The sequence below is a fragment of the Shewanella sp. SW24 genome, assembly GCF_025653395.1.
In the GTDB taxonomy this organism is placed as follows: domain Bacteria; phylum Pseudomonadota; class Gammaproteobacteria; order Enterobacterales; family Shewanellaceae; genus Shewanella; species Shewanella oncorhynchi.
In genome coordinates, this window is sequence record NZ_JAKKSH010000012.1 from 57,672 (window position 1) to 159,028 (window position 101,357).

Consider the following 101,357-nt stretch of genomic DNA (forward strand, 5'->3'; position numbering starts at 1 on the left):
AGCCACCCGCTTGAGCACAGTATCGCCTTCAAGATGACCATAAGTGTCGTTGTAGGATTTGAAATAATCGATATCTAACATTAACAATCCCGCTGGAGTGTTAGCTTGTAGCACAGTAGCTAATCTTTCAGTAAAGGGTCGTCTATTAGCTAAGCCAGTTAATTCATCGGTTTCAGCCATCACCTTTAATTGGCTATTCGCGGCAACCAGCGCTTGTTGTAGCACTATCATCTGACGCTCTTTCTGTTCGCGTAGCAGTAACTCGTTCAATGCGGAGGCGAATTGGGTCAGCATATTCTTTTTCTGGGCGTTCCAATTTAATGGCCGCGACACAGTCGACAGCGAGAGCAATCCCAATAACTCCCCAGCATTTTTAATCGCAAAGGCGGCAATCGAACATATCCCCACGGATTTCATTACCTCATATTCCTGTGGTGAAAAAGCCTTTAACGCCTCAAGATCCTCAATGACTAAGGTCGATTCCGTCTCGAATTTTTTAGCCAGTTGAGCAATATTATCTACCGAAATCACTTGGACCTTATTTGCGTGTAAGTCACTGGTCCAAAAGCTGCGGTAATAGGCATGCTGCTGATTAAATTCAAGAAGACTCACCCTTTCAACATCAAATAACTGACCTATTTTGTGGCATACCTCAGTTAAGGTTTTATCCACATTGCAGGTATCTATGCTCAAAAATTGCAACGAAATCTCAGCCAACAATTGATTCGACTGCGACTGCCAATCTAATTCTTTAGTTCGTTCTTTGACTAAGTCAGACAATAAATGCTGCTGTTGTTGCAGTGCACGTTGCTGACGTTTATTGATGGCTAAATCATTACGTATCCTTTGATACATACCTTTAAGTGACAATGCCACATAGGCTATTTCATCGGGTCTTGCGGTTACCGTCTCGGGCACAGATAACTTTTTTAACGAGTTAAGATTGATTTTATTAGTGAAATCTTCCAATGCCGACAATCTATCTGTCACCATGAGTCGCACTAAGGTCAAAATCAAATAAATCATCAATAGGGTCTTTAACCCATTACCGAGCACGATAAAAATCAACTGCCGCCACAGCTCGTAGTAAAGCCGATTGGTATCTAACCCTACGGTCAAAGTCGCTATCGACTGCTCTTGATAGGTCACAGGATAGTGAAATAGAGTTTGCGACTCATCATCGGTTAACAAAGGTTTACCCAGATGCATAGTGACGCCATCGATACTGTCTAAATGTACACTCGACACTAATGGCATCATCCCCAGTCCAGAGAGCAAATCCGATAACAAGCTACGGTCGACGTCCCACAGTGACTTAGCCACGCTTGGCAAAATAGATTCTGAATACTCGCGGATATCCGAAGTCGCATTATCGATACTATCCTGATAGTTCCAAATCAACTGTACCAGCATAGTTAACACAGCAAAAAACGAGCTCACCCCAATAATAATCAGCGTCATCTTGTGGCTAATAGAATGATTACGATGCTTCATGTACACCTGTTATTACGCCTTGAGGGGCAACTTATTCAAAATCTGAGACTGGAAAATCTGTGGCCAATCTCGAGCAACTAACATTTGATAAAATGCCGAATCTGGTTGCAAAACACCGAACAAGGCAACATTGTCATAGGGGAGATATTTTTTATGCTGCTGATAATATTGCAATTCGACCAAACCTAAAGCGCCAACCAAAAAATGCCCGCCACCAATAACACTCACAGAGTGCTGGCGACAAAGCTGTAAAATCTCAGGTGAAGTATTGATCGTACCGACAAATACATCTTTACCAGACACCAAACCTTTTTCCTTCAATGCCTTAAGCACCCCAATCGCCATACGATCACTGGCGGTCCAAATCACATTCAGATCAGGATAACGATTCAGCAGGGTTAACGCTTGCCCATAAGCCACAGCCTCACTCCATTGGCCATAAACCGTTTGAGTCAGAGTGGCATTGGACTGCATAAAGAAATAGTCACTGGCGCCTTGGGTTCGTAGCACTGAAGCAGGCGTCGATTTATCGCCCGAAATCAACAGAACTTTAGCCGCCTTTCCCTCTAAGTCGTCCATTAAGGCCTTAGCGGTCGCCGAACCAATAGCGTAATTATCGGGAATAATGGCGGGTAACAGATATTCTTGCCAATGGGGATCTTGCAGCAAGGCATCACGCTCGCCAGGGGAAATATCATTTAAAATCAATTGTACATAGACAGGGTGAGGATAAAGCGCCTGCAGCATTTTTATCGCGGATTGTTTTTCATTAACCAGAATAACGTAATTAGGTAACGCCTTTGCAGAAGCTAACAACTCATCGAGTTGAGTGATCATCTTGAAGTGATTGCGATCGGAATGAATGATATCGAGTTTAATATCGAGTGTCGTCGATGCCGCCAACATCAATTGGTCGACATCTCCCCAAAAACTGTCATCGACAGCCCCAGGATTAAAAAAAACCACATCGAGTTTTGCCCATGCTGCCCCACCAAAACCCGCAGTACAGATAAACACACACGCTAACATCCACGAACGCATAGGCGAGTTCTCCTCGACCATGTTCCCTCAAATGTCATCCTTCACAAGAGGTCACTTTATTATTATCGATTCACAACCTTGTTACCGCATCGCCGCCAAAAATGTTGCTAAAATCGGCAGCAGATGTTTCGATTAAACCACAAAATGATACAAAGTATACTTTATATGCTGACTATTTATTCCGACACCCTGTCGGTATAGGGGGTTCGAGTGGCTCAGTAGCAGAATGTTTATGGGGATGTAAGTGGCGGCCTTATGGTCAGTCTTGCGACCTAACCACGGAGAAAATGACGGGGACTTAAAAGGAATACAAGTTAGAACTCAGACGTTAATGCAGCCTAGCGGTCGAGTTGAATCAAGGTCGTGGATAGGGGAACCATGATTTTCAGTGGAGGGTAAACCAAATGAGGCTGCTCAACGATGCCTTCATATAATGGCATAGGTTAACCAATTTCTATTAACTAATTGAAATAATTAAATATAATCATCAAACGCTCAATCTATTCAGTCGTAATCATTTCTCCCAGAATCAATCATTTATAACTCACATTCATTCAAAGGCACTAAATTGTGCTTGTGACTCTTCTTTTAATCGGTCGCAACATACACCTTCAATCGTCTCGATGTACTCCGATTGCTGTGTAACCCGCATCGCCAAACAAAAAGGTTGGCAGTAGCCAACCTTATCAATGAACTAATAATCATAAATGCAGTAAATGCGTTCAAATTGACCCGACGCGAGATCGTCCCGGTGGATAATAAAATTCAATTGCATAGAATGCTCACTGTAGACGACTTTGAACAGTACTAGATAATCTTCGGCATTGCCGCCTAATTCAGCCGCGGCGCGGAGTTCGGGTGCTTTATAGCGGCTATCACCATGGCCATTAATGCTGGCTATCCCATCGAAATAGGGCAGCGGCTGCTCGGGAACGAGCAATTCCTGCAGGTTGGATGACTGCCATTCAGGTAGTGCCGCCCACTGCGCTTGAGTGAAAATCTGCCCGGGAATTAACCCCTGCTTATTCATTTTCATCAGGTCAAAGAAGTAGAGCTGATCTTGCCACTCAGATGCCAATTCGTCATCCACAACCGCTAGGGCCTCCAGCACCATAGCTTGTTGCGGTTCTGGTAGCGCTTGTAAACGTGCCTTGGCTAACTTTACTAAATGCGGGTTGTCACTATTAATCATGTCAGGGGCTATCATCTTAATGCTGGCAATTCCCTGAAGTTGATAAGCCTCTTCATACTCATAGTTTGCACATACCGCATCGTCGAACTTAGGTTCGGCAATCGCTTTTCCAGAGTTCAGTTGTTGATCCTCAGCGACATAATAGACATGGCCGCGAAGCATTTCCGAGAATCGCCAGCGCTCCAAAAAGAACAACAATCGCCCTTCTCGAGGCAAATAAGATTGAAACGCCTTCAGGTCGCTGCAGTTGAGCTGTGCGATAAATTGCATGGGCACACGGAAGGCTTGCGCCGCCTCGTCCCAATCCGAATCTTGCGACCAACAATAATGTTCCTCGATATACTCGCGAGTGTGGTCGAATTCCTCAGCGTAAGCATCCAGCATCTCCTCCCGTCCAACCAAAGTCACCGGATAATCCATGCCGACAGGCAAATCCGGCAATCCACCCAGCCGGCTGTTACCTAACTGGGCATAGTCTTCGATTGCACAGGGATAGAGATCGACACTACTGCGAATAAACGCCGAAAGCGTATGGGCAAGATGTGGGTCTTTAAACTGCGCCAGCTTTTGCTCTAACAACTGCCGACGAATGGGGGAATTTTCTGCTAAAAATATATCCATATTTACCTCACGACTCCAATGTTTGTTTTTTATCATTTCTATCAACTATTTGCCATCTTCAAATAAGGTAAATTGCCAAGCCTATCACACGATTAGCAAAGCCGGAGTCAACGGCTTGCTAATGAGAAGGGCAACGACCTAGGCGATAGGAAACCCCTCCCATTAATTACTGCTACACTCAAATTCAGCGAAAAAGATCAACAAAAGGATTTGTTTATGGCGATTGCCTGTGTCAATACCCGAGCCAGTTGTGGGGTCGAAGCTCCACAAGTCACAGTTGAAGTGCATCTCAGCAACGGCTTACCTGCATTTAATCTTGTAGGCTTACCCGAAGCTTCGGTAAAAGAAGCCCGTGAGCGAGTACGCAGTGCCTTGATCAATGCGGGATTCGAGTTTCCAATGCGGCGGATAACCGTCAATCTCGCGCCAGCTGATTTACCTAAACAAGGTGGCCGCTACGACTTACCCATCGCCGTGGGCATATTGGCCGCTTCGGAACAGATTCCCATTAACAGTTTAAAAAATATCGAGTTTGTCGGTGAGTTGGCACTGTCTGGACACATACGTTATTGCCAAGGGTTATTGCCCGCGATTATCGCTGCAAAGCGCCAAGACCATACCTTGGTCTTACCGCTAGATAACCGCCACGATGCCGAGCTAGTCGGCTATCCCAATGTGTTATTTGGTTCGCATCTGCAAAGTCTAGCCGCGTATTTACAAGGGCAAAACCAACTGCCAACACTGGCGCCACAGTTAGAATGGGTAAGCCAAGAGACACCCGAGTCCCATACTTGCCTGAGCGATGTGATTGGCCAATATCAGGCCAAGCAAGCACTCGAAATTGCCGCTGCGGGTAACCACAACCTCTTGATGCTAGGCCCGCCGGGTACTGGCAAGACCATGCTTGCCAGCCGCATGATGGCGCTATTGCCCGCGCTCAATTATGAGGAAGCGTTAGAAGTGGCGGCAATTCATTCCGTTGCAGGACTCGACATTAAACCGCAGCATTTTTTACAGCGACCATTTAGGGCACCGCACCACACGAGTTCTTCAATTTCCCTCGTGGGCGGTGGCAGTATCCCAAAACCTGGGGAGATCTCCCTCGCCCATCGCGGTGTATTATTCTTGGATGAAGTGGCTGAATTTCCGCGTAAAGTCTTAGATTGCCTGCGCGAACCGATGGAAACCGGCGAAGTAGTGATTTCCCGCGCCGCCGCTAAGCTGACATTTTTAAGTCGATTCCAATTAATCGCAGCGATGAATCCTAGCCCTAGTGGCGACTTGGATAGCCATCATAGATCCAGCCCAGAACAAATCCAACGTTACCTTTCGCGGCTTTCAGGTCCGTTTCTCGATCGTTTCGACTTGACCATAGAAGTGCCCAAACTTCCCGCGGGCACCTTGACTCAAGCCGCGCCGCAGACAGAAACCAGCCAAGATATCGCCAAACGAGTGAAGCTGGCGCGTGAGCTACAACTCGCCCGTGCTGGTGTGCTCAATAGCGAACTTACAGGGAAACAATTGAAACGCTTCAGCGGGCTCAGTGATGCTGATTTAGTATTTTTGGAGCAAAGCGTGGTCAAGCTTGGCCTTTCGGTTCGCAGTTTTCATCGTATACAAAGAGTCGCCCGCACTATCGCCGATCTTGAACAAGCACCTAACACCGAACGCCGTCATCTTGCCCAAGCACTGGGTTATCGTGCTATGGATAGGTTGCTGGCACGACTATCCCAGCAATATTGAGTCAGCCGCTTTACAGTGAAGATGAACAAATGCACCGACCAGCTGTGCCTAAGATTGAGCCAAACGCCTACACCGAGTAACATAGGCCTCCAATTTTTGTCAGGGGGCTCGGATGGGAATGCTGTTTTCACAGATAAAAGGCTGTATTGCATTTTTAGGTTACGCTATAAATACCGTCTTTTGGACTATCCCAATCGTGTTAATCAGTTTTATAAAACTGATACCTATCAGTCCATTAAGGACTGCGACTAGCCATGTACTCGATTTTTGTGCCAGCGCTTGGATCAGTGTTAATGGCGTAATTGAACGCTGCTTACATCCCGTTAAGATTGAACTGAGTGGTGACACCGACTTTTCCACTAAAGAGTGGTACATGGTGATTGCCAACCACCAGTCTTGGGTCGATATCCTGATCCTGCAGCGGATTTTTAACCGAAAAATCCCTTTCTTAAAGTTTTTCCTCAAGCAAGAGCTGATTTTTGTACCTGTATTAGGCCTAGCTTGGTGGGCACTCGATTTTCCTTTTATGCGTCGTTATAGCACAGCGCAGTTGCGTAAGAATCCTAAGTTAAAGGGCAAAGACATTGAAATTACACGTAAAGCCTGTGCTAAGTTTAAGGCTAAGCCTGTGAGTGTGATGAACTTTGTCGAAGGCACGCGCTTCAGCAAGGCTAAGCATCAAAAACAAAACTCACAGTTCCAACATTTGCTAAAACCTAAAGCGGGCGGTATGGCCTTCGCGCTATCAGCCATGGGTGAACAGATCCACAAACTAGTCGATGTCTCCATTTACTACCCAGACGCAGTACCGAGCTATTGGGACTACCTGACAGGCAAGTTGCCAAGCGTTAAAGTACACATCAAGGTCTCCGATATTGATCCTGCAATGCGCGGCGATTATATGAATGACCGCGATTTTAAAATTGGCTTCCAAGAACAACTGAATCAACTCTGGCTCACTAAGGATCAAGTGTTAAGCCAACTCGCTAGCCAAGCGAATAAAGAATAAAGGTAACGCCACTATGTTGAATTTCCTGCCTGGTTCAGTGTTGTTTATGCTGAGCTTAAGCTTGCTGATCATTAATACCGCCGTTTGGGGCTCGCTTATCAGCATTGGCGGATTAGTGAAAATTGTGATGCCAGCACAAAATGCGCGCAATGCGGTGACTACGGTCATGAACCGTTTTATGTGGGCTTGGGCCTGCTGCAACGGTGGCATCTTGTATTTGATCGCTAAAATTGAGTGGGATGTCAAAGGGCTCGAAGGACTCGATAAAAACAGCTGGTATTTGCTGATCAGCAACCACCTCAGTGGATTCGATATCGCCGCGCAAACTTACGTGTTACGTAACCACATCCCTATGCTGAAGTTCTTCCTCAAAAAAGAACTCGCCTATGTGCCGATTATGGGACTGGGTTGTTGGGCGCTGGATATGCCTTTCATGAACAGGACTAGCCCGGCAAAACTTAAAAAGAATCCAAAGCTTAAGGGCAAAGATTTAGCGACCACACGCCGCGCCTGTGCCAAGTTTAGCAATATGCCCACGTCAATCATTAACTATGTTGAAGGCAGCCGTTTTACCCAAGATAAACATCAGCGCCAAAACTCGCCTTATCAACATTTGTTACGTCCTAAAGCGGGTGGTATCGCCTTTACCTTATCAGCCATGGGCGAACAATTTACTAACCTGCTGGATATGACAATCGTCTACCCAGATGCGCCTGAAGATATTCTGTTTGGGGTGATGAATGGTAAGGTCAGTAAGATTATTGTGCGAATTAACGCCCTGCCCGTGCCTCAGGTCGATGCGGCGCGTTATTTCTCTGAGTCTGAGTACCGCGTCGAATTCCAGCGCTGGTTAAACCAAGTGTGGGCGGAAAAAGACCAACAAATTGATGCTTTACTCCAAACACATCAAAGTGTGAACAATAAGGCCACCAGCCCAAATCACACTCAAGCAAGCTAGCTCGTCTCTAGCTTTGCTCTAGTTCAGCAACACATGCCGCTGCAGCGGATAACTCCAATTCATTGAATACAGTTATTCCTGCGGCGCTGAGTTTTTCAGCCGTTAATCCTTGTCCCGCAATTAACTGTTTTACAAATTGACCATCGTAAATCTGCCTATTACCACAGGATGGACTACGGGCTTTTAAAATCGCCACTTTAATCCCGTGTTGCTGCGCCAGCTTAAGCGCGAGATCGGCTCCCAGACTAAAAGCGTGGGTCACATCCTCACCCTGAGCGGTTAAGATACGCTGTCCAATCCGCTCCGCTGGCGGTCTAGGTGTTGGCAAACCGCCTGCACATTCGGGACAAATCGCCACAATCCGCCCTTGTTCGAGCCACGTTTGCACCAGCTCGCTCTCCATCAAGTTATGGCCACCGTCGTAGCGCACCGCTTGTCCGAGTAAACAACTGCTCACTAACACTTTTTCCACTGTCATCCCCAAATGTCTCATTCCGCCCATAGCATAACGCGAAGGATAAACATGCCAAATGCATTTGGACGATTTCCCCCAAAACCATCAACATCCGCAACGAGGTTGGAAGGTTAAAACCACGCCATTGTTGACAATTTAATATTTAAATATTCATAACATAAAATATTAACAACGAGATAATTAAAATAAAATGATAAAAATCAATAATAAAAATAGAAATTCATTGAAATATAGACTTACGTCTAAGTAAACACATTGTTGACAATCCACCAAGGGAGGGCTATTTTTTACCCATTGTCGACAATCCTATTAATAGTGATGCGTTCTATGTTGAAGCAAGACACGACGTTCGTTTCTGATGACACTCAAGTTCCCCACCTGCACAAGGTCAAATCGACCTCGGCAGATAAGACGTCGACCACATTAGCCGATCAAATTTTGGTGCAGATCCAAACCAGCATCATCAAGGGCGAACTGCCTGCAGGCAGCAAGATTAACGAGCAAGCACTGGCCGAAAAATACGGCATCAGCCGCGGCCCGACCCGCGAAGCCCTGCAAACCTTAGAAAGACAACGTTTAGTAGTGCGTGCGCCCCATGTTGGGGCCCGCGTCGCCCAACTGACGGTGAGTGAACTTAACGATTTATATCAACTACGTAGCGTACTTGAAGGCATGGCCTGCGAACTCGCCGCCAGCCGTATTACCCCAGAACAATTAGCCAAGCTAGAAGATCTGCTCGCAACGCAAGAAGCGGCGCTCGCCAAGGGCGATACTTACTTCCAAGAGGAAGGCGATGTCGATTTTCACTACCAAATTATTCAAGCCAGCGGTAACAAGCATCTGCAGGAAACCTTAGTCGGCGGGCTGTATCACTTGCTGCGTATGTACCGCTACCAGTGCACCAATAAAAATCGCCCCGTAAAAGCCATTGCCGAACACAGACGCATAGTCGAAGCCATTGCCCAGCGCGATGGTGAGTTGGCAAGTTTGCTGATGCGCCGCCATATCGAACAGGGGCGTAAAAATACCGAATTACGCTTAATTGAATTGCAAGCCAATGCAGCCGCAAAAGAAACCTTAGCCAACATTAGCTAAGTTCTTACGGCTCAATATGCCCACTTCCCATAAAATGGAAAAGGATAAAACCATGACCCAAAGCGCAGGATTACGTTTTCGCCAAGCTCTTGCTAAGGCCAAACCGTTACAAATCGTTGGCACCACCAATGCCTATTTTGCCTTAATGGCAGAACAAACAGGCTTCCAAGCCTTGTATCTTTCGGGCGCTGGCGTTGCCAATGCTTCATACGGTTTGCCTGACTTGGGCATGACCTCAATGAACGACGTGCTGATTGATGCCGGTCGTATCACCTCAGCCACACAAGTGCCTTTACTGGTCGATATCGATACTGGCTGGGGCGGCGCATTCAACATTGCTCGTACCATCAAAGAGTTCGAAAAAGTTGGCGTAGCCGCTGTACACATGGAAGACCAAGTGTCGCAAAAACGTTGCGGTCACAGACCCAACAAAGCGGTCGTGAGCATAGAAGAAATGGTCGATCGCATTAAAGCGGCCGTCGATGCCCGTACCGATCCTAACTTTGTGATCATGGCGCGTACCGATGCAGTCGCCGTGGAAGGTTTAGAAGCAGGTATCGAACGTGCGCAAGCGTATATTGCCGCCGGCGCCGACATGATCTTCGCCGAAGCCTTAACTGAGCTAGACCAATATCGCCATTTTAAAGCACAGGTAAAAGCACCGATTTTGGCGAACATGACTGAATTTGGTCAAACCCAATTGTTCAATAAAGAAGAACTCGCCGAGGCGGGTGCCGACATGGTGCTTTACCCACTCAGTACTTTCCGTGCAGCCAACCAAGCCGCACTGAACGTCATGCAATCGCTGATGAATGATGGTCATCAACGCAACGTGCTAGACACTATGCAGACCCGTAAAGACTTGTATAAATACTTGGGCTACCACGCCTTTGAAGACAAGTTAGATCAATTGTTCAGCCAAGATAAATAACCGAAAAGCTGCAACCCTACAAGGTTTGGCGTTAAAACAGATTTAGCGTTAAACAAATTAAATAAAAAGTGCAGCCTTAACCAATAAATGTCGGCGAATAAGTGCTCTGAAACGAGCACTGAAATCCGCCAGCAATAACCACATAGAGTTAACGGAAGGGAAGGATTATGTCAGAAGCTAAAAAACTAAGCGGTGCAGGATTACGTGGCCAGAGCGCAGGCGAAACGGCATTGAGCACAGTGGGCGTGTCAGGCTCGGGCCTAACGTACCGCGGTTATGATGTGAAAGATCTCGGTGAAAATGCCACCTTCGAAGAAGTCGCCTACCTTATTCTTTACGGCGAGCTGCCCACTCAAGCCCAACTTGATGCCTACAAAACCAAACTCAAAGGCCTTCGCGGTCTGCCACAAGCATTAAAAGAAGTATTAGAGCGCATTCCTGCTGAAACTCATCCTATGGATGTGATGCGTACTGGCTGCTCTATGCTAGGTAACTTAGAAGCCGAGCACAGCTTTGCCGAACAGAGTGAAATCACCGACCGTTTACTCGCCGCATTCCCATCGATCATCTGTTACTGGTATCGCTTTAGCCACGATGGCGTGCGTATCGATACTGAAACCGATGACGATCAAATTGGCGCACACTTCCTCCACTTATTACATGGCAAAGCGCCGTCGGCACTGCATGCTAAAGTGATGGACGTATCGTTAATTCTTTATGCAGAACATGAATTTAACGCATCAACCTTTACCGCTCGCGTCTGTGCTTCCACCCTGTCAGATATGCATTCATGCGTCACTGGGGCGATTGGTTCACTGCGCGGTCCGCTGCATGGCGGCGCGAACGAAGCGGCGATGGAACTCATTCAAGACATGAAAGATGAAGCCGATGCGCGCGACATCTTAATGGGCAAACTCGAGCGTAAAGATAAGATCATGGGCTTCGGCCACGCAATTTACCGCGACAGCGATCCACGTAATGCCATCATCAAAGAATGGTCAGAAAAACTGGCTGCCGCCAACGGTGACGACCGTCTATACCGGGTATCGGTTGCCTGTGAAGCACTGATGTGGGAACAGAAAAAACTCTTCTGTAATGCTGACTTCTTCCACGCCAGCGCGTACCACTACATGGATATTCCGACTAAGTTGTTTACGCCAATCTTCGTGTGTTCACGCGTCACAGGCTGGGCGGCGCACGTGATGGAGCAACGATCTAACAACCGCATCATCCGCCCGAGTGCCGATTATGTGGGCGTGGCACCGCGCAAAGTGGTACCGATTGCCAACCGTTAAGCAAAATTGACCACACTTGGCGCGAGATTTCACTCAATGTAAGTCTCGCGCCAACTTCATTTTCCGAAATGGATGATGTTATGAGCACTGCTATGAATACCCAATATCGCAAGCCCTTACCCGGCACTCAACTCGATTACTTCGATACCCGCGAAGCCGTAGAAGCCATTCAAGCTGGCTCGTATGCCAAGCTGCCTTACACCTCGCGCGTTTTAGCTGAAAACTTAGTCCGTCGCTGCGATCCGGCCGTTTTGACCGACTCGCTAAAACAGATTATCGAATCTAAGCAAGAACTGGATTTCCCTTGGTTTCCTGCCCGCGTGGTGTGCCATGATATTTTGGGGCAAACCGCTTTAGTTGACCTTGCAGGTCTGCGTGACGCTATTGCCGCTAAGGGTGGAGATCCCGCCAAAGTGAACCCTGTTGTACCAACACAATTAATTGTGGATCACTCACTCGCTGTCGAATTTGGTGGTTTTGATAAAGACGCCTTTGCCAAAAACCGCGCCATCGAAGACAGACGCAACGAAGACAGATTCCACTTTATTGATTGGACGCAAAAAGCCTTTAAAAACATTGATGTTATCCCTCAGGGTAACGGCATCATGCACCAAATTAACTTAGAACGTATGTCGCCTGTGGTGCATTCACGCAATGGCGTGGCCTTCCCCGATACCTTAGTCGGCACCGATAGCCACACGCCGCACGTTGATGCGCTCGGCGTTATCGCCATAGGTGTCGGCGGCTTAGAAGCCGAAAGCGTCATGCTAGGGCGCGCATCCTATATGCGTCTACCGGACATTATCGGTGTCGAGCTCACGGGCAGACCGCAGCCTGGCATTACGGCTACCGATATCGTATTGGCCTTAACCGAGTTTCTACGCGCACAAAAAGTCGTCTCCTCTTACTTAGAGTTCTTCGGTGAAGGCGCAGCGGCGCTGACATTAGGCGATCGCGCCACGATTTCGAATATGACACCTGAATTTGGCGCCACTGCGGCCATGTTCTACATCGACCAGCAAACCTTAGATTATTTGACCTTAACGGGCCGCGAAGCCGAGCAAGTTAAACTGGTTGAAACCTATGCCAAAACCGCAGGTTTGTGGGCCGACAGCTTGACCGAAGTGCACTATCCACGCGTACTGCATTTTGATTTATCTTCGGTGGTGCGCACCATTGCAGGGCCATCAAACCCACATGCACGGGTGCCAACATCAGAATTGGCTGAGCGCGGAATTAGCGGCGTAGTCGAAAACGAGCCTGGCTTAATGCCCGATGGCGCTGTGATTATCGCGGCGATTACCAGCTGTACTAATACTAGTAACCCACGCAACGTGATTGCTGCAGGTCTCATTGCCCGCAACGCCAACGCTAAAGGCTTAAGCCGCAAACCTTGGGTCAAAACCTCACTCGCCCCCGGCTCAAAAGCGGTGCAGTTGTATTTGGAAGAAGCCAAGCTATTACCTGAACTTGAACAACTCGGCTTTGGCATTGTTGGTTTTGCCTGCACGACGTGTAACGGTATGAGTGGCGCGCTGGATCCTGTGATTCAAAAAGAAGTCATCGACCGCGACTTGTACGCCACCGCGGTATTATCGGGTAACCGCAACTTCGATGGCCGTATTCACCCCTATGCTAAACAAGCTTTCTTAGCATCGCCGCCATTGGTCGTCGCCTACGCGATTGCAGGCACCATACGTTTCGATATCGAAAAGGATGTGCTGGGATTAGATAAAGACGGCAACCCCGTCAAACTTATCGACATTTGGCCATCGGATGAAGAAATCGATGCCGTGATCGCCAAAAGTGTTAAACCCGAGCAGTTCCGCAAAGTGTACGAGCCTATGTTCGATTTAGCCGTCGATTATGGCGAAAAAATCAGCCCGCTGTACGATTGGCGCCCGCAATCTACTTATATTCGTCGCCCACCTTACTGGGAAGGCGCATTGGCGGGTGAACGCGCACTCAAGGGTATGCGACCACTGGCGGTGCTGGGTGACAACATCACCACAGACCATTTATCGCCTTCTAACGCCATTATGATGGACAGCGCCGCGGGCGAATATCTGCACAAAATGGGCTTGCCGGAGGAAGACTTTAACTCCTACGCCACCCATAGGGGTGATCACTTAACCGCCCAGCGCGCAACCTTTGCCAATCCTAAGCTTAAAAACGAAATGGCAATCGTTGACGGCAAAGTGCAACAAGGCTCACTGACGCGTATCGAACCAGAAGGCCAAGTGACCCGTATGTGGGAAGCGATTGAAACCTATATGGAACGTAAGCAACCTCTGATCATCATAGCGGGCGCAGATTACGGCCAAGGTTCGTCCCGTGACTGGGCTGCCAAAGGCGTGCGTTTAGCGGGGGTTGAGGCCATTGTTGCCGAAGGTTTCGAGCGTATTCATCGCACTAACTTAGTCGGTATGGGCGTGTTGCCACTGGAATTTAAAGCGGGCGACAATCGTGCAACTTATGGAATAGATGGCACAGAAGTGTTCGATGTCCTCGGCACGCCAGCGCCAAGAGCGGATTTGACTGTCGTCATCACCCGTAAAAACGGGGAGCGCATCGAAGTGCCGGTGACGTGTCGTCTCGATACCGCCGAAGAAGTGTCTATCTACGAGGCGGGCGGCGTATTGCAGCGTTTTGCTCAGGACTTTTTAGAGTCGAATCTGAAGTAAAACTCGCTTTCAACAGGTGGCGACTCCACACGTGAATCGCCACCTTTGATAGCAACGCTAACCTGTATCGCTATTCCCCTTGGAGTTAATAGCATGAGTAAGAATTTTTTCCCGCCACAAATCAAAGTCGCCGCGACTTATATGCGTGGCGGCACCAGCAAGGGCGTGTTTTTCCGTCTGCAGGATTTACCTAAGGCCGCACAAGTTGCAGGTGCCGCCCGTGATGCCTTGTTACTGCGAGTGATAGGCAGCCCAGATCCCTACGGTAAACAAATTGATGGCATGGGCGCTGCCACCTCAAGCACCAGTAAAACCGTGATTTTATCCAAAAGCACTCAGGGCGATCACGATGTGGATTACCTCTTTGGTCAAGTGGCCATCGATAAGCCCTTTGTCGATTGGAGCGGTAACTGTGGCAATCTAACCGCCGCCGTCGGTGCCTTTGCCATCAGCAATGGCTTGATTGATGCCGACCGCATTCCTCAAAATGGCGTCTGTACTGTGCGAATTTGGCAGGCCAATATTGGCAAAACCATTATCGCCCATGTGCCCATCACTAACGGTGAAGTGCAGGAAACCGGTGATTTTGAACTCGATGGTGTGACCTTTCCTGCCGCGGAAGTGCAAATCGAGTTTATGAGCCCCGCCGCCGATGAAGACGGTGAAGGGGGCTGCATGTTCCCTACGGGTAATGTTGTCGATGTGCTAGAAGTGCCGGGCATTGGCAGCTTTAACGCCACTATGATCAACGCAGGCATTCCCACCATTTTTATCAATGCTGAAGACTTAGGCTACACAGGCACTGAGTTGCAGGATGATATTAATAGCGACAACGCCGCCCTTGCCAAATTTGAGACTATTCGTGCCTATGGGGCTGTGCGTATGGGCTTAATTTCACATATAGACGAAGCCGCATCACGCCAGCACACCCCTAAAATTGCCATTGTCGCCAAACCACAGACCTATGTGTCCTCGAGCGGTAAAACTGTCAATGCAGATGAAATTGATCTACTGGTACGCGCCCTGTCTATGGGCAAACTGCACCACGCCATGATGGGCACGGCGGCAGTGGCAATTGGCACGGCAGCAGCCATTCCCGGCACCTTAGTCAACTTAGCCGCAGGCGGCGACACTCAGGGCAAAATGGATGCGGTACGCTTTGGTCATCCCTCTGGCACCTTGCGCGTCGGCGCAGAGGCGTCAATGGTCAACGGCGAATGGACAGTTGTTAAAGCCATTATGAGCCGCAGCGCTCGCGTACTGATGGAAGGTTTTGTGCGGGTGCCCGCTGCGTAATTTTATCTAAGTAAACAGTTCAACCAAAGACCTTGCTTCTCCCCCTTCCGGCAAGGTCTTTTTTCTATTCTCGCCCATCATTTTAATCTGCTTCGCCCGTATTTGTCTTAGCATGATATGTTGACATACCTGAAACAATGCTAAGATCCTTTAGCAAAAACGCCAGAATACAAACTCGTCATAAAAAGAATATTGGCAGTAAAACGGTACAGTTAATATATTGCATGATCTATTACAGAATCGCGCCCATCGATTTTGGTTATTTTTAAACCAAGTCAGCAATTTAAGTCGCATTTTTACAGCAAAATGGCATGTAAGGTCTAGGCTAAGAACTAAACTAAATAGAAACCTAATCAGGATGGGTCCGTTTTTGGTAGGGGAAAATTTGAGTCAACTAATCCAGAAGCTAATGTTTAGTACGCTTTTTATCCTAAGTTTGTGGGGGATCTCGTGCAATGGATTAGCTCAACCATTGAGCGCGGCTTCTACACAGCTCAAATTTGAACATATTCGCAGTGAAGATGGCCTTACCCAAAATACGATTACTAGCCTGTTTATGGACAATGCAGGTATGTTATGGATTGGCACTCAAGATGGTTTGCATGCTTATAACGGTCACAGCTTCAATATTTTCCCCCATTCACCCAATGATCCGAGGAGTATTTCTGAGAGCTATGTATCTGACATTATTCAAGACTCAGAAGGTAATATCTGGGTTTCGACTTTCAGCCAAGGGGTAAATCGACTCGATTTGAGCACAGGGACCTTTGAACACTTTGGCCAAGAACAAGGGCTTACCGATCCGCGCACAACCAAACTCAGCGTTGTAGGCAATACACTCTGGATTGGTACTAAAGCAGGACTATTTTCCCTATCGACCAAAACCAAACGCATTACCCAAGTGAACTTAGGTAATAGTGTTCAACCCCACATCACCAGCTTAGCCAATGTTGAAGACACTTATCTGCTGGCAGGAACACAAGATAGCGGCACCTTTGCTGTCAGTGCCAATACTATCACTCGCTTAAATGTCCCGCAGAATCTCACTGCACATCAAATTAGGGCACATTCCGCTAATGCGATCACTTTAGCTCTGGGAGAGCAATTATGGCATTACAACTTGGCCTCACAACAGGGCGAAATCCTCTGGCAGACAGACGATAATGTGCCTTACATTAAAGATTTTATCCAAACTGAGCAGGGTGACTTTTGGGTTGTTGGGCCAGAAGCTGGTCTTATTCAACTCGAGAGAAACGATAAGGCATTTACTGCGACCTACCACAGGTATGATCCTAAGCGTACCAACAGTATTAGTGAAAATAACATACTGAGCTTACTGCAAGATCCCTTTGGCAATTTATGGTTAGGTGCCAGTTATTCTGGTCTAGATAAAATTAATACCCGTCGTCAGTATTTTCAGCATATTTACGAATCCACCCCTAACCTGTCGCAACAAAGTAACAACATTCGCACCTTGTTCCGCAGCCAAGATAATGCGCTATGGATAGGCACCGAAGGTGCTGGGCTGAAACGCATGTTGGCCAATGGAAAATATGAACACTACACGGAGCTCTTTGCTAACGCCTTAGGGATGCATCAACGCAACTTGAATCTTATCCTGCGAGATATAGACCAAGACAAAAATGGCGTGCTTTGGTTTGCCACTAACTATGGGTTAGGTCGACTGGCGCTAGATGGCCACTTCCAGTTACTCAAGGTGACAGAACGCACTGATCAAGGTTCAGAAACCAATTATATCCGTAGTTTAGATATTGATGAGCAAGGTCGCCTCTGGGTGGCAACAACCAATGCCCTCTACCGTAAGGCGATAGATACCGATGAATTTACTTTTATCTCATTGGCACATATTGATAATTTCTATCCGGCACAAAACCAGTTTTTAATCCTCAGAACACACAAAGATACGCTATGGATAGGTACTCTCGATGGCCTGCTTAAACTGGATATGAAAACAGGCACAGGTAAATCCTACTTCCATCAATCCTCAGACAAAAACAGCCTGATCAACAACCGCGTCCGCGATATTTTAGTCACAAAATCGGGCGAGGTATGGTTTGCCACCCATGGTGGGATCAGCAAGTTACCGTCCCAAGAGACTGATACCGGTTTTAGCCACTATACCCGCAATCAGGGATTACCAAGTGATACCATCTATGCCTTACTCGAGGATCAAGAACACAACATTTGGTTTAGTAGTAATGCGGGGATAGGAAAGCTCAATCCTAAAACCAATCGTGTCATCATATTTAACGAACAAGAAGGGCTACAAGCACTGGAGTTTAACGGTGGCGTCAAACTTGAAGACAGCGATGGCGATCTCTGGTTTGGTGGCATTAATGGCATAAATCGTTTCAATCCAAAGTCAATTCCAGATCAACGACCCGATGTTAAAGTCGCACTCACTGGCTATAGTATTGCGGGTAAAGGGCACACTATTCTCGATTTGAGCCATCCACCTAGCATAGTAATGGACTATAGCGATCAGCTGATCAGTTTTGAGGTGACCTCATTGGATTTCAGCTATACGGGTAAAAACCGCTTCAGCTACTTTCTTGAGGGATTTGATAACGAGTGGCATGAGCTCCCCACAGGTAATGAAATCACCTTCACCAATATTAACCCTGGTCACTACCAACTGCATGTTCGCCATGGGCTGCAATACAACACTCAAGGTGACTACGCCCTGTCTGTCGATCTTCATGTACAAGCGCCCTTCTATCGAACTCAGTTCGCCTACGCCCTCTACAGCTTGCTCTCTCTATGGCTGTTGGCTTGGATCATTATCTGGCGTAAAAGAAAACGCCAGCAACAGCGCGAATTTGAAACCAGTATCCGCGCCTCAGAGGAGCGACTCAAACTTGCACTTTGGGCCTCTGGCGATGGCATGTGGGACTGGAACATACCAGAAAATCGCGTCTATCGTACCAATATGGATTCTTCAGTCCCCCATTGGAATAGCAGCAATATAGCCCATGAGAGCATGCACTCAGAGGATAGGGAAAGATTCAAATTTGAGCTTAACGAACACCTTCAAGGTCGTTCGCCTTTCTTCGAAGCAGAGTACCGAGTCGAGCGATCCCCCGGTAATTGGGTATGGATTTTAGACCGCGGTAAAGTGGTGGAAAAAGATAGCCTAGATAATCCGATCCGCATGACAGGGACCAACCGTAACATTACCTCGCGCAAACTGATTGAAAACGAGTTGGTACTGTCATCACAAGTGCTCAACAGTATGAACGAAGCCGTTGTAGTGGGAGGATTAAACTATCGAATTCGTTCGGTCAACCCAGCATTTTGTGCCATTACAGGGTACACAGAACGCCAAATAACCGACAGGCATTTCATTCACTTAGCCTTTAGTCGCCAACAGCGGGAGTTGTTCAATACGATTGAACAACAGCTACTGCGTCACAAACATTGGGTCGGAGAACTGTGGATCCGCAATAAACAACGTCAGGCCATTTTAGTCTGGCTTGAAATCAACCAAGTGATCGATATCAAAGGCGAAACCAGTCACTTCGTTGCAGTATTTACTGACATCACAGAGCGGAAAAAAGCCGAAGAAGATCTGCGTTTCCTCGCCAGCTTCGACACATTAACTGGCTTACCGAACCGAACCTTATTTCAAGACAGGCTCAATCACGCGATTACTCAAGCGCACAGAGCGAATAATATCGTTGCCTTGCTGTTCTTAGACCTCGACCGCTTTAAACATATCAACGACTCTATGGGTCATCATGTCGGGGATTTGTTACTGAAAGCCGTGGCAAGACGACTGCAAAATGCAGTGCGTGATGGCGATACTGTCGCACGCTTAGGTGGCGATGAATTTACTATTATTTTAGAAGGTGTTGCGAAAACAAAAGCCGCAACCCTGATCTCAGAAAAAGTGCTCAGAGCATTCCAAACGCCCTTCCTATTGGACGATAAAACGCTGACCATTTCGACCTCAATTGGTATCAGCTTATACCCTAACGATGCGGACAATGCCGACTCACTGATTAAATTTGCCGATACCGCCATGTACCACGCAAAATCATCAGGTCGAAATAACTTTCAGTTTTATACCTCTAAGTTGAATGAAATCGCCACCCGTCATGTACAACTCGAAAGTGGTTTAAAGGAAGCTATCCAACGCAAAGAACTAAGCTTGGTTTATCAACCTAAATTCTGTTTACGAGATGGTTCACTCACAGGACTGGAAGCACTTTTACGTTGGTATCACACTGAACTTGGTCCTATTTCACCTGTGGAATTTATTCCACTCGCGGAAGAAACGGGTATCATCACTCAAATTGGCCACTGGGTGATCAACCACGCCTGCCAGCAATTAGCCGAATGGAATAGCCTAGGATTTAACGGGATCACTATTGCCGTCAACCTATCGGCTCGCCAACTGAAGGCGGACATTATCTCCACCATCGAAGTCGCTTTAGCCGTATCAGGTCTCCCGGCTCAATCCCTTGAGCTTGAGCTTACTGAATCAATGATCATGGGCAATCCGCAGGAGTCGGTCAGCATCCTATCTAAACTCAAGGCCCTAGGATTGACCATAGCCGTGGATGATTTTGGTACGGGTTATTCGAGCCTAAGCTATCTCAAACGCTTCCCGATAGACACACTCAAAATCGATCGAGAATTTGTCAGAGACATCACCAACGATCCCGACGATGCCGCCATCACCAGCGCCATTATTGCCCTCGCTCACAGCTTAGAACTGAATGTCGTCGCCGAAGGCGTAGAGACCCAAGAACAGCTCAACTTCTTGGCGATGCAAGGCTGCGATCAAGTACAAGGTTTTTTACTGAGTAAACCCTTAAATGCCGAAGATTGTTTAACCTTACTCAAAAATCAATCTAAGCCACAGCCACTTTGATTTAAGGCATTATCGACAAAAACAGCCAATAAAAAAGGCTCCTAGGAGCCTTTAAACATCACCACAAATTCCTTACTTTGCTAAACGTTCAACACGCTTAACCCAGCCTTCAGGACCTTTAATATGGCCCTTTTGGATTTCGGTATACAGTTTATAGATGCGCTGAACATGCTCGCCCACTTCACCATTACCGACAGTGACAACATGGCCATCTTCAAAAATGTAGGAGCCCACAGCAGAAACCACGGCCGCCGTCCCAAAACCACCCGCCTCGATAATTTCACCTGATTCAATATCAGCGATAAATTTATCAAGCATGACAGTCTCTTGGCGCACTTCACAACCGAGCATCTCACCCAATTCCATAATGGATTGCGAGGTGATCGACTTCAAAATAGTATCTGTGAAGGTTGGAATAATCACAGTGCCATCTTTCAGAATGTGGAAATGGTTCATCGCGCCCGCTTCTTCAATCTGTTGATTGGTCGAATCGAGATATAACACTTGCGATGCACCAAAGGCTGCCGCCGCTTTACCCGCACGCAATGAAGCCGCATAGTTACCCGCGGCTTTTGAGGCGCCAGTGCCACCCGATACAGCACGATGGAAAGTTTTGCTGATCAGTAAGCGTATGCCTTTGTTCACGCCAGCCGCGTAATAAGCGCCACTTGGGCTTAACACGACACAGAAGGTATAACGCGAACTTGGGCTCACAGAGAGGCGGTCTTCGGTCGCAAAAATAAAAGGACGAATATACAGACACGCGCCTTCTTGCATCGGGAACCACAGGCGATCGACATCGATCAACGCATTGATCGCATCCATCTGCATTTGTTCATCGATATTGGGAATACAGACGATATCGGCGGAGCGATTCATCCGCTCGGCATTCTTATTAATACGGAAAGTATAAATCTCGCCGTCTTCATGCATAAAAGCTTTAGCGCCTTCGAAGATCGACTGGCCATAATGCAACGCCATTGCACCCGGTGCCATTTCAAATGGTCCATAAGGAACGATGCGCGGATCGCACCATTGTCCATCATGATAATCCATCAAAAACATATGATCGGTTCTGAGGCTACCAAAGCCCACATTCCCCTCGGGCTTGAATTGCTCAGTACGGCGCTCGGACGCAGGTTTTAAATTGTAGGTTATTTCCATCGCATACCACCTTGATTACTGAACAAGCAGACTAGGGAGCGACAGGAATAAAGTCAAGAGGGGCGCGCATATCTAAAGGTCTAAGCAAATAAAAAACTCGCTAACACGCTTGGTTCAACTTTTCACACGGCCTCAGAGACAGGATAAAACAATCCGCATTGGGTCACACATAATGCCAATGGCAAGTATTTTTGCCACAATAGGGTCGAACTTCCAATGAGATGATCCTATGTCAGATTATAAAATGATCCCCTGCGCCCACTACGACTATCTCGAACTCGCCTGTCTGCGTGGTTATCAACTCAACATTGAGCTTATTGATGGCACCCAGTGCCAAGGTCAAGCCATCACCACGCAGACAAGAGCCGACAAAACAGAGTGGCTTATCATCCAACTGCAACAAACTAAACAATCCCTTAGACTCGACCATATCGCCGCCATCACCCCCCTCGAGCCTAATGCTGAATTTGGTCGAGTACTCATTGCGGCCAAGCAAAGGATATAACATGGCAACTATGATTTTATCGGTTGAAATCGGTCATTGGATCGGTGGGCATAACGGCCAATACCCCCATCTCATTGAATTTGATATGGCACATTTAGATAGACCCTTTCAGGTCAGCGAAGGTTGGGGGCATGGTTTAGGAGGCTCCGCTTACTCACTCGCACAATTTGTCGAAACGCCTTATTTCCTCAAACTCAAAACCGAGGCTCCTTGGGCGTTTGCCATTATCGAACAAGGCTTAGCCCAACAAGATATTGAGACTATCGCCACCGCACTCTCAGAACAATATGGGGATCATCCGCCGCTTGTCCCTGCACATTTAATGGAATACTTATTAGGTTAAAGCAAAAGGGTTTTGTTAGAAGAGAGTGGACCTGCTGAACAATACAGGTTTAGTTAGCGAGGTGTATTGCGGAAAAGCTTCACCGAGTCATGACACTCGGTGACAGGATTCGAAATAGGGATCGAAACAGGCTTCTAAACGGGACGAAAAATAGCTTAGCGCTTAAACCGCAACCGCCGCAATCACTGAGACTTCAACCAAATATTCTGGCTCGGCAATAGCGGCTTGCACACAAGCACGGGCTGGCGCATGACCTTTAGGCACCCAAGCATCCCATACCGCATTCATCGCATCATAATCACCCATATCTTTCAGATAAATAGTCGCTGACAGTAAATGCTCACGCGAACTTCCCGCCTGCGCTAACAAGGTATCGACCTCCTCAAGCATAGTGACAGTTTGCTCGGTGATACCTTGATACTTGTCCTTCGCCACTTGACCACACAGATACACAGTACCTTGATGGATCACTATACTGCTCATGCGGGTACCTACATCTAAACGGGTAATACTCATATTGATAATCTCTTAAATCAGATGCACTTAAATAAATGGCTCAGCAAGAACCGAATCGGCCATTTTAGCGATAAACTGACTTTATGTCTGCGCCACGAATCTGGGCAAAGGTGAATAAAAACGTGCCATCAAGACAAATAATCCTAGACTACAGCTCACCACGGCCAGCCACACTAACGGCGTCGCCACGGCTAAATTGACTAATTGAAATCCGACTAAGGCTGCGCATGCCGCGATCAAAGCAAAGGGCAACTGAGTCACCACATGGTCATGGGGAGCGCAACCTGAGCTGGTCGCACTGAGCACGCTGGTATCTGAAATGGGCGAGCAGTGGTCGCCAAAAACCGACCCCGCCATCACAGCGCTCAGTACAGGTAACAATAAATGAGGATCTAAGTTATGGGCAATCTCTGCGCCAATAGGGATCATAATTGCAAATGTTCCCCAGCTTGAACCCGTCGCAAAAGCCATTATCGCGCAGAGTAAAAACATTCCCGCTACCAGCAGATGCGGGGAAAGATAAGCCTTAGCCCAAGCAGCCAATAATTTAGCGACGCCAAGATCTTGGATCACAGCGCCAATCATCCAAGTGCAGAGTAAAATCGCAATGGCGAAGGCGATCATGCGAACTCCGTGGCTCAAATCCCCCACTAACGCCGTTAAACGTCGCCCAGACAAGCCTAACATGGCAAGAGTGACTAAGGTTGCCAACAAACAAGCATCGCGCATAGAAGCGCCAATATCAGCCTTAGCAAGCCAAAGTGACACATCCCAAGAAGAGACCTGCTGAGCCCCAGACCACAAAGTTAATCCCACTGAAGCAGACAGCAGAGTCAGCATAGGGATTGCGAGCAGCCAAGGATTACCCTTGGCCTCAACTGTACTAGAAGAATCCACCACAGTCGCGACGACAAAAGAGCGAAAGCCCACGCCATACCAAGCGACGAGCACGGACAAGCCTAAGGTCACTATGGCGTAAAAGTTAAATAGGGCCACATCGATAAAGGCTTCCAGCGGCGACACAGGTAAAAAGCTGATCCCCGCGATAAGCGCCATCACATAGGGGCCCCAACTGGAGAAAGGCAATAGCGCGCATAAAGGCGAAGCATTGGAATCAACTAAATAGGCGAGCTGCTCATGGCGAATACCATAACGCTGGCTGAGCGGCTGACAAACATGACCGACAGCAAGACAACTGAAAATCCCATCGATAAACACTAACCAACCAAGAAATACGACCCCAAGACGCGCCTGACGTTCAGTACGAATACGGCTATACAGCCAATCACCAAACTGACCCACGGCACCACCACGTGCTAACAATTGCGTCATGCTACCGAGCAGTAACATGGCGAACAGCACATTGAGATGCCACGCTTGCCAAGCACCTTGGGCATAAAATTGTTTTGCACCAATATCAAGCAAATACAACCCAGTTTGCAGAGGATCAAATTGGGCGATTAATAGGGCACCAGAGACAATACCTACGCCTAACGCCACCAGCGTGCGGCGTAAAAATAGGGCTAAGGTTAAGGTCAACAGTAGCGGGAGTATGGCGAGCAAACTAGGCGACATGGACCATTCCGATAAAAAATAAAACCAAGAATACTAACGAGTTAATAACAAATGCAAAAAAACTTAATTTAGAACCCAGTAATAGAGTGTTTTTTAACCAAACGGCAAGAATCGCTATTCCTTAAGTTCTAGGCACTGCTAGAATCACAGTCCCATCCAGAAACCATAGGACTCTCCAGATGAGCCTTGAATTACTGTCCAAACTGGAAACCAAAATCCAGGCTGCACTCGAAACTATCGAGCTTCTAAAAATGGAGCTTGAAGAAGAGAAGCAAAAAGCGTCTACGCTGAGTGAGCACAATCAACAATTGAATGCGCAAAACCAGCAACTACAAGAAGAACTCACTTCTTGGAACGAAAAAGTGACTGGCCTTGTTGGCTTGTTAAACAGCGAAATCTAAACTGCATTAGTTTGATGATGCTGCGCTTCGATCAGTTCGTTCAATTCTAAAATAGCCTGCTTCACTTTTGGCAGGCTTTTTCTTGGCAGTAAAAACCGTCCTTTCTCAAATTCCAATCGTCCTAAATCTTTAACCCAAATAACACCAGTGAGAAAAATACGCGCGTGCTTAACGATAAGCTTAGGTGCGTAGACAGGAAAAACTCTCATATGACCACCTACAAGCATTCTTGTTGTTATTGATTACAGTGGTTTGACAGAAGCTTTGCCACTTGAGTTTCATCGTTAGAGTGGTATTTTTCATCTTTTATCGCCAAAAATACTTAATCGTTTGATTTAGTTAAACTATGAATATGTCACCCTGTGAGTAAAAAAGAAGAACGCCACAATAATGTCACTTGCCAATTTTTTGACACTCTGCTAAATTATTAGCGTTACTCAGGGTAAAAATGAGTCCTCTGGCTCAAGTCCGTACTTTCTTTTACAAGAAGTACGGTTTTTTTTGCCCATTTTTTGCCTCGTCTTTATTCAATAAGTTCAAACGCCTAGCCTACAGAAGCCCACTCAGTACGTTAAGACCCCTATCAAAGCTTTATTTGCCTTGTTGTTGCCAACCGCCACAATAAAAAAGAGCCCTTAGGCTCTCTTTAACATGCAATCGATACAGCATTATCATCCGCTCATATGACAGCAGTGCAGGTAACGCCTATCGAACTATTTTTTTGCTAGGTAGAAAGCAATTTCTAACAGCTCGTCGTAGGATTTGATTGCCCCTGTTTCAACACGGTACTTACCGTTAACAACCAGAGCAGGTACACCCGTCAGCTTAGCGTTTTCAGTATCACGCTTCATCTTTGCCATTTGCGCCTTTACCATGAAAGACTCTGCAGCCGCATCGAAGGTTTTACCATCGACACCGTTAGCAATAAACACAGCACGAACATCATCGCGATTAGTAAAATGCTGTTTCTTCTCATGAATAGCAGAGAATAACGCCGCATCCATTTTCTCATCGACGTTTAACTGATGTGCGACTGCAAATGCGCGTGACATTTCAGCCCCCATCTCTTTGCCGATAAAATCAACGTGTGCTTGGTTAAACGCAACGCCTTCTGGCTTATCGGTGAGAATTTTTGGCACTACGGTTTTAGAGAAAGTAAAACAATGCGGACAATAGAAAGAGAAAAACTCAGTAATCTCAGGCTTCGCTGTTGCTGGGCCATCGTTAATCACTGTGTAATGCACACCTTCTTGGTATTCCACAGCCGATACTGCCAGTGGCGCCAGTAACAGAGCCGCGGCCATGAGTAATACTTTTTTCATGAAAATTCCTTAAATCATTTTGATAAATTGGCTGGAGACTAACATATTCCATTTTTTGAGTGTAACTCAAGCTTAAGAGTTCAATCTAATGTCACAAGATACGTCTGTGAAATCATATTTTGCTCAATGCTAATACGGCACTAGGCTCAGTGGTGGTTCGCTAAGGGCAAATAATTGCTCTTTGAACGCCAAAATCTGCTGTTCCCAATACTTTTCATCCCCAAACCAAGGGAAGTTCATCGGGAAAGCAGGATCGTCCCAGCGACGGCCAATCCACGCGTTGTAATGCACCATACGCAGAGCTCGCAACGGTTCAATCAAGGCTAACTGTCTTGTATCAAACTCACAAAATTCTTCATAGGCTTCGAGTAAGATCTCAAGCTGCATCAGTTGCTGCGCTCTATCCCCGGTTAGCATCATCCATAAATCTTGAATCGCCGGTCCCATGCGAGCATCGTCTAAATCGACGAATCCGGGACCGTCTGGCGTCCACAAAATATTGCCTGGGTGTAAATCGCCGTGCAAACGAATGGCCGCAAAATCTTGGCGATCCCAAATCGCATTCGCCTTTGCCAACACCTGCTCTACTACGGTAAAGAACGGCAAGCGTAGGCTATTAGGCACCAGATTAGATTGCTTTAACCACGCGAGCGGCTCGGCGCCTAAAATCTGCGGATTCAGCGGTTCACGTTCAGCAAATACCGTTTGCGCCGCGTACTGGTGTATCCGACCGATGAACCGACCCACTAATTCCAGCTGCTCTAAATTATCGACTTCGAAGGCGCGACCACCCAAGGAAGGAAACAGGGTAAATCGATAACCTTGGTACTTGTGTAACGTATGGCCTTCGATAATTACAGGTACGGCAATCGGGATATCTTCTGCCGCGAGTGCGAGCGCATAATCATGTTCCTCTTGGATCTGCGCATCGCTCCAACGATCTGGGCGATAGAACTTCACCACATAACGCAGCCCTTCATCGCTACGGAACTGATACACGCGGTTCTCGTAACTGTTCAGCGCGAGTAAGCCCGTTTCCGGATACACGCCCAGACTTTCAATCGCATCTAAGATCAAATCCGGTGTTAGGGCTTGAAAATGGAACTCTGCACCACTGGAACTCGTAGTCGGTGGCGTCATATTCTGACTCATATTCAGTTCACTCTTAGGTGAGGTTGCAGCAAAGTGGCTAAGTATTCCAGCACCTCAAAATCGGCTTCTCGTTCGGTCGAGAGCCAGCAAATGTTGCCGTAAAACTCATAATTGAGCCATAACTGGCTGCCTTCAAATTCTAATAACCATTGATGCCTGTCGGCGCCCCACTGACGCTCGCGCACAGTGCAATCGAGCGCCGCAGCTAAAGGTTCGGCAAAGTCGGCGAAACGATCAAAATCGATATCCGCACTGACCGCTAAACTTAAGGCACTTTTATCTAAGCTAATGGTATCTAAGCTAATGGTATCTAAGCTAATGGCTTTTAGGTGCGTGCTTGGTAATTTCATGCTTGTTATCCAATCAACTACTACATGACATGATCAAACCTTGGCCCCAGTCCGGTGGACGCTTGGCTAAGTCTTCATGCTCTGCGTGTTCGGCAAAGGGCTGAGTTAAGATTTTTTGCAGCAAATGCAGCGGCGCAAGATTACCCTCTTCTACTGCGATTATCGCCTCTTGGGCTAAATAGTTACGCAAAATATATTTGGGATTCACACTATTGCGCTCAGTTTGCCACGCAGGGATATCAGCCACCGCGCCCAATCGCTGTTGATAGGCTTGATACCAAGCATCAAACTGACTGACATCGATAAAGTCATCCCGCAGCGCACTGTGTTTGCTGGTTGGATCTAACTTGCCTAATTGACGCCAAGTCTGAGTGTAATCGAGTTGATTTTTCTCCATCAGCACAGTGAATCGACCTATAAGTTCGAGATCCTGTTTGTCCTGCTCCACCGACGAAACATCAACTGCAGATAGACCTAGTTTTGCCCGCATCAAGCGCAAATAAGGCTGCACTAGCGCCTCTTGGTATTGATTAAGAATGGCAATTAAGTCATCGGATGGGATCACAGGTGTGAGCGCCTGCGCTAAACGTTGCAAGTTCCACAAACCGACGCCCGGCTGCTGACCAAAGGCATAGCGACCTTCGGGATCAGAATGATTACAGATAAAGTCTTCTTGGAATGTATCGAGGAACGCAAAGGGACCGAAGTCAAAACTGTCACCCAGAATCGACATATTGTCTGTGTTCATCACGCCATGGGCAAAACCGACCGCCTGCCAATGGGCAATCATCTTAGCGGTATCTTGCACTACCTGTAAAAACCACGCTTTATAGCCTGCGGCATCACAACTCAAATGGGGATAATGCTGAGTAATAGTGAAGTTGAGTAATTGAGTCAGCTTATCGGCACGACCGCGCTCACTGTGGCAGAAAAACTCGAAATGACCGAAACGAATGTGGCTGCGAGCTAAACGTACGGTAATGGCTGCGGTTTCTTGACTCTCACGCCATACGGGCAAGTCAGAGCCAATCACAGCTAAGGCGCGGGTCGTCGGCACATGCAGATGATGCAGCGCCTCAGAGACTAAAAACTCACGCACCGCGGAGCGCATCACAGCACGGCCATCACCACGGCGCGAATAAGGCGTCGGACCGCCGCCTTTAAGGGCGACATCCCATGCGCCATTTGGACCAATCGCTTCGCCTAAAATGATCGAGCGTCCATCCCCTAAGCGCGGCGTGTAACCGCCAAATTGGTGGCCACTATAGACTTGGGCATAGTAAGTCGCACCATCAACGGCGGCATTGCCGGATAAGCCCAATAACAGCTCATCGGTGGGTTGGCTTAAGCCAATCAATTGGGCGGCGTCATCACTCCATGCCAGCCATTCAGGCTTAGTTATCCCTTGCGGGTATACTTGCGAGTAAAACTCAGGTAACTGCGTAAAAAAATCCTGTTTAAACTTCATCTTGTCCACCTATTGGCTCATGGTCTTGCAAACCAGCACCGATTTATCATCGAACTCGCATAGGTGCCCACATTGATAAGATCCAAGGCCAAAACCACTCACGCCAGAACGACTTAGACGTTGCATACCATGAGCCTTGCTCTGGCATTGCTCTAGAGTATCGTAGTAACCATTAATATCTTCGGCCTGCAAAGGTGTCACCGGAATGGCACTCACATCGGGATAATAAAATAGGGTCCATTCTGGGGTTTTAGTACAGCCACTGAGTAGCAATAATCCAAGCCCGAATAAGACATTCAGTAAGGCATAGCTTAGTTTCATTTTTCCCCTATTAAGCCCATAAAAAAAGCGAACCTTAGTTCGCCTTTTACGCATTCAGTTAGCAGGGATTCTACACTGCTTAGACGAGGGAAATAACCGCTTTTCGACTAAGGGTTTACCCTCTAAGCGCTCCCTACAACATATCAAGCCGTGGTTGCTTTAGTCTGTGCTTTCTCAATCCGGTTGATTCGGCCCTCAAAGCCAGTGACAGTGCCATCGCTCAGCCCAAGCTCGAGTGCTTTACGACAGATGACAATGGCGGCATCGAAGGCTTGAGTATCATTTAGCAAGGTGGCTAAATGCAGGAAACCGGAAGATTTAAGCTCAGTATCTTTGCCTTGCTCGGCGCTAGCCGCTTGGAACAGTGCAATATACTCTTCCGCTAATTGAGCACCATAGTTGAGGTAATCCGCCGATTTACGCTGTTTGTAGCATTCAGCTATCATATTTTGCAGCGCGGTATAGCGAGCACTGGCTGACGTCGCTCCTTGATACTCCTCAAAGGCCCGAACTAAAGTCACATTCGCCCAAGCCCCTGGCGCAGCTACCTCAGAACGTGTGTTCGATACTGGCTCTGCTTCAGTCTTAACATCATCTTGTTCATCTGCAGGCGTGGCGCCTAAAATGATCACCGCCTCTTCATTATGGGCCGCAGGTATATCAACTTCGATGATATCTGTGTCTAGCGCCACCGAAATGCTCGGAGGGCTTTCGGTCTCACGGGGCATTAATTCGGCTTCAACTTCGATAACGGGCTCTACTTCAGCCACGCCAGTATCCTCAACCCTTTTAACTGGCTCAGGTTCTACACGCTCGGGCTCAGCAGCGGAGAAAATAGGTGCCTCTTCGGTGGGAACTACAGGTTTTACCGAGGTCGACTTGGGTTTCATCGCCTCTTGTTCTTCTTTCGCCAATCGCTGCGCGCGAAGGAATAAAAACACCCCGACAGCAATCAGTATAAATACGACTAAGATCTTCATTCTTGTTCACCTTTGATGGCCGCTTCTCATCAGAAGCCGTGTCAATGGGTTTGCCAACGTCCATCAGGACAGTGTCCATGGCAACCGAGTCTAGCTAAAAATTGAGCAGAGATTAACCGCTATTAAAGTCCATTGTGTCGGTGCAAATCAAGTATTTATGCCTTTTTATACGATCTTGCGCTCAAATAGTTATAGCCAATTGCGCTAGACTGGCACAATCGAGTTCCCTAATCCCCCCATCCACCTGCTTATAACAAACATAAGGAAAACCTGATGCAAAGTATTCTTATCGTGGCCCATGCCAGCCCCTACGGAACAGAAAAGCTATTTAGTAGCTTACGCATCGCATTAGCCCTGAAGGATCAGGACGAGCAAGCGGTCGATCTTAAACTTTTTCTCATGTCAGATGCCGTGTTTGGCGCACTCAAAAATCAAACCACACCTGACTTAAGCTACAACCTGCAGCAGATGTTTGAAATTCTCTCGGCACAGCAAGTTCCGATTCTACTTTGCAAGACCTGCGCTCAAGCGCGAGGTGTCACTGCGGAAATGATTATCGTAGGTGCGCACATAGGCACACTGCAAGATTTAACTCGCTGGACACTGGCCGCCGACAAAGTGATGCATATCTAAGATTTATTTTTAGGTGTGACATTGGGGATAGTTGGATTATTTAAAGCCCCATTTTGTGCGCACCTTCATAAATTGGCGCTTTCGTTTTGTCAGCACCAATTTCACTGCCTATGATGGGATATCCGAGTGACAAGCTAAGGTATTCCAATGGGCACAGCCACACTGCTTACGGGCAAACTCCTGTACGAACACCAAACCATTGCCGCAATGGTGACAATTTATTGCAAGGCGAAACACCAAGGCCAAGACGCGACGAGCCTATGTGCAGATTGCATTGAGTTATTGGATTATGCCGCAACACGGCTAGATCGCTGCCCCTACGGACAAAACAAACCCACCTGTAATAAATGCCCAGTGCATTGCTACAAACCCGCGCAGAAACAAATCGTCAAAGAGATCATGATCTTTTCTGGTCCACGGATGTTATTACCGCATCCCGTTCGTGCAATCAAACACTTACTCGCGGAACGCATCCCTGTTCCCAGCGTTGTGCCCGAAGCGGCTTCAAATCGTCATCAGCGCATAGCAAGCCAACAGAAAAACTAACGGCGATACTTTTACCGAGCCGATTTCCCTGATATAACAGGGCTCGAGGTATCGCATATGAACGAGTTTCATAGTTTTTTCACTCAAGCTTACTGGTGGTTGTCATTATTTGGAGGCGTACATTGCCTCGCGTTAGCTATTTATATTCGCTATTTTTATCACCCAGACGCTAACCAAAAACTCCTCGCCGCTTTCTTAAGTCTTATTGCTCTATACTTCCTCACGGGTATGTTGAACCGCGATAACAGTCCAATTCCCATTCATATCCTATTCAATCTGATTAACCCTATCTATTTTTTGCTCATGCCTTTGCTCTATCTCTATTGCAAACGCAGTTTAGCACCAACCAATAAACCGCTAGGGTTTTCAAAGCATTACTGGCCATCTGCATTAACATTAGTTTTCGCCATTTTAGATATTGCCCTAAGATTAACTGCGCATCCCATTAACGAGTGGCAACCCATAGCTCTTATGCTTAAAGAAATGAGTATCAGCCAATGGGGCGCTCTACTCCCAGCGCTGTTATCTGTACAAACCTGTTTTTACTTTATCGCGCTGTGTATGTTGTTTCGTCGACATAAACGCAATCAAAGAGATGTCACTCAAACCCAAGAGGCGCTCGGCACCATTCGGTTTCGTTGGCTGATAAGCTTGACCTTGGCCATGTCGTTGAATTGGTTAATCCGCGTATTTGTGGTGATTTTGCCTTTCTATCTTGGTGATAATCTATCGCTACTTTCCCACGCATTGCCAAGGCTGACCTTACTACTGAGCATGTATATGCTGGCGGTATATGGGCTAAAGCAAATCACCCGCTCTGCCTACTTAAAAGGCCGCATGGCCGAACCAGAGTTAGAGCAACGCCCACTCGTCATTGAAAATATTCTCACCCCAGAGGAGTATGAATTTTTGCATCAAGTTCAGCAGGACGATGCAGAAAAAAACCAAGGTTCTTCGCCACCTAAGAACTAATTGGCGAAACCGCACTCCAATCATCACCACCAATATCACTCCAACCATTAAGTCGAACACTGAACCTAAGCTGACACATATGTCACTTTTGGCTGTCATTTGTGTCGATAAAGGCTAGTCTGGAACAACTAAAGACTTGAAGAGGCGTTACCATGAAATCATTTTTAACAGCCATTGCGGCATCAACATGCCTTATTGTGAGCCTATTTGCTGCCCCAACTGCACATGCAGATGAAAGCTACGATCAGGCAGTAGTCAATTTCCAAAAAGCGAAAGAAACCAGTAAATTTTTCGACACAGCCTATGGCTATGCTTTATTCCCAACTGTGGGTAAAGGCGGAATTGGGATCGGTGCAGCCTATGGCAAAGGCCGAGTCTACCAAGGCGGTGCCTATATGGGTGATTCGAGTCTGACTCAATTATCCATCGGTTTTCAATTAGGTGGACAAGCCTACAGCGAGATCATCTTCTTTAAAGATGCCAAAGCCTATGAAGCATTCACGAGCGGCAGTTTCGAGTTTGACGCCCAAGCGTCGGCAGTTGCAATCAACATGGGAGCAAGCGCTCAAGCAGGAACCACAGGCAACTCAGCAGGTGCTGGTCAATCGGGTGGTAATCGCTCGGCGAGCGGCTCTTATATCAACGGTATGGCAGTATTTACCGCAGCAAAAGGCGGCTTAATGTTTGAAGCCGCTCTTGCGGGTCAAGCCTTTAGCTTTGAGCCTAAAGCTAACTAAGACGAGCCATTCGGCTGTGATATCAAACGGCGAGCCTAAATGCTCGCCGTTTTTTCTTAAATGATTACCTCAAGCTTCTGACTCAGATGTTCTAACTAAAACCAAGTCATTAGAATTGAGCGAAATAAGTTGAAATGCATATTTAACTTAGCGAAGTAATAACAAGGGGATATGGCTTTTACTGATCATCCTTGTGGTATTACTACCCACAAAAAACTCCCGAATACGCGAATGACCATAGGCGCCCATCACCATAAGATCGATTTGATGCTCAAGTTGATAGATCTCAAGGGCCGTTTGCACTTCTCCCTGACAAAAGGCGGTAACCACATTGAAATCCGCCGCAATCAAAGATTCGGCCACCAACGCCAGTTCAGCTGTCGCCAGCGATTGATCATCAGACACCATCACTAAATGACATTCGAGCCCTTTAAGTAGCGGACTGCTTACAACTCGATCGAGAGCTTTTCTTGCGGTCACACTGCCATCATAGGCGATCATAAATCGCTTCGGTGCAGTAAACTCGTCCATCACCACTAAAATAGGCTGCTTAAGCGTGCGAATGACATTTTCTAAATGGCTGCCAATGGCCTGCGCTTGGTCTTGATGCTGCTCCCCTTGACGGCCCATCACCACCAGTCTGGCATGTGATTCTTGCTCTAACAGAGTTTCGACTAAATCGCCGTGACGCTGCAAGGTTGCAACCATTCTGCTAGGCTGCTTCTCAACAACGCGGATTTTTGCGTCTTGCAGCATATACTTACCCTGCTCAAGTGCGAGTTTGCCTCGACGCGCTTCAAGCTCAACCATTTCATTGAGTAAGTACTCCCGTGTACCTAGACCAATATTTCCTGACAGATCTGACTCTATCGGATAGGCTGACTTATCCAATACATGTAATAGGGTTACTGGGGCATCCAGTTGCTGAGCGGCCCAGCTACTGGCATCACATACGGCGAGTGTCACTTTTGAACCGTCGATACAGGCAATCACATTTGTCATCGTTATTTTCCTTTTACTGTGTTGCTAAGGGCTTAGTGACCAGACATCATGTTTTCAACGTATTCAGGCTTATCGTGTACCCCAAATTTATCCACTATGGTCGCGCTGGCTTCGTTAAGGCCAATCAACTCAACCTCAGCGCCCTCGCGGCGGAATTTAATCACTACCTTATCGAGGGCCGATACCGCAGTAATATCCCAAAAATGCGCTTGAGATAAGTCGATAGTTACCTTATCAACCACTTCCCTAAAATCAAATGAATTACTGAACTTATCTGCCGAGGCAAAAAAGACTTGCCCAATAACTTGATAATGGCGACCTGCGTCGGCAGCAGCCGTTACACTCTTAACCACCATAAAACGGCCCACTTTATTAGCAAAGAACAGGGACGCGAGTAATACCCCCACAAATACTCCCATAGCTAAGTTATGGGTAGCGACCACCACAGCAACGGTCGCCACCATCACAAGGTTGGTTGATATTGGATGATGCTTAAGATTACGAATTGAATCCCAAGAGAAAGTACCGATAGACACCATGATCATCACGGCAACCAGTGCCGCCATAGGGATGAGCTTTAACCATTCGCCGAGGAATACAATCAATATGAGTAGAAATACCCCCGCTGAAAAGGTCGATAACCGTCCGCGACCACCCGATTTAACATTGATTATTGACTGACCAATCATAGCGCAACCGGCCATACCGCCCATTAAGCCCGCGCCAATATTGGCAATACCTTGGCCCTTACACTCGCGGTTTTTATCGCTTTGGGTATCGGTTAAATCATCGACTATGGTGGCGGTCATCATAGATTCTAGCAAACCCACCACGGCAAGGCCGGCCGAGTATGGGAAGATGATCATCAGAGTTTCAAGGGTCAATGGCACTTCAGGCCAGAGGAAAATAGGTAAAGTATCAGGCAGTTGTCCCATGTCGCCGACAGTACGAATATCTAACCCCATATAAACCGCAAAAAGCGTTAATCCGACAATACACACGAGAGGCGAAGGTACAGATTTACCGATCACAGGGATAAGTGGGAATAAATAGATAATACCAAGGCCTGCAATCGTCATCGCATACACATGCCAAGTAACATTAGTCAGCTCGGGCAACTGGGCCATAAAGATCAGAATCGCCAGTGCATTCACAAAGCCCGTCACCACAGAACGGGAGACGAAACGCATCAAGCTTCCTAGCTTTAAGTAACCCGCGGCAATTTGCAGCACACCAGTTAATAGGGTCGCCGCGAGTAAATACTCGAGGCCGTGTTCTTTCACTAAGGTCACCATCAACAACGCCATAGCACCCGTTGCGGCAGAGATCATACCAGGACGGCCACCTGTAAACGCGATGACCACTGCGATACAGAATGAAGCATACAGGCCGACTTTAGGATCGACGCCTGCAATAATAGAAAATGCAATCGCCTCAGGGACTAACGCCAGTGCAACCGCAATACCGGCTAACAGATCTCCGCGTATGTTGGAGAACCACTCTTTTTTCATGGTTTGTATCATGTCACTCACTCTGATTGAAATTTAATCATATCTTCCAATAGCTAATATCAACACTTGACTCAAATGTCAGCGCATAGCCAATGAGGTACTTATGCGTCAAGGTGACGAAATGCAATTGGGATTATGGGGTACAGCAAAACAACTACCGAGTCGGTAGCGACTAAGGACGGATCTTAACGATCCAAAAAGGAAGGATTAAACTAATGCGGCTTAATGCTCATCACCGAAAAATAACCTCACTTATATGAGCCAACTCAAATTTGACTGCATTAAAAATAGTAGTGCTATTGGGAATAGCGACATAATGACGTGTATAAAACAGGCCGGAGTATAGAGAGTTGTTTGCTCAAAATCAAAAAACTTCAGTTAACATCAGAGTGATTAAAATACCCACCATACTTTGGCGGGCATTGAATAAAAAAACTGCAACAACTCAGGGATAGCTTAGGTAAGTATTAAGCACCATCTGATATCGCTTTATGCCGAGGCAGTTTGATTGAGATAAGCGCCGCTAACGCAATAAATGCCGCCGATATCCACAGACAAGCCGCCATGCCATACACTTGATACACCCAGCCAGACAACACAGTCCCGATCAAACGCCCCATAGCATTAGCCATGTAGTAAAAACCCACATCTAACGATACGCCATCTTCATCCGCATAACTGACGATAAGATAACTGTGTAATGAAGAGTTGATCGCGAATAAGGCGCCAAACAGCATCAATCCCCAAATCAGTATATTCGCGGCATGGAAGTCATAACTTATCGCCAGCGCAATGCATGCCGGCACTATGCTCAATATCGCCGCCCAACCTAAGGCGCTACGTCCATCGGGAACCTTGTTTTTGCCCGCCGACTTTGTCCCCGTCAAGCGAGGTGCGAAGCCTTGCACTATGCCGTAGCCTATCACCCAGAGTGCGAGAAAACCGCCGACATACCAATGATCCCAACCAAAGGTTGAGGCCAAATAAACGGGTAAAGCCACCACAAACCACACATCCCGCGCACCAAACAAAAACATGCGTGCGGCAGAAAGCGTGTTTACCGCCGGACTCTTAGAGAAAATTTCCGTGAACTTAGGTTTGTTTTTGGCTTTACCTAAATCGCGCTGCAAACTTAACAGACTAAAAATCCACACCAGCAATAGGCCAATCGCCATGCCTAACACGGCCTGCTGGAATCCAAACAGGGTCAGTAAGGCGCCGCCCAAGAAGAACCCCGCGCCCTTTAGGGCATTTTTGGAGCCAGTGAGCATAGCAACCCACTTATACAGCTCACCCTGAGCATCATTGGGCACCAACAATTTGATACTGCTTTTAGCGCTCATCTTATTGAGATCTTTAGCGATACCCGACAAGGCCTGCGCCGCCATCACCCAAGCAACCGTCAGCATACCGCTAGGCACAAGCAGCATGCTAAGGGCAACAATCTGCATAAATAGGCCCACATTCATGGTCTTATTTAAGCCTAAACGCGCCCCGAGCCAGCCGCCGACTAAGTTCGTTACCACCCCAAAGATTTCATAGAAGAGGAATAGCATGGCAATTTGCAGCGGGCTATAACCTAAGCCATGAAAATGGAGCACCACTAACATACGTAATGCACCATCGGTAAGCGTGAATGCCCAATAGTTGCCTGTGACCACCAAATACTGGCGGATCTCGGGTGATATGTTAGACAAGAACCCTGTCAGCTTACCCATACCCATAAAGCTTATGCCTTATCCATCAGACCGACCATGCGGGCCAGTTCGACGGTGCGATTGGCATAGCCCCACTCGTTGTCATACCAAGCGTAGAGTTTGACCTGAGTGCCATTGATAATCATGGTCGATAGCGCATCGATAATGCTCGAACGCGGATCGGTTTTATAATCGACCGAGACTAATGGACGTTCCTCATAACCTAAAATGCCTTTTAGCGGTCCGTCTGCCGCTTCTTTTAACAGGCGATTGACCTCAGCTTCGGTCGTTTTGCGACTCACCTCGAACACGCAATCGGTTAATGAGGCATTCGCAAGCGGCACCCGCACGGCATGGCCGTTGAGCTTACCTTTGAGTTCAGGGAAAATATGGGTAATGGCTGTCGCCGAGCCCGTCGTTGTGGGGATTAAGCTTAAACCACAGGCCCGCGCACGGCGGAGATCTTTATGCGGTGCATCTAAAATAGTTTGAGTGTTGGTAATATCGTGAATAGTCGTCATGGAACCATGCACTATGCCGAGGTTTTCGTGGATCACTTTAACGATTGGCGCCAAACAGTTAGTAGTACAGGAGGCCGCAGTCACAATCGGATGAATAGCTTTGTCATAGAGTTGATGATTCACTCCCATGACAACGTTTAACACGCCCTCTTCTTTAACTGGCGCAGTGACCACAACGCGTTTAACGCCTTGATCTAAATAAGCTTGCAGCACTGCTTTGGTTTTCATTTTACCCGAGGCTTCAATCACCACATCGCAGGCGGACCAATCGGTTTCCCCGATGGTTTTATTGCGAGTACAGCGAATACGCTTGCCATCGATAATGATGTCATCAGCATCGGCATTGGCTTCGTACTGCCAGCGACCATGCACAGAATCGAATGTCAGCAAATGGGCTAAGGTCGCCGCATCCCCTGCAGGATCATTAATCTGCACAAACTCAACCTCATCCCAGCTCCAAGCGGCGCGCAGTGCTAAACGTCCCATACGGCCAAAGCCATTTATCCCGATTTTGATTGTCATACCTGCATCCTTCACACTCAGTTTTATATTAGGTGTTTTATATTATTTGTTTAAGATTAAAGCGTTATCTGTTCGATATGGCCGCGTTGATGCCCTTCTCGTTGGCAATGGCGGTAATAATCTCAGCGGTTTTAGTGCATTTAGCGCATCCACTACCTAATACTTTGATGTTTAACATTTTTATAATTCTCACAGAATGGGACCTATAGCGTTAAAGATCCAACCGATTAAGGTGAATGAAATCAATAAAATAGAAAAAACGATGGCCAGCAAACGCCATTGCATCACCTGCTTGAGCAAAATGAACTCGGGAAAACTGGCGGCAACCGTAGACATACAAAATGCCAATGTCGTCCCTACGGGCAAGCCATTAGTGATAAGGCTCTCCATGATAGGGATAACCCCTGTGGCATTGGAATACAGAGGAATACCAATCAATACCGCCACAGGAACCGACCACCATTGACCATCGCCTAAGTGGGCTTCGATCCAACCGTCAGGCACAAATCCATGGAGTGCGGCGCCAAGCCCAACCCCAATAATGACCCATTTCCACACTCGGCCAAAAATCTCTAGGGTCTCGCCTTTCGCAAATTCATGTCGCTCGGTTAACGTCATGGATATTGATGTCATACCCTCGTTATTATCGTGACTTGCTTGCGCCTTACCTTGTTCGAGTGCTTTGGCGGCAAAGGACTGCAGCCAACGCTCAGCGCGAATCGTGTCCAAAAATGCCCCCGCCAACATACCCACTGACATGCCGACTAGCACGTATATCACAGTAAACTTCCAGCCCAGCAGACTCACAAGCAACAGAACGGCGACTTCATTAATTAACGGCGAAGTGATCAGAAATGCCATAGTGATCCCAACGGGGATCCCCGCGGAAGTGAAACCTAAAAAAACAGGAATGCTCGAACATGAGCAGAATGGGGTAACAGCGCCAAAACCCGATCCCATAAAGTAACCGACAAAACGATTTTTACCCGCCAAGTAATCCCGAACACGCTCAACATTGAGCGAAGCCCGCATCAAAGCGATGCCATAAATCATCAGCAACAGGAGCGCAAAAATCTTAGTGGTATCTTCAATAAAAAAATGGATGGCGTCGGCGAGCTTAGTATTGGGCTCTAAACCCATCAAATCAAAAGTTAACCAGCCCGCTAAATCTGAAAATATTTGCAGCATTGTTACGCCACCTTAATATTAAGCAAAACTTTAGACACGTAAACATATGAAAAAACGTATATTTGAGGTTAAATTTTTGCTGCTAGTCTTCTAGCAGCAAGCTTTAGCACGGTCAGGACGCCCGCCCATCTTGCACAAATTACGCATATTTTCTTCAAGGAATACAGTGTTTTGGTTGGTAACTTCACTCAGCACTAACTGACTCCATTTGGGTAAGTCATTATTGATACGATAGAAAATCCATTGCCCCTGACGGCGATCAACTAATAAACCGCATTTACGTAATTGGGCCAAATGTCGCGAAATCTTAGGCTGGGTCTCTTGCAATGCCTCGGTCAATTCACAGACACAGAGCTCCCCCTCTTGCTGTATCAACATCATGCAACGCAAGCGGGTTTCATCGGCTAAACATTTAAAAAACTGGGTTGGATTAATCATTGATGCCCTTAGACTGAACTAGTACAAACATTTTGATCCTTTTGTTAACTTTCCTAAAGGCTCATTCAAACAGCAAGCTGTGAGCGGTAAGGAACAACACTCGTTTTTCATGGCTATGGATCTTTTGGAAAGACCTTGTACAATATATACGAATTTTCATATATGTAAATATCCGTATATAAGATCACCTTAAGTTTTACGCATTAGTCAAAATGGTGTTTGAGTATAGTGTTCAACACTAAGATATATAAGAAAATTCACATGTAAAAAATCATTCAAACCCACCGACAATATCGTTAGGTGAGGGCATTATTTTATGGTTACGGGTAGACAATCTCTACTCTTTGAGGAGCTTGTATGTGGTTAGCAGGGGCAATTTTTGTTCTCACCATAGTGTTAGTAATTTGGCAACCTAAGGGGTTAGGCATAGGTTGGAGTGCTACCTTGGGCGCCGTATTGGCCCTACTACTGGGTGTGGTGCACTTAGGGGATATTCCTGTGGTATGGAATATTGTCTGGAATGCGACCGCCACCTTTATTGCCGTGATCATCATCAGTTTATTATTGGATGAGTCGGGATTTTTCGAATGGGCCGCGCTGCATGTGGCCCGTTGGGGCAAAGGTCGTGGGCGTTTACTCTTTACTTACATAGTGTTACTCGGCGCGACTGTTGCCGCCTTATTCGCCAATGATGGCGCGGCGCTGATCCTCACCCCCATAGTGATTGCTATGTTACTGGCTCTTGGCTTTAGCGCCGGAGCGACCTTAGCCTTTGTGATGGCGGCGGGTTTTATTGCCGATACCGCGAGTTTGCCGTTAATTGTCTCTAACTTAGTGAATATCGTTTCCGCGGACTTCTTCAACATAGGCTTTAACGAATATGCCGCTGTGATGGTGCCTGTCGATATTGCCGCTATTATCGCCACCTTAGTCATGCTGCATCTGTTTTTCCGCAAAGATATTCCCACGACCTACGACTTGCAAAAACTGCGCGAGCCTAAGGCCGCCATTCGCGACCCTCAAACCTTTAAAACCGGTTGGGGCGTATTAGTCTTACTCTTGGTGGGCTTTTTTGGCTTAGAACCCCTCGGTGTGCCCGTGAGTTTAGTCGCTGCCGTGGGTGCCCTGATCCTGTTTATTGTCGCGAAAAAAGGCCATGCCATAGATACCACTAAGGTACTGCGCGGCGCGCCATGGCAGATAGTGATCTTTTCACTCGGCATGTATTTGGTTGTTTATGGTCTTCGCAACGCAGGCTTAACCGATTACCTATCAAGCGTATTAAATAGTTTGGCTGAACAAGGGCTTTGGGCTGCCACTATGGGCACAGGCTTCTTGGTCGCCTTTTTATCGTCCATCATGAACAACATGCCAACGGTGTTAATTGGCGCCCTGTCGATAGACGGTAGCAATGCAACTGGCGTGATTAAAGAGGCCATGATTTACGCTAACGTGATTGGTAGCGATTTAGGTCCTAAAATCACCCCCATCGGCAGTTTAGCAACCCTGCTATGGCTGCATGTACTGGCGCAGAAAAATATTAATATTACCTGGGGTTATTATTTCCGCGTCGGCATTGTGATGACGCTACCGGTGCTATTTGTCACCCTAGCGGCACTGACGCTGCGCCTCTCCTTCTAATCTTCGTCCATGGGCACTAGAGCATCTGTTTAGTGCCTATGGATAAATTTATAAGCGATTATTTATCAGAGACATGTTATGACTAATATGATTGATGACAGCATTAAGATTTACCACAATCCAGCCTGTGGCACATCGCGCAACACTTTAGCATTGATCCGTAATAGTGGAGTCGAACCCCAAATCATCCACTACTTAGAAACGCCGCCCTCCCGCGATGAATTACTTAAGTTAATTAATGAGATGAAAATCTCTGTGCGTTCATTGTTACGCAACAATGTTGAACCATTTGAACGACTAGGACTTTCTGAAGACACATTTACTGATGAAGAACTGGTTAACTTTATGCTGACTTATCCCATTTTAATTAACCGTCCTATCGTCGTTACGCCGCGAGGCACAAAACTCTGTCGCCCGTCTGAGACAGTGCTTGATATTTTGACCAAAGCACAACAAGGCCCTTTCACCAAAGAAGATGGCGAAATCATCATTAATGAACAGGGACAAAGAGTTCGCACATGAAACCACTAAACCACGATATGCCAGCACTCAAACAAGAATTAATGGTTAATAACATGGATATGGACTGTTTTAATCTAACTCCTCTAACCCATCCGCCTAGAATACTGATGCTTTATGGCTCAGTACGAGAACGCTCCTATAGCCGACTGACGACGGAAGAAGCCGCTCGACTATTAACACACATGGGCGCAGAGGTGCGTATTTTTAACCCTTCTGGACTTCCACTTCCTGATGATGCGCCTGACAGTCATCCCAAAGTCATGGAACTAAGAGAAATGGTACGTTGGTGCGAAGGTATGGTGTGGTGTTCACCAGAACGCCACGGTGCGATGACCAGTATTATGAAAGCCCAAATCGATTGGATCCCTTTGGCTGAAGGTGCTGTCCGGCCTTCACAAGGTAAGACATTAGCAATAATGCAGGTGAGTGGTGGTTCACAGTCCTTCAACACACTAAACCAAATGCGTATATTGGGACGATGGATGCGCATGTTCACCATACCCAACCAGTCTTCAATCGCAAAAGCTTGGTTAGAGTTTGACGAGGCAGGCCGAATGAAACCTTCGCCTTACTACGATCGCGTAGTTGATGTTATGGAGGAATTGATGAAATTCACTTTACTCCTGAGGGGCAATGTTGATTTCCTCACGAACCGATATAGCGAACGCAAAGAAAGCGCTTCAGAGCTATCAACCCGAGTAAATCAAAAAGAAATATAGATTAAACACTAAAAGTATTCACCCACCTTCTGGATTGATGAAGACGCCATGTACAGGATAAAGTATCTGCGAGGTGGTACGCTGAGGATGCGAAATGATAACGCTCAGGTGGGAGAGACTTACACCATGATAAAGGCTCTGAACAAGCTTATAGTGCTATTTATGCCTGAAACCCAGCATATCGTCCAATATTTAAACAGCCATAAAAGTTCTGCTCACTGAATCTGCTTAGGAAACAATGAGTTGACTGAGTTTAATGCAAGGCTGAGCCCGTGTAGTGTCGTTATCCACATAAACGGGCAACATAAGCAGGTGATGAACACAATTTTGAGCTAGCTTGATAACAACACTAGTCGTGTCCCCAAGGTTTGGGCGGTAATGCTACTGGCTGGGTAAGATCAAAATCGACTTTGAAATCGCGGTTTTCGCGCGTGAGTTGATAACTAAACGTTGTTGGCGTAATTTCCATGTGCCACACATTGGTAATCGACTGAGTGAGTCCATTCTTGACGAAGTTATCGATAGATTCCCTATCAATGGGAAATGACTGTTTCTGTACTGTCCCATCATTCATAGTGTCGCCGCCATACATGGTCACAGCATCTTCACTTCCATCCTGATGGCGATGGTCGTGCTTCAACTTAAGCCCTTGCTGGGTTTTAGTCAGCACCCAAGTACGCGAGTGGTTATCACCCACATGGAACGGGATCTTGAGCTCAGTGTCGCTACATTCACGCATGTGCATAATTAACGACTTGCCGCTAAAGGCCGAATCAGCCGTGTCACCCGATACCACTTTTCCCGCAAAGGCTTGGCCACAATGGGCCGCAATTTGTGCGAAAAAAGTATTCTGCGTCTTGGTGGATAGCGACTCAACTTGAGCGGCGATGGATGGCAAAGCGATAAAAGACAAACTGATAAGCCCAAGGCTCGGTAGGGTAATGTTGGGATTCATTATGTTCTCCACTTTTTTAGATGGAAAACACCCTAACACTAGGAAATAAATTCAAACTGAATTTCACCTAGTGTTAGTGATGATAAACCAAAGTGATTACCAGCCGATATAAGTACGCGAACGATTACCCAGACGCTTTTTGATAAAGCGAGCCGTCATAATACTGCCTACCATCATGAAAATGAAAATCCCAGCGGAAAAGAGCACGCTAGTCACAGCAGAACCTGGTGGGAAGCGGAAACGCATTACGGTTGCAGCCGTGTTAAATAGCATATCGAAGAGTGGATGAATAAAGAAAATGGCAAAACTCATCTCAGCGACTTCGACTAACCAAGGCAAACGACTTCGTCCCGACAACCATTCACAGAAATTCAGTACTAATACACATAAACAAAGTTTCTGAATAAACTGCCAATCGATACCGTTGTACTCAAATGGTGCCTTATGATAGTTACCAATATGCTGCACTATGTAAGTTTGTTCGACTAAGCTCACCACTAAAAAAATCATCGCTAGTGCTGTGAAAATAGAGCCAAAGCGCGTCACAATATGTTCATCTTGCGAATATAAAATACCAATTAAGTAGAAAGGTACAAAATACACGACTGAGTGAATGAAATTGACGTTACCTATAGGTCTATGCAATAGGATTGCTACCACACAACTCAGTACAAATAGCGTCCAACGCATCTGCTGTGAGCAACGGATAAACCACAAAAATATCGGCGAAAATAAAAACACCGCCATGATGAATGGAATATACCAATGCGGATACAGGATATAACCGTTACGTATTGTGTAAAAAATACTCAGCAAGAGTTTATCGAGCGACTGGTGCTCCATAAAAATCCAGCGTAAACACAAACAGAACAAACCGATCAGAGAGACGACTAAAAAAGGATAAAGTACGTTCTGTACTTTGTTCTTCATGAACTTGCTGTAGTCGAAATCCTTATAAAAAATACGATGGAAAAAGTATCCCGAGATAAACACGAACAAGGCCGTGCCACCGCGTAATAGGTTTTCCAATAACAGCGGGAAACCTTCTCCAGAGTTGTAAATACTGTGGCCAAGCACGATAAAGATAATCGCAATGCCACGCATGTAGGTAAATTCGAGCTGATTTTTTCTCATTATTAATTCATCGCACAGTAGAGGGTTCTTCCATCAACAACACTCGCAGAAACCCTAATAGTTCCATGGACTTCCGCTTCGTTGAATACCAGATACTGACCCTCACGCTGAAAGGGGAATGCTAAAGGTAACAGAGTTGCCGCCTCAATGCCCTCACAAAAATTTTGTACTGGAACATCGAGTAATGGACTGCCACTCACTGACAAGTTACTAAATTGCGCGCTCATCCCTAAATAAGCTTGAGTCATTTCCTCTTGATAGGGCACCACATAAAAGCCAGAACGTACGTCACCCACATCAATAAAACTGCTACTATCGCTCACGCTCGGCATAACCAATAACGGCACTTTTGGATCCTGCACATTCAACAACAACTGAGACAGTTTTGCTTGAGTGGCAGGGTAATACGCTAGCATCTCCTGCAGCTGTTTCTTTTGTTTAGTGTCTTTCTTGTCTAGCGGGGATACTGGCTTTACGCGGTTCAGTAGTAAATCCACAGGCAACATACCCGACATGACCGACTCTTTCCACACATAAGGGTCTTGAGTGCTATCCAACAATATGCCCGCCAGAGCGCCAATATTTGCCGCCTCAGCCGTCCAACCAACCCACATCTTCTGCTGTTGATAATAGTCATACACATATTTTGTCAGTATTTGCTGATAACCAAGTAAAGTTTGATTTTGACTCAATACACGCGCACCAGCGGCCAATTCCACGTACTTAGCGCTGCCTTCAACAAGATCATTGATGTAACCGACTCGATCTTCATTCGGCGCAATTTGGCGCCATTGCTGCAACCAATAGGCTGCATAGCTAAGATGTAATGACTGTTGCTCGGGTTGTGCCAGCGCCGCCATTAAGGCATCAAATAACTGTAAACGATAATAGCGAGCATCGAAGTTGAGCGGAAAGACCTCGCCCTCATAACGCTTACCGTCTTCCAATACTCGCCATTCGGATTGGGCATAAAAATGGAAGGCTTCATGCAAGCCATTGCTCGCCCAGATTAAAAAAGCTAAATCCGTTGGCTTAGTGTCGCGAGTAAATTGGATGTTCGGCACTTCGAGCTGGATCAATACACCTGGCTGGCCATTATATTGCGGAAAGCCGAAACTCACCGATAGACCAGAGTGCAGATTGACCGACTCTAACACACTGTTATCTTGGATTATTTCGCCACCAGGCTGTCGAAGCCAGACATTACCACCATAACTAAAGAGGTGTACTTTATCTTCAAGGCGAAAACCAGGCCACAAAGCTTCGCTCTGGCGACTATTCTGTGCCATAAAATCGAGGTAAAGACGGGCGAGTTGTTCCGGAGAGACCTCATCGGCAAACGCGGGGGTAGCGGCAGAGACACCTAAAAGCCATAGGATCACTACCATAATATTTTTCATTTATCTGCCTAAACAAACACAAGGGGTTTACAAAACAGCGCTAGCATATAGCGCAATCAAGCAATAGTGAAACATTTGCAAAAAAATATTTTTACCCCAGAAAATCTCAGTCAAAACCAAATCAACGACTCCTAATGAAATCATATTTTTAGCACAATTTTGCATCACTTAGGCGATTGCGCTCGCAATAGGTTTAAGTCTTAGGTTCGCTCGGCTTATCTCCAAACCACAGTGTGAGTTTATCCGCTGCAAGGGATTTCACTTCATCATCGATATATAAGGTCACCATAGTCAGGGCCGCGGCAAGGGCACCTAAATCATCGGTAAAGCCAACTAAAGGAGTCAGATCGGGAATCGCATCTAAAGGCAAAATAAAATACGCTAACGCGCCGTAGATGACTGACTTAGCCCACTTAGGCGTATTGGGTTGTTGCGCTGCATAATAAAGCCATAGTGCCCGCTCGATGACCTCTCTACCTGCTTGACGGCTAAAGAGTTTGATCTTGTTCCAAAATCCGCTGTCAGTAAATTGCTCATCCGCCATCATATTTCTCCAGTACCCTAAAGTTGTTTGGGTATACACCCATGCCACTTCACAGTGTACGACGATAAGCCGCGGGGGTCAGGCCAAATTGTTGCTTAAAACGTAAGGAAAACTTTTCCGCAGATTGATAACCACAGGCCAAAGCCACTTGTAATACAGGCTCACTCGAATTCTGCAACATGGCTAAACCATGACAAAGCCGCACTTCTACCAGTAACTGCCTAAAACTGGTGTCTTCTAAGGCCAATTTACGCCTAAGGCTTGCCGTGCTCATGTGTAACTTGTCGGCAATATCCTCCTGCTGCCATGACGCCGAAGGACTCACACTCATCAAGGCCAAGGCCGCTTGAGTCACGCTGCGTTGGGTGTGTCCATACAACCAGTTCACACTGCGTTTATCCGGCAAACTTAACAGTAACGCGGCCAAATAATGCAGTTGAACAGGATCGGCCAGAGACAAGGTCAAACTCTGTAATAACGCATTCCAAGCTAAGTCCACAGCGCGGGATACGTTTTGGACTGGCATAGGGTCACGCCAATCGGTTGCACTTGATAAAATACCTTGGGGTAAATCGTAGGGGAGTAATAACTGCACCGCCCGATAACGCCCAAGAAAAGGTCGATTAACAAAGCTAATATGCGAACCAGCAGGAATTAACAGTAACTGCCCTTGGCCTACTGAAACAGATTCATCTTGCCAGAGCAGAGACTTTTCACCATAGATAACCCGAATAATCGACGGCTGATGTACAGGGACTTGAGATAAAGATTGCGCCTGCTTCGAATCATATTCAAACATACGGATCATGACACCAGCCTAATTATCAATGGATTATCGATTATATACCGCAGTCAACTTGGCGCTGCCGAGCGCTTGTGCCCTGAGCATAAAGCCCAATAAGGCAGGGCTAGCATCCTTTGGCAATTCTAAAACACTGGGTAATGCCCACACAGTAAATTCATACCTGTGAACGCCATGACCTTGGGGCGGGCATGCGCCACCAAAATTTGTAGTGCCAAAATCGTTCTTCAAGGCAATAGCACCTTTGGGCAGTGCATCAACATGCGAGCCCGCACCTTGTGCGAGCGAAGTTTGCGCTAAGGGTAAGTTATATACGGCCCAGTGCCACCAACCGCTGCCCGTTGGTGCATCAGGATCATAAGCTGTCACTGCAAATGCTTTAGTTCCTGTGGGCACCTCAGTCCAAGTCAGTTGCGGCGAAATATTTTCCCCTTGGCAACCAAAGCCATTAAACACTAATTGCGATGTCAGTTTATTGCCCTCGCTCATATCTTTGCTCGTTAATGTCATAGCACTTGCCTGTCCAACGAATAACCCAAGCACTAAACTCGCCCCTAACCACCCTTTATTCATGTCTATCTCCTATTCATGTTCGACCTGACTCACTTTACGTCAATCAAAAAAATAACATCTGCCCTAAAACGACAACTTTCTGCCCCAAATGCTCAAATGTGAGAAAAAAGTTATCATTTTTGCATTTTTCAAGCAGGAAGATGATTTTGTAACGAAAATATCTGCATAATAATTCAAATATGGAATGCGGTATAAATCGGAATGATGATTACAGCAGCCTTTAAATTAAGATTAGATATTTGAAATAAGATATTTTATGCAAATAATATTATTTAAATAATGCTGACAATATTTACTTTCATAATTTAGATAAAGATACTTAAGCATGATTGACTCCATTTAATATTGATAAATTAAGTTAAATTGACGTGCCAATTATTTAAAAATAAGACATAGGTCATGATTTTATTTATAACTCGCATATAAACTTCATTACGTAATAAAAACCTAACCATTTTCTCTAAGTCATAATGGAGTCGTATATGAAGAGGAAATCTAAAATTATGGCGCATATCAGGCGCACACGGCATATCATGATGCCTAGTCAACGTGACTATTTCGATCACTCCTTTATCTTCCTCCGCTAACCTTAGCGTAGGTAGTAGGCCAATTAACAGGTCTAAAGTGCTATTGCTCTAATAGGCGCAAACACTTATCGTACTGTTTTCATTTGGTTTATTATCTAACACCTTAATCAAAGCATTCTTTTATCAGTGCAGTTTTACTGCGGCTAAGCTATTCATACGCTCAATAAATATATTTCTACTTATATTTATTTCGTAACTTTGGCATAACCACATTTAATCTGCGCACGGAATAGCTATATCTAATTTTCATACCATTAATGTTTTTAATTAGGTATAGGCACACTTGTATCTATTTTTTATAAAGTAAAAGGGAAATTAACTATGAAATCATTAAAAGTAGCCGCTAGCTTATCTGTTAGATCTTGTTTCGATATCGACAGAGAAGTTGTCAATGTATTAACCACAGATTTTTGCGATGTGGGCGCGGCTGTAGTCTCTGTTGATGATGTTAGAAATGGTATTGTTGAAAAGATTAAAAACACCGGATTGAAACTGCCCATTTTCGTTTCAGTTTGCTGTGAAGAAACCTTCCCTGATGATGTTTGCTCATCGATTACAGGGGTATTTGAACTCTGCGGTGATAACACTGACTTCTACGGAAAACAGGTTGAGACTGCAATAAGTAAATATGAACAAGCGCTATTGCCACCTTTCTTCGGTACGTTAAAAAAATACGTCGAAATGGGTAACTCTACCTTTGCCTGTCCTGGTCACCAAGGCGGACAATTCTTCCGTAAACACCCTGTGGGCCGCCAATTCTTCGACTTTTTTGGCGAAACAATTTTCCGCGCGGATATGTGTAATGCCGACGTGAAACTGGGTGATTTACTGATCCATGAAGGCGCTCCACTGGAAGCACAGAAATACGCTGCCAAAGTTTTTAATGCCGATAAAACCTATTTCGTACTTAACGGCACTTCGTCATCAAATAAAGTCGCGACTAATGCGCTGTTAGCGAAAGGCGACCTCGTGTTATTCGACCGCAATAACCACAAATCAAACCACCATGGCGCATTAATTCAAGCAGGTGCTACACCTGTTTATTTAGAAACGGCACGTAATCCCTTCGGATTTATTGGTGGCATTGATGCCCACTGTTTCCAAGAGTCCTATTTAAGAGAGCAAATTCGTGAAGTCGCGCCAGAAAGAGCAGATGAAAAACGCCCATTCCGCTTGGCGATAATCCAACTCGGCACCTATGACGGCACAATCTACAATGCTCGACAAGTGATTGATAAAATTGGCCATCTTTGTGACTACGTCTTATTCGACTCGGCTTGGGTGGGTTATGAACAGTTCATCCCTATGATGAATGACTGCTCACCACTCTTGCTCGAACTGACTGCTGAAGATCCAGGTATTATCGTGACTCAGTCGGTGCATAAACAGCAGGCAGGTTTCTCACAAACCTCGCAAATCCATAAAAAAGATAAACATATCAAAGGCCAAGATAGATATTGCAACCATAAACGCTTCAACAACGCCTTTATGATGCATGCCTCTACCAGTCCCTTCTATCCTTTATTTGCGGCGCTAGATGTAAACGCGAAAATGCATGAAGGCGCGAGTGGTCGTTATCTGTGGCGCGAAGCGGTAAAAGCGGGTATCGAAGCACGTAAGCTATTGCTCAAAAAGTGTAAATATATCAAACCATTCGTGCCAACAATGATCGACGGCCGCCTATGGCAAGACTATGAAACCGAACAAATGGCCGATGACTTACGCTTCTTCGAATTCGAACCTGGTCAGAAATGGCACTCCTTCGAAGGTTATGAAAAAGGCCAATACTTTGTTGACCCTTGTAAGTTCTTATTAACAACACCGGGCATAGATGCTGAAACAGGCAAATATACCGAATTTGGTATTCCAGCGACTATTCTGGCTAACTTCTTACGGGAAAATAATATTATTCCAGAGAAGTGCGACTTGAATTCGATTTTATTCCTGATGACACCTGCGGAAGATATGGCCAAGATGCAACATCTGGTATCACAAATATCTCGTTTCGAGAAATTAGTCGATGAAGATGCGCCATTATCTGAAGTATTACCTAACGTTTATAATGCCAATAAAGCCCGTTATAAAGACTATTCTATCCGTCAACTCTGCCAAGAAATGCACAATCTTTATGTCAGCCATGACGTAAAACAACTGCAGAAAGAAATGTTCCGTAAAGCACATTTCCCTACAAAAGTGATGGACCCGCAGGAAGCAAACCTAGAGTTTATTCGTGGCAAAGTAGAATTAGTCCCACTCTCGCAAATTGAAGGAAGAATTGCAGCAGAAGGCGCACTCCCTTACCCACCAGGCGTGTTATGTATGGTGCCAGGTGAAATATGGGGCGGTTCTGTTCAGCGTTATTTCCTTGCCCTTGAAGAAGGCATCAACCTATTACCTGGATTCTCACCAGAACTGCAAGGTGTTTATCTCGAAAATACCGCAGACGGCAAAATTCAAGCAATGGGCTATGTACTAAATAAATAATGAAGACTGACTGCAGAGTTTATTAACCCCACTCTGCAGTCAAATTCATGCCTCCTATAATAAGTCACCTAAATTAGGTTATTAGTATGAGTAAATCAGAAAATAAAATTGGCGTCGTCCAATTAACTATTATCACCATAGTCAACATGATGGGTTCGGGCATTATTATGCTGCCAACCCAATTAGCTCAAGTCGGTACTATCTCCATTTTATCTTGGTTAGTAACAGCAGCAGGGTCAACGGCCCTCGCCTTCGCCTTTGCTAAGTGCGGTATGTTCAGTAAAAAATCCGGTGGTATGGGCGGTTATGCCGAGTATGCCTTCGGCCGTTCAGGCAACTTTATGGCCAACTACACCTATGCCGTCTCGCTGTTAATCGCCAACGTCGCGATTGCCATCTCTGCCGTGGGTTACGCTGCCGTGTTGCTGGAAGTTAACTTAAGCCCGATGGCAATTTGTCTTGCGACCATTGGCGTACTTTGGTTGGCAACCATTGCTAACTTCGGTGGTGCCCGCATCACGGGTCGCGTCAGTAGCGTGACTGTGTGGGGGATTATTCTGCCTGTGATTGGCGTATCTTTAATTGGTTGGTTCTGGTTTGACATCGACCTCTATAAAGGCGCATGGAACCCGCATGATATGCCATTCTTCAAAGCGTTAGGCGGTTCTATCGCTATGACTTTGTGGGCGTTCCTCGGTTTAGAATCGGCCTGTGCAAACTCAGAAGCCGTCGATAACCCAGAAAAAAACGTACCTATCGCCGTGATGGGCGGTACCTTAGGTGCTGCAGTGATTTATATTGTCTCCACTAACGTCATTGCTGGTATTGTGCCAAATGCCGAGCTTGCCATGTCAAATGCGCCATTCGGCTTAGCCTTCGCACAAATGTTTAATCCAGTAGTTGGTAAAATCGTGATGGCCTGCGCCATTATCTCCTGTACTGGATCACTCTTAGGTTGGCAGTTCACTATTGCCCAAGTGTTTAAAGCCTCTGCCGATGAAGGATTTTTTCCGAAAATTTTCTCTAAAGTCAGCAAAGCCGATGCGCCAATTTGGGGCATGACTATTATCGTCTCGATCCAAACAGCATTATCGCTGATGACCATTAGCCCATCACTGAGCAAACAGTTCGAAGCACTCGTTAACCTCGCCGTCGTCACCAACATTGTGCCTTATATCTTATCTATGGCCGCGCTTGGCATAATGCAAAGACAGCAAAAAGTGCCTATCAATAAAGCCCGCGTTGCCAACGTGATCGCCGTAATCGGTGCGTTATATAGCTTCTATGCTCTGTACAGCTCAGGCGAAACCGCAGTGATGCTTGGCGCCATAGCCACCTTCTTCGGTTGGACTATTTTCGGCGTGATCTCAAACCAAGCGCCTGTTGCCGACACACGTCCAGCCTAAATACGGCTAACGCATGATCGGAAACAATTAATACCAACATCCACATCAAGACTAACGATAACTCAGGGATCATAGGCCAAGCCTATGATCCCCTGGAGAATACTTGCTCATTATCGGGGGATTTATGAATAAGACTTGTCTCGCTTTAGTGTTACCTATGCTATTAACGGCCACCAGCAGTCAGGCGGTTGAACTCTATAAAGATCAAAAAAACACCTTAGATTTAACCGGTTGGTTAGGGTTTGCAGCATTAAATGACAGCCACGATACTTCAGTTATCGACGACTCGTCACGCCTAAGATTCAGCTTCGAACGCAGCGAGAAAAATGGTTGGACCGCTTTTGCTACCACAGAATGGGGGATCAACATGGTCTCCAGCGACGATGGGCTAGTGATGCAAGGGGGCAAACTCGCCGCCGAAAAAACCGATGATTTTCTCTATAACCGCTTAGGTTATGTTGGCATGTCCCATGATACATGGGGCAACCTGAGTTTCGGTAAACAATGGGGCGCCTACTACGATGTCGCAGGCACTACAGATTTACCGAACGTATTTGCAGGTTACAGCGTTGGCGCTTACACCTTCGGTGATGGCAGCCTCACAGGTACAGGCCGTGCCGATTCCGCCTTCATTTACCGTAATAATTTAGGCCCAGTACAAATCGCCCTGCAATATGCCGCCAAAACCAATGGTGATGTCAGCCTAAAAAACGATGACGGTAGCGAGATGACCAACTCAGAACTGAGTTTTGACAGCAGCTACGGCGCCAGTATCACTTATGCGGTAACCGATAAATTTAAGCTACTCGCAGGTTTTAACCGCGGCGATTTTGAAGGCCACTTAGGCAATACCCAAGTCGATGAAACCAATGAAATTGTCGGCATTGGTGCCATGTATGGTGACTACTATCACTATGCCGAAGGACGTGAGGCCAACGGTCTCTATGTGGGCTTTAACGCTCACAAAAGTAAAAATAATGAACTGGTCAACGGCGATCTCTACGACGCCACAGGTGCCGAGTTGATGACGGCCTATCAATTCGACAACGGTTTTGTGCCCATGGTTGTACTCAGTTATTTAGATTTAGACACAGATGCAGCTACGCCTATTCAAGGTCAATGGACTCGCCAATTTGCCATGCTGGGGCTGCATTATCGCTACAGTAACGACACTGTGATGTTTGCCGAGATGAAGCTAGATTTCAGTGATATGGATGATCCTGCACTCGAAGCACAGGAAGACAACAGCTTCGCAGTGGGGATCAACTACTTTTTTTAGGACTAAAGGAGATGTTAGCTAAGGTTTCTAAAGCGCTCATTCTACTTTTGCATTGCTTAGTCGCATGAAGCAGACGATTTTGAGTAACAGTCTTCAGTGACCGTTCTAATCATATGTTGAGTTAAATCATGTTTAGCAGGATAGGCAGCTCGCGTCATCGCTCATATGCGTGAGCTTATTTGAGACTGAGGTGCGGCGCACGTTCCGTCTACAAACGCTCGCCGTAACACTCATTGGATGGTACCGCAGGCTTACCATTATCTCTACGCCACTCCAAGTTAGTTTCTGGAGTGGCTTTTTTTCTAAAAAATTGAGCGGTTTAAGCCGATGTGCATTACGACTTTACGCTTGACTTCAATGGCCAACGTTGACCTTACCCTTCGCCATTTATCGCATTAATACAGCGTTGTACGACTTCTTCGAAAGTGCCGTCTATGCTCACTTGGATAACGTCAGCTTCATCATTCGCGGGCATTTCCAGCGTGTCGAACTGACTCTTGAGTAGCTCAATCGGCATGAAGTGGGCTGTTCTGGCAAACATGCGTGTTTTGACTAATTCAAAATCTCCGTATAGATGAATGAACACCAGCTTGCTATTGTTCTGACGGATTAAGTCACGATACTGGCGACGCAGTGCAGAGCAGACAATAACCCCCTCTTCACCCTTTTGCTCAATGCTATACACAGCATCGTTGATGCGCTCAAGCCAAGGAGCACGATCGCTATCGTTGAGCGGTGAGCCAGATTTCATCTTGATAATATTGGCTCTAGGATGCAGATCATCACCATCAATAAATTTCGTCTCTAACGCCTTTGCGACCGCGGCACCAATCGAAGATTTGCCACAACTAGAGACGCCCATGAACACATAGCTATTGCCTTTTTTTCTCTCAGTCACTTTGTTAACCTCATGCCAATTCTCGAATTTAGTCACTTCCCACTCTACCATATTACGGGTAACATGTTACCGGTAACCTACAAAAATGTGGACAACTTAACTAACAAGGAAAAGTCCTCTTATGTCTGATATGTCATTGATTCTGACAGCACTGGGTTCAATCGCCCTGCTACTGTTCTTAGTGATGAAAGTGAGATTACATGCAGTAGTATCACTGATACTGGTGTCGATAATTGCCGGCCTTTTCTCTGGTATGAACCCAGCTGATATTACCAATACGATTCAACAAGGTATGGGGGGAACACTGGGCTTTGTTGCGGTTGTGGTCGCTTTGGGAGCCATGTTTGGCCGGGTAATGGAAGAGACTGGCGCGCTAGATCAGATAGCCCATACACTGCTGAATAAATTTGGTAACGACAAAGCTCACTGGGCCATGACCTTTACAGGCTTTATCTGTGCGCTCCCCCTCTTCTTCGACGTTGCTGTGGTACTGCTGATTGGCATCGCCTTTGCCGTGGTTCGTAAAGGGGGCGGCAGCGTCGTTAAAATTGGTATTTCACTGCTCGCGGGTATTGCCACCTGTCAGGCATTTCTCATCCCTGCACCAGGGCCTATTTTGGTCGCTTCCCAGCTCAATGCCGACTTTGGCTACATGATAGTCTTCGGTTTATTGGCATCGATTCCGGCGATGATTCTTGGCGGCCCACTCTTTGCCAGTCTTATCTCCCAAAGAGTCCATGTTGAGCTGCCTGCCCACGAGCAGCAGGAAAAAGGTGAACGAGAAGGCGGACCTATCCCCTCATTCGCGCTATCAATCAGTATTGTGGTGTTCCCACTGCTGCTTATCGGCTTAAAGACAGTGGTGTCACGCTTTATTGATGAAAAATCCGATCTGCATAATTGGCTCGCCTTGATAGGTCATCCATTCACCGCCATTTTACTAGCCTGTTTAATCGCATTCTATGTACTGGGCGTGAGACGCAATATTCCCAATGAGCGCATCATGGAAATCTGTAGCAGTGCGCTCCAACCTGCGGGGGTTATTATTCTCGTCACCGGTGCTGGCGGTGTGTTCAAGCAAGTGCTGATTGATTCGGGTGTCGGCGATGCATTAGGCAATATGTTGGCAGGTTCGGGATTACCGATTGTAATACTGGCATTTATTTTGTCGGCGTCAGTGCGCGTGATCCAAGGGTCGGCAACCGTGGCCATGTTAACGGCTTGCGGCCTTATCATCCCAATACTTGAACCACTAAACTTAGATGGTGCTCAATTGGCGGCAATTACGATTGCCATTGGCGGTGGTTCAATTGTGCTCTCGCACGTCAATGACTCAGGCTTCTGGCTCGCTAACCGTTTTCTTGGATTGTCAGAAAAACAAACACTGCAAACTTGGACTGTAATGGAGACTATTATCGGAACGACGGGCGGCATAGTCGCAGTCATCATTTCTGCGTTTCTCTAACGATAACCTGTGATGACAAACATAAGTCGTTAAGCGAAAGATCAAGGGGAAGTCTACAGTGTTTCTCCTAAATCAATACGATAGCCCAGATCGATAACCGAATCTGCTATCTCTTTGCCATTTAACCTGTCTAATAGCTCAGTAGCAGCAATTCGACCAATCTCTTTTCTCGGCGTAATAATGCTCGCCAATTTTGGCGTCATAGATTGGCCAATATCATGGCCATGAAACCCTGCAACGCCAATTTGTTCAGGGATCTTGATGCCTTGTCTTTGACACTCAAATATCACCCCCGCCGCTAAATCATCGTTGGTGCAGAAAAAACTATCCACATAGGGATATTTCGCTAATGTTTGTTGCAATAACGACGCTCCCAAGGAAAACGACGAGGCCTCATTTGTGGTCATCGCCAAAGGTGTAAGCTGAGCTTGCTGCATCGCTAACTCGTAGCCTCGCATCTTAAGCTGAGTGCGAATATCCATGCGCGCACCTAGGTAAGCAATGTGGCGATAGCCTTTTGCAATCATGGTCTTAACCATTTCGCATGCGGCCGCGGTGTTATCGAAACCCACACACTGTTGAATCGAAGGCGACACACTATCCATCATTTCGATGACCGGAATGCCCGCCGTTTCAATCATTCGCACGGTACGCGGCGTGTGGTAACTTTCGGACAAGAGTAAGCCATCGATATTGTAAGAGAGCAGTGATGCCACCCGCTCTTCTTCTAATTCGGCCTGATACCCGTAGTGAGCCAGCATGGTTTGATAACCGCGTTTGCCGGTCACATTCTCGATACCGCGCAGCACTTCAGCAAATACTTGGTTGGTTAACGAAGGCACTAACACGCCAATAGCGCGACTGGTTGCTTGCGCTAAAATTTCCGGCGCGCGATTAGGAATATAACCTAAGGTTTCTAGTGCGACAGCAATCTTCTCTTGAGTGCTTTGCGCCACCCTTGTTGGATTTTTTAAATAGCGACTCACCGTCATTTTGGTGACCCCAACTTGATCGGCAACGTCTTGAAGACTGGGTCTACGCTTTTTATTCATAATATCTAATGTTAGTTAACGAACCGCGGATATGGGTGAGATGTATAGCTAAAATATCGAATATAAACAAATAGTAGACATAAACATCAGACAGGGATCTTATAATAGTTCGCCCAGCGATACCAGTTGAGGACTATTTTAGCGGAATGACCATGCTAGCTAGGCCACTCCAAACCATATCTGGAGCAGCCTTTAAACATTATTTGTGATGGCGAAAAGTGTTACTTAGCCTGTTGGCGACCCTGAGCGGGCTTTCCTGCAGATTTGCCACCCGTTTTTGATGGGTTTCCGCCTTTAGCCTGAGAGCCTCCTGCCTTAAAACCAGACTGGCCGAAGGGCGCTTTCGCTCCCGGACGGCTCGAATGGGCTCCACTAGGTTTAGAGCCAGTTGGCTTAGCACCAGTTGGTTTAGCGCCATTCGCTGCGGGTTTTCCGCCTTTAGCAGCGGGTTTTGACTCAGCACCAGCCTGAGCTTGCGCGCCGCCTTTCGCTGCACTTTTAGATTTACCGTCGCCCTTGCGGTCATCAAACTGATTGCCCGAGAAGCGAGTAAAGGCTTTTTGGCCTTGGTTAGCATCTTTCATCCACTTAGGTCCGCGCTCATTTCGACCCTCTGGCGGCACTAACTGATGCGGACTATTACCGATCAAGTCTTCACGCCCCATAGCGGTTAAGCCTTCACGGATCAATGGCCAACCCGCAGGATCGTGATAACGCAGCAATGCTTTGTGCAAGCGACGTTGGCGCCCTTTCTTCGGTACAGATACCACTTCGCTGGTGTGCTTGACGTTTTTCAGCGAGTTTAACTCGGTATGATAAATCGTGGTCGCATTCGCCATCGGTGACGGATAAAAATTCTGTACTTGGTCGAGCTTGAACTTACGCTCCTTCAACCACAGCGCTAAGTTCACCATGTCTTCGTCGGTCGTGCCTGGATGCGCCGAAATAAAGTAAGGGATCAGGAACTGCTCTTTACCCGCTTCCTTAGAAAACTTGTCGAACAATTCTTTAAACTTATCGTAGGCGCCCATGCCGGGCTTCATCATCTTGCTGAGCGGACCTTCTTCGGTATGCTCAGGGGCGATTTTTAAGTAGCCGCCCACATGGTGCTGCACTAACTCTTTAACGTAAGCAGGATCTTCGATTGCCAAGTCGTAACGCACGCCAGAGGCGATCAATACTTTCTTGATACCAGGTACAGCACGCGCCGCGCGGTACAAGTCGATTGTATGTTTATGATCTGTGCCTAAGTGGCCGCAAATCGATGGAAACACACAAGAAAGACGACGACAGGTTTTTTCGGCCTTTTCGCTGGTACAACCTAAACGATACATGTTGGCGGTGGGGCCGCCCAAATCGGAAATCACCCCAGTAAAGCCAGGCACTTTTTCCTGAATATCTTTGATTTCTTTAACAATCGACTCTTGTGAACGACTCTGAATGATTCGGCCTTCATGCTCGGTAATCGAGCAGAAAGAACAGCCACCAAAGCAGCCACGCATGATGTTGATAGACGTCTTGATCATGTCGTAGGCAGGGATTTTTTCCTTGCCATAGATAGGATGAGGAATGCGCTGATAGGGTAAATCGAATACGGCATCCATCTCATCAGTATTGAGCGGCCATGCGGGCGGATTCACCCAAACGGCGCGGTCGCCATGGGGTTGAAATAGCGCACGGGCACAACCTGGGTTTTGCTCTTGGTGCAAAATCCGTGAAGCATGGGCATATAAATATTTGTCTTCAGAGACTTTTTCAAACGCTGGCAGCAGCACATAGGTTTTATCCCATGGCTTAGGTTTAGGCGGCTGAACGCTAATTGGCTTAGGGGCTTCGTTATCGAAAATTTTCACATCCGACGGGCCAGACAAGTTAGCACAACCCACATCATCGGCGCCGTAAGGATTCGGCAGCGGCTCTATCTTGTGCAGTTGGTCAATCTTGCGCGAGTCCATACCACGCCATTCGGGCAGTGGCTCTTTACGGATAACGGCTGTGCCACGCACATCGTGCAACGAGCTAATGGGTTCACCGGCAGCTAAGCGGCGTGCCACTTCAACTAAAGGACGCTCGGCATTGCCGTACATCAGAATGTCGGCCTTGGCATCGAAAATCACACTGCGACGCACTTTGTCCGACCAATAATCGTAATGGGCGATACGGCGTAAACTGGCTTCGATACCACCAATAATCACAGGCACATCTTTAAAGGCTTCTTTACAGCGCTGGGTGTACACAGTCACGGCGCGATCTGGGCGCTTGCCACCAATATCCCCCGCAGTATAAGCATCGTCGGAGCGTAAACGACGGTCGGCAGTGTAACGGTTGATCATCGAATCCATGTTACCGGCGGTGACGCCAAAAAACAGATTCGGGCGGCCCAATTGCATAAAGGCGTCTTTGCTCGACCAATCTGGCTGGGAAATAATCCCAACTCGGTAACCCTGAGCCTCTAACATACGGCCGATCACCGCCATGCCAAAGCTTGGGTGATCCACATAAGCGTCGCCTGTGACTATGATGATGTCACAGCTATCCCAACCAAGCTTATCCATCTCCTTGCGAGACATAGGTAAGAAAGGCGCAGTGCTGTCGCCCGTGGCCCAATACTTGGGATGACTAAAAAGTGTGGATTCAACTTGCATGGATTGTGACCCGAAAACGTAATGTCAAATAAAGGCGCCACGAAAATAAGTTACGCCAATTTAGGGACGCGGAGTATAGCAGGGAATGGAGGATAGATGCGATTAAAAAAACACCACTCGAGGCATTTTCAGGGGTATTTGAGCCGGAAGCGTAATACCCCTAAATCCGCTATGGATATGGCTTAGGGCGGAATTGACCGCCCAAACCTGCGGGCCTAGAGACCCTTTCCTAAACCTTGAGCAAAATGCAGCAAATTCACCAACGCCAAACTGATAATCACTAGCCAAGTGAGCAATACGCCCCAAAAACGACCAAAATGGTAACCACCTTGGCCTTGAGTTAAGCCAATAGCATGAAGTAAGCGCGCCACTATCCACACAGTCCCAAAACAGTGTAAATAAAATGCAGACAAGCCACCCGCTTCGGCCACCAGCATTAAAATCAATACGATAGGCGCATTTTCAATCAGGTTAACATGCACTCGATTAGCCAAAGCTAAGGCGCTGTTACCACCATCCCCTAGGCCGATTTTCTGACCTCGCCTTAATTTCACTACTCGATAAGCCAAAGCGACAATTAATAGCCCTGTGAGGCTAGCGTAAAGACCCGTTACCATCAAAGACATGCCTATTTCCCCTTATCAAAAAGCTGACTATAGCCCGAGCTGCAAAAAATCAGCAATTTATTTGTATTAAGGTTAAAAGCCATTAACCTTTTATAGACAAGATAGGTTAATATGCGCGCGTCATTCCCTACAACTTTTTATACAGTGAATACCCCGATTGGATAACGACGAGTTTATCGAAAAACGCAGATTTATCATAAAGCTAGGCAAAGCCTTGCATAAGTTTGGCACACCCGCTTATCGTCTAGAAACCCACTTACAAACCGTTGCTCGCACCTTAGGTATCGAAGGCTATTTCCTTATTTCTCCGACGTCGATGACCTTCGTTTTGCAACATGATACCGATCAAGAATATAACCATGCCGCTCGCGTTAAGCCCGGTGAACTCGATTTAGGTTCACTCGCCCGCACCGATGAATTGGTCGATGAGTTAACCTCAGGTAAACGCACTTTGGCCGAGGCCTTAGATCGCTTAGAAGAAATTGCCAATAAACCCAATCCCTATGGCCCTGTATTAACTTGCTTTTCTTTTGGAACTTCTGCCGCCGCTTTCGCTATGCTGATGGGCACGGGTTGGAACGATGTATTTTGGTCAGGATTATTAGGCTTATTCGTCTATGGCTTGGTATACCGTGCCGAACGCTCGGCCCGCATGGCCGAAGTGCTCGAACCCTTCGCCACTATCCTTTGCGCCATCGCAGCCTGTGGCATAGCGCGTATCGATCCAAATATTAATATCCCAGTAGTGATCCTCTCCTCCATTATTATTTTTATTCCCGGCTTAGCCTTAACCTTAGGTTTAGCCGAACTCGCCGCACGGGATTTAATTTCTGGCACGGCGCGCATCATGGATGCGAGCATGCAATTATTTAAGCTGTACTTTGGCGCAGTGCTCGGCATGGCAATCGGTAAAGCTATGTTCGGCGAAGCGATTCACATAGAACCTGAGGGTTTACCTCGCTGGGCAATTTGGTCGGCGGTTCCGATTCTATCTATGGCGCTGGTTTTTATTTTCAAAGCAAGGATGCAAGATTCGCCTTGGGGCGTATTGGCTGGGATAGTGGCGTTTTTCTCAGCCATGCTCGGCGGACATTATTTTGGTGATTCGGTGGGGATCTTCTTTGGTGCCTTAGCAGTAGGAATTTATTCTAACCTCTTCGCCCGCTGGATGAAGGCGCCAGCCTCCATCGCCCTGTTGCAGGGAATAGTGATCTTAGTCCCCGGCAGTAAAACCTATATCGGACTCAATGCACTGATCTCAGGAGAGACCATGCTCAATCAGTCGCACATAGGCTCGCAAATCTTTTTGATTTTTATGTCGCTGATTGCGGGGCTCATCTTTGCTAACGTCGCTGTCCCACCTAGGCGTACACTGTAACAATCGCTAATCCGGCTGGAGCCCGCGCCCAGCCGCTACCTCAAGATAATCTTAAGCTAACCTTAAGTAAAATAAGAAACTTATTAAAATGTTTCCTTGACTAACACTCGTTTTCCATGTGTTATTAAATTGTGAATTGCAACGTGAAATTGTTTTCGCTGCAGTCGTCGATTTCATGGGAGTGGCCTTTTATGCAGAAATTTTTTCAGTATGCATGCATCCTATCTTGTTGTGTTGGCAACCTAATCAGGATTGCCCAAGCAGAAGAGGCTAAGCTCGCCGATCCCGCAAACCAAGATCAAACCAAACAAAAAGTCAGCAAGATTGTGGTGGTCAATAACCCCATTTTTGATGAGTCAGATCCCGATGCTTTTTTCATTCACCGCTGGGCTAACGCCCTGCATATCAATACCAAAGAATATGTGGTTCTCGATAATCTAACCTTCAGCGAAAATGATACTGTCACACAAAAAGATCTCGACGAATCCCAACGACTTTTGCGGGCAATGCCTTACATTCGCGATGCGAAAATTTATATCGCAGAAAAAGATCCCCAAGCCGATGTCGATCCATCCGTTGAGTCCGTGGTGGTGGAGACCTGGGATAATTGGTCATTATTACCGACAGCGAGTTTGAGTAGTTCAGGTGGCGACACCCGTTACTCCTTCGGGCTCAAAGAAGACAACTTGCTTGGAACGGGGATCCGCACTCGACTTAAATATCAATCTAATGAATCCCGGAATGGCTATAAATTTGCTTTCGAAGCGCCGCTCAGCATTATTGAGCACGGCACAGTTGCCGCTGAGTTCTACGACAATAGCGACGGCCAAGCTAAACACGTTTATGTGAGTAAGCCCTTCTATTCCCTCAATACGAGTACCATGTATTCGGCGGAGTTTTTAGACGATAACCGTACAGATACCCTCAGACAAAATGGGCAAGAGGTGAATGAGTTCACACACACAGTCGACTATCTCAATCTGCAATATGGCTGGTTAATTAATAAAAACAGTCAGCATCTTTCTCGCTTTATTACTGGTGTCACCCAAGACAAGCACGAGTTTGCCCATTCTGAGCGCTATCCTACGTCCATGCTCCCTCAAGACAGGGACTTTATGTACCCTTGGGTCGCCTACGAGTTTATCGAAGATGATTTCCACGTACTGAATAATGTTCACCTGATCACCAACAATGAAGACTTTAACTTAGGTTGGCATCACTATGTACAATTCGGCATAGAAACCAATGATATAGGTGATAATAATCCCTTAGGCTACCACGTTAACTGGCAAAGCACTGGCGGGTATAAGTTTAACGATCAACTGTGGCTGTTAGAAATGGGTGGAACAAGCACTATCGGTACCACCCAAAAAGATACTTATAAGGTCGATGTTCAAGCCGAATACTTCTATCAAATCCATCCTAAGTGGACGGCTTATGGTAAAGCTTGGGCTAGCCTTTCACAGAACACTTATCTGGATCTAACAAAAGGATTAGGGGATGAAACTGGCGTGCGCGGTTATCCAAACGAATACCAACAAGGGGATAATCAGTGGTTACTGACCGCCGAGATACGCAACTACCCCAATATCAACTTATACCAACTGGCTGAATTAGGCTGGGCAGTCTTTGCCGATCTGGGTCAAGCCTCCGGCGGCCAACTCGCCGAGAATAACGAAGTCAGCGGTCCACTGGGTAGCATAGGCATAGGCGCGCGGATTTATTCCTCTCGATCCAGCTATGGCAACGTAGCCCATATCGATTTTTCACTCCCTTATACGGGCGGCGAGTCAGTAAACAGCTGGGAATGGCGATTCCTAGTGAAAAGCAGTTTTTAAACCTAAGGTACATAATAATCGTATGAACTATGTACTTTTTAAGACAATCTTTGGCGCCTTGTGGCCTAAAATAATCCTGACGCTATCTGCCTGACCTCCTGTTCAACCCTCTGTACCAAAAGAGCATCAGCCAATATAGGTGAGCCATAATTAAAGGGCGGTTTAGGATCATATTCAAACAATAACTGCAGTGTTTTAGCCTGTTGTTCACCCTCTATATTGGCAATGAGTGCCAAAGCAAAATCGAGCCCTGCAGTAATACCGCCGCCACTGATCCGATTACAGTCAATCACAATACGTTTATTTTCAAAAGTAATTTGAGGATATTGTGCCAACACTGAAGCATAAGCCCAGTGAGTGGTCGTACGATAACCATTAAGTAAACCTGTTGCCGCAAGAATCAAGGCACCAGTGCATACAGATGTAATGTATTGTGCTTGCTCCCCCTTGCGTTTTAAGAAAGAAATGACTTGCTCATCCTGTATTTGCGCCAAAGGATTTGCGCTCCCAGGCACTAACAGGATATCTATCGGCGGACAATTATCGAAATCGTAATTAGGTTGTAAGTTAACGCCCGCATCACAGGGTAATAGCATGCTGGTTTTCGCAAAAGTGAAGGTTTCAAATGATGGCACAAAGGCTAAAAACTGTAGTGGCCCATAGGCATCGAGCATCGTCATGCCGGGATAAAGGAAAATACCTACTCTTAATTTGTGCTTGATTGGATTATTTATTTTATCACTTTGAGCCGCTTCAATATTTTCACTCATCACAGATTCTCCATCGGTAGTGACAATTTCATATTTCAGGTAACACTGTCGTTGCAGTTAACCCTATGACCGTCACTATAAAGCCCATTATTCCTAACCATCAGGCACAAACTCGCCCGAATGTTTCAAATGGTACACCTGAGCCTATCTGTTCCACTTAAGCAAAAATCACAACACAAGAGCCATTGAGGCTAATGTATAATCAAACGCCTGAATTGAATTTGGAGCAAAATCCAGTATGCACACCAAGCCCCACATGCGCATAAAACAAAGCCCGCGAGCGATGCTCAAGGTTCTCCACGTTTTCAAGGAAATGCTTAAACAACAAGATTATCGTGATATTGCAGTGGCAGATATTGCGCACAAAGCCGATGTCGGGCGCACGACGTTTTATCGCTACTTCAAACGCAAGTTGGATATTCTTATTGCACTACATCAAAATATTTTTGAAGATATATTCGCAGATCTTCAGTCAACCGAAGACTGGCTTTCAACCAACACACCACCCTCATTGGAAAAACTGCTTATTACTTTTAGCCGAAACAGCATGTTTCGCCGTTCCATGTCATTTAGACTAGGTAGCGACCTCGATGCTGCAACTAAACAATTACAAACTAAACTTGTGCAACATATCGAAAATAAATTGATCAACACCTTCAACACTGACGAATTTATTATTCCAAGCTACACATTAGCCCATAGCATAGCAGCTCTTTATTTAAGCCAAATTCAACAACTTATCGCCAGTCCCACACCTTGTCCTACACAACAAGCAAAATACTTACACTTACTGACTCGAGGCATAATTGTAGCGGCATTGACGACAACTAATAGCAGTGAACCCCATACCCGCACCAATGGAAATCATTAAGGTAAAAACCACAGCATTTACATCATTCTCAAGCGATGAGTTTGGTAATCCAACGCAAGCCAAAAGTGCTACGCAGTAGTTTTACAGTGCTGTTGTGGCGCATTTGAAACAGACAGCCAAGGCTAAAACTGACGATTAAACCTGGTGTCGACCCTATAAAATCACGACTGCTTTGCGCTAATTGCCGTTTCCTCATCAGTAACAAATCATGCTGCAACTGGCCTTGTTCCGTCAGCACAGTCAGCTTCAACTGCTGTTTTTTAAGTAACTGTTGAATTAGCATAGTCGCGCCTCCTATTTTTGATGTTCCGACTCTCGAGTCGAGAGCAAAAGCTGTAATTGCTGCCAAGTCTTCGAAAAGCCAGTTTGTGACAGCACATAGCCAAGACTACGCCAACACCAAAGCAATAAAACAAACTGTAGCACCACCAAAGCGATCACAGTGGCCAATAACGAACCGCTCAATTGAAACAGCATATAGCCCAACAGCAATAAAATACTGCCCCAGAATAACGTAATGCCAGTACCAAAACAGACGACTAAAGCCGCAGCAATAATCAGGCTACGCCCTGTTAACCGCCATTCTGCCGTTGCTATTTCCCCAGCCAACTTCAACTGCTCGAGATAGGCTTGCTTCACTGAACTGCTAAGAACAGCTATTTCAGCCAGTTGCTCCATTGCCTGGTCAATAACTTTATGCTGGGCAGCAGCTGATGCTGTCTGCCCAGTTTTGGCGGTTTGCGCACTATGCTGGACGGGCCTTTGTTCTGGCGCCTCTGACCTTGCACGGTTTTGCATAAATCCACCTTAGCGACGGCGCAATAAAGCCGTTAATACCACGCCAGCGGCAAAGGCAATCCCAGCTGTAGCCAATGGATTTTGCGCTGCCAACTCACGGGTTTTGCTATAAGAACTTTGCAGTTGTAATTTGATTTCCTCCTGCTTGAGCGCCAGAGTTTCCTGTGAGCTAGCTGCCGTTTTACGCAAAGTGTCTTCTGCAACTGCGGCTTTCTCTGCTACTACATCAACAGCATGGTGCGTCACTTCAGTTGCTTTCGCTGTTGTGGGTGAATTTAAAGCACCGCTATCTTTACTGTTAGTTTGTTCTGCTACGCTTTTTGAACTGGCCATAGAAAGCCTCCTTGGTGAACACTGTGCAATGCAACAAGATGCTGCACTTTGCGTACAAACCAATGCAATGGCTATACCAAACAATATAACCGCATAAAAACAATAAGTTATAACTACTTTATTTCTATTAACCCTCTCAGTTAACGGTAGATGTTACCTGCATTAAGTAATTTTTACCTGCGACGAAGAAAGGCGAGAAATGGCTGTAATGGCGGCTAAACTGAAAGCTAAATAAGCGATAGACTGAAGGGACGGGAGAACAAGATAACTTTTATTTTTTAATGAGTTAATCAAATAAAATTTATCATTACCGTATAAATTAAAAAACAAAAAGCCCGTTTGTCATTACGACAAACGGGCTTTTTGTTGAATGAGGTGAGTTGGCCGATAAGCCGGGTCCTGTCTTGGACAGTCATTCATCTAGGCCTGCAATCGCTCACAGGCTCAAGCGACCTACCCGGTTCCAACGCGAGCCACGCCATACGGAACCCTATTTGGTCTTGCTCCGGGTGGAGTTTACCTTGCTACGAACTATTGCTAGCCGCACGGTGCGCTCTTACCGCACCCTTTCACCCTTACCGACCTGATAAATCAGGTAGGCGGTCTACTCTCTGTTGCACTTGTCGTCGGTTCGCACCGCCCAGGCGTTACCTGGCACCCCGCTCTTTGGAGCCCGGACTTTCCTCCCCGTTCTTGCGAACGCGGCGACTGTCTGGCCAACTCGGCGCGGATTATAGCCTAAGCCACCCTGATGCACCACAGATAATCCGCTCGTAACCGTTTTAGCGCTTATAAATCAGACTCTAGGCCGTATTTATACAGAGCATTCTTTTTAAGTCCATGAATTTGCGCGGCAATTGCTGCGGCTTTCTTCAATGGTAAGTCTTCACATAAGAGTTTGAGCGTATTAATAGCGACGGTGGGAATCGCTTCGTCATCACTCAAATGGTAGCCATGCACCATAAGCACGATTTCACCCTTCTGCTGATTCGGGTCAGTACTAACAGTGGCAAGAACCTCTGAGACAGGGCCAGATAAAAAAGTTTCGAAGGTTTTGGTCACTTCACGCGCCATGACGACATGGCGTTCGCCACCAAGCACTTCAACCATAGTCGTTAGACTGTGCTCGATGCGGTGGGGTGATTCATAAAATATCAGCGTGCGCGGATCTTCTTTCAGTGCCAATAACTTATCAGCGCGAGCTTTTTCTTTAGACGGCAGAAAACCTTCGAAAGAAAAACGGTCCGATGGCAAACCCGAGGCGCTCAGGGCGGTAATTGCCGCGCAAGGGCCGGGTAAGGGGATCACATTAAACCCAGATTGGCGCACATGGGAAACCAAGTGATAACCCGGATCGGAAATCAACGGGGTACCCGCATCTGAAATTAATGCAATCGACAGCCCAGCTGCAAGCTGATCGACAATCCACTGGGCACGAGCACGCTCGTTATGATCATGCAGCGCCGTAGTTTTTGTGGTAATACCAAAGTGGCTCAATAACTTACCGCTGTGGCGAGTATCTTCACAGGCGATCAATGAAACCTGATTCAACACCTCTATTGCCCGTGAGCTCATATCACCCAAATTACCTATGGGAGTAGGAACTATGTAGAGTGCGACGCTTTGGTCCATATATACCTCTGTAATGACAGTGCCAAGACTTTCGTCAAGCGCGAGAGAAGGTTAAACTAGAGGCTGCATCTTACCAGAGTGAAGCCCAGTGTTAAAAAGCCTGAATACAACTAAGTTCGTTTCCGTGGCCATTTTATCGGTAATCTTGGCGGGTTGTGGCACTTCAACGCCCACCTCGACCGGAACTGCACCCACAGTGGCCACCTCTTTAGCATCCGCACCTTTGTCGGCCAATGTGTATTTGGCACAAGCCGCCAATAGCAAAGATCCGCAGCAGCGCGATACTAATCTGCTGCTCGCAGCCCATGCCTACATCAATGCCAACGACTACGCAGCGGCGCAGAAGCTACTAAAATCGATACAGCCAAGCTTGAATCAGAGCCCAACATTTCTGGCCGAACATAAATACTTGACCGCGCGCGTGCTTGAACACACGTCCACCTATAGTGATGCACTTAAAGTTCTGAATTATCCAAGCAATTGGAGTTTGCCAAGCTGGCAGATGACGGCTTATCACCAATTCAAGGCGCATTTATATCAATTGAATAAACAGCCTATTGAACAAGTGCGTGAACTGAGTTTGCTGACGACTTACTTGCCCCCCGCCCAAGCCAACGAGGTGAATAACGCGATTTGGCAAGTTCTGCAGCCAATGCACGAACAAACCTTAAAAGCCTTTACCCAAGATGCTAAGACTCCTGTGTTTACGGGTTGGTTACAACTGGCTTATATCGCGAAGCATTATGCTGTCGATCCGACACAGTTAGTACGCTACTTAGGCGAATGGCAGAAACAAAATCCTTATCATCCTGCAGCGGCTAAGCTGCCCGCCGATCTTGACAGAGCCTTAAACGCTAAGCCATTTACGCCAAAAAACATTGCTGTGCTGTTGCCGCTGACAGGCTCAAGAGCTAACGCTGCCAATGCAATTCGCCAAGGCATATTAGCCAGTTACATGGCCAAGCAAAATGACCAAGTCGCAGTCAACTTTTATGACACGGCAAACGATGCTGCCAGCGCTTACCAACAGGCGCTAACTGCGGGAGCCGAATTTATTATTGGCCCATTATTGCCTACGGAAATTGAACAACTGCAAGTGATCAATGCAGCAAACACTGCCGCCACTAATGCGGTGACTAATACTGCTAACCCAGACAAAACGGCCAATACAGCACCTGCTACGTCTGTGCCACAACTATTTTTAAATCAAGTAGATAAGTTCACCCCCGATCCGAATAAGTTCTACTTTGCATTATCTCCCGCACAAGAGGCGGCCGATGCGGCGGAGCATTTATATCAAGATGGCGTAACTATGCCATTACTGCTGGCCAGTAACGATGCCCTTGGCAAACGCATGGCCGAAAGCTTTATTCAAGCATGGAAAAAGAAGAGCGATAACCCTGTCGAAGTTCACTACTTCGATGGCGGTGATAAAATGCGCACCACAGTACAAGATGCCCTTGGCGTGCGCGATAGCCAAGAGCGGATCGCCCGTATTAAAGAGCTGTTAGGCAATTCAGTACAAGCCGACTTCCGCTCGCGCCAAGATATTGATGCCATTTATATGATTTCAACCCCACAGGATCTAACCCTGCTCAAGGCCTTTATCGACGTCAACTTTAGCGTTTTCACACAACCTGTGCCTTTATATACCTCAAGCCGCAGCCGAGTTGAAAATGAAAGCACACAAACGGCGCAGGATTTAAATAACCTGACCCTAAGCGACGCACCTTGGCTAATGCAAAACGGCGAAGAAAATCTGATGGTCAACACACTATTTTCGGGCTGGAATAACAGTCAGAAACGTTTGTTTGTTATGGGTTATGATGCAATGGATTTGATCGGCCGTTTGGCGCAAATGCGCTCATTCACAGGCTATCAATTCAATGGTCGCAGTGGTGCTTTATCTGTCAGTCCAGATGGCATAGTCAACCGCCAATTAAGCTGGGGACGTTATGAAAGAGGTAGCTTCCGCCAGTTATGACACTCGGACAGCAGGCAGAATCGCACGCCCAACGTTACCTTGAACAACAAGGCTTAACTTTTGTCGAACGTAATGTCCGCTATCCGTTTGGGGAAATTGATTTAATCATGCGCCATAAAAACCATTGGGTATTTGTCGAAGTGAAGTATCGTTCGGCAAATCAATATGGCGGCGCATTACAGGCCCTAAGCAGCGCGCAGATTTCGCGAATTCGCAAAGCGGCTAGCCACTATTTACAACTCAATAGACTCGATGTGCCCTGTCGTTTCGATGTCATCGCCATGGAAGCCGATCAAATTCATTGGCTGGTCGATGCCTTTTAAGCGCCAATAGTGAAAGAGTGACTACACAAATTATTTTAACGTCTGTGCCTCAACACGCTTGTGGAAATATGGCATGATAGCAACACTTTATCCTGAAAGGATTTATCCATGTTAGAACGCATTAAAGACAGCTTTACTGAATCTATCCAGACAAAAATCGATGCAGCCGAAGCACTGCCAGAATCCATAGCCAAAGCGGCCGAGATGATGGTGCACTGTCTTTTGGGTGGCAATAAAATCCTTGCTTGCGGTAACGGCGGCAGTGCTGGCGATGCGCAACATTTCTCAGCAGAACTGCTAAACCGCTACGAGATTGAACGTCCCCCCTTACCGGCCATCGCTCTGTCTACCGATACTTCAACCATCACAGCTATCGCCAACGACTATAGCTATGATGAGATTTTCTCAAAACAGATTTTTGCCTTAGGTCAACCGGGCGACATTCTGCTAGCAATCTCGACCAGTGGCAACTCAGGTAACGTGATTAAAGCCATTGAAGCCGCATTAAGCCGCGACATGACTATCGTAGCGCTAACAGGTAAAGATGGCGGTGCTATGGCTGGCCTACTGAGCGTGAACGATGTGGAAATCCGCGTACCTTCAAATGTCACTGCACGTATCCAAGAAGTGCACCTACTGGTGATCCATTGCCTGTGTGACAATATTGACCGCACCCTCTTCCCACAGGACGAGCAGCAATGAGACACGCTGCCCCGCTGTTAATGGTTTGCTTGCTGCTTCAAGGCTGCGCCGGTGCCGTTATGGTGGGCGCAGTCAGTGGCGCTATGATGGCCAACGACGAACGTACTGTTAAGACTCAGCTTGATGATACCAATACTGATTTTAAGATCACCAGCGCACTGCTAGAGCAAGAAGATCTTAAAAAACAAACGAATATCACAGGTGTATCCGTCAATGGCAATGTACTTATGATAGGCCAAGCCCCTAACTCTACGTTAAGGGATAAAGCCATCAAGGTCGTACAAGATCTTAAGCTCGGCGGCAAAATACATAATCAAATCCGCATTGGCAATCCAACCTCTTTCACCACCCGCAGCAATGACACTTGGGTTACAACCAAAGTGAAGGGCCGCATGCTGAACGAAAAAGATTTGGATGTGACTCGCATTAAAGTCATCACTGAAAATGGTGAAGTCTTCCTGCTGGGGGTTATTCATCGCTCACAAGCAGACTTAGCTGTTGATATCGCCCGTAATACTGCTGGCGTGCGTAAAGTGGTGAAAGTATTTGAGTATGCTAAGTAATTTTGCAGTTTACCTATTTAAAACTTGAGCCTAAGTGGTGAGCTAACTCGCCCACTTAGGCTTTAACCCTCGCTGTTATTTTCCCGTGAGTGTATCTGCTATCTTAGGTGCCGATTTTGATAGGAGCGATCCTAGCCAAGGTAAAAACAACGAAGGCAATACGATTAAGGCGGCACCGAGCCAACTTAAGTTATCCAACCATTCATCGAACAACAACCAGCCTAAAAAGACAATAAACAACAAGCCTGTGTATTCCGCAATCGCGATATCACTCGCCTGGGCCTTGCGGTAAGCCAACACACAAAACCAGTGATAAACCAATAAAAATGCGTTGCTCAGCAAGGCCACGCCCACCAGCTCCCAACTCAAACCCTCAATCCCCTGAAACGCTGCAATCACTAACGTTGCCGGAATACCCAGCAAGTTATATAGCATTAGCGTTAGCACGGGATGCTCAGCATGGGGTACTTTTTTAAGTGCTAACTGATTCACTGCAAAGGTAAAAGCAGAAAACAGCACAGCAATGCCGTACCAGTTCATTTCACTCGGTCGCAGGATAATCAAGATGCCGACAAAACCTAAGCCAGTACAGATTGTCTGAGCAGCGGTGATCCTCTCGCTCAGGAAGAAATACCCCATCAAAATAATCATTAGCGGTGCGGAGTAAAACAATGAGCTAACTGTCGCGAGCGGTAATGCCATTAAGCCAATAATTAAAAAAAGCGCGCCAACTGAGCCTATGTTGGCACGCCAAAGGTGAACTGAGATATGTGTCGTCATCGGACGCTGCGAATACAGCCACACTGGCAACAACATAAATACTGAAGAGATTTGCCTGACAAGGAGGAAAGTCGAGGCACTCGCATCGTCCGGTAACCACTTGATCGACACATCATAGAAGGCACTGAATAGGTTACCTACTATCAATAAAATCAAACCAATAACAACTGGGCGTTGCATTTTTAACATCCATAAATCTCAATGGCGGCATGATAATCCTCGCAAAACTTAAGCTGAAATGATGCTTTCTCATGCTAGATGAATTAAATTCATACTAAAGCCTTTAGATATTGAAAATCATGAGAAAGCTCCCGCCATTACGCGCTCTACAAGTGTTTGAAGCTGCCGCCAGACAGCAGCATTTTTCTAAGGCTGCTGATGAACTGTGCATCACCCAAAGTGCAGTGTCGCACCAAGTGCGAGTATTAGAAGAGTATTTTGGCGAGCAACTGTTCGACCGTCAGGGGCGTAAACTGCAGTTAACGCCTAAGGGGCACGGACTATTTCTAGAGTTAGAGCGGATATTCAACGAGTTAAGCGACCTCAATTTGAAAGTGCGCGATACGCCCAATCAGCAGCTGTGCCTAGCCGTTTACAGCTCATTTTCAGTAAAATGGTTAATCCCAAGACTCGCCGATTTTCGCCGCCAATATCCGAGCGTGAAAATACGCCTCGAGATGATCACCCAAGATCCAGATCTAAGCACCAGTACCGCGGATATCTTCATTGCCGGTAAGCTAAATCAACGTGGCTATTGGCAACAGTTACTGCACAAAGAGCGTTTAATTCCTGTATGCAGCCCCAGTTTTTACCTTAAATGGCGCGACATAAGCCTGAGTAATTTCCAGCAACAAGCCCTGCTGGTGGTTGATGAAGGACCATTAGGGCTTGACTGGCACAAGTGGTCATCGGCGCACCAAATACCACTCGATAACGAACAACAGCATGTATTTAGTCATATTGTAATGGCGATTGAAGCGGCGATTGCTGGCCAAGGCTTAGCCCTAGCGCCGGACTTTATGGTGGCTGGCGATATCACCACGGGGCGTTTAGTCGCCTTGAATCTGCCCGATGTGCATACCGGATTTGAATTTACCTTCTTTTGTAAGCAACGCCGTTTATCAGAACCTGCGATTGCCGCTTTCTCATCTTGGCTAAAATCACAGGCTTAGGATGAATTTACAGGCACAAAAAAGCCGACGCGAACGTCGGCTTAATTTATCGATCGATTGATTACACTAACAAACCAATCTTCTCATACACTTTCTTCAGGGTCACTTCGGCACGCGCCTGCGCACTCTGTGCACCAGCTTTCATCACTTGGTCTAAGTAAGCACGGTCGGCACGAATCGCGCGGTAACGCTCTTGCAGTGGCTCTAACATGCTCACAACCGCTTCACCTGCCGCACCTTTCAAATGGCCATACATCTTGCCTTCAAACTCGGCTTCTAGGCTCGCAATGCTTTGCCCTGTCACACCCGACATGAGACTCAGCAGGTTAGAAACACCCGGTTTATTATCCACATCAAAACGCACGACTGGCGGCTCATCACTGTCTGTCATGGCTTTTTTCAGCTTCTTCAGCACTGATTTCGGATCTTCTAGCAGGCCGATAACGTTATTACGGTTATCGTCTGACTTAGACATCTTCTTTAGCGGCTCCTGCAGTGACATGACTTTAGCGCCAAGCTCAGGAATAAACGGCTCAGGAATGGTGAAAGTATCACCATAGGCATTGTTAAAACGAGTAGCGATATCACGCGTTAACTCAAGGTGTTGTTTCTGATCTTGGCCAACGGGGATTTCGTTCGCTTGATAAATCAGAATATCCGCCGCCATCAACACTGGGTAGCCAAATAAACCCACGTTGATGTTGTTAGCGTGCTTTTGTGATTTATCTTTAAACTGAGTCATGCGGCTCAACTCGCCCATTTGGGTATAGCAGTTTAATGCCCAACCCAATTGCGTATGTTGTGGCACCTGTGACTGGATAAACACTGTACTCTTTTTAGGATCGACGCCACAGGCCAAATACAGGGCTAAGGTATCTAAACACGCTTCGCGCAACGCTTTAGGATCTTGGCGCACGGTAATGGCATGCAAATCGACGACACAATACAGGCAGTCGTGGCTATCTTGCATCGCAACCCATTGACGCAATGCACCCATGTAGTTACCTATGGTTAATTCGCCGGACGGCTGTGCACCGCTGAGTACTATGGGTTTGGTCATTACGTCATTGCTCCACTATCTATATATAAAAAGACTAAAAAATCGACTAAAGAACAGGTAACCCCCATTACTTGGTAGGTTTTACCCAGTTCAGAATCTCACTAAATTGCCCACATACGGCATCTGGGCCACTGAGCCCAATATCTTCACCGTAGTTGTAGCCGTAGGTCAAGCCGATTGACGCTATCCCAGCCGCTTTCGCCGCTAAAATGTCGTTTTTAGAATCGCCGACCATCAATAACTCAGTTTTCTCCAATTGCCACTCATGCAATAAGTGCTGCAGCGGCAAAGGGTCGGGCTTCATCTTCGCTAAGGTATCACCACCTAACACTAAGCTGAAAAAGTCGTTAATCCCAAAGGCTTTGAGTAATGGCATGGTAAAACGATAGGGTTTATTAGTGACAACCGCTAACTTAAAGCCTGCATCAAACAAAGTTTGCAGCACTTGATGCACGTCGCTATACAGCGCACTGTGCTTTTCAAGATTTTCTTGATAATGATGCATAAAAATCGGCATGGCCGTATCAAGCGCGGTCTGCTCAACATCCGTACCCAAAGCATGACTCATAGCACGGCGCATCAACATCTCTGCACCGTTACCGACCCAAGTACGAACTTGCGCCTCAGAGCAGCTCTTCAAACCTAACTCGGCTAAGGCTTCCTGCGTGGCAACGGTTAGGTCAGGCACACTGTCAATCAGCGTGCCATCTAGATCAAACGCAATCGCTTTAATCTTATCCCACATGGCTATGCCCCAACTTTAGCAAGTTCGGCACGCATCTCATCAACAACGGCCTTATAATCGGGCTTGCCGAAAATAGCCGAGCCCGCAACAAACATGTCGGCACCGGCGGCCGCGATTTCTGCGATATTGTCGACCTTAACGCCGCCATCGACTTCTAAACGAATATCAAAACCACTGGCATCAATACGCGCACGCACTTGGCGCAGCTTATCTAAGGTTGATGGAATAAAGGATTGACCACCAAAACCAGGGTTCACTGACATCAATAGGATCACGTCGAGTTTATCCATCACATGGTCAAGATAATGCAGTGGTGTCGCAGGATTAAACACGAGACCCGCCTTGCAACCGCACTCTTTGATGAGCTGAAGAGTGCGATCGACGTGCTCAGAGGCTTCTGGGTGGAAAGTAATAATAGACGCGCCCGCTTTAGCAAAATCAGGCACGATACGGTCAACCGGCTTGACCATCAAATGCACATCAATATCAGCGGTAATCCCATAGTTACGCAGTGCCTGGCACACCATAGGGCCAATCGTTAAGTTAGGAACATAGTGATTATCCATCACATCAAAATGTACTACGTCGGTTCCCGCATCTAACACAGCTTTTACATCGTCACCCAAACGGGCAAAATCGGCAGATAAAATTGATGGAGCAATCAAGAATGGACGCATAAAACACTCGCTGCTATTTGGATAAAAAGTGCCTTATTTTACCCTGAGCCAAGCTAAGCCTCTATAGCTAAAGCCACATTTCTGGCAATTGATCCGCTATGTCTATGTCAGTAAAGCAGCGCACTCTGCAGCTATCGCAGTAAATTAGGGCTTAGATTCGGTAAAATAAGCTAATATTTCCGAGCATTTTGGCTGGAATTGATAATTTTTTGTTCATAAACTAAGCGAGTTTGTTATACTCGAGGCGCAGTGCTGGTTCATTCCAAAGGAAGCGTTATGATGGAGCGGTTTAGTCAGTTTTCACACTATGTTAGGTCGGTGACATTCAAGTCATCTATGATGTTGGCATTTACTGCAGTTGTAGTGGCCACGCTAGCTTTTGGCGTTGAAAAACTGACGGAAAATACCGAAACAGCATCTTGCGCTTGTAGCAATGACACTCGTTACAACAATGCACTGCCCAGTAGCCACCCTAATAATCGCTGCGCCGATCAAGCACAAACCTTAAGCTGGAAAACGTGGCTTACAGGTAAAAACCGTTCGAGTCAGTTCCACTTTGTCGATCTACTTGAACTATTACATGGTCATCAAGATAAACCTATGGATGATCTCAAGCCCACTACGTCGCATCTCGCCTATTAATGCTTAGCCGCATTTGGCAAGTATTCCACAGTACCATTGCCGCCTTTTTCGGGGTACAAACTAGCGAAAATCGTAAAAAAGATTTTCAAACCAGTTCCCCATTGCCCTATATAGTGATGGGCATTGTGTTAGCTGTCATCCTAGTGGCAAGTCTGATGTTTCTCGTAGGACAAGTGCTTAGCTAAACGTTATTTATGTTGAAACTAGTCGTCTTTTGGATCGTAGTTTTCATCATATAGCGCCATCAACTCATCCACTTTATTACGACCACTGCCATTTTGGCTAATGTTGCGTTGCACTTGAATTTTCGCTAAATGCGCGCCGCGATATAACTCGCGAGTTAATGGAATATCGTGATTACTAATCAATACCGGAATACCACGCTCTAACGCGGTATGGCGCGAATGACGAGCCAGCAGTGCTTGATCGTCTAAACTAAAACCTGCACCAACATATGTCGTGAAACTGGATGTAGTAGATAACGGTGCGTAAGGTGGATCGCAATAGATAACATCGCCACTGCGTGTCTGCTCAAAGGCTTTTTCGTAACCAATGCATTTAAACTCAGCACGTTGCGCTTTTTCAGAAAAGGCCCAGATTTCCTTTTCGGGGAAATAAGGTTTTTTATAGGAGCCAAAGGGCACATTGAAGCCACCCTTACGGTTATAACGGCATAAGCCATTAAAACCATGGCGATTTAAATAAAGAAAATACACAGAACGCTGGAAAGGGTCGCGACATTTATTAAAGTCGGTCCGCACCTGATAGTAAGCTTCCTTTTGATTCATCTCATCGACAAACAATACTTTAGCGGCGGCAATGTATGCTTCTGGTTGATGCTTCACTATCTGATATAACTCGATCAAGTCCTGATTAATGTCACAGAGCAGGTAGCTAGGATAATCCGTATTCAAGAAAACGGATCCTGCACCCACAAACGGCTCGACCAAACGGTCTCCTGCGGGTAAATAACTGGCTAAATCATCCACCAATTTAAATTTACCGCCAGCCCACTTAAGGAAGGCTCTGTGTTTTTTTATCATTTAACTTGATGAATGCCGACAAAAATAAAGGCCATGATTGTACTCTGTTTATTCTGAAATTTCACGATTTGAGAGACTTTCTTCTACTTGATAATCTTTCAAATCGGCCCATTTTCTAACCCAAGGTTGCTCAAAACGATACTCCTTAACCAATTGAGCCGCCGCATTCGAAGCCAATTTGCTACTGCTGTAGTGCCCAACGAGAACAACCCACCGCTGTTTATACTTTGCGACTCGAACACCCTCGACATTCTCAAGACTCTTTAATGTCGAACGCAGGGTATCTAACTGAGCAACACTCGCTATTTGTACGGTATAACCTTTGAGTGGCTTTTGCGGTTCCAAAACTGTTTTATCAACCTTTGCAGCCTCTGGCGCTGGAGACTGAACATCTACCGTTTTAGCTTGAGGCCCTGCATCCACAGTTGGCTCATCATCACCAAAAGACTTGCTACTCACTTCACCAACACTCACTAAGGCTCCATCATCAGGCTCTGGATGTGGTGCCTCACCATGAAATTCACTTAATGGATCGACAGCCGGTTCTGTTTTGGCTTTGGATGTATCTAGTTCGTTAACTTTCACGGTTACAGTGGCAAACTTTAATTGTTCAGCGCGCAGAGCAAAATAGGGTGCTAAGATTTTTTGCCCATAGGACAAGAAAGCGGGGGAATCTATCGCAGGAAAAGTCGCAGTCTCTATGGCTTGCTCTTCAGAAAATGGTTGAGTAACACCAAGCCAAATACCTAGCGCTAACAACATGCTCACAGCTGTCACCACCACAGCTTTATATTTCACCCAAGAAGATGTTTTCTCTTGCGGGCTATGCAAGGCTTTATCTAACAGATTGACCACTTCTTGCGGCGTACCCGTTTGCTTCTCAAGCTGACTGCGTACGATTTCCCTTGGCGTAAAAGGGTTTTGATCGCTGTATCTCAGCAATGTTTGATACAAAGCTTCACGCTCTGGCATGGTTAACGGCTCAATACTGATAGGTAATATTTGCCGCCGCAATTGCTCGGGTAATTGTGGCAATAGGTCCGCTAAGAATGTCGGTGGAACCGTGAGCGTGACGGCAATATTCTTACCCGCACACTGGATCTGATTGAGAATAATGCACTCAGCCCATAATGCCTTAGGCAATAAATGCGCATCATCGATAATGATATGTAAGGGTTTAGTTTGCGTGCTCGCAAGCCGCAACAGAGTATCGGCGAGGGGAATGTCGTCGTCAAAAATAGGGGATGAAATTAGCTGGACTAGAATTTTGCGGCGTATCTCAGCGTTATCGGCATGCATAGGACAAATCACAAATGCCGCATTTGACTCGTCAAAATCGGTCGCTAATCCGGTAACTAAGGTCGTTTTTCCTGAACCGCTGACACCAGAAAGCACCAGCAGCTGATCGCTATAACTGGCAACATGATGCATTCTTTGTATGAGGGCTTCCTGAGAAGGAAGCAAGACAGAACCCTGAAACGTCACTCGCCCACCACACAGTTTTTATGCGCAGCGAATAACCTGTTCAAGGGTAGATTCTGTGACTTGACTAAACACATCCGCGCAGCCTATTGCCGTTGGGAGCACCAGTCGAATCTGACCGCCTAAAACTTTTTTATCGCGTCGCATATGTTGAATGAAACTGTCGAAATCCATAGATTCCGGCGCATTCACTGGAAGATCAAAAGCTTGTAGTAACTGTATGATACGACAAACTATTGACTCATCGATAAGCCCCAGTGCCTTAGCTGTTTTAGCAGCAAGGACTGTGCCAGCTGACACAGCTTCACCATGCAGCCAATTACCGTAGCCCATTTCGGCTTCAATCGCATGACCAAAGGTATGACCCAGATTCAACAAAGCACGCACGCCCTGCTCAGTTTCATCTTGGCTAACAACATCGGCTTTAATCTCACAGCAACGAGAGATAGCATAAACTAATGCTTCGGCATCTAAGGTTTTTAGCGCCGTTACATTATCTTCAAGCCATTGAAAAAAATCAGCATCCCACATGATGCCATACTTGATGACTTCCGCCATTCCCGCCGCAAACTCGCGCGCTGGAAGCGTATGTAAACATAAAGTATCGATAAGCACGATTTGTGGCTGATAAAAGGCCCCAATCATGTTTTTACCAAGAGGATGGTTAACAGCCGTTTTACCGCCGACGGAAGAATCCACCTGCGACAATAAAGTTGTCGGAATTTGAATAAAATCGATCCCACGTTGATAACATGCCGCGGCAAAGCCCGTCATATCACCAATCACGCCGCCACCCAAAGCCACCAGCACAGAATCTCGACCATAGTTTTGCTGCAGCAATGCAGTAAAAATAGTATCTAGATGTGCTAAGTCTTTGAATTGTTCGCCATCGGGAAGGATAACACTCTCTACCTCACCAAACGAAGCCATCGTCTCTTGTATCTGTTTAAGATACAAAGGCGCGACAGTTTCATTGGTGACGATAAGAATACGTTTTTTAAGCAGGTAGCGAGACAAGGTCTCGCCATCACTCATCAAATTCTGGCCAATGTAAATGGGATAACTACGTACACCTAAATCAACCTGAATTTGCTTCATAAATTCTGCCTAAAAACCTAATTGCTCAATGATCTGATTTGCGACGATCTTTGCGCTTTGATCATCGGTTTTGACAATCACATCGGCAATTTCTTCGTACAATGGATTACGGATCTCTGCAAGATTCTCCAACACTTCTCGAGGATCATCCACTTGCAATAATGGGCGTCGCTTGTCTCTTTGAGTACGAGCGACCTGTTTGTCGATAGTGGTTTCCAGGTAAACCACAATGCCACGAGCAGACAGATGATTACGGATATCTTTGCTTTGTACTGAACCACCACCGGTGGCAAGGACGATACCTTGTTTCTCAGACAAATCAGCAATAACCTGAGCTTCACGACGACGGAAGCCTTCTTCACCTTCGACGTCAAACACCCAAGCAATATCAGCGCCTGTGCGTTGTTCAATCTCTTGATCCGAATCGTGGAATTCTAAATGCAGCATTTGCGCCAGATGGCGACCAATTGTGCTTTTACCTGCGCCCATAGGGCCTACCAGAAAAATATTACGTTTTTCAGCCATTTCTTGTACGTCTGAATCTTATTGAAAAGTATGCCTATATCGACTCAACATCAAGCCGACCTATATGTTACCTTGCTCTTATGAGACTTGACCGAGGATTATCTCAGCTTAGGGTCTACTATGGCAAGCCATGTGCGCTATTTATGCAAAGAATTGTATTCCAGTAATAATAAAGCCAGCAATCACTGCTGGCTTTAGTCGATACATAGCAAGTGCTTAGATCTTCTCACCGACTATTTTGGGGGTTACGAAAATAAGTAGCTCTTGACGCTCATTTTTGTCTGTTGTGTTCCTAAACAGGAAACCGACTAAGGGAATGTCGCCGAGAATAGGGACTTTACTCACACGGCTGATCAAGTTTTGCTGATAAATACCACCAAGGACTATGGTTTCACCGTTATCAACGAGCACTTGAGTGCCAATACGTTGAGTATCGATGGCGACAGCGGGACCCGTTGGTGTGTCAACCGTCTTGCCCTGGGAGTCTTGGGTGATTTCCAAATCTAAAATAACGCGGTTATCAGGTGTAATTTGTGGTGTAACTCGCAAGGACAACACAGCTTTCTTAAAAGTGACCGAGGTTGCACCGCTTGAAGTCGACTGCACATAAGGGATCTCCACACCCTGCTCAATATAAGCCGCCTTTTGGTTAGAGGTGGTAATACGAGGGCTGGCGATAATTTCACCTTTATTTTCTTGCTCTAACGCACTCAATTCCAAATCAAGAATAGTACCATCTGCCAACTTAGCAACGTGGAATGCGATACTTGTTGGATTGGTCACTGCCGCAGGTAAATTAACGTTCAAACGTTGGTCAGGAGTTGGAATGATGCCGTTGGCAATACTCTGAGCACCTTCTAATGTACCTGAGGTTCCCTTACTGCCCTGCTGATCCGTTACGCCCCAACGTATGCCTAAGTCTTCAGAGACATCATCTTTGACCGTTACCATACGTGACTCGATCAGTACTTGACGAATAGGGATATCGAGTACTTCGACTAAACGATGGATGTTCTCAATCGTTTCTGCCGTATCTTTCACGAGTACTGTGTTGGTACGTTCATCGACCGCGACTGAGCCGCGTGGCGAGAGTAAACTAGAATCTGCGCTTTTAAGCAGCTCAGCAATATCGATCGCTTTGGCATAGTTAATTTGCAAGTACTCAGAATACAAAGGTGCTAGCTCTTTAACTTCTTGCCTATTTTTGAGATTTTGGCTTTCACGAATAGCCAACTCTTCGCTCGGTGCCACCATTAAGATGTTGCCTTCGATACGCTTATCTAGGCCTTTGGTTTGTAGAATCAAATCTAATGCTTGGTCCCAGGGCACATCATCCAATCTCAAGGTGATGTTGCCTTCAACAGTATCACTCGTGACTAAGTTAAAATTGTTATAGTCAGCAATGATCTGCAAAACAGTACGTACAGGGATATTTTGAAAGTTAAGCGACAAAGTACGGCCATTGTATTTTTTAACATCTTTCTTGGCGGCAACTCTCTCAACTTTATTCATCGAGAGTCTAAAGAGATTATCCTCTTGCTTATAACTGAACTCATATTCCCCAGCAATATCAACTAAAATGCGCGTTGTTAGATCTTCTTTAAATGTCTCGAAGCTTTTTACTGGTGTTGAAAAATCTTTCACATCCATAACATAAAGCAGATCACTATTAATATCAGTGTTATATAACTTAACTTCGAGTTTAGCGCCCACTTGCTCAACGTTAACGGCAACCGAGCGGTTATTCAAATAGACTAATAACTCACCGCCACCATTTTCATTACGACGAAAATCGATATTTTTAATGCTGTTAACGAAGGGATTTTCTGCCTGAGTCTGAGCGCCTGCAACCTCATCATTAATAGTGAGTCGATATGAGTTACCCATGACTGAACCTTGGTAAGGTTTCACTTTGGACATACCTAAGGTGACTTTAAGACGAGTATCTTGCTGCTCAGTCATCATGTCAGTTACACCGACTTGATTAATGGGTAAGCGATCCTTAGATAAACCAGAAATACTATTATCAAAGGTTAATACGAGCTCTGCAGGCGAGGCATTAGAGTCAATAACTGGCGGAGTGACCGCTTCTTCAAATACCAACTCTAGCTCTAACTGGTGGTCAACCAAGGCATGGTACTTAACATCCATTAATCGGTTTGCAGCATAACTCGATGGCAAAATTCCAAATACCAATGCGATCCCAATAACAGACTTGATTAAGCCTGAAGAAATTAACGGGACTTTTATCGCGGCAGAAGATTTCATTATTCCCTCATCCTTCGCTCGTTATTCTCCAGAAAGTTCTAAATTGCTCGTCCTTTCGGACCAACAACCTGAACCATCTGGAATTAATTCTACTACTTCGACATTTTGTGAAGTAACTTTAGAAATGCGTCCATTAAACAGACCTAAATACTCACCAACGCCCATCCGATAAACACTGCCGTCATTTGTTTCAACTAACGCCCAAGTTGTATCGGCTTCACTTAAGGTGCCACGCATTTTTAAATTATCTAAAGGATAAGTTTCTAATCGTCCTTTTCGACGCTTTAAGTCCGGTTGTAAACAATCTTTGCTGGTATCAACAACTTCTTCCGTTAACTCACGCGAAGGTGGTACAAAAGGGCTACGCATTAACTCAGCTTGATAGGCAAAGTGCTCAAATCTTGGCGGCTCTTTCAAGGGCGGGATATGAGCAACGTGTTGCGCTTTGGTTGTAGTAACAAATAGCTCTAAATCACTACGATCGCCAACACAACCCATTAAAAAAAGAGTCAAGGCTAACAAAGGTAAGAATTTCATTATTTCTTCCCCTTATTAGCAGGTTTTTCAGGCGGTAATTCAGCCCCTTCTTTAAAGCGGTATGTCTTGGCTAAGATATCCATTGCTAAGTTGCCGGTTTCATCTCGCTTAATGGTGAAATCATGGAGGCTAACGATACGCGGCAGCTTAGCGACACCACTCACCATACTACCTAGCTGATGGTAATCTCCCGTCACAGACATTTTAATTGGAAACTCAATATAGAAATCCCGCTGAATTTCGGCCTCCCAATTCAAACTATTAATTTTGAGTCCTGCATCCGTAGCGACAAAAGTTAAATCGTCTAGCAAACCTGGCATTTCATTTTCAGATGGCAGCATCTTCAGTAACTCTGCAAACTGCACTTCCATCGTCGCTAGCTGCTCTCGGTAGAGTTTTAAATTTGCCGCAAGTTGATACTTATTCTTGAAATCATCTCTGAGCTGTACTTCTTTATCTTGCTCTGCGGTATAAATATCTACCGAATCGGAGACGACCAAGAAATATCCCGCAGCAAAAACACAGAGTGCTAAAAGGATCGCGAAAAAGGTTTTAACTTGATTTGGCCAACCACCAATATTTTCAAAGTCGATATCATTAAATTGACTTAGATCGAGTTTCATTTACTCGCTCCTTTTGTCATTTTCTCAGGCTCATCTACACTCGCGCCTTTAATAGTGACTCTCAAACTAAAACGCTGTAATTGCCGTAACTCTTCATTTTGGGTCACGATCGATTGCATATTAGGATCGGTTAACCATTCGGAAGTTTTCACTTTTCGCATCATGTTGGCGACGTTATTGTTCGATTCACTACGCCCTTCAATCAGCAACAAACTGCCCTTTTTCTCTAGGCTAGACAGATATATTCCTGGAGGTACAATTCGAACAAGCTCATCTAACACGTGAGTAGGCAAATTACGGGATTGCTGTAGATTAAGAATAATTTCTGTACGCCGCTCAATGTCTTTCTTACGTTCAGTAATTTTCTTGATCTCAGAAATTTGTGTTTCAAGCAGACTGATTTCCGATTGCAAATAAGCGTTACGTGCTTTTTGCTCATCGGTCATAACATCTAATAAAGATACTGCGACATAAACTAAAATCGCCGACGCTAAAAATACTGCCGCTAAAATACCAATATAGTCGCGCTTTTGTTTTTCTCTCGCCTCTTCTCGCCAAGGGAGTAGGTTTATGTTCGCCATTGACCGTAACTCCTCAATGCTAAGCCACAAGCAACCATATATTTGCTGATTGTAGGTTGCAGCGCACTTTTAACCGACTCATCGGCATGCAAACACCCTTGAAAAGGATCGGCGATAATAGTGTGAACACCCAATTCATTCGTCAGTAAATTAGCCATACCTTCTAATTTAGATGTTCCACCGCATAATACGAGGTAGTCGACTTTATCTTTACCGCTGGAAGTGCAATAAATCTGTAGCGTACGTTTTATTTGTTGTAATAGCTGAGTTTGAAAAGGTGACAAAACTTCAAACATATAATTTCGTGGTAAGTCGCCTTCAATCTTTGCTTTCTCAGCTTGATCATAAGACATGCCATAGAAGGATAATATTGACTGAGTAAATTGCTCACCACCGAAAGCTTGCTCACGAATAAAAGTCGTCTCACCCGATTCAACCACAGAGAAAGTCGTCATATTCGCGCCGATATCAACCATAGCGACGGCTTTATGTTTCGCTCCTTCTGGAAGCTGAGCCAGAATTAACTCGGCAGCTCGACCTAAAGCGTAACCTTCAACATCCACCACTTTAGCCTCAAGCTCCACGCTATCCAGCGCATCGACTCTGACATCAATATTGTCAGTGCGGCATGCGCTCAACAGCACATCAACTTTAGTAGGATCGGTACTGTTTACGTTTAGCGTTTCAAAATCTATGCTAACTTCATCGAGTGAATACGGAATAAGGTTATCGGCTTCAATTTCTATCTGTGCCTCCATTTCTTCCTCACTAAGGGAGGCATCCATGTAGATCACTTTCGTCATCACAGCAGAACCCGAAACAGAAACAGCGGCATATTTAACGGATTTAGGCAGGCTACGTTTTATTTGCTTAAGGCATTCAACAACAGCATCAGCATCACGAATATCATGATCGTTAACGGCCCCCTTCTTAATGGGTACCGCGGCATGACTCAATATTTTGTATCCGTCAGCAGTCTTACTCAACAAAATGGCCTTAACTTCATGGGAACCGATATCGATTCCCACCATCTGCGGAGCCTGACGCTTCCATAAATTTGAAAGCATATCCATTGTCACTTTTTTATTTATATTTCAGTAAAAGAGATTAGCACAAAATCAACTTGTTATACTTACTTGTATCGAATGTTTCATCATTTTACAAATGCTATTTTGTGAGTCTCACGTTTTTACTTCACCAAGACGTGTGCGCCTTATATACTGTCGCACTTAACAGAACATTAGGATAAATTTTGGTGAAGTGGTTAAAACGTATTGTTATAGCACTATTCAGTCTAGCCCTTTTGGGCGTAGGCGCCATTGTGGCAGCATACTTTTATGTTTTGCCGGATTTACCGGATGTTTCAACACTAAAAAATGTGCAACTTCAAACACCTTTACGTATTTACAGTAGTGACGGCAAACTTATTTCTCAATTCGGTGAGAAACGTCGCATTCCACTAACGTTAGACGAAGTGCCAAAACCTCTGCTACAGGCGTTTATCGCAACCGAAGATGCCCGCTTTTATGAACATGGTGGTATAGATCCTGTTGGCGTGCTTCGCGCCGCATTAGTGATGTTGACCACTGGTGAGAAAAAGCAAGGTGCGAGTACGATTACCATGCAGGTCGCGCGTAACTTCTTCTTAACCCGCGATAAGACTATTATTCGTAAAGTGAAGGAGATTTTTATCTCCTATCATATTGAAGAGTTGCTCACCAAAGATGAAATTTTAGAGCTCTACGTAAACCGCATTTACTTAGGCCAACGGGCCTATGGGGTTGGGGCTGCTGCGCAAGTGTATTTCGGTAAAAACGTGCAAGAACTCAGCTTATCTGAACTGGCCGTTATTGCAGGCCTACCCAAGGCGCCCTCTACACTCAATCCAATCACGTCACCTTCGCGTGCATTGGCTCGCCGTAATGTCGTCCTCATGCGGATGAATGAAGTCGGCTACATCAGCCAAACCGAATACCAAGCAGCACTACAAGAACCATTGGTGGCCAGATATCATGGCGCTGAAATTGATCTCTATGCCCCTTATATTTCTGAAATGGCTCGGGATTACATGGTACAGAAGTACGGTGAAGAAGAAGCCTATACCAATGGCTACAACGTCTATACGACTATCTCATCGGATCTACAACTTAAAGCTCAACAGGCACTGCGTAATAACGTCTATGCCTATGATGAACGCCATGGCTACCGCGGTCCTGCTGCCGTGTTGTGGACGGACGAAAAACCTGAACCTGCTCAAATCAAAACTGAACTAGCCAAGATTGCTTCAGTACAAGAATTGCAACCCGCCGCAGTCATCAGCATTGCAGATCAGCAAGCAAGTATAATGACCGCCAAAGGCGAAACTAAAGTCATTACTTGGGATGGATTGAAGTGGGCACGTAAGTTTATTACTGATAAGCGTCAAGGTAGTGTACCGAAATCAGCTTCTGACATACTCAAGGTCGGCGAGCGTATTTGGATCCGTGATAACGGCCAATATTTGCAACTATCGCAAGTACCAGAAGTCGCCAGCGCAACAGTATCACTCGACCCCAAAAATGGTGCTATTCGCACTTTAGTTGGTGGTTATAGCTTTAGCCAAAGCCAATACAACCGAGTGACTCAAGCGAAGCGTCAATTAGGTTCGAATATAAAACCTTTCATCTATGCCGCAGCATTAGAGAAAGGCTTTACCTTAGCGACCCTCATAGACAATGCGCCAATTAATAAACCCGATATCAGCCAAGGCACAGCATGGCGCCCTAAAAACTCACCCGATATCTATGGCGGCCCCACTCGTTTACGTGTGGGTTTAGCGCAATCTATTAACGTTATGTCTGTGCGTGCAATGCGTCATGTCGGACTCGACGAAACCATTGCTCAACTCGTTGAATTTGGTTTTGATCCTAACGACTTACCTCGCAACGAATCGATTGCATTAGGTTCGTCTTCAGTCACGCCATTGCAAGTAGTTACTGCATTTAACGTATTTGCTAACGGCGGTTTCTTACTCGAACCTTTCTATATTGATCGCGTAGAAGATGCTTACGGCAATGTTATCGAAAAAGCGAACCCTACATTGGCCTGTAAGCCTAGCCAACCAGTTACACCGAGCGACTCTATAGCGTTCAGCGTAAGTGGAGACTCTGGTGCTGAGCGTAGTGCACCTGTTGCGCAGTGTTTCAATCAAACCGGTCGCTACGCTCCGCAAATTATTTCAGAGCAAACGGCATTCCTCATTACCGAAGCACTGAAGAGCGTGATCTGGGGTGGGGGCGATTGGAGTAAAGGCACGGGTTGGCAAGGTACGGCTTGGCGCGCGGCAAAATTGATTAAGCGCCATGATATTGCAGGTAAAACGGGTACAACCAACGAATCGCGCGACACTTGGTTCAGTGGTTTTAGCCCAGTCATCACTAGCACTTTCTGGGTCGGTTTCGACGATCACGGTCGCCAACTGGGCAGAACCGCATGGAATGCAAACGGCGAAAAAGATCAGATAACTGGCGCCGAAGCGGGAGCGAAAACAGCAGGTCCGGGCTGGAACGAGTTTATGAACAGTGTCTTACAAGGCACACCAGAGACAACCTCGATTCCGCCAGAAGGCATAGTTTCGGTACGCATCGATTTAGCGACGGGTAAACTTACCCGAAAAACCGACTATACCAGTGCGTTCGAGTACTTTATTTCAGGTACGGAGCCGAAGGAATACATCAGCGAAACTCAGGATGAAAACAATTTATTCATCGATGCACCAACCGATGATTTATTCCAATAAACAAATGCTAAAAAGTCATTACCACTAATTGTGGCCCAATAAAAACGCGACCTAATGTCGCGTTTTTTATTGGCTTGAATTGTGGATTTGAATAACTCGCTTAACGAACTTTCTTGGCCGCAATCGCCTGCTGAATTTGTGGCAATGCAGTACCACCGAGCACGTCGCGTTTCGCTAAACAAGCTTCAATAGTCAGGTTTGGATAGACATCATCTTCAATGATAGCGGCAAAAGTTTTTAATTCGGCCAAGGAGAAATCCTCGAGCGGAATTTGCTTCGCTATCGCAGCAACCACGACTTCACCCACAACATGGTGCGCCTCACGGAAAGGCATACCTTTAGACACGAGATAATCCGCAAGCTCAGTAGAATTTGCATAACCTTGCTGTGCGGCTAACAGTGCATTAGGACGATTGACCTTCAAACCTGACAACACTAACGCCACCATATCGAGGCAAATTGCCCAGCTATCAACTACGTCAAACAGGCCTTCTTTATCTTCCTGCATATCTTTGTTGTACGCCAAAGGCAGTGCTTTCATCGTCGTGAGAATGCCCACTAAGCTGCCATACACCCGGCCGGTTTTGCCACGGATAAGCTCTAATGCGTCTGGATTTTTCTTCTGTGGCATCAGGGATGAACCCGAGGTCACTTCATCACTCAGGGAAATAAAGTTCGCTTCACCTGAGTTAAAGAAAATCAAATCTTCAGCCATACGGCTTAAGTGCATCATGCTGATCGATGCGGTTGAACAAAGCTCTACCACGTGATCTCTGTCTGATACACTATCTAAGCTATTCAGCGTTGGCGAGGCAAAATTAAGCGCAGCAGCCAGTGCATGTCTATCTATTTTATAAGCTGTGCCCGCAAGGGCACCAGAACCTAATGGACAGGTATTCGCGCGGGTTAACGCATCGGCTAAACGGCTGATATCCCGCTCAGTCATTTCCACATACGCTAAACACCAGTGGCCAAATGTCACAGGTTGCGCGCGCTGCAAGTGAGTATAACCCGGCATTACCGCATCAAATTCACGCTCAGCCAACGCCAGTAATTCAGCATGTAAGCCTTGAAGGCGCGCGAGTAATGCTTTGCCTTCGGATTGACACCAAAGCTTTAAATCGGTGGCAACTTGATCGTTACGGCTACGACCGGTGTGCAATTTCTTACCGAGATCGCCCACTTTGGCAATCAAAGCCGACTCGACGAAACTGTGAATATCTTCGGCGCCCGAGGCGAGAATAATCGCTGGATCGCCCTGCACTTCCACCAGCAAGTCATTGAGTGCTTTTTTCAAGTCTCGGCATTCAGTTGCCGAGATAATTCCCACGCTGGCAATCGCATCCGCCCAAGCAATGGAGCCGACCACATCCTGTTCGAACAAGCGATAATCCACAGGCAACGAATCGTTGAATAATTTGAATAGCGCGCTCGTTTCGCCCTGAAATCTTCCACCCCATAAAGCCATGCTAACTCCCCTTACTCACTACTTATTTAAAATCGACTCATCTGAATCAAAAACTCAATCAAAACCTAAAAACAAAAAAGGGCGCTAGGCGCCCTTTTACACGACCTATTACTTACCCTTAACGTCATTAGCGTTGAGTGCGCGGATGCGGCTCGCTAATGAGTACAGGCGGATAAAGCCTTCTGCATGTTTTTGATCGTACACTTGATCTTCACCGAAAGTCGCAAACGCTTCAGAGTACAAGCTGTTAGGTGAACGTTTCTTCACTGCGCTCGCTTGGCCTTTGTAGAGTTTAACCACAACTTCACCGTTAACTGATTCAGCCAGTGACTCAGATGCTGCCAGCAATGACTTACACAGTGGCGTGAACCAACGGCCGTCATACACTAAATGCGCCATTTGTGCGGCAACTTGCTCACGCCAGTTACGGCTAGTCTTGTCGAGAACAAGCTCTTCAATTGCACGTAGTGCTGCGAACATCACAGTGCCGCCGGGTGTTTCATAACAGCCACGAGACTTCATGCCGACTAAACGGTTTTCAGTAATGTCGATACGACCCACACCGTGTGGCGCAGCAATGGCGTTTAATGTCATCAGCGCAGCATAAGGCGTTAGGGCTTCACCATTCACTTTAGTGATACGGCCATGTTCTACTTCTAGCGACACATATTCAGGCTTGTTCGGTGCATCTTCAGGATCGGCAGTCAGTGTCCATACGCCTTTGCTTGGCTCGTTCCATGGATCTTCTAACTCACCACCTTCATGGGAAATATGGAAAGCGTTGGCATCACGGCTATAGATTTTAGTCGCTGACGCTGACGTCTTGATGTCACGTTCAGCTAAATAGGCCAGTAGATCTTCACGGCTCTGCATAGTCCATTCACGCCATGGGGCAATCACTTTTAAATCAGGTGCTAATGCGGCGAAGCAACCTTCGAAACGCACTTGGTCGTTACCTTTGCCGGTACAACCGTGACACAGAGCATCGGCGCCCACTTTACGAGCCACTTCAACCTGCGCTTTGGCAATAATAGGACGCGCCATTGACGTACCGAGTAAATAAGTGCCTTCGTAAATCGCACCGCTCGCAATCGTTGGGTAGATATAGTCTTTAACGAATTCTTCTTTTAGATCGACGATATGACATTCAGAAGCACCTGAAGCTAAAGCTTTTTCAGTCAAGCCAACCAGCTCTTCTTCGCCTTGGCCAACGTCGGCGCAGAATGCGATGATTTCACAGTTATCGTAGTTTTCTTTTAACCAAGGAATAATGGCCGAGGTATCTAGACCACCTGAATAGGCTAAAACCACTTTTTTCACGCCAGTATTTTTGTTCTCGATAGACATCTTAAATTCCTATGACTCGTTTCTCTCAAGGAGAAAACAGGCTGCTAAACAGGGTTAATTTAACTAAATAAGGTTACCAGTACCGCATTTTGGGCATGCATCCGATTTTCGGCTTGTTGCAGAATTAAGGAGCCTGCACCGTCCATCACTTCATCTGTTACTTCTACACCACGGTGGGCGGGCAAACAATGCATAAAGAAGTTAGCGCCCGCTTTCGCCATCAAAGCTTTGTTTACTTGGTATGGTGCAAACTTCGCTTTGATATCAGACAAAGGCGTTGGATCGCCCATTGAAATCCAAGTATCAGTATAAATAGCGTCGTGACCTTCAATCGCATCGATATCTGAAGTCAGCACTATCTTGCCGCCATATCGTTTGGCGAGCTCTTGCACTTCTGCCACTACGTAGCCATCAGGAAAGTGACCCGCTGGGCAGATCACTGTCATGGTGGCACCGAGAATAGCCGCACAGTACATCAGCGAGTTAGTGACATTATTACCATCACCAACATAAGCTAATTTAGCTTTACTGACATCCTCAAACTGCTCTGCCAGTGTTAAAAAGTCAGCTAAGGCTTGGCAAGGATGATAAAGATCCGACAGCGCATTGATCACGGGCACTGAGCCGAACTCGGCTAATTGTTCGATAGTGGTGTGTGAATAGGTTCTCGCCACAATTGCGTCGGCCCAACATGACAGGTTAGAAGCAAAGTCAGCAACCGATTCCCGTTTTCCCAGTTCACCATTTTGCTGGTCTAGGTATAAACAGTGGCCCCCGAGCTTATTAATACCGATATCAAAGCTAACGCGTGTTCTGAGTGAGGGCTTTTCAAATAACATCACCACACTCTTGCCATCCAGCGCATGACGATACTCAGCCGGATTGGCTTTAATCGTTTTTGCCAAGGCAATTAGATCCTGTAACTGCTTCTGGGTTAAGTCTTTTATCGATAGTAAATGCTTCATAACCTACTCCACTTATGGTTGGATTTGTGTTCCTACGGCTTCACCTTTTGCTAATGCGATTAATTGGCTTGCATCACGCCACGAGGCAACTTGTACCGCCTGCCCCATCCACTGTGCGACTTCGAGCGCAGCTTCAACTTTGACCTTCATTCCTTTTTCGATCACACCTTGCTTAACAAGGTCTGCTATCTGCTTGCCATTTAAACTGTGGATGAGCTGGCCTTTACCATCGAGCACCCCAGAAACATCCGACAGTAGCACTAACTTGCCGCCCACTAATTTGGCTAAGGCCGTCGCAGCTTGATCAGCATTGACGTTAAGCATTTGGCCATCGTCCATCATGGCGATAGAGCTACAAATCGGCATCCAACCTTGGGCGAGGATAAACTTAAGATAAGTGCCATCGTTTGGCGTGACTTCGCCCACTAGGCCTAAACGCTCATCTTTAATCTTAGCCGAAACAGTATTGCCATCGGCGAGGCTCATGCCCACACTCACAATGCCAGCCTTAGTCGCTGCGCCTTGAAGAATTTTGTTCGAAGTCCCCGCAAGTGCGCCGGCAATAATCGGCATTTGCTCGGGCGGAGTCACACGCAAACCTTCTAACTTGACGGTTTCCATACCATTCGCTGCTAGCTGCTCATCCACCAGACAGCCGCCGCCATGCACCATCAACACTTGCTGACCATTGGCTAACATAGCCGCAGCCGTATCCATCAATCGCGCCATCCCCATTTCACATTGCAGCAGCGCGCCGCCCACTTTAAGCACTAATACTGAGTTGTTTGTAGACATCTTGACGACTCTCTTAAATAAGGATGAACAATTAAAGGTTAAAATGAATCTTTATGCATTGCAGCGCTTGGCTGGCAGCACCTTTCATCAAGTTATCGATGGCACTGGCTACCACTAAGTAACCGCTATTCTCATCAAACTTCCAACCTAAGTGACAGTTAGGTGTCAGCACCACATCGTCTACTTTCGGGAACTGATTGTGCTTCACGGTGACCAATGGCGCCTTGTCATACACGCTATAGGCCGCGGCCACATCGGCAGTCGTAGTACCTGGTTTTAGCTGTACGGTAATGGTCGCTAAAATGCCACGCTTAAAGTTACCAAGGTGCGGTGTAAATATCACTTCTTGGCCAAGCTGAGTGGCAATCTCGGGTTGATGTCTGTGGCCTAATACGCCGTAGGGTGTCAGGCTAACTTCACAAAAACTGGTGTGTAACTGCGCTTTACGGCCCGCACCTGTTACGCCGCTCACAGCATTGATTACCGGATAAGCCGATGTCAGTAAACTCACTAGCGGCTTTAACGCTGTCAATGATGCGGTCGGGTAACAACCTGGCACGGCAATCATCTTAGTCGCAGCGATTTCTTTAGCATTCCATTCGGCAAGGCCATACACGGCTTTGGCTAAAACTTCAGGATATTCATGCTCAAAGCCATACCACTTCGGATATTGCGCCACATCACTGAAACGATAGGCACCGCTTAAATCGAATACCGCTAACCCTTGGCTATAAAACCAAGCCGCTAAATGCAGGCTCACCGAGTGCTCAGTCGCTAACACCACGGCATCGGCTTCGACAACGATTTTTGCCTTAGCTTCATCGGACAATGGCGACAGCGTTAATGCGATATGGCTATAGCTAGGATACAAATCCGCTAAAGGCTTACCTTTATCTAAACTGTTTTCAGAAACATACAACCCTTGAATCGTCAGTTCTGCTTCTGCATGGATTAAAGCGGTCAGTTGCGCGCCTGTGTAACCACTGGCACCAATAATGGCGATATTTTTCATGTTTTTGTCTTATTAACCGAATCAAAGAAACTTAAAGAGTAGATGAATAGCTTACACGCAACCGCGCATATCTATGATGACAAGACTATCGTCGCAGGAAATCGTAATAGGTTGTTATTTTATTCACTGTCAGGCTAATACTGTACATCATGATATTCACTCTACAGGTCACAGGGGGTGACTCATCTCAACTGATGGCTAGACTACCACAAAGATCTACTTATGCAATATATGTGAATATATATTTTTAATTTATTTTCATATTTTAAGCTCAAACTGGGATATCGAAGACACGCCTCCCATTCAGCTAACTCGTTAATAACACAGTTATCCAGGGTCAACATGAGTCAAAATCAGTCCTTTTCATTAACAGCTAAGATACATGTCTGCAAAGCATAAAATAATGCACTTCATATTCACTTGCACTAATCATCAAAAAATATTGCGTGACTTCGCATTTCTATTGAATATTCTTCATCAAATACCGTGATTGGTTGCATATCGGATAAGCCAGTCGTATAAGTTATAAGTTCTGCTGTTGACCATAGCCCCAAGTGATAGGTATTGTGCTAACGGGCTATATACCCAAGCTACCTGAAGATACGAGTTTCAGAGCGCCTAGGGTGCTTCAATTCAAGGCGCATCAATGAAAGAATGTCGGCCACCTTTTAAATTGATGCAACACGGAAGTGGAGTGCCCTAGGTGCTCCGTCCCGGCGGGTTTTAACGCACTTTATGCTGCGTTGGTTATTTTTAACTTAGCCCGCTAGGCCTGCAAATAACTGCCTTGCCTAAAGTGCGTTAAACTCCCGCTGAATCCTGCATCTTCAGGTTGTTTGGGTATATACACAGCGGATTTTCATGTTTTTCTATTCGGAGTAACTATGTCAGTAACCATGGCAGACAATATGACAGATATGTATGCGTCATTAAGATCGAACGTGAGTATGTTAGGCCAAATCCTTGGCGATACTATGCGTACCCATCTTGGGGACTCTTTTCTTGAGAAGGTTGAACAGATCCGTAAGCTTGCCAAAGACTCACGCCGAGGCGATCAAGCCGCCAGAGAGCAAATGCTCGAGTTACTGACAGCTTTGCCAGACGAAGAATTAGTCCCTTTTGCAAAAGCTTTTAACCAATTTCTTAACTTAGCTAACTTATCCGAGCAATTTCATACTATCAGTCGTAATTGCGACGAACTTGTCTGCGTGCCAGACCCAGTGGAACAACTCCTAGGCCGCATGCTCAATGGTCGTGTCGACCAAGCTAAAATGCTCGACTGTCTAAAAACACTGGATATCGATCTGGTGCTAACAGCGCACCCCACTGAAATTTCCCGTCGCACCCTGATCCAAAAATACGCCGCCATTGTCGACTGCTTAACAGAGCAAGAAAACGACCAACTATCGGATAGAGAACGTCAACAGATCAATCTGCGCCTGCGCCAATTAATCGCGCAAATATGGCACACCAATGAGATCCGCCGCGAGCGCCCAACTCCAGTAGATGAGGCTCGCTGGGGATTATCCACCATTGAAGAGTCACTCTGGCATGCGGTGCCTGACTTCTTAAGACAACTTAACGATCGAGTGCAGCAACGCACAGGGCAGCAATTACCGATTGATATCGCGCCAGTGCGCTTTTCAAGCTGGATGGGCGGCGATCGCGACGGCAACCCGTTTGTTACCGCAAAAGTCACCCAAGAGGTGCTCGATCGTAACCGCCATGCTGCCGCCAGATTATTCTTAAAAGACATAGTCCTACTGGTCGGTGAACTGTCGATGGAAGAAGCCAATGATGAGTTAAAGGCTTATACCAATAACAGCTGCGAACCTTACCGCCACGTGCTGCGATCTATTCGTCAAAGACTGCGTGACACCATAGATTATTTAAATGCGCGCATCGAAGGCCACAATCCTGAAGTCGATAAGTCGAGCCTGATTTGGCAAGAAAGCGATCTCAAAGCGCCGCTAGAAATGCTCTATAAGAGTTTAACCGACTGCGGTATGCGCTTAATCGCCAACGGTTTATTGCTCGACATTCTCCGCCGTCTCGCCTGCTTTGGCATTCATATGCTCAGGCTCGACATTCGCCAAGATGCCAGCCGTCACAGCGATGTGCTCGCCGAGTTAACTCGCTATCTCGGCATGGGTGATTTCAACCATTGGGACGAGACTGAGAAGCAAGCCTTCTTATTACGTGAACTCAGCAACCGTCGTCCACTGATCCCAAGTAACTGGCAACCCTCGGCCGATGTGGCCGAAGTGCTTAATACCTGTCGTTTGATTGCTAAACATCCGGCAAAAGCACTCGGATCCTATGTGATTTCGATGGCGGGTAAACCATCGGATGTCTTAACGGTTTTACTGTTACTCAAAGAAACAGGCTGTTCGCATCCAATGCGCGTGGTGCCACTGTTTGAAACCTTAAGCGACTTAAACAACGCCGCTGCATGTATTACCGATTTGCTCGATATTGACTGGTATCGTGGCTATACCAAGGGCATGCAAGAGGTCATGATTGGCTACTCTGACTCAGCTAAAGATGCCGGTGTTATGGCGGCGGCTTGGGCTCAGTATCACGCCCAAGAGCAGTTAGTGGCAGTCTGTAAACAAGCGGGCGTCAAGCTCACACTATTCCATGGCCGTGGTGGCAGCATTGGTCGCGGGGGTGGTCCTGCACACAAAGCAATCCTATCGCAACCACCAGGTTCGGTAGATGGCCGCATTCGCGTGACTGAGCAGGGCGAGATGATCCGCTTCAAGTTTGGCTTACCAAAACTCGCGGTTCAAAGCTTGGCCCTGTATACCTCGGCCGTATTGGAAGCAACCCTGTTACCACCGCCAGAGCCGAAGCAAGAATGGCGCAATTGCATGCAACGTATCGCAGAAGAATCAGTGGGTGCTTACCGTGGCATAGTGCGTGATGAACCTGATTTTGTGGCTTATTTCCGCGCGGCAACGCCAGAAGTGGAATTAGGAAAACTGCCACTCGGCAGCCGCCCAGCCAAACGTCGTGTCGATGGTGGGATCGAAAGTCTGCGAGCTATTCCGTGGATTTTTGCTTGGTCGCAAAACCGCTTGATGTTACCTGCATGGCTTGGCGCCGGTGAAGCACTTCAAGCCGCCTGTGAACGCGGTGAAATGGGCTTACTGCAAGAGATGGAACGGGAATGGCCTTTCTTCAGCACTCGCATTTCAATGCTGGAAATGGTCTACGCCAAGGCGGAACCTAATTTGGCCCGCTACTACGAAACCTGTTTAGTACCGAAAGACTTGCATCACTTAGGCGAAACCTTGCGCCAACGCTTGGATCTGGGTATTAAAGTCGTGCTTGAACTGACAAAATCAGATAGTTTAATGGCGCATACACCGTGGAATCGCGAATCAGTTAAACTGCGAAATCCGTATATCGATCCATTAAACTTCTTACAAACCGAGCTATTAGCGCGGACACGTAAGGAAACAACCGAAACTCCTGCGTCTGAACATGTACAGTTAGCGCTAATGCTGACCATTGCAGGTGTGGCAGCGGGTATGAGAAACACTGGTTAATGAAAAAACTTTCCCGCACGATTTGCTTGGGACTGACTGTACTGCTTGGCGGCTGCGTCTCGCAGTACAGTATCAGCGAGCACGAAATGGAGCAGTACCTCAGTAAAGAGATCCATTTTGAGATTAAACAAGGCAATCAATTAGTTGGCGCAGAAGTGCGCATTAACGACATCAGTGTCAAGCTAGGTGTAAAACCTGACACTATGAGTGTAAGTGCCGCAACTCAAGTATCAATTAAGAATCCGATCTTTCCATTGAGTGCCAAACTCACTACGACTTTCGAAGCTAAGCCTTGGTATGACAGCGCAACGCACAGTGTCTATCTGCGCCAACTCGAATTAGTCAAAGTGGAGTCAACGCCCAAGGATATTGAAAAAGCGATTAGCAGTGCCACGCCGCAGGTGATGGGTTATCTAAGGCAATTCTTAGAAAACCAGCCTGTGTATGTACTAGATACCAAGGACAGTAACCAAGCACTGATGGCAAAAATGACCGAAAGCATTCAAGTTGCCCCAGGCAAATTAGTGCTTAAGTTCACTAAATAATCTGCCATTTTTGTATCTCTGTAGAAGTTAAAATGCTCCCTCGTGAGCATTTTTGTTGGCTGGCATAAATGGATATATACCCGTATAAGAGTTACTTACTGAATCGCCCAATCGACTGATAATCGACGATCACAGCTTCAGCTAAAAGCTCACGTCTTAGCATATCGTAAGCCACAGCAGCACTTAAACTGCGTACCAGATCCCGTGAACGTCTCGGTAGTTTAATCATCTGACTATAAACACCGCCGCGAGTTGCTAAAGCGATCGCCACAGTCCCCACAGGTTTCTCATCTGTGCCACCATCGGGCCCCGCAATTCCACTGGTTGCCAGTGCATAGTCACTGTCTAAAATTTGCCTTGCCCCCTTAGCCATTTCTTCCACAGTCGCAATAGAGACAGCACCATGATCATCTAAGGTTGAAGGATTAACACCTAACACGCGCACTTTAGATTCATTACTGTAAGTCACTAATCCGTGCTGTAAGTAAGATGAACTGCCAGGGAAATCAACTAACTGACTGGTGATCATGCCGCCAGTGCAAGACTCAGCAACGCTTAAGGTCAAGCCTGAGTTAAGTAGCTTATAATGAATTTCTTCGGCAAGAGTGGCTGTATCTTCCGCGACAACCGCAGTACCCAGCACCATTTTGATGTGCCCAGCGACGCGAGGTAATACTGCAATCGCTTTATCGCCACGGGCGAAAATCTTAATCTCAATATGCGGCATGGAAGAGCGGTAACCAATAGTAATGCCTTCTGGCAGCTCTAGCGGTTCTAACTTATCTGCCAAAGCGGACTCACCTTGACCTATGGTCAATAGTTTCTTTAAGGAGACCTTAGCATCAAGGTTAAACTCTTCGCGAATAAAGGGCACAAACTGCTCTGTAACCATGTGCTTCAGCTCAAAAGGCACACCAGGCGTAAAGAATAACCAAGCGCGGTTAAGCTTAACTCTAAAACCACAAGCGGTTCCCACTGGGTTATCAACCATCACAGCTGACGCTGGCAGCATAGCTTGCTTGAGATTACTTAAAGGCATTTCACGGTTATTACGGGTAAACCACTCCTCTAAACGCTCACGCCACTCCGCATTCTCAACCAATGGTTCGCCCTTCGCCTTCGCCATCGCTAAAGCAGACATATCATCACTCGTCGGCCCGAGACCACCATTAACGAGAATCACATCTGCATGTAAGCTACGTTCTTGGAAAACCGCAATCAGATCCTCGAGGCGATCGCCGACGGTTACTCGACGCTGGATCTCGACACCATGCTCCATCATAGTACTGGCAAACCAAGCGGCGTTGGTATCAACAATCTGTCCCGCCAACACCTCTTCCCCAGTGCAAATCATCTCTAACTTCATCTCAGATCCTTATCTACCCCAATAAATTAAAACATAAGGTAAGTAACCGCTTAACTAATAGCAATAGCTAGGCTCGATCGAGAACTAAGATAGCTGTAGCAAAATCGGAGCATTGACAAAATAACCGAACAAATAATCGACAACCATTACTTATTATTGATGTCATGAAGAGTGAAAGAGAGTGTTAAGGAGAGAAAAATAGGAGGAAAACTGACTAATTGAATAGACACTAGGCTGGATTTAACAAATTGCGAATGCAAAAAAGCCAGCTTATTCAGCTGGCTTCTTTACATCTCAATGAGATAATTAGGCGCTTGGCGATGACCTACTCTCACATGGGGAGACCCCACACTACCATCGGCGCGTTTGCGTTTCACTTCTGAGTTCGGGATGGGATCAGGTGGTTCCACAAGGCTATTGTCACCAAGCAAATTCTGTTTATTACCGTGTCCATTTCTGACTCACGTTAATAATAATTCGGAAAGCTGATTTTCTTTGTTTGAGTTCAAACTTTATCAAGTRTCKRTATTCTGTCTAAGGCTTCTTTGTAAAACCCATCTGGGTTGTATGGTTAAGCCTCTCGAGTCATTAGTACATGTTAGCTCAACGCCTCACAACGCTTACACACCATGCCTATCAACGTCCTAGTCTCGAACGGCTCTTTAGAGGAATTAAATTCCTAGGGATGACTCATCTTAGGGCTCGCTTCCCGCTTAGATGCTTTCAGCGGTTATCGATTCCGAACGTAGCTACCGGGCAATGCCATTGGCATGAC

The 101,357-nt window shown here is 46.4% G+C and carries 92 protein-coding genes, 2 rRNA genes, 1 other RNA gene and 1 pseudogene (1 of these 96 only partly in view); 38 read left to right on the top strand and 58 right to left on the bottom strand.

Annotated features, from left to right (window positions below; translation table 11 throughout):
• From L5M17_RS11620 to L5M17_RS11630, 3 genes are all read right to left on the bottom strand, one after another.
• Positions 1 to 1,461 carry the 5' portion of a GGDEF domain-containing protein gene (locus tag L5M17_RS11620; RefSeq protein ID WP_263147686.1) on the bottom strand. 324 nt of this gene lie to the left of the window's left edge, so the window shows 1,461 of its 1,785 coding nt (coding positions 1-1,461); the start codon lies at positions 1,459 to 1,461; its stop codon lies beyond the left edge, outside the window.
• Between the two features lie 45 nt (positions 1,462 to 1,506).
• Positions 1,507 to 2,535, bottom strand: coding sequence for an ABC transporter substrate-binding protein (locus tag L5M17_RS11625; RefSeq protein ID WP_173248009.1), 1,029 nt, complete (start codon positions 2,533 to 2,535; stop codon positions 1,507 to 1,509).
• A gap of 694 nt (positions 2,536 to 3,229) precedes the next feature.
• Entirely contained in the window at positions 3,230 to 4,348 is a 1,119-nt protein-coding gene (locus tag L5M17_RS11630) for a YwqG family protein (protein ID WP_263141154.1), read from the bottom strand.
• Between the two features lie 216 nt (positions 4,349 to 4,564).
• On the opposite strand from L5M17_RS11630, the gene L5M17_RS11635 reads away from it, so the two are divergent.
• From L5M17_RS11635 to L5M17_RS11645, 3 genes are all read left to right on the top strand, one after another.
• Positions 4,565 to 6,091, top strand: a complete 1,527-nt coding sequence (locus tag L5M17_RS11635; RefSeq protein ID WP_105250475.1) for a YifB family Mg chelatase-like AAA ATPase — start codon at positions 4,565 to 4,567, stop codon at positions 6,089 to 6,091.
• 112 nt (positions 6,092 to 6,203) lie between these two features.
• The gene (locus tag L5M17_RS11640; RefSeq protein ID WP_263147555.1) at positions 6,204 to 7,100 is read left to right on the top strand and encodes an acyltransferase; all 897 of its coding nucleotides are present in this window, start codon (positions 6,204 to 6,206) and stop codon (positions 7,098 to 7,100) included.
• 13 nt (positions 7,101 to 7,113) lie between these two features.
• Positions 7,114 to 8,058: an acyltransferase gene (locus L5M17_RS11645; RefSeq protein WP_263147558.1), complete on the top strand. Its 945-nt coding sequence runs from the start codon at positions 7,114 to 7,116 to the stop codon at positions 8,056 to 8,058.
• Between the two features lie 7 nt (positions 8,059 to 8,065).
• Here the strand turns inward: L5M17_RS11645 and L5M17_RS11650 are convergent, their stop codons facing one another.
• Positions 8,066 to 8,560: a DUF523 domain-containing protein gene (locus L5M17_RS11650; protein WP_113941620.1), complete on the bottom strand. Its 495-nt coding sequence runs from the start codon at positions 8,558 to 8,560 to the stop codon at positions 8,066 to 8,068.
• Positions 8,561 to 8,860: 300 nt separating this feature from the next.
• Between L5M17_RS11650 and L5M17_RS11655 the strand changes: the two genes are divergently transcribed.
• The 6 genes from L5M17_RS11655 (at position 8,861) to L5M17_RS11680 (ending at position 20,731) form a co-directional block, all read left to right on the top strand.
• Entirely contained in the window at positions 8,861 to 9,628 is a 768-nt protein-coding gene (locus tag L5M17_RS11655) for a GntR family transcriptional regulator (RefSeq protein WP_006084449.1), read from the top strand.
• A gap of 52 nt (positions 9,629 to 9,680) precedes the next feature.
• Positions 9,681 to 10,559, top strand: coding sequence for a methylisocitrate lyase (gene prpB / locus L5M17_RS11660; protein WP_263147561.1), 879 nt, complete (start codon positions 9,681 to 9,683; stop codon positions 10,557 to 10,559).
• 167 nt (positions 10,560 to 10,726) lie between these two features.
• Positions 10,727 to 11,854: a 2-methylcitrate synthase gene (gene prpC, locus L5M17_RS11665; protein WP_011848086.1), complete on the top strand. Its 1,128-nt coding sequence runs from the start codon at positions 10,727 to 10,729 to the stop codon at positions 11,852 to 11,854.
• A gap of 80 nt (positions 11,855 to 11,934) precedes the next feature.
• A complete protein-coding gene (acnD, locus tag L5M17_RS11670) occupies positions 11,935 to 14,538 on the top strand; it encodes a Fe/S-dependent 2-methylisocitrate dehydratase AcnD (RefSeq protein WP_263147565.1) in 2,604 nt (867 codons plus the stop codon).
• A gap of 93 nt (positions 14,539 to 14,631) precedes the next feature.
• The gene (gene prpF / locus L5M17_RS11675) at positions 14,632 to 15,834 is read left to right on the top strand and encodes a 2-methylaconitate cis-trans isomerase PrpF (protein ID WP_263147567.1); all 1,203 of its coding nucleotides are present in this window, start codon (positions 14,632 to 14,634) and stop codon (positions 15,832 to 15,834) included.
• 370 nt (positions 15,835 to 16,204) lie between these two features.
• Positions 16,205 to 20,731, top strand: a complete 4,527-nt coding sequence (locus tag L5M17_RS11680; RefSeq protein ID WP_263147689.1) for an EAL domain-containing protein — start codon at positions 16,205 to 16,207, stop codon at positions 20,729 to 20,731.
• Between the two features lie 72 nt (positions 20,732 to 20,803).
• Here the strand turns inward: L5M17_RS11680 and L5M17_RS11685 are convergent, their stop codons facing one another.
• The gene (locus L5M17_RS11685) at positions 20,804 to 21,895 is read right to left on the bottom strand and encodes a branched-chain amino acid aminotransferase (protein ID WP_131524942.1); all 1,092 of its coding nucleotides are present in this window, start codon (positions 21,893 to 21,895) and stop codon (positions 20,804 to 20,806) included.
• A 229-nt stretch (positions 21,896 to 22,124) separates the two neighbouring features.
• Between L5M17_RS11685 and L5M17_RS11690 the strand changes: the two genes are divergently transcribed.
• Together L5M17_RS11690 and L5M17_RS11695 are read left to right on the top strand one after the other, a co-directional pair.
• Positions 22,125 to 22,400, top strand: coding sequence for a Rho-binding antiterminator (locus L5M17_RS11690; RefSeq protein WP_219251780.1), 276 nt, complete (start codon positions 22,125 to 22,127; stop codon positions 22,398 to 22,400).
• Position 22,401: 1 nt separating this feature from the next.
• A complete protein-coding gene (locus L5M17_RS11695) occupies positions 22,402 to 22,743 on the top strand; it encodes a hypothetical protein (protein ID WP_219251781.1) in 342 nt (113 codons plus the stop codon).
• Positions 22,744 to 22,905: 162 nt separating this feature from the next.
• Here L5M17_RS11695 and L5M17_RS11700 read toward each other — a convergent pair whose 3' ends face one another.
• A complete protein-coding gene (locus L5M17_RS11700) occupies positions 22,906 to 23,259 on the bottom strand; it encodes a RidA family protein (RefSeq protein ID WP_173248029.1) in 354 nt (117 codons plus the stop codon).
• An 81-nt stretch (positions 23,260 to 23,340) separates the two neighbouring features.
• Positions 23,341 to 24,834 (bottom strand): Na+/H+ antiporter NhaC family protein, encoded by a 1,494-nt coding sequence (locus L5M17_RS11705; RefSeq protein WP_263147571.1) that lies wholly within the window; start codon positions 24,832 to 24,834, stop codon positions 23,341 to 23,343.
• Between the two features lie 179 nt (positions 24,835 to 25,013).
• On the opposite strand from L5M17_RS11705, the gene L5M17_RS11710 reads away from it, so the two are divergent.
• On the top strand, positions 25,014 to 25,235 hold the full coding sequence (locus tag L5M17_RS11710) for a cell division protein ZapB (RefSeq protein WP_006083484.1): 222 nt from the start codon (positions 25,014 to 25,016) through the stop codon (positions 25,233 to 25,235).
• Here the strand turns inward: L5M17_RS11710 and L5M17_RS11715 are convergent.
• From L5M17_RS11715 to L5M17_RS11745, 7 genes are all read right to left on the bottom strand, one after another.
• Positions 25,232 to 25,444 carry a DUF1107 domain-containing protein gene (locus tag L5M17_RS11715; protein ID WP_006083486.1) on the bottom strand — a complete coding sequence of 71 codons (213 nt, stop codon included), beginning with the start codon at positions 25,442 to 25,444 and terminating at the stop codon, positions 25,232 to 25,234. The two genes, L5M17_RS11710 and L5M17_RS11715, sit on opposite strands and share 4 nt — an antisense overlap.
• 504 nt (positions 25,445 to 25,948) lie before the next feature.
• On the bottom strand, positions 25,949 to 26,557 hold the full coding sequence (locus L5M17_RS11720; RefSeq protein ID WP_263147574.1) for a thiol:disulfide interchange protein DsbA/DsbL: 609 nt from the start codon (positions 26,555 to 26,557) through the stop codon (positions 25,949 to 25,951).
• A 129-nt stretch (positions 26,558 to 26,686) separates the two neighbouring features.
• Complete coding sequence (locus tag L5M17_RS11725; RefSeq protein WP_263147576.1) at positions 26,687 to 27,709, bottom strand: serine/threonine protein kinase; 1,023 nt, start codon at positions 27,707 to 27,709, stop codon at positions 26,687 to 26,689.
• A 2-nt stretch (positions 27,710 to 27,711) separates the two neighbouring features.
• Complete coding sequence (locus L5M17_RS11730) at positions 27,712 to 28,059, bottom strand: DUF3630 family protein (RefSeq protein WP_263147578.1); 348 nt, start codon at positions 28,057 to 28,059, stop codon at positions 27,712 to 27,714.
• 13 nt (positions 28,060 to 28,072) lie between these two features.
• Positions 28,073 to 29,527: a protein adenylyltransferase SelO gene (locus L5M17_RS11735; protein WP_263147580.1), complete on the bottom strand. Its 1,455-nt coding sequence runs from the start codon at positions 29,525 to 29,527 to the stop codon at positions 28,073 to 28,075.
• 9 nt (positions 29,528 to 29,536) lie between these two features.
• A complete protein-coding gene (locus tag L5M17_RS11740; RefSeq protein WP_263147583.1) occupies positions 29,537 to 29,848 on the bottom strand; it encodes a hypothetical protein in 312 nt (103 codons plus the stop codon).
• A gap of 143 nt (positions 29,849 to 29,991) precedes the next feature.
• A complete protein-coding gene (locus tag L5M17_RS11745; RefSeq protein ID WP_113941606.1) occupies positions 29,992 to 30,828 on the bottom strand; it encodes a hypothetical protein in 837 nt (278 codons plus the stop codon).
• A 273-nt stretch (positions 30,829 to 31,101) separates the two neighbouring features.
• Here L5M17_RS11745 and L5M17_RS11750 point away from each other — a divergent pair, with 273 nt between their 5' ends.
• From L5M17_RS11750 to L5M17_RS11765, 4 genes are all read left to right on the top strand, one after another.
• A complete protein-coding gene (locus tag L5M17_RS11750; RefSeq protein WP_263147586.1) occupies positions 31,102 to 31,461 on the top strand; it encodes a DsrE/DsrF/TusD sulfur relay family protein in 360 nt (119 codons plus the stop codon).
• Positions 31,462 to 31,608: 147 nt separating this feature from the next.
• Positions 31,609 to 32,007 (top strand): nitrous oxide-stimulated promoter family protein, encoded by a 399-nt coding sequence (locus L5M17_RS11755; protein WP_071940633.1) that lies wholly within the window; start codon positions 31,609 to 31,611, stop codon positions 32,005 to 32,007.
• A gap of 57 nt (positions 32,008 to 32,064) precedes the next feature.
• Positions 32,065 to 32,979 (top strand): hypothetical protein, encoded by a 915-nt coding sequence (locus L5M17_RS11760; RefSeq protein ID WP_263147589.1) that lies wholly within the window; start codon positions 32,065 to 32,067, stop codon positions 32,977 to 32,979.
• A 152-nt stretch (positions 32,980 to 33,131) separates the two neighbouring features.
• A complete protein-coding gene (locus tag L5M17_RS11765; RefSeq protein WP_219251787.1) occupies positions 33,132 to 33,716 on the top strand; it encodes a YSC84-related protein in 585 nt (194 codons plus the stop codon).
• Between the two features lie 147 nt (positions 33,717 to 33,863).
• Here the strand turns inward: L5M17_RS11765 and L5M17_RS11770 are convergent, their stop codons facing one another.
• From L5M17_RS11770 to L5M17_RS11800, 7 genes are all read right to left on the bottom strand, one after another.
• Complete coding sequence (locus L5M17_RS11770) at positions 33,864 to 34,718, bottom strand: universal stress protein (protein WP_263147594.1); 855 nt, start codon at positions 34,716 to 34,718, stop codon at positions 33,864 to 33,866.
• A 32-nt stretch (positions 34,719 to 34,750) separates the two neighbouring features.
• Positions 34,751 to 36,241 (bottom strand): SulP family inorganic anion transporter, encoded by a 1,491-nt coding sequence (locus tag L5M17_RS11775; protein ID WP_263147597.1) that lies wholly within the window; start codon positions 36,239 to 36,241, stop codon positions 34,751 to 34,753.
• Between the two features lie 455 nt (positions 36,242 to 36,696).
• Entirely contained in the window at positions 36,697 to 37,947 is a 1,251-nt protein-coding gene (gene arsJ, locus L5M17_RS11780) for an organoarsenical effux MFS transporter ArsJ (RefSeq protein ID WP_113941469.1), read from the bottom strand.
• Positions 37,948 to 37,958: 11 nt separating this feature from the next.
• On the bottom strand, positions 37,959 to 38,969 hold the full coding sequence (locus L5M17_RS11785) for an ArsJ-associated glyceraldehyde-3-phosphate dehydrogenase (RefSeq protein ID WP_263147600.1): 1,011 nt from the start codon (positions 38,967 to 38,969) through the stop codon (positions 37,959 to 37,961).
• A 64-nt stretch (positions 38,970 to 39,033) separates the two neighbouring features.
• Positions 39,034 to 39,147 (bottom strand): thioredoxin family protein, encoded by a 114-nt coding sequence (locus L5M17_RS11790; protein ID WP_173248055.1) that lies wholly within the window; start codon positions 39,145 to 39,147, stop codon positions 39,034 to 39,036.
• Between the two features lie 11 nt (positions 39,148 to 39,158).
• Positions 39,159 to 40,157: a permease gene (locus tag L5M17_RS11795; RefSeq protein WP_263147603.1), complete on the bottom strand. Its 999-nt coding sequence runs from the start codon at positions 40,155 to 40,157 to the stop codon at positions 39,159 to 39,161.
• Positions 40,158 to 40,247: 90 nt separating this feature from the next.
• Entirely contained in the window at positions 40,248 to 40,595 is a 348-nt protein-coding gene (locus L5M17_RS11800; RefSeq protein ID WP_263147605.1) for a metalloregulator ArsR/SmtB family transcription factor, read from the bottom strand.
• A 357-nt stretch (positions 40,596 to 40,952) separates the two neighbouring features.
• Between L5M17_RS11800 and L5M17_RS11805 the strand changes: the two genes are divergently transcribed.
• The 4 genes and pseudogenes from L5M17_RS11805 to L5M17_RS11820 form a co-directional block, all read left to right on the top strand.
• The gene (locus L5M17_RS11805; RefSeq protein WP_263147607.1) at positions 40,953 to 42,236 is read left to right on the top strand and encodes an arsenic transporter; all 1,284 of its coding nucleotides are present in this window, start codon (positions 40,953 to 40,955) and stop codon (positions 42,234 to 42,236) included.
• An 87-nt stretch (positions 42,237 to 42,323) separates the two neighbouring features.
• Positions 42,324 to 42,758, top strand: coding sequence for a glutaredoxin-dependent arsenate reductase (gene arsC / locus L5M17_RS11810; protein WP_198573266.1), 435 nt, complete (start codon positions 42,324 to 42,326; stop codon positions 42,756 to 42,758).
• 17 nt (positions 42,759 to 42,775) lie between these two features.
• Entirely contained in the window at positions 42,776 to 43,477 is a 702-nt protein-coding gene (arsH, locus tag L5M17_RS11815; protein WP_105253012.1) for an arsenical resistance protein ArsH, read from the top strand.
• A 33-nt stretch (positions 43,478 to 43,510) separates the two neighbouring features.
• Positions 43,511 to 43,699: pseudogene (locus L5M17_RS11820) on the top strand (hypothetical protein); the annotation flags it as partial.
• A 127-nt stretch (positions 43,700 to 43,826) separates the two neighbouring features.
• Here L5M17_RS11820 and L5M17_RS11825 read toward each other — a convergent pair.
• The 6 genes from L5M17_RS11825 to L5M17_RS11850 all read right to left on the bottom strand — a co-directional run bounded on the left by L5M17_RS11825 (position 43,827) and on the right by L5M17_RS11850 (position 48,885).
• Positions 43,827 to 44,432, bottom strand: coding sequence for a hypothetical protein (locus tag L5M17_RS11825; protein ID WP_263147609.1), 606 nt, complete (start codon positions 44,430 to 44,432; stop codon positions 43,827 to 43,829).
• A 96-nt stretch (positions 44,433 to 44,528) separates the two neighbouring features.
• A complete protein-coding gene (locus L5M17_RS11830) occupies positions 44,529 to 45,566 on the bottom strand; it encodes an acyltransferase family protein (RefSeq protein ID WP_263147612.1) in 1,038 nt (345 codons plus the stop codon).
• Between the two features lie 2 nt (positions 45,567 to 45,568).
• Complete coding sequence (locus L5M17_RS11835; protein WP_263147615.1) at positions 45,569 to 46,966, bottom strand: hypothetical protein; 1,398 nt, start codon at positions 46,964 to 46,966, stop codon at positions 45,569 to 45,571.
• A 193-nt stretch (positions 46,967 to 47,159) separates the two neighbouring features.
• Positions 47,160 to 47,510 (bottom strand): YkvA family protein, encoded by a 351-nt coding sequence (locus tag L5M17_RS11840; RefSeq protein WP_263147694.1) that lies wholly within the window; start codon positions 47,508 to 47,510, stop codon positions 47,160 to 47,162.
• Between the two features lie 49 nt (positions 47,511 to 47,559).
• Positions 47,560 to 48,318: a helix-turn-helix transcriptional regulator gene (locus L5M17_RS11845; RefSeq protein WP_263147618.1), complete on the bottom strand. Its 759-nt coding sequence runs from the start codon at positions 48,316 to 48,318 to the stop codon at positions 47,560 to 47,562.
• 24 nt (positions 48,319 to 48,342) lie between these two features.
• Positions 48,343 to 48,885, bottom strand: a complete 543-nt coding sequence (locus L5M17_RS11850) for a YbhB/YbcL family Raf kinase inhibitor-like protein (RefSeq protein ID WP_105250507.1) — start codon at positions 48,883 to 48,885, stop codon at positions 48,343 to 48,345.
• A gap of 503 nt (positions 48,886 to 49,388) precedes the next feature.
• Between L5M17_RS11850 and speFL the strand changes: the two genes are divergently transcribed.
• The 4 genes from speFL to L5M17_RS11865 all read left to right on the top strand — a co-directional run bounded on the left by speFL (position 49,389) and on the right by L5M17_RS11865 (position 54,641).
• The gene (gene speFL / locus L5M17_RS23140) at positions 49,389 to 49,472 is read left to right on the top strand and encodes a leader peptide SpeFL (protein ID WP_224022194.1); all 84 of its coding nucleotides are present in this window, start codon (positions 49,389 to 49,391) and stop codon (positions 49,470 to 49,472) included.
• A 321-nt stretch (positions 49,473 to 49,793) separates the two neighbouring features.
• Positions 49,794 to 51,956 (top strand): ornithine decarboxylase SpeF, encoded by a 2,163-nt coding sequence (speF, locus tag L5M17_RS11855; RefSeq protein WP_105250508.1) that lies wholly within the window; start codon positions 49,794 to 49,796, stop codon positions 51,954 to 51,956.
• Between the two features lie 86 nt (positions 51,957 to 52,042).
• Positions 52,043 to 53,362, top strand: coding sequence for a putrescine-ornithine antiporter (gene potE, locus L5M17_RS11860; protein ID WP_105250509.1), 1,320 nt, complete (start codon positions 52,043 to 52,045; stop codon positions 53,360 to 53,362).
• A gap of 124 nt (positions 53,363 to 53,486) precedes the next feature.
• Positions 53,487 to 54,641, top strand: a complete 1,155-nt coding sequence (locus L5M17_RS11865; protein WP_263147622.1) for a porin — start codon at positions 53,487 to 53,489, stop codon at positions 54,639 to 54,641.
• A 373-nt stretch (positions 54,642 to 55,014) separates the two neighbouring features.
• Here the strand turns inward: L5M17_RS11865 and L5M17_RS11870 are convergent, their stop codons facing one another.
• Entirely contained in the window at positions 55,015 to 55,575 is a 561-nt protein-coding gene (locus L5M17_RS11870) for a gluconokinase (RefSeq protein WP_173496141.1), read from the bottom strand.
• 85 nt (positions 55,576 to 55,660) lie between these two features.
• Between L5M17_RS11870 and gntU the strand changes: the two genes are divergently transcribed.
• Positions 55,661 to 57,004 (top strand): gluconate transporter, encoded by a 1,344-nt coding sequence (gene gntU, locus L5M17_RS11875; protein WP_263147625.1) that lies wholly within the window; start codon positions 55,661 to 55,663, stop codon positions 57,002 to 57,004.
• Positions 57,005 to 57,057: 53 nt separating this feature from the next.
• Here gntU and gntR read toward each other — a convergent pair whose 3' ends face one another.
• From gntR to L5M17_RS11890, 3 genes are all read right to left on the bottom strand, one after another.
• Positions 57,058 to 58,056 (bottom strand): gluconate operon transcriptional repressor GntR, encoded by a 999-nt coding sequence (gntR, locus tag L5M17_RS11880; RefSeq protein ID WP_263147627.1) that lies wholly within the window; start codon positions 58,054 to 58,056, stop codon positions 57,058 to 57,060.
• A gap of 221 nt (positions 58,057 to 58,277) precedes the next feature.
• Positions 58,278 to 60,701: a YgiQ family radical SAM protein gene (locus tag L5M17_RS11885; RefSeq protein WP_263147629.1), complete on the bottom strand. Its 2,424-nt coding sequence runs from the start codon at positions 60,699 to 60,701 to the stop codon at positions 58,278 to 58,280.
• Positions 60,702 to 60,916: 215 nt separating this feature from the next.
• Positions 60,917 to 61,327 carry an MAPEG family protein gene (locus tag L5M17_RS11890; RefSeq protein WP_219251805.1) on the bottom strand — a complete coding sequence of 137 codons (411 nt, stop codon included), beginning with the start codon at positions 61,325 to 61,327 and terminating at the stop codon, positions 60,917 to 60,919.
• A gap of 157 nt (positions 61,328 to 61,484) precedes the next feature.
• Between L5M17_RS11890 and L5M17_RS11895 the strand changes: the two genes are divergently transcribed.
• Positions 61,485 to 62,705, top strand: a complete 1,221-nt coding sequence (locus L5M17_RS11895; protein ID WP_105250515.1) for a threonine/serine exporter ThrE family protein — start codon at positions 61,485 to 61,487, stop codon at positions 62,703 to 62,705.
• Between the two features lie 191 nt (positions 62,706 to 62,896).
• Entirely contained in the window at positions 62,897 to 64,543 is a 1,647-nt protein-coding gene (locus L5M17_RS11900; protein WP_263147632.1) for a hypothetical protein, read from the top strand.
• A gap of 65 nt (positions 64,544 to 64,608) precedes the next feature.
• On the opposite strand, the gene L5M17_RS11905 is transcribed toward L5M17_RS11900, so the two are convergent.
• Positions 64,609 to 65,313 carry a DJ-1/PfpI family protein gene (locus tag L5M17_RS11905; RefSeq protein ID WP_263147635.1) on the bottom strand — a complete coding sequence of 235 codons (705 nt, stop codon included), beginning with the start codon at positions 65,311 to 65,313 and terminating at the stop codon, positions 64,609 to 64,611.
• Between the two features lie 238 nt (positions 65,314 to 65,551).
• On the opposite strand from L5M17_RS11905, the gene L5M17_RS11910 reads away from it, so the two are divergent.
• The gene (locus tag L5M17_RS11910; protein ID WP_263147637.1) at positions 65,552 to 66,184 is read left to right on the top strand and encodes a TetR/AcrR family transcriptional regulator; all 633 of its coding nucleotides are present in this window, start codon (positions 65,552 to 65,554) and stop codon (positions 66,182 to 66,184) included.
• Positions 66,185 to 66,212: 28 nt separating this feature from the next.
• On the opposite strand, the gene L5M17_RS11915 is transcribed toward L5M17_RS11910, so the two are convergent.
• The 5 genes from L5M17_RS11915 to rsmI form a co-directional block, all read right to left on the bottom strand.
• Positions 66,213 to 66,467 (bottom strand): hypothetical protein, encoded by a 255-nt coding sequence (locus tag L5M17_RS11915; protein ID WP_113941445.1) that lies wholly within the window; start codon positions 66,465 to 66,467, stop codon positions 66,213 to 66,215.
• An 11-nt stretch (positions 66,468 to 66,478) separates the two neighbouring features.
• Positions 66,479 to 66,982, bottom strand: a complete 504-nt coding sequence (locus L5M17_RS11920; protein WP_105250520.1) for a hypothetical protein — start codon at positions 66,980 to 66,982, stop codon at positions 66,479 to 66,481.
• A gap of 9 nt (positions 66,983 to 66,991) precedes the next feature.
• The gene (locus tag L5M17_RS11925) at positions 66,992 to 67,315 is read right to left on the bottom strand and encodes a DUF883 C-terminal domain-containing protein (RefSeq protein WP_105250521.1); all 324 of its coding nucleotides are present in this window, start codon (positions 67,313 to 67,315) and stop codon (positions 66,992 to 66,994) included.
• 372 nt (positions 67,316 to 67,687) lie between these two features.
• An RNA gene (rnpB, locus tag L5M17_RS11930) (RNase P RNA component class A) lies at positions 67,688 to 68,039 on the bottom strand.
• Between the two features lie 65 nt (positions 68,040 to 68,104).
• A complete protein-coding gene (gene rsmI, locus L5M17_RS11935; RefSeq protein WP_263147644.1) occupies positions 68,105 to 68,947 on the bottom strand; it encodes a 16S rRNA (cytidine(1402)-2'-O)-methyltransferase in 843 nt (280 codons plus the stop codon).
• A gap of 88 nt (positions 68,948 to 69,035) precedes the next feature.
• On the opposite strand from rsmI, the gene L5M17_RS11940 reads away from it, so the two are divergent.
• The 4 genes from L5M17_RS11940 (at position 69,036) to dolP (ending at position 72,519) form a co-directional block, all read left to right on the top strand.
• Positions 69,036 to 70,931: a penicillin-binding protein activator gene (locus tag L5M17_RS11940; RefSeq protein WP_263147645.1), complete on the top strand. Its 1,896-nt coding sequence runs from the start codon at positions 69,036 to 69,038 to the stop codon at positions 70,929 to 70,931.
• Positions 70,928 to 71,254 carry a YraN family protein gene (locus L5M17_RS11945; protein ID WP_105250524.1) on the top strand — a complete coding sequence of 109 codons (327 nt, stop codon included), beginning with the start codon at positions 70,928 to 70,930 and terminating at the stop codon, positions 71,252 to 71,254. Before L5M17_RS11940 ends, L5M17_RS11945 begins: the two co-directional genes overlap by 4 nt.
• 108 nt (positions 71,255 to 71,362) lie before the next feature.
• Positions 71,363 to 71,956, top strand: a complete 594-nt coding sequence (locus L5M17_RS11950) for a phosphoheptose isomerase (RefSeq protein WP_105250525.1) — start codon at positions 71,363 to 71,365, stop codon at positions 71,954 to 71,956.
• Positions 71,953 to 72,519, top strand: a complete 567-nt coding sequence (dolP, locus tag L5M17_RS11955; protein WP_105250526.1) for a division/outer membrane stress-associated lipid-binding lipoprotein — start codon at positions 71,953 to 71,955, stop codon at positions 72,517 to 72,519. The genes L5M17_RS11950 and dolP overlap by 4 nt, the downstream gene beginning before the upstream one ends.
• A gap of 75 nt (positions 72,520 to 72,594) precedes the next feature.
• Here dolP and L5M17_RS11960 read toward each other — a convergent pair whose 3' ends face one another.
• Positions 72,595 to 73,479 (bottom strand): DMT family transporter, encoded by an 885-nt coding sequence (locus tag L5M17_RS11960; protein WP_131525400.1) that lies wholly within the window; start codon positions 73,477 to 73,479, stop codon positions 72,595 to 72,597.
• Between the two features lie 119 nt (positions 73,480 to 73,598).
• Between L5M17_RS11960 and L5M17_RS11965 the strand changes: the two genes are divergently transcribed.
• Positions 73,599 to 74,471: a LysR substrate-binding domain-containing protein gene (locus L5M17_RS11965; RefSeq protein ID WP_173913161.1), complete on the top strand. Its 873-nt coding sequence runs from the start codon at positions 73,599 to 73,601 to the stop codon at positions 74,469 to 74,471.
• A 61-nt stretch (positions 74,472 to 74,532) separates the two neighbouring features.
• On the opposite strand, the gene trpS is transcribed toward L5M17_RS11965, so the two are convergent.
• From trpS to rpe, 3 genes are all read right to left on the bottom strand, one after another.
• On the bottom strand, positions 74,533 to 75,531 hold the full coding sequence (gene trpS / locus L5M17_RS11970) for a tryptophan--tRNA ligase (RefSeq protein WP_131525401.1): 999 nt from the start codon (positions 75,529 to 75,531) through the stop codon (positions 74,533 to 74,535).
• A 67-nt stretch (positions 75,532 to 75,598) separates the two neighbouring features.
• Positions 75,599 to 76,276: a phosphoglycolate phosphatase gene (locus tag L5M17_RS11975; RefSeq protein ID WP_263147652.1), complete on the bottom strand. Its 678-nt coding sequence runs from the start codon at positions 76,274 to 76,276 to the stop codon at positions 75,599 to 75,601.
• Positions 76,277 to 76,278: 2 nt separating this feature from the next.
• Positions 76,279 to 76,953 (bottom strand): ribulose-phosphate 3-epimerase, encoded by a 675-nt coding sequence (gene rpe / locus L5M17_RS11980; RefSeq protein WP_012090481.1) that lies wholly within the window; start codon positions 76,951 to 76,953, stop codon positions 76,279 to 76,281.
• A 276-nt stretch (positions 76,954 to 77,229) separates the two neighbouring features.
• On the opposite strand from rpe, the gene L5M17_RS11985 reads away from it, so the two are divergent.
• Both L5M17_RS11985 and L5M17_RS11990 read left to right on the top strand, forming a co-directional pair.
• Positions 77,230 to 77,595 carry a hypothetical protein gene (locus L5M17_RS11985; RefSeq protein WP_105250531.1) on the top strand — a complete coding sequence of 122 codons (366 nt, stop codon included), beginning with the start codon at positions 77,230 to 77,232 and terminating at the stop codon, positions 77,593 to 77,595.
• Positions 77,595 to 77,780, top strand: coding sequence for a DUF2970 domain-containing protein (locus tag L5M17_RS11990; protein ID WP_131525403.1), 186 nt, complete (start codon positions 77,595 to 77,597; stop codon positions 77,778 to 77,780). The genes L5M17_RS11985 and L5M17_RS11990 overlap by 1 nt, the downstream gene beginning before the upstream one ends.
• 18 nt (positions 77,781 to 77,798) lie before the next feature.
• On the opposite strand, the gene L5M17_RS11995 is transcribed toward L5M17_RS11990, so the two are convergent.
• From L5M17_RS11995 to L5M17_RS12035, 9 genes are all read right to left on the bottom strand, one after another.
• A complete protein-coding gene (locus L5M17_RS11995) occupies positions 77,799 to 78,638 on the bottom strand; it encodes a Dam family site-specific DNA-(adenine-N6)-methyltransferase (protein ID WP_263147654.1) in 840 nt (279 codons plus the stop codon).
• 48 nt (positions 78,639 to 78,686) lie between these two features.
• Positions 78,687 to 80,123, bottom strand: coding sequence for an AAA family ATPase (locus tag L5M17_RS12000; protein ID WP_263147656.1), 1,437 nt, complete (start codon positions 80,121 to 80,123; stop codon positions 78,687 to 78,689).
• A gap of 18 nt (positions 80,124 to 80,141) precedes the next feature.
• Positions 80,142 to 81,218 (bottom strand): 3-dehydroquinate synthase, encoded by a 1,077-nt coding sequence (aroB, locus tag L5M17_RS12005; RefSeq protein ID WP_263147659.1) that lies wholly within the window; start codon positions 81,216 to 81,218, stop codon positions 80,142 to 80,144.
• 9 nt (positions 81,219 to 81,227) lie between these two features.
• Complete coding sequence (aroK, locus tag L5M17_RS12010) at positions 81,228 to 81,743, bottom strand: shikimate kinase AroK (protein WP_006083542.1); 516 nt, start codon at positions 81,741 to 81,743, stop codon at positions 81,228 to 81,230.
• A 216-nt stretch (positions 81,744 to 81,959) separates the two neighbouring features.
• On the bottom strand, positions 81,960 to 84,011 hold the full coding sequence (locus L5M17_RS12015) for a type IV pilus secretin PilQ (protein WP_113941458.1): 2,052 nt from the start codon (positions 84,009 to 84,011) through the stop codon (positions 81,960 to 81,962).
• 21 nt (positions 84,012 to 84,032) lie between these two features.
• Positions 84,033 to 84,548, bottom strand: a complete 516-nt coding sequence (locus L5M17_RS12020) for a pilus assembly protein PilP (protein WP_263147662.1) — start codon at positions 84,546 to 84,548, stop codon at positions 84,033 to 84,035.
• Positions 84,548 to 85,171 carry a type 4a pilus biogenesis protein PilO gene (locus L5M17_RS12025; RefSeq protein ID WP_263147665.1) on the bottom strand — a complete coding sequence of 208 codons (624 nt, stop codon included), beginning with the start codon at positions 85,169 to 85,171 and terminating at the stop codon, positions 84,548 to 84,550. The genes L5M17_RS12020 and L5M17_RS12025 overlap by 1 nt, the downstream gene beginning before the upstream one ends.
• The gene (locus L5M17_RS12030) at positions 85,168 to 85,752 is read right to left on the bottom strand and encodes a PilN domain-containing protein (protein ID WP_105250539.1); all 585 of its coding nucleotides are present in this window, start codon (positions 85,750 to 85,752) and stop codon (positions 85,168 to 85,170) included. Before L5M17_RS12030 ends, L5M17_RS12025 begins: the two co-directional genes overlap by 4 nt.
• On the bottom strand, positions 85,740 to 86,819 hold the full coding sequence (locus L5M17_RS12035; RefSeq protein WP_105253014.1) for a pilus assembly protein PilM: 1,080 nt from the start codon (positions 86,817 to 86,819) through the stop codon (positions 85,740 to 85,742). The genes L5M17_RS12030 and L5M17_RS12035 overlap by 13 nt, the downstream gene beginning before the upstream one ends.
• 188 nt (positions 86,820 to 87,007) lie before the next feature.
• Here L5M17_RS12035 and L5M17_RS12040 point away from each other — a divergent pair, with 188 nt between their 5' ends.
• Positions 87,008 to 89,530, top strand: coding sequence for a penicillin-binding protein 1A (locus tag L5M17_RS12040; protein WP_263147668.1), 2,523 nt, complete (start codon positions 87,008 to 87,010; stop codon positions 89,528 to 89,530).
• Positions 89,531 to 89,630: 100 nt separating this feature from the next.
• On the opposite strand, the gene argH is transcribed toward L5M17_RS12040, so the two are convergent.
• The 5 genes from argH to argC all read right to left on the bottom strand — a co-directional run bounded on the left by argH (position 89,631) and on the right by argC (position 95,117).
• Entirely contained in the window at positions 89,631 to 90,998 is a 1,368-nt protein-coding gene (argH, locus tag L5M17_RS12045; RefSeq protein WP_219251822.1) for an argininosuccinate lyase, read from the bottom strand.
• A gap of 108 nt (positions 90,999 to 91,106) precedes the next feature.
• Positions 91,107 to 92,345 (bottom strand): argininosuccinate synthase, encoded by a 1,239-nt coding sequence (locus L5M17_RS12050; protein WP_263147671.1) that lies wholly within the window; start codon positions 92,343 to 92,345, stop codon positions 91,107 to 91,109.
• Positions 92,346 to 92,404: 59 nt separating this feature from the next.
• Positions 92,405 to 93,310, bottom strand: coding sequence for an ornithine carbamoyltransferase (locus L5M17_RS12055; protein ID WP_219251823.1), 906 nt, complete (start codon positions 93,308 to 93,310; stop codon positions 92,405 to 92,407).
• Between the two features lie 12 nt (positions 93,311 to 93,322).
• The gene (gene argB / locus L5M17_RS12060) at positions 93,323 to 94,105 is read right to left on the bottom strand and encodes an acetylglutamate kinase (protein WP_106649098.1); all 783 of its coding nucleotides are present in this window, start codon (positions 94,103 to 94,105) and stop codon (positions 93,323 to 93,325) included.
• 31 nt (positions 94,106 to 94,136) lie between these two features.
• Positions 94,137 to 95,117 (bottom strand): N-acetyl-gamma-glutamyl-phosphate reductase, encoded by a 981-nt coding sequence (gene argC / locus L5M17_RS12065; RefSeq protein ID WP_263147675.1) that lies wholly within the window; start codon positions 95,115 to 95,117, stop codon positions 94,137 to 94,139.
• Positions 95,118 to 96,001: 884 nt separating this feature from the next.
• Here argC and ppc point away from each other — a divergent pair.
• Together ppc and L5M17_RS12075 are read left to right on the top strand one after the other, a co-directional pair.
• Positions 96,002 to 98,671: a phosphoenolpyruvate carboxylase gene (ppc, locus tag L5M17_RS12070; protein ID WP_219234812.1), complete on the top strand. Its 2,670-nt coding sequence runs from the start codon at positions 96,002 to 96,004 to the stop codon at positions 98,669 to 98,671.
• On the top strand, positions 98,671 to 99,216 hold the full coding sequence (locus L5M17_RS12075; RefSeq protein ID WP_263147679.1) for a DUF1439 domain-containing protein: 546 nt from the start codon (positions 98,671 to 98,673) through the stop codon (positions 99,214 to 99,216). Before ppc ends, L5M17_RS12075 begins: the two co-directional genes overlap by 1 nt.
• A gap of 91 nt (positions 99,217 to 99,307) precedes the next feature.
• On the opposite strand, the gene L5M17_RS12080 is transcribed toward L5M17_RS12075, so the two are convergent.
• The 3 genes from L5M17_RS12080 to L5M17_RS12090 all read right to left on the bottom strand — a co-directional run.
• Positions 99,308 to 100,582, bottom strand: coding sequence for a CinA family nicotinamide mononucleotide deamidase-related protein (locus L5M17_RS12080; protein WP_263147681.1), 1,275 nt, complete (start codon positions 100,580 to 100,582; stop codon positions 99,308 to 99,310).
• 312 nt (positions 100,583 to 100,894) lie between these two features.
• Positions 100,895 to 101,010 (bottom strand): 5S ribosomal RNA (rrf, locus tag L5M17_RS12085).
• Positions 101,011 to 101,149: 139 nt separating this feature from the next.
• Positions 101,150 to 101,357 (bottom strand): 23S ribosomal RNA (locus L5M17_RS12090); the annotation flags it as partial.

What these genes read in the sequence shown, in the direction of transcription:
- L5M17_RS11625 (WP_173248009.1), bottom strand. Translation starts at nt 2,535, where the DNA reads ATGCGTTCGTGGATGTTAGCGTGTGTGTTTATCTGTACTGCGGGTTTT.
- L5M17_RS11630 (WP_263141154.1), bottom strand. Translation starts at nt 4,348, where the DNA reads ATGGATATATTTTTAGCAGAAAATTCCCCCATTCGTCGGCAGTTGTTA.
- L5M17_RS11635 (WP_105250475.1), top strand. Translation starts at nt 4,565, where the DNA reads ATGGCGATTGCCTGTGTCAATACCCGAGCCAGTTGTGGGGTCGAAGCT.
- L5M17_RS11640 (WP_263147555.1), top strand. Translation starts at nt 6,204, where the DNA reads ATGGGAATGCTGTTTTCACAGATAAAAGGCTGTATTGCATTTTTAGGT.
- L5M17_RS11645 (WP_263147558.1), top strand. Translation starts at nt 7,114, where the DNA reads ATGTTGAATTTCCTGCCTGGTTCAGTGTTGTTTATGCTGAGCTTAAGC.
- L5M17_RS11650 (WP_113941620.1), bottom strand. Translation starts at nt 8,560, where the DNA reads ATGGGCGGAATGAGACATTTGGGGATGACAGTGGAAAAAGTGTTAGTG.
- L5M17_RS11655 (WP_006084449.1), top strand. Translation starts at nt 8,861, where the DNA reads ATGTTGAAGCAAGACACGACGTTCGTTTCTGATGACACTCAAGTTCCC.
- prpB (WP_263147561.1), top strand. Translation starts at nt 9,681, where the DNA reads ATGACCCAAAGCGCAGGATTACGTTTTCGCCAAGCTCTTGCTAAGGCC.
- prpC (WP_011848086.1), top strand. Translation starts at nt 10,727, where the DNA reads ATGTCAGAAGCTAAAAAACTAAGCGGTGCAGGATTACGTGGCCAGAGC.
- acnD (WP_263147565.1), top strand. Translation starts at nt 11,935, where the DNA reads ATGAGCACTGCTATGAATACCCAATATCGCAAGCCCTTACCCGGCACT.
- prpF (WP_263147567.1), top strand. Translation starts at nt 14,632, where the DNA reads ATGAGTAAGAATTTTTTCCCGCCACAAATCAAAGTCGCCGCGACTTAT.
- L5M17_RS11685 (WP_131524942.1), bottom strand. Translation starts at nt 21,895, where the DNA reads ATGGAAATAACCTACAATTTAAAACCTGCGTCCGAGCGCCGTACTGAG.
- L5M17_RS11690 (WP_219251780.1), top strand. Translation starts at nt 22,125, where the DNA reads ATGTCAGATTATAAAATGATCCCCTGCGCCCACTACGACTATCTCGAA.
- L5M17_RS11695 (WP_219251781.1), top strand. Translation starts at nt 22,402, where the DNA reads ATGGCAACTATGATTTTATCGGTTGAAATCGGTCATTGGATCGGTGGG.
- L5M17_RS11700 (WP_173248029.1), bottom strand. Translation starts at nt 23,259, where the DNA reads ATGAGTATTACCCGTTTAGATGTAGGTACCCGCATGAGCAGTATAGTG.
- L5M17_RS11705 (WP_263147571.1), bottom strand. Translation starts at nt 24,834, where the DNA reads ATGTCGCCTAGTTTGCTCGCCATACTCCCGCTACTGTTGACCTTAACC.
- L5M17_RS11710 (WP_006083484.1), top strand. Translation starts at nt 25,014, where the DNA reads ATGAGCCTTGAATTACTGTCCAAACTGGAAACCAAAATCCAGGCTGCA.
- L5M17_RS11715 (WP_006083486.1), bottom strand. Translation starts at nt 25,444, where the DNA reads ATGAGAGTTTTTCCTGTCTACGCACCTAAGCTTATCGTTAAGCACGCG.
- L5M17_RS11720 (WP_263147574.1), bottom strand. Translation starts at nt 26,557, where the DNA reads ATGAAAAAAGTATTACTCATGGCCGCGGCTCTGTTACTGGCGCCACTG.
- L5M17_RS11725 (WP_263147576.1), bottom strand. Translation starts at nt 27,709, where the DNA reads ATGAGTCAGAATATGACGCCACCGACTACGAGTTCCAGTGGTGCAGAG.
- L5M17_RS11730 (WP_263147578.1), bottom strand. Translation starts at nt 28,059, where the DNA reads ATGAAATTACCAAGCACGCACCTAAAAGCCATTAGCTTAGATACCATT.
- L5M17_RS11735 (WP_263147580.1), bottom strand. Translation starts at nt 29,527, where the DNA reads ATGAAGTTTAAACAGGATTTTTTTACGCAGTTACCTGAGTTTTACTCG.
- L5M17_RS11740 (WP_263147583.1), bottom strand. Translation starts at nt 29,848, where the DNA reads ATGAAACTAAGCTATGCCTTACTGAATGTCTTATTCGGGCTTGGATTA.
- L5M17_RS11745 (WP_113941606.1), bottom strand. Translation starts at nt 30,828, where the DNA reads ATGAAGATCTTAGTCGTATTTATACTGATTGCTGTCGGGGTGTTTTTA.
- L5M17_RS11750 (WP_263147586.1), top strand. Translation starts at nt 31,102, where the DNA reads ATGCAAAGTATTCTTATCGTGGCCCATGCCAGCCCCTACGGAACAGAA.
- L5M17_RS11755 (WP_071940633.1), top strand. Translation starts at nt 31,609, where the DNA reads ATGGGCACAGCCACACTGCTTACGGGCAAACTCCTGTACGAACACCAA.
- L5M17_RS11760 (WP_263147589.1), top strand. Translation starts at nt 32,065, where the DNA reads ATGAACGAGTTTCATAGTTTTTTCACTCAAGCTTACTGGTGGTTGTCA.
- L5M17_RS11765 (WP_219251787.1), top strand. Translation starts at nt 33,132, where the DNA reads ATGAAATCATTTTTAACAGCCATTGCGGCATCAACATGCCTTATTGTG.
- L5M17_RS11770 (WP_263147594.1), bottom strand. Translation starts at nt 34,718, where the DNA reads ATGACAAATGTGATTGCCTGTATCGACGGTTCAAAAGTGACACTCGCC.
- L5M17_RS11775 (WP_263147597.1), bottom strand. Translation starts at nt 36,241, where the DNA reads ATGATACAAACCATGAAAAAAGAGTGGTTCTCCAACATACGCGGAGAT.
- arsJ (WP_113941469.1), bottom strand. Translation starts at nt 37,947, where the DNA reads ATGGGTAAGCTGACAGGGTTCTTGTCTAACATATCACCCGAGATCCGC.
- L5M17_RS11785 (WP_263147600.1), bottom strand. Translation starts at nt 38,969, where the DNA reads ATGACAATCAAAATCGGGATAAATGGCTTTGGCCGTATGGGACGTTTA.
- L5M17_RS11790 (WP_173248055.1), bottom strand. Translation starts at nt 39,147, where the DNA reads ATGTTAAACATCAAAGTATTAGGTAGTGGATGCGCTAAATGCACTAAA.
- L5M17_RS11795 (WP_263147603.1), bottom strand. Translation starts at nt 40,157, where the DNA reads ATGCTGCAAATATTTTCAGATTTAGCGGGCTGGTTAACTTTTGATTTG.
- L5M17_RS11800 (WP_263147605.1), bottom strand. Translation starts at nt 40,595, where the DNA reads ATGATTAATCCAACCCAGTTTTTTAAATGTTTAGCCGATGAAACCCGC.
- L5M17_RS11805 (WP_263147607.1), top strand. Translation starts at nt 40,953, where the DNA reads ATGTGGTTAGCAGGGGCAATTTTTGTTCTCACCATAGTGTTAGTAATT.
- arsC (WP_198573266.1), top strand. Translation starts at nt 42,324, where the DNA reads ATGATTGATGACAGCATTAAGATTTACCACAATCCAGCCTGTGGCACA.
- arsH (WP_105253012.1), top strand. Translation starts at nt 42,776, where the DNA reads ATGCCAGCACTCAAACAAGAATTAATGGTTAATAACATGGATATGGAC.
- L5M17_RS11825 (WP_263147609.1), bottom strand. Translation starts at nt 44,432, where the DNA reads ATGAATCCCAACATTACCCTACCGAGCCTTGGGCTTATCAGTTTGTCT.
- L5M17_RS11830 (WP_263147612.1), bottom strand. Translation starts at nt 45,566, where the DNA reads ATGAGAAAAAATCAGCTCGAATTTACCTACATGCGTGGCATTGCGATT.
- L5M17_RS11835 (WP_263147615.1), bottom strand. Translation starts at nt 46,966, where the DNA reads ATGAAAAATATTATGGTAGTGATCCTATGGCTTTTAGGTGTCTCTGCC.
- L5M17_RS11840 (WP_263147694.1), bottom strand. Translation starts at nt 47,510, where the DNA reads ATGGCGGATGAGCAATTTACTGACAGCGGATTTTGGAACAAGATCAAA.
- L5M17_RS11845 (WP_263147618.1), bottom strand. Translation starts at nt 48,318, where the DNA reads ATGATCCGTATGTTTGAATATGATTCGAAGCAGGCGCAATCTTTATCT.
- L5M17_RS11850 (WP_105250507.1), bottom strand. Translation starts at nt 48,885, where the DNA reads ATGAATAAAGGGTGGTTAGGGGCGAGTTTAGTGCTTGGGTTATTCGTT.
- speFL (WP_224022194.1), top strand. Translation starts at nt 49,389, where the DNA reads ATGGCGCATATCAGGCGCACACGGCATATCATGATGCCTAGTCAACGT.
- speF (WP_105250508.1), top strand. Translation starts at nt 49,794, where the DNA reads ATGAAATCATTAAAAGTAGCCGCTAGCTTATCTGTTAGATCTTGTTTC.
- potE (WP_105250509.1), top strand. Translation starts at nt 52,043, where the DNA reads ATGAGTAAATCAGAAAATAAAATTGGCGTCGTCCAATTAACTATTATC.
- L5M17_RS11865 (WP_263147622.1), top strand. Translation starts at nt 53,487, where the DNA reads ATGAATAAGACTTGTCTCGCTTTAGTGTTACCTATGCTATTAACGGCC.
- gntU (WP_263147625.1), top strand. Translation starts at nt 55,661, where the DNA reads ATGTCTGATATGTCATTGATTCTGACAGCACTGGGTTCAATCGCCCTG.
- gntR (WP_263147627.1), bottom strand. Translation starts at nt 58,056, where the DNA reads ATGAATAAAAAGCGTAGACCCAGTCTTCAAGACGTTGCCGATCAAGTT.
- L5M17_RS11885 (WP_263147629.1), bottom strand. Translation starts at nt 60,701, where the DNA reads ATGCAAGTTGAATCCACACTTTTTAGTCATCCCAAGTATTGGGCCACG.
- L5M17_RS11890 (WP_219251805.1), bottom strand. Translation starts at nt 61,327, where the DNA reads ATGTCTTTGATGGTAACGGGTCTTTACGCTAGCCTCACAGGGCTATTA.
- L5M17_RS11900 (WP_263147632.1), top strand. Translation starts at nt 62,897, where the DNA reads ATGCAGAAATTTTTTCAGTATGCATGCATCCTATCTTGTTGTGTTGGC.
- L5M17_RS11905 (WP_263147635.1), bottom strand. Translation starts at nt 65,313, where the DNA reads ATGAGTGAAAATATTGAAGCGGCTCAAAGTGATAAAATAAATAATCCA.
- L5M17_RS11910 (WP_263147637.1), top strand. Translation starts at nt 65,552, where the DNA reads ATGCACACCAAGCCCCACATGCGCATAAAACAAAGCCCGCGAGCGATG.
- L5M17_RS11915 (WP_113941445.1), bottom strand. Translation starts at nt 66,467, where the DNA reads ATGCTAATTCAACAGTTACTTAAAAAACAGCAGTTGAAGCTGACTGTG.
- L5M17_RS11920 (WP_105250520.1), bottom strand. Translation starts at nt 66,982, where the DNA reads ATGCAAAACCGTGCAAGGTCAGAGGCGCCAGAACAAAGGCCCGTCCAG.
- L5M17_RS11925 (WP_105250521.1), bottom strand. Translation starts at nt 67,315, where the DNA reads ATGGCCAGTTCAAAAAGCGTAGCAGAACAAACTAACAGTAAAGATAGC.
- rsmI (WP_263147644.1), bottom strand. Translation starts at nt 68,947, where the DNA reads ATGGACCAAAGCGTCGCACTCTACATAGTTCCTACTCCCATAGGTAAT.
- L5M17_RS11945 (WP_105250524.1), top strand. Translation starts at nt 70,928, where the DNA reads ATGACACTCGGACAGCAGGCAGAATCGCACGCCCAACGTTACCTTGAA.
- L5M17_RS11950 (WP_105250525.1), top strand. Translation starts at nt 71,363, where the DNA reads ATGTTAGAACGCATTAAAGACAGCTTTACTGAATCTATCCAGACAAAA.
- dolP (WP_105250526.1), top strand. Translation starts at nt 71,953, where the DNA reads ATGAGACACGCTGCCCCGCTGTTAATGGTTTGCTTGCTGCTTCAAGGC.
- L5M17_RS11960 (WP_131525400.1), bottom strand. Translation starts at nt 73,479, where the DNA reads ATGCAACGCCCAGTTGTTATTGGTTTGATTTTATTGATAGTAGGTAAC.
- L5M17_RS11965 (WP_173913161.1), top strand. Translation starts at nt 73,599, where the DNA reads ATGAGAAAGCTCCCGCCATTACGCGCTCTACAAGTGTTTGAAGCTGCC.
- trpS (WP_131525401.1), bottom strand. Translation starts at nt 75,531, where the DNA reads ATGACCAAACCCATAGTACTCAGCGGTGCACAGCCGTCCGGCGAATTA.
- L5M17_RS11975 (WP_263147652.1), bottom strand. Translation starts at nt 76,276, where the DNA reads ATGTGGGATAAGATTAAAGCGATTGCGTTTGATCTAGATGGCACGCTG.
- rpe (WP_012090481.1), bottom strand. Translation starts at nt 76,953, where the DNA reads ATGCGTCCATTCTTGATTGCTCCATCAATTTTATCTGCCGATTTTGCC.
- L5M17_RS11985 (WP_105250531.1), top strand. Translation starts at nt 77,230, where the DNA reads ATGATGGAGCGGTTTAGTCAGTTTTCACACTATGTTAGGTCGGTGACA.
- L5M17_RS11990 (WP_131525403.1), top strand. Translation starts at nt 77,595, where the DNA reads ATGCTTAGCCGCATTTGGCAAGTATTCCACAGTACCATTGCCGCCTTT.
- L5M17_RS11995 (WP_263147654.1), bottom strand. Translation starts at nt 78,638, where the DNA reads ATGATAAAAAAACACAGAGCCTTCCTTAAGTGGGCTGGCGGTAAATTT.
- aroB (WP_263147659.1), bottom strand. Translation starts at nt 81,218, where the DNA reads ATGAAGCAAATTCAGGTTGATTTAGGTGTACGTAGTTATCCCATTTAC.
- aroK (WP_006083542.1), bottom strand. Translation starts at nt 81,743, where the DNA reads ATGGCTGAAAAACGTAATATTTTTCTGGTAGGCCCTATGGGCGCAGGT.
- L5M17_RS12015 (WP_113941458.1), bottom strand. Translation starts at nt 84,011, where the DNA reads ATGAAATCTTCTGCCGCGATAAAAGTCCCGTTAATTTCTTCAGGCTTA.
- L5M17_RS12020 (WP_263147662.1), bottom strand. Translation starts at nt 84,548, where the DNA reads ATGAAATTCTTACCTTTGTTAGCCTTGACTCTTTTTTTAATGGGTTGT.
- L5M17_RS12025 (WP_263147665.1), bottom strand. Translation starts at nt 85,171, where the DNA reads ATGAAACTCGATCTAAGTCAATTTAATGATATCGACTTTGAAAATATT.
- L5M17_RS12030 (WP_105250539.1), bottom strand. Translation starts at nt 85,752, where the DNA reads ATGGCGAACATAAACCTACTCCCTTGGCGAGAAGAGGCGAGAGAAAAA.
- L5M17_RS12035 (WP_105253014.1), bottom strand. Translation starts at nt 86,819, where the DNA reads ATGCTTTCAAATTTATGGAAGCGTCAGGCTCCGCAGATGGTGGGAATC.
- argH (WP_219251822.1), bottom strand. Translation starts at nt 90,998, where the DNA reads ATGGCTTTATGGGGTGGAAGATTTCAGGGCGAAACGAGCGCGCTATTC.
- L5M17_RS12050 (WP_263147671.1), bottom strand. Translation starts at nt 92,345, where the DNA reads ATGTCTATCGAGAACAAAAATACTGGCGTGAAAAAAGTGGTTTTAGCC.
- L5M17_RS12055 (WP_219251823.1), bottom strand. Translation starts at nt 93,310, where the DNA reads ATGAAGCATTTACTATCGATAAAAGACTTAACCCAGAAGCAGTTACAG.
- argB (WP_106649098.1), bottom strand. Translation starts at nt 94,105, where the DNA reads ATGTCTACAAACAACTCAGTATTAGTGCTTAAAGTGGGCGGCGCGCTG.
- argC (WP_263147675.1), bottom strand. Translation starts at nt 95,117, where the DNA reads ATGAAAAATATCGCCATTATTGGTGCCAGTGGTTACACAGGCGCGCAA.
- ppc (WP_219234812.1), top strand. Translation starts at nt 96,002, where the DNA reads ATGTCAGTAACCATGGCAGACAATATGACAGATATGTATGCGTCATTA.
- L5M17_RS12075 (WP_263147679.1), top strand. Translation starts at nt 98,671, where the DNA reads ATGAAAAAACTTTCCCGCACGATTTGCTTGGGACTGACTGTACTGCTT.
- L5M17_RS12080 (WP_263147681.1), bottom strand. Translation starts at nt 100,582, where the DNA reads ATGAAGTTAGAGATGATTTGCACTGGGGAAGAGGTGTTGGCGGGACAG.